The following is a 115,343-nucleotide window of genomic DNA, read 5'->3' as shown; positions in this document are numbered from 1 at the left end:
TAAAATCTCATCAACCTTTTTAATGTGAGCATCGGTGAACTTTTGTACTTCTTCTTCGCTACGACGAACATCATCTTCTGTACATTCTTTAGCTTTCTCAAGCTTTTTCACTTCAGAAATGGCATCACGACGTACGTTGCGGATAGCGATACGACCGTTTTCGGCTTCGTTACGCACCACTTTGATGAAGTCTTTACGACGCTCTTCCGTCAGCGCAGGTAATGGAATACGCAAGGTCGCGCCAGCAGACATAGGGTTCAGACCTAAATCTGAGCTCATAATGGCCTTTTCAACGGCTTGGATAGCACTACGATCGAATACAGTCACAGACAGAGTGCGTGAATCTTCAACACCGACGTTTGCCACTTGGTTCAGTGGTGTCATAGTACCGTAGTAAGAAACCTGAATTGAATCAAGCAGGCTTGGGTGAGCACGACCTGTACGTACTTTCGCCATTTGGTTTTTAGTCGCTTCTACACATTTACCCATGCGTTCTTGCGCATCTTTCTTAATGTTCTCAATCACGTTAAATGTCCTTCTTGGTCATTAAATAACTTTTTTTGCTCTGATCAGCGTGCCTTCCTCTTCACCCATGATAACGCGGCGAAGAGCGCCAGGCTTGTTCATGTTGAAGACTAAAATAGGCATGTCGTGATCACGCGCCAGAGTAAAGGCTGCTAAGTCCATTACTTTTAATTCTTTTTCCAGAATTTCCGCATAAGTGACTTCATCATACTTAACGGCGTCTGGGTTTTTCATTGGGTCTTCGGAGTATACACCGTCGACTTTCGTCCCTTTCAACACGACTTCAGCTTCGATTTCAATGCCGCGTAAACAGGCCGCAGAATCGGTCGTGCAGAATGGATTACCTGTACCGGCAGCAAAAATAACCACTCGGCCAGATTTTAGCAAGCTGATCGCTTCAGCCCAATTGTAATCGTCACACACACCCTTTAACGGGATAGCTGACATCAGACGGGCATTAACATAGGCACGGTGCAAGGCGTCGCGCATTGCCAAGCCGTTCATAACCGTTGCCAGCATACCCATGTGATCGCCCACCACACGGTTCATGCCAGCTTTTGCTAAGCCTTCACCGCGAAACAGATTGCCACCACCAATAACCACACCCACCTGAATACCCAGTTCAACCAGCTCTTTCACTTCCTGAGCCATGCGATCTAATACTTTAGGGTCGATGCCGAAGCCTTCGTCGCCCATCAGTGCTTCGCCACTTAATTTAAGAAGAATGCGTCTAAATGCGGGTTTTGGATTGGTGCTCATAATTTTTATCCTGGTTATAACAAGACCGCAGCGAATGCCACGGTCTTGGGGGTATTTAGCGTTGGCGATTAAGCCTTTTTAGAAGCAGCGATTTGAGCAGCAACTTCAGCTGCAAAATCTTCTTCTTTCTTCTCAATACCTTCACCAACTTCTAAACGAATGAAGTTAGTCACTGTAGCGCCTTTCTCTTTCAGAACTTCGCCAACAGTTTTCTTTGGTTCCATGATGTAAGCTTGGCCAGTCAGAGAAATCTCACCGGTGAACTTCTTCATACGACCCAGAACCATCTTCTCAGCGATCTCAGCAGATTTGCCTTCGTTCATAGAGATTTCGATTTGCAGTGCTTGCTCTCTTGCAACAAGATCAGCAGGCACATCTTCTGGATTAACGAATTCAGGCTTAGAAGCAGCAACGTGCATTGCTATGTGCTTTAAGGTTTCTTCGTCAGCTTCACCGGCTACAACAACACCAATGCGCTCACCGTGACGGTATGAAGACAGGTTTGCACCATCGATGTACTCAACACGACGAATGTTGATGTTCTCACCGATTTTAGTTACTAGAGCAACACGTGCATCTTCGAACTGTGCTTTTAAATCTTCAAGTGTCACTTTAGATGCTGCAGCAACATCTAACACTGCGTTTGCGAAGCCTAAGAAGTTAGAATCTTTAGCAACGAAGTCAGTTTGACAGTTAACTTCTAACAGAGCAGCGAAACCTTCGCCATTCTTGATTAAAATAGTACCGTCAGCAGCGATGTTACCCGCTTTTTTAGCCGCTTTAGCAGCGCCAGACTTACGCATGTTGTCAATCGCTAACTCCATGTCGCCGTTAGCTTCTGTCAGAGCGTTTTTACAATCCATCATGCCTGCGCCAGTACGGTCGCGCAGTTCTTTAACTTGGGCAGCAGTAATTGCCATTGTTAAATCCTCTATAAAAAATCGACTAATTTGCAGATATAAAACAGGGGCCGAATGGCCCCTGTTAACCAATCAAAAATCTTGGTTAATAAGGGTGATGAAACTCATCCCGCCTTATTATTATTCGGCTTCTACGAAACCGTCTTGCTCAGCTTGAACAGCCAAATCTTGACCACGGCCAGCTTTAGCAGCAGCAGCAACAGAAGTAGTGTACAGGCGGATAGCACGCATAGCGTCGTCGTTACCAGGAACGATGTAGTTAACACCATCTGGCGCAGAGTTAGTATCAACAACTGCAACAACAGGGATACCCAGGTTGTTAGCTTCTTTAATAGCGATATGCTCATGGTCAGCACCGATGACGAATAATACGTCTGGCAGGCCGCCCATGTTTTTAATACCACCTAAAGATTTTTCCAGCTTTTCAAGCTCACGAGTACGCATCAGCGCTTCTTTCTTGGTCAGCTTGTCGAAAGTACCATCTACTGATTGGCTTTCCAGTTCTTTCAGACGTTTGATTGACTGACGAACGGTTTTCCAGTTAGTCAGCATACCGCCTAACCAGCGGTGATCAACATAGTACTGGTCACAAGACAGAGCAGCTTCTTTGATCGCTTCGCCAGCAGCACGTTTAGTACCAACGAATAATACTTTACCTTTCTTTGAAGCTACGTTGCTGATGAAAGCCAGCGCTTCATTGAACATTGGCACAGTATGCTCAAGGTTGATGATGTGAACACCGTTGCGAGCACCGAAAATGAATGGCTTCATTTTTGGGTTCCAGTAACGGGTTTGGTGACCGAAGTGGACACCGGCCTGAAGCATATCGCGCATTGAAACTGTAGTCATTTCTATTACCTTAAAATTTAGGGGGTTAGACCTCCACGTATCCCATGTCTTCGACCCCGCAGTTAACAGCTGAGGGCACCCCGAAGAATGTGTCGACACGTGTGTGATTTAGTATTTAGACAAATAGCCATGTATAATGGCCGCCATCTTTAGTCTTGCAAGTATCTAAACAGAGCAAATGCTGGCTTAGGCAATTCATCAAGACTTAAACATAACGGCGCGCTTTATACCATAAATAGCCCTAAAGCACAAATTTTTGCATTAGGTTGCGTGGCCAACAGACATTAAAGACACAAGAGAAAACGCAATGAGTATAGTCATCAAGACAGCTGAAGAAATTGAAAAAATGCGTGCTGCGGGCAAACTCGCCGCACAGGTATTAGAAATGATCGCCCCGTATGTTAAGCCGGGCGTGACCACCAATGAACTCAATGATCTCTGCGCCAAATATACCGAAGAGCAAGGTGCGATTTCGGCGCCGCTTAACTACCATGGTTTTCCTAAGTCCATTTGTACTTCAGTAAACAATGTGATTTGCCACGGTATTCCGAACGATAACCCACCATTGAAAGAAGGCGATATTCTCAATATCGACATCACAGTGATTAAAGACGGCTATCACGGTGATACTTCGATGATGTTTTTAATTGGTGAAGTGAGCGCTAAGGACAAACGCCTGTGCCGCATCGCGCAAGAAAGCCTGTATTTAGCCATTCGCAAGGTGCGTCCAGGTTTAAAACTGGGTGAAATTGGCAATACTATCGAAAAATTCATCAAAGCAAGCAAAACAGGCCTTGAGAAATATTCCATCGTGCAAGATTATTGTGGCCACGGTATTGGCTCGGGTTTCCATGAAGAACCTCAGGTCATGCACTACCGTAACGGCGATAACACAGTATTACGCCCAGGCATGTGTTTCACCATTGAACCTATGATCAATGCCGGTCGCCACACGACCATACTCGATCGTGATGATAAGTGGACGGTGACCACCTCAGACGGAAAAAACTCTGCCCAGTGGGAACACACTCTTCTGGTAACAGAAAAAGGGGTTGAAGTACTGACTCTGCGTGAGGATGAAGATTTCCCGCGTATCATCAATCACGAGCGATAGGCCAAACTAACAAGCATAAAAACAAGGGACTCGATGAATATAGCTCTGCTCGCTAAACAATCATTAATCGAACAGAATCAGACTCTTTTAGCCCGTTTCAAGGCTAAAACCCCGATTGAAGAGCTCGTCACGCAGCGCTGTCAATTTGTCGATGTCCTTGTCAAGCAAGCTTGGGAACAACACGGACTAAGGGAATACGATATTGCCCTGATTGCCGTAGGCGGCTATGGCCGTGGGGAGCTGCATCCCCACTCAGATGTCGACTTGCTGTTCCTGTTTAATAATATTTTGTCACCCGCCGCCGAAGCAGCACTCAGTCAGTTTATTGCCTTTCTGTGGGATGCCAATCTCGAAATCGGCCACAGTGTCCGCACATTGAACGACACGATTATCCTCGGTCGTGAAGACATCACCATAGCCACTAACTTATTAGAAGCCCGACTGCTCGAAGGGCCTGAGTTTTTATTCGACCAACTTTACGATGCCATTCGTCAGAGTGACTTTTGGACCTCAAGCGATTTTTTTATCGCAAAACGGGATGAGCAAAATGCCCGCCATGCCAGAGCCAGTGCCTTCGATTTAGAACCCAATATCAAGAGTTGCCCCGGTGGCCTTAGGGATATTCAAACCATTGCTTGGGTAGCCATGCGACACTTCGGCGCCGCTCGCCTCGAAGAATTAGTCCAATACGACTTTTTAGAGCAAGGTGAATTAGAAGAATTGCTCGAATGTCAGCACTTTTTATGGAAGCTGCGCTTTGCCCTGCACATGGTGGTGGGGCGCGATGAAAATCGCTTACTCTTTGATGTACAACGCCAAGTTGCCGAACTTATGGGCTATGAAGACGCCACCCAGCTTGCTGTTGAGCAGATGATGAAACGCTACTATCGCACGGTACGCCGAGTGATGGAACTGAACGAAATGTTGCTGCAGCTATTTAAACGGGCAACATTGGGGCACACAAAAGCCTTAGAAATTCAATCGATAGATAAACACTACCAGCGCCGTGGCACCTTTATTGAAGCGCTCAGCGATGATCTGTTCGATAGCGGCGAAGAAATTGTCCGGCTGTTTTTGTTGGTCGCTAAAAACTCCAACATCAAAGGCATTTATGCACCAACACTGCGTTCACTGCGCCGAGCAAGACGCGCCCAACCGCAAGCCTTACAAGAAAATCCGCTTTGTCGCCAAGCTTTTATGGAAATTCTGCGCCACCCTCGCGGCATTGTTGCTTTGTCTTTAATGCATAAACACGGTGTGTTATCGGCCTATTTACCCGCATGGCGAAATATTGAAGGCCAGATGCAGTTTGACCTATTCCACGCCTACACGGTCGATGAACATACTCACAGATTGCTGCTCAATATCGAACGATTCTCCCAGCCCGAACAAAAAGAAGAATTTCCCTTAGGCTCGATTCTCATCAACCAACTGCCGAAAAAGGGCTTACTGGTACTCGGTGCAATCTTTCACGATATTGCCAAAGGTCGCGGCGGCGATCACAGTAAATTGGGCTCAAGCGACGCCCTCGCCTTTTGTAAGCTGCACGGGTTAAACGATCACGATGGCCGTTTAGTCGCTTGGCTGGTCGAGAATCATCTAGTGATGTCTGTCACCGCCCAGCGCCGCGATATTTCCGACCCCGATGTGGTGGCCGATTTTGCTAATAAAGTCCGCGATGCCGTGCATTTAAGTTATCTGTATTGCTTAACCGTGGCCGATATCTGCGCTACCAACGAAAAAACCTGGAACAACTGGAAAGGCTCACTGCTGCGTGACTTGTACTTTTCGACCCAAAGGGTACTCGCCCGCGGTAAAGAAAAACCCGTCGATATTCGTGCCAGAGTGCGTGAATACCAAGCTAAGGCGAAAAAAGAGCTGCTACGCCGTGGACTGAAAGAAAAAGATCTCGATACCCTGTGGCAACGTTTTAAGGCGGATTACTTTTTACGCCACCAGCCCAATCAAGTCGCGTGGCACGCCGAAGCGATTTTAAAGCACAAACAACAGGATGAGCCCTTAGTTTTAGTCTCAAAACACACCACCCGTGGTGGCACTGAGCTATTTGTCTATTGCCAAGACAGACCAAAGTTATTTGCAACTGTGATGGCGGTACTCGACAATAAAAATATCAACGTCCATGATGCCAACATCATGACCTCAAAAGATAATTATGCACTCGATACCTTTGTGATCTTAGAACAAGATGGCGAGCCAGTGAGCCAGCTTTCACGCATCCAAAGTATCCGTAAGGCACTCGAAAAAGCCCTGTCGAGCGACAGTCCAAAACTGCCACGCTTTAGAAAATTGTCGCGCAAGATGAAACCTTTTAATGTTCCTACACAAGTGAGTTTCCTCGAAAGCAGTCGTCATGGTACAAGTATGATGGAGCTTATCGCCTTAGATTCGCCAGGATTACTGGCAAAAGTCGGTGATATCTTTTACCGTTGCAACACGACGTTACTCGCGGCCAAGATCACCACCATTGGTGAGCGAGCCGAAGACTTTTTTATGCTGCAGACCAATGACGGCCTACAGCTTAACGAAACCCAAGAAAATACCCTCAGGGACGCTTTAATCAGTGCCTTGAGTGCGAAGAATATCGAATCAGTTAATTAACGAGACCAGTGGGAGAAGTAAATGGAGGCTTTACGCCAACGTATTGAGGCGGCTTTTGAAGCGCGCGCCGACATCACGCCGAGCACAGTTGACGCCAGCGTGCGTGACGATGTGCAACATGTCATCAATATGCTCGACAAAGGTGAAGTCCGTGTCGCCGAGAAAATCGACGGACAATGGCATGTACACCAGTGGCTGAAAAAGGCGGTATTACTGTCCTTCCGTATTTTCGATAACGTGGTGATTGATGGCGCCGAAACCAAATACTTCGACAAAGTGCCGTTAAAATTTGCCGAGTACGATGAAGCCCGCTTTAAAGCGGAAGCGATTCGTGTAGTGCCATCTGCCACAGTGCGTAAAGGCTCATTCATCGGTAAAAATACCGTCTTGATGCCATCTTATGTGAACTTAGGTGCCTATGTTGATGAAGGCACTATGGTTGACACTTGGGCGACCGTTGGCTCATGTGCCCAAATCGGTAAAAACGTGCATTTATCTGGTGGCGTAGGTATTGGTGGCGTACTTGAGCCATTGCAAGCGGGCCCAACCATCATCGAAGATAACTGCTTTATCGGTGCACGTTCTGAGATTGTTGAAGGCGTGGTAGTTGAAGAAGGCTCAGTGATTTCTATGGGCGTGTATATCGGCCAAAGCACTCGAATTTATGATCGCGAAACTGGCGAAGTGCATTACGGTCGTGTGCCAGCGGGTTCAGTCGTGGTTTCTGGCAACCTGCCGTCAGCCTGTGGCAAGTACAGCCTCTATGCCGCCATTATCGTTAAGAAAGTGGATGCAAAAACCCGCGGTAAAGTGGGTATCAACGAATTACTGCGTATTGTTGATTAAGAGTATTCGTTCGATAACATGAGTTACGTAAAAAAGATGCCCTCGGGCATCTTTTTTATTGTCGGTAAAATTTAGCCTACAGTTGCGCTGTTATTATCAGGATTAAAAATAAAGTGTTTCATAAAGCACTTAAATCAATCTCTCAACTTCGCGAAAAGCGTTTCTTGTCATGGCAATAGCCCGCCAGCCGATAATCCCCAATGGCTGCTGTGCTTTGTTTATCACCACAAGATATTCTGAATCCAAAAGATTCAACTGCAATAAGGCATCTTCCGATGTCGCCACCTCACTGATGGTAGGCACCGAATGCTGCATGATCTGATGGGCTTTTTTATGTAAAGATGCCCTATCCTGCTCACGCTCAGCCGCTGTGCCAAGTAATGGGCTAAACCAATGCTCCAGCAATTGATGAGTGATCACGCCAATTATCTTATGTTGCTCATCTAATACCACAGCCACCTTAGCGCGAGCAGCAGTAAGCAAACGCTTAACGTCGGCTAACTCATGGTCGAGGGAAATCGTGACGAGAGGTTCAAGGGGCGCGGCACCAATATGATCGCTAATACTCAGTTCACGATTAATCAAAATCGCTAAACAGGTCTCGACTATCTCAGGATCAAACAGAGTCCCTTTGCCCGCACGCAGCACTTCGGTCATTTTCTCCAGCCCTAAGGATGGACGATAGGGCCTGTGGGATAATATTGAATCGGCAACATCGGCTACCGCAATAATTTTTGCCTCATAGAGAATGGCTTTATCCTTTAAACCCTCAGGATAGCCTGAGCCATCGAGCCGCTCATGATGCTGTAAAATCATCTCTTTGATGGGCCATGGAAACTCCACATCCTCAATAATTTCAGCGCCATGGAGTGGATGGGTCTGTATTAATGCGTATTCTTCTTTTGAAAGCTTCGAAGGTTTGGTCAAGATCTGCGATGGAATGGCCAACTTGCCGATATCATGGACTAAGGCACCAATTTTAAGCCCTTCTAGGCGCTGGGGATCTAAGCCTAATTTCTCACCAATCAAATAACTTAATTGCGCCACCGATTTTTGATGCCCTGCGGTATAGGCATCTTTTAGTTCTAATGCCTCAGAAATAGCACTAATAAGCTGGGTTAACGACTGAGATAACTGCTCTTTTTGGGATTTAATGATTTTGGACTGGCGAGAAACAGCGCGCAATGTGCGTGGCAGTTCAATGCTGTGCCATAAAATGCTGGCAAAAGTCAGTAATGATCTCGCATCATTACGACTATAGGGCTCGTTACGGTCAACCACGCACACTATGCCGACCAAGCGGCTGCGAAACAAAATCGGCACCGCCAAGTAACGCCCCGCAAGTAAAAGTTTATCTAAGGGCAAATCCCCTAAGCGTCTTTGGGAGTCGGTTTGATTTTGGATGATCGGCTTATAATCTCGTACGCATTCGAGCCATACGCGGCTTTCAAGTTCTGACACTTGGGTATTATCTTTGATGAAATCGGCTTGGTTCGCCTCTGCGTTGGGATAGTCGGAACGTGCCGCGAGCGTGAGTGTTTTTGATTTTTCGTTATGCAACAGAATAAAGCCATAGCGACTACCAGTGAGCGACATCGCCTTAGCAACTGCGACTTTGAACACTTCTTCTTGGGAGGATTTAATCACATCTTCAATGTGTTGCAGCCAAGCATCGCTCGCTTGAATCGCTCGACGATAATCCGAATGCAACTCTTTCATCTGCGGATCTTCAAAATTAATGTCAGATAGAATCAAATACCATCCCATCTCAGGCAAAGAATGCAGCGCAAGATGCACACGTATACCCCGATGATCTTGGAGTTGAAAACCGAGCTCTTGCCCACGACGCCTTACAATATCGGCGCACAACTCGGCATTAAAGGCACTAAACAATTGGCTGATGGGTTGATTAATGATTTGCGCCGCCGAACGTTTACAACGCCGGTAAAAAGCTTGGCTCATCCGTAGCACGCGAAATTGCTCATCAAGCTGTGCCCAAGATAAATTCAAACTATCGGGTAAATCTTTCGTTCCAACGATAAGGCTTTGACTGGTTGGCATCCTGCACTCCGATCTTAGACTAGAGCATGGGCGACACGCTTATGCGCTATGTTCGCCCGAATGTTAACACTATAAAATCTCCAATAAACATAATGATAGCTGATTAAAATGGACCGAGCTGAATGCCATGATATCGCAATACTTACCATAACCTTAGCGCGACTGCCTGCGTATTAGAAAACGATCGTTTTATTGCCGTACACGACCACTTGCTCGTTGAGCACTAATTGCAGCGCTTTACTCAATACACTCTTTTCAACATCGCGCCCAGCACGTGCCATTTCTAAGGCACTATAACTGTGATCGACGGGAATCACGTCTTGCTTGATGATCGGCCCTTCATCGAGGCAATTATTCACAAAATGCGCCGTCGCACCGATAATTTTCACCCCGCGCTCCCAGGCTTGGCGATAGGGTGCTGCGCCGATAAAAGCAGGTAAAAAAGAATGATGGATGTTGATGATGCGATTAGGGTATTGCGCCACAAAATCAGGCGTTAATACCCGCATATACTTAGCCAAGACTAAATAATCGGGTTCGTATTGTGATACCGCAGCCAACAGTGCTTGCTCGTGTTGAATTCGGTCTAAGCCTTCGTGACTCACCAAATGAAAGGGGATGTTAAACTTTTCGGCCAGTTCGCGCAGCGCATCATGGTTGCCCACCACAGCGGCAATCTCGACACTTAAACCGCCGTAATAAGCTTTCATCAATAGATCGCCTAAACAGTGCGCTTCTTTTGTCACTAACACCACAATGCGTTTCTTGCCGGCGCTGACCAAGGTCATGTGATTCTTAGCAGGCAGCACGTCGCGCAGATCCTGCAATAACTGTTCGCTGTTAAAAATGCCCTCTAACTCAGTTCGCATAAAGAAACGCCCTTGGGCATTATCCACAAACTCACTGTTTTTAATGATGTTCAGTTTATGGGTAAAACAAACACTGGTGATTTTGGCGATGAGGCCTTGGGCATCGGCGCAATCCGTCAGTAAGATTTTACGTTCTATGGATGGCGAAGTATTACCGCGAGTTTCAGTCATTTGTTGCAAAGTTGGATCTCCTATATTGTCCCTACATCGAGTTTGCCATAGCAAATCGTGCTGAACAGCATAAAAATCCTATAATGCGAAAATAAAAATGACATTTCAGAGGCTTGAATCAATAAAATGTAAAAATTAAGCAGTTAATTTTGTAAAAACACAATCCTAGCGGCGAGTATCTAAGTAACGCTGCAATACCTTACGCAAGGTTTCGGCCTTAGTGCCATAAACCACCTGCACACCTTTGCCCATCACAATTACACCCTTAGCGCCCAACTGACTCAAACGCACCTTATTAACTAACTCTGGCTTATGTACGCTCAAGCGTAACCGAGTCAAACAGGCATTCAGCTCAACGATATTGTCACGCCCACCAAGCGCCGCAATAATCGCCCGTAAACTTTCTTTAGGTCCTTTACTGTCATTGTCGTTATGCTCAAGCCTGCCGGGTGTTTTCAAATTAAATGCTAAAATACTCAACCTAAACAACAGGTAATATATGATGGCGGTCAAAGGCCCTAGGAAAATAAACCAGCTGGCATTACGGGACAATGGAAATAACAGCGTAAAGTCCACCAGCCCTTGGGAGAACACTATGCTGTGGTGAATATCGAGCATGATACAGATAAAGTAAGCGAGCCCAGTGAGTAAGGCGTGAATGATAAATAGGATTGGCGCCACAAACATAAAGGCAAATTCAATAGGTTCTGTCACCCCAGTTAACCAACTGGCCGCCCCTGCCGAGAGCATAATGCCCGCCACGCGATTGCGCTCAGAGGGATCGGCGCAGCGCCACATTGCCAGCGCCGCCGCAGGTAATCCCCACATTTTAATCAGGTAACCACCGGCAAGGTTTCCCGCCTGCGGATCGCCCGCTAAATAACGCGCTACCTCGCCACGAACGACTTCGTGCCCTAATAACTGATATTGGCCCACTTCTAAATAAAAAGGTGCATTCCAAATATGGTGCAAGCCAAGGGGAATAAGTAACCGCTCTAATGCGCCATACACGCCAAAGGCAATAGCTGGTTTTTGATAAACCGCCCAGTCAGATACCCGCTCAATCAATAGCGCTAAGGGTGGCCACACATGGGCGAGCACATAACCTAAGCCCATCGCTAGGGGAATGATCAACAAAGATGCACTGCGGCGTCCCTCAAAAAAGGAGAAAATCGCAGGCAAGCGTATATATTGACTCCAGCGCACCGCAAGACAAGTAATGCTGCCGAGCATCATGCCGCCCGCAATCCCAGTATCTAAAGTATCCATTCCCAATAGAGGCTGGGTTGGGAGTCGATACAAATCAGCTAGCGCGGCTAACGTCGCCGTCATCACCCCATAACCAAACACCGCCGTAAAGGCGGCAATGCCTTGATCGCGGCAAAAGCCAATAGCGACCGCTACGGCAAATAACATCGGCATGATGGCAAAAATGAGTTTACCCACAGCCAACATCAACACTGTCAGCTCTTCGGGCATAAAAGGAATGGGACTAACGGTTAAGCCGAGCATGACCCCAGCTGCAGGCAAAATGGCAATAGGAATAAGCAGCGCTTGGCTTAAGCGCTGGGCAAATTTAAACCATTGCTGAGTAACGAAACTGCCTAAGCGACGAGCTCGGTCTTGACGACTTGATTCCAGCGTTCTAGCCATTTTATCGCTTCAACCTCAGGTTCCATGGTTTCACAGGCATCGATTTCTAATAATTCTACAAGTGGTTTAGCACCAAGCTCACTCAAAAGCGCATCTATAGACTTACCGGCGCCGCAAAAGGTTTCATAACTTGAATCACCCAGTGCGATTACACTGTAGTTAAGCGCAGGTAAATAGGGCGCAAGATTTTTAAGATTATGATACCAAGGCTGAATATCTTCGGGTAAATCCCCTTGGCCTGTCGTAGAAGTGACCACAACTAACAATTCATCCTGCGGAGGAATAAAGCTGGCGACGTCATTTGGTTGCCACAATGTGACATCATAACCTAAAACTTGCATTTCTTTCTCTAGGGTTTCGGCGGCAAATTGTGCACTGCCATAGACAGTGCCAAACACCAGATTCACCTTTTTCATGGTACACTCCACATCGCGTTGCAAACCTTATTAGGCTGACCATACTTTATTGTTCAGCGGATGAGCAAGCTAAGGCGCAAAATTTTTATAAATCAAGTCATTGAGCATGAGGAAATATCTGATGCGACAGTCCACCCGCCAAAAACACCTCAAGCAACACCACAAAACAACCCATATTCGACGTAAAAACTATTTCCACTCCGCCCAGCAAAATCTCACATCACCACTTGTGTCTACCTCTGGATTCTCAACCTTAGCCGTGATGATGCAAGAACTGCGTCCGCAAACTGCACAAACTCCGCAACGCCTCGACTAACAACCGCAAGACTCATTTTGATGAAACTGTGTTGATTCGACCGTTATGGGTTCGATAGTTTTGATTCAATTGCTTTAGTGCCAATAACCAAGCCAAGCGAATGACTTTTGATGCCACTCACTTGGCTGACTGCCAATTATGTCGAGATTGTCTCAGTTGAGATTGTCTCAGTTGAGATTGTCAGAGTTAAGCTCATGGGTTACGCATTGCCAGTTGGTATTTCATCCGTGGCGATTAACAACTCAGCCTGTTGACTCAAGGTCGCCTCGTCCCAACCTAGCTCGGCAAACACGGTTTCCCACTCAGGCTCGATCTCGGTTTCTATGCTGAGCCGAACTTGAGTGACAGGATGGGTAAAGCTGAGCTTTTTCGCGATAAGCCACAGGCGATTAATGCCAAAATGCTCGCGGAAAAACGCATTTTGCTTACCGTCACCATGGGTGGTATCACCAACTATGGGGTGACGTAAATGCGCCATGTGTCTTCTGAGCTGATGCTTGCGCCCCGTTTTAGGGCTCAAGCGTACCAGTGCAAATCGGCTAGTGGGATATCGGCCTGACTGATACGGAATTTCAGTATTGAGTAACGGCTCATACGCCGTCACAGCCTCTTGCGCCGCTTTGTTGGGATCGGCATTCTTATCGCCCAATTCATCCAACTCAACCTTAAGCGCATAGTCTAAAATACCGCTCTCGTGCATATTACCGCGCACTAAAGCCAAATATTGCTTTTCAATCGTATGGGAAGCAAATTGCTCACACAGTGCATTGGCGACTTCACTGCTCTTGGCAAACAAAAGCACGCCAGATGTCGGCCTGTCGAGACGATGTACAGGAAACACATGACAGCCCACTAAATCGCGGGTCAGCTGCATGGCAAAAAAACGCTCCCGACGCGCTAAATAACTGCGGTGGACCAATAAGCCAGCAGGTTTATGAATTGCCACTAAGTGCGCATCTTCATAAAGAATTTCAATCTCAGGCGCCTGCTCTTCTGAATCATCCTCTTGGGTTGCATTCAGTGTATTTTCAGGCGTTTCAAGCCAGATATCATCTTGATTCATTTAACAACATATCCAATTCATTCAATACGCCAATCAGAGCTTGGCGCGGGGGCATATCCTGCCAAACATGTTCAGCCATAGGGGCTATCGCTATTTGCGTCGGCAATGGCGCACCCGTTTCGATTAACGTCTGCATTCTAGGCAGCAAAATAAACTGCAACCACTGCTCAAGGGGCATAAGATCACAGGCAAAAGGCGCTGTGCTTGCCATTGCCTCGGCAGAAGGCACTTGCTCAGACCACAACTCGGCCGCTTGCAGCGCTTGGGCAATCTGAGCCAATTTAGCTTGGGTTTGGCTGTATAACATAGCTTTCAGATCCATTCTCATGTTAGCCGTTGTGATTAAGGAACTTGCCATAATCCGCAGGCCGAATAGGTCGATTAAAGTGCTGCAATCATACCATCCAGACGCACTTCCCCCTATAATGGCGCCAATTTAATGAGCCTCTTTGATTGATATGGCAGCCAAATGACTGAAATTACAACTTTAAGCCAGTTTTTAACCACAGCCAAAACCCAGTTCCAAGTGTATGATCTTGGCCGTAGGGTGCAACATATTGATATGCTCGCGTTTCACCAGATCGAATCTCTATCTACCCCTTATCCCTATCCCATTCAAGGGCATGCGCAATTTGCTATCGTCTTTTGGGATGCGAGTCAGCAACACTTTATTTGGTTTCTAAAACTAGCGTTAGATGAGCAAGGATTACTGTCGCCTGCACCGCGCTCACAATTTATCGAAATGATATTAGCGGCATTAGGGCAAGATCCCACTCAGCCACTCAGTGATGAGCAGCAAGAACGACTCGCAAATAATCCGTTTAACTTCAAGCCAAGCCAGGAAAAACTCGCCGTATTCAACGCGCTTGTTCGTAAACAACTCGGCCAACGCGCGTCATCGCAATACGAATTTGCCGTGCAGTACCTGTCAGGCCAAGTAGCCCCAGCACAATGGCAACATATTGGGATGCAAGGCATAGCCGATGTATGTGCGCGCGCAAATGAATTTGATCATGAGCAGCAGTTAGTATCGAGTTTTGACACCGCCGCCATCGAAGTGCAAATCGCCCTATGTCAGTGCCTTGAGCACTTACTGATTAGCGACACACTCGCCGATAAAATTCTCGCAAAACTTCAAGATGCAGCGCCAGAACACCAAGCCTATTTCCTTCGCGCTTTGGCTTCTAGCGCCAAACACAGCCAAAAAGCGTTTGCGCATCTACACGGCCAATCCTCTTTAGATACCAATGCCCTCATCAGCATTGCCGGACGTAACTGGTCGGTATTAAAACAAGATTCAAGTCGCAGTCTTTACTTAGAAGCTCTGGCACTGCAGCCCCAAGCCTTTTTTAATCAGGTCTTTGCTGATATTGTGGCAATTCCTAGTTTGCGCAATCAACTACTAGGCGAATTAAGAAATCCCAATCGAAGTGTTCAACTATCACAAGCCATAGGTGGTTTGTTTAAGGCAGCTAGCAAATGATGTCAGATTTACTGTTAATTATTGGCCTCGTCGTGATTGCCGCATTCTTTTGGCAACTACGCCAAATGGCAGAGTTGAGCCGTATTTTTGCCGAAAATGAATGTTGGCGACAAAAAGTGCAACTGTTAGCCATAGCAATGGAAACCGCCCGCCCAAGTATTGGCGGCACCACGGGGATTTGTTGGAAAGCGAAATATTTATTTGAATTCAGCACCGACGGCATTAACCAGTACAGTGGCCATATTTGGATGCAAGGTAAGAAAATTCAAAAAATAGAATGGCCTATCTTTCCAGAGCCCGAATGGCAAGAGGCGCCGACAGCGCAGGGGAAATTTGGCGGTTGTGGTACGCAAAGCGGCTGTAGCTCAGGCAAATGCCATTAAGCTTTTATCGACAATGTTGGCTCAAATAAGCTGTTCGCCAGAATTGAGAATAATCAGTTATTCTCTGGTGCTGCAAAATAACTCACTGTAAAAGTTAAAAAAGAAAGGGCGCGGCCCTAAAGCCACGCCCTCCTATTCTCTGTTAAGCTATCCCGCTATTTTTGTGCTCCCTGCACCATCCATGCGTCAATCTGCGTCCTGCTTCATCCCTGCTCAATCCTTGAGGTCCCTGTACTCATGTACTTCCCTATCTCTTGGTCATCCAGTCCCAAGCTTGCTCTTTCCTGAGCGGTTCCATCATCATCCATGAAACGGGTATTGCATCCATTCAATTGCACTCCCTGTGGCATTGCCATCCTATGCAATGAGTCTATCAATCCTTGATAGTCTCCCTTCCTTGGTATTGGCTATCTTTCATCCTGAAAGGCCTATATCCCTATTCCTTAAGTCACATTCCTTAGTCACTGTTCGATCATCCTGATCGCCAACATCCTGTTGCCCGTAACTCCTTCTACAAAATGAATTCTACGCCAACCAACAAAAGTACTCATTGCGGATTATTTAAAATGTTAACGAAAATAGTGAGCTTAACTGATGAAAAATAGACTAACCGGCTGATATAAATAAAAATAATAACCAAAGCCAAGACATAACCACCCCTTTAACTTACAAATTACTTACATACTTGTAAGAGATCTCTTACACGGAGGATGGCAATTCGAATCAAAAGTAAGCAAACGCTAAATTTTCTCCCCTGAAGAACTTATGCATAAACCGCTATCGCTCAAAGTTCGACAAGCATTCTGCATGACCAAAACACAGTCAACACAGAGAGTAAATCATTGGGCAATAAGAGGAGTAGACTGGTAAACATGCTTTACGGTGAGAAGTCTTTAAGCAGAGTTAAGATAAAATCTGTGTGAATAGCGTTATAGCTTCTTGGCAAAGCGAGATTAATGCTGAAAATGAACCAAAGAAAAGGGCGCAACTAAAGTGCGCCCCATTTATCCTTTGTAAGCCGTCCTGCTCGATTTGTGCTCCCTGCACCATCCATGCGTCTGCTTGCGTCCTGCGTCGTCCCTGTAATTCCTTTTCGTCCCTGTGTATCAAACTTGCGTGAGATAACACTCAGTCCTTTGACCTGTAAATCCATTTTACAGAGCCTGTCACTTCCTATGACTTCTTCCTATTGCATCCTGCAAAAATTTTTCTTCCATAGAGTAGTACAAGCTGTTCACCCTTATACTTTATCCTTGTCTCGACACATCCTGTCTCGAGTTCATGCTTAATCCTTAAGCGTGTCCTGTATTCTTCCTGAAATTCATCATCCTGACGATACGACTCACTGTCTCTAATCATCCTTGAAAAGCAATCCTGCTTTTCCTTAGCCTATCCTAGGCGAATGACAGTTTTCCTACCGTCAGCGATTTCAACCATGAAATCTTAATTCGTTGCTTCTTGCGTCCCTTTGGCCTGTTTCGCTTTCCTTGCTATCCATTTGCTTTGGCCATGAGTGAATTCTACGTTAACCATGACTTTTTTGTTCGGCTCAAAGAACGGACTACAAAAGAAATTACGACCGAACAGGAGAAAAATAAACACAAACTAATGATTTAATTAAAAATTAAACCAAGAAGAACAAAAAACAATCAAAAAGAAAACATTATGTCCTACAGCGTTTGTAAGCGATCTCTCACACGGGTATGGGCATCTCACTCGGGCGGCTTTTTTAACGCTTAAAAAAGCCGCGGATCATCTGAGCAAACATCACCCAATCTGCCATAAAACTGTAAAAGGGATACTGAAATGTCGCGGGTCGATTCTTCTCAAATACAAAGTGTCCCACCCACGCAAAACCGTAGCCAACGAGCGGAATAAACCAACATAGCCACCAGGCTTGTGAAACCAAGGCAATGCCAATAAGCAGCAAGACTAAACAACTGCCAACAAAGTGCAATTGCCGGCAAGTCGGGTGCTGGTGTTGGGATAAATAGAAAGGATAAAAATCGGCGAACCGTTTATAAGAGTGAGTCATCTTGTTGAACCGAATAGAATAATAACTGACCATGGACACTGCCGATATTGAGCTCGCCTAAAGAGACAAAGTCATGCTGGGTAAATAATTGCAGATGACTCTCCTGAGCGACAAACACACCAATGCCATCCAAATCCGGCTGCTCATCACACCAACTCACTACCGCTTGGACTAACTTATGTCCGAGTCCTTTATGCTGCTCGTTCGGTGCAAGGGCGATAAACTGCAAAATACCGCAGTGCTTACTGGGTAAGAGTTCGACAATACTGGACTCTTTTTTCATCAAAGCTTGGGTCGATTGCCAGCCCGTACCTAACAACATCTTTAAGCACCAATGCCAGTAACGCCCTTCTCCCAAAGGCACTTCTTGCGTTACCACACAGGCTAAACCAACCAGTCTGTCATGGTCGAACAAACCTATGAGTGCTTGTTTTTGTTGCCATAACGTATTGAGTTCTTCGCGGATCGCGGCGCGCAGTTTTTGCTCGTAAGCGGCTTTATCTGAGGTGAAAAGTGAATCGACAAAAAAAGGGTCATCATGGTAAGCGTTATAGAGGATAGAAGCGGCAATGCGTAAGTCTTCCGCTGTCAAATAGACTGCACGGCAGCCTTCCAAGGTCTCATTATCCATTATTAGTATTCCTTGACTTAGCTCACACTTTTATGAGTAACAATTAATTTACCAAGGAAACAGAAAAGTGCAAATTTTAATCATAGATTGCATTTTTCAATCAGGCGTTTACTCTAAACGAAGGCACTATACTGAAAAGGAAATAATGATGGATACTACGCCAGTAGACTTAAGCCACTTATTCGAGCAACTCGGTTTAGACAGTAGCGATGAAGCCATAGCGCAATTTATTGCAACCCATGATATCGACCATCACATCCATCTAAGCCAAGCGCCCTTTTGGACCCCTGCTCAAAAGAGCTTTATCATCGAAGGCCTAGAAGCTGATGCTCAATGGACTGAGCCCATTGAGCAACTTGATACTCAGCTACGTAAATTATAAAACAAAACTCGCGGGGTTAAATTTTGCTGTAAGCCGTTTCACCCCACCCCACTAAGGCATTGTTGCTCAGCACAATAGGTGTGCATTCGTCCTTGGTGGTTTTTCCATCGCCATTATTACGCTGGGTACGATAAAACAACACTAAGACTTCTTTATTCGATCCACCTTGTTGAGCACTTTGTTGAATGTAGGCTTCACTAAAATCAGCGGTGCCCATTAAGATCATCACTTGGTCTTTGGGCATCCCTAAACTCAGTTTGGTTAAGTTAGTACGGTTTTTATCCTGCACTTTTTCCCAAGATTCGCTGCTATCCCAACCCGATTCGCCATCACCGACATTGACCACACAGCCGCTAAGACCTAAGCTTGCAAGCCCTAAAAACGTGATGGCGATAAGTTTGTTATTCAATTTATGGTTAATCATGTGACATCCTATGTGATTATTATTTTTGCTTAAAAAAGCGATTTAGGCAGGACAAGAAGCAAAATAGATGCCAAATGACAACACACTGTTTTTAAATGAAAAAACTTACACGACCTTTTGAGATTAGTTTAAATCATTCAACAAATTAAGGAATTTTGCTAATTATGAGTCCACTTGACCAAGTATTGGCTGCGGCACGTGCGCTCGAGGCCTGCGGTAAAGTACCGAGCCTTGCCTTAATAAAAACCCGTTTAGGTAGCAGCCTACCTTTACCTATATTGATCCAAGGTCTACAGCAATTTAAATCTATGCCTAAGGCGGATCGCGAGCGTTTAGCCGAGTTGCAAGCCATCAGCCCGACAACCGAAGCCACTGCAACTAACGATACCTTGACGCTTGCACTGCTTGCCGAGCGTCTGCAGATACAACAGACGCATTTTGAACGTCATGCTGAGCAGCAAAAAGCAGAAATAATGCAATTGAAAAACGAACTGCTTGAACTTAAACAACGCATCAACTTATTAGAATCCCAAGGAAAAACCGCTTAATGTTTGTCACTGAACTGCGTTTTGAATGCTTCGCCGACACCACTATCTCTGCCGCCGAAAAAGCCATTAATCAGCTCCTCGAAGCCTATCGAGCTAACGGCCAAATCTTAGGGCGAGAATTTGCGGTCGCCTTTAATGACGGTGAGTTTAGAGTGCGTTTACTGATGCCAGAGAAAAGCAGTTTAGCGCATAAATATCACAGCCCTTGGGTCAAAAAAGCCTTAGTAGAGTTAACCGACGCTAAGCTACTCGCGCCGCGGGAAAAGTTTATCGGTCAGGACATTAATTCTGAGGTCAGCAATACCGACACACCGAGCTGGCAACTGCTGTATACCAGCTTTGTACACATGTGCTCGCCCCTGCGCAGCGGCGATAATCTACTGCCCATTCCCTTATATCGACTTCCAGCAACCTTTAATGGCGATCACAAACGCATTATCCGTTGGCAGAGCGAATGGCAAGCCTGTGACGAGTTACAAATGGCGGCGGCCACCAAAGCAGAATTTGCCGCACTCGAGGAATTATCGAGTCCAGACAGTGATTTATTTCGTAGAGGTTGGGATTTGCGCGGCCGTATCGAATATCTCACTAAAATCCCGACTTATTACTACTTATACCGCGTCGGTGGCCAAGATTTAGCCTCAGAAAAAGCGCGGCCTTGTCCACGCTGTGGTAGTCATGATTGGAAACTCGATGAACCTTTATTGGATATGTTCCACTTTCGCTGCGAGCCTTGCCGCATAGTATCGAATCTGTCTTGGGATCATCAGTAACATCATTTTATCCCGCCAAAGACCTCAACCTAAGAATCAGCCATGCTTAGGTTGAGCGTTCACGCTCAAACTCAGTGTGGTAGAGCGTTCACACTCTGGCTAAACGTGGTTGAAGGCTAAGAGCTCGCCGCAAGATAGCGTCAAGCTCCCGCCAACTAGCGTTTACCGAAGAGGTTTTGCCACATACGTTTAAAGCTGGCAAAAATCCCCGGATGTTCTAATGCGGGCATAGGCAGTTCTTCATGTTTAACGGGCGGTGCTATCCGTGGTGATAACGCCCCAATAAATTCCGCTAAACTTGGCGACAATTGCTGGGTGGGGATCTCACCTGGAAGCTCTATCCACACGCTGCCATCACTGTTGTTGATGGTGAGCATTTTATCGCCCTCATCTAACAAACCGATAAACCACGTCGGTGGCTGCTTGAGCTTTTTCTTCATCATTAGATGACCAATCAGATTTTGCTGCAGGCAAGTAAAATCATCCTCATTCCACACTTGCAGTAACTCACCCGTGCCCCATTTTGAGTCGAACAATAACGGCGCAGAAAAATACTGACCGTAAAAATGATTAATTTCCGGCCACAAAGTCAACTCAAGCGCATGCTCAACATTGGCAAAACTGCCTTCGACTTCGCGTTTCACCGGCTGCCAAGAAACCGCTTGATCAAGATCAGCATGAAATTCGCCTTGAATACACACAGAAGGCTCACCCTGTGGGTAATAACGCGGTAGTTCACCTAAACTCGTTAGGTAAGCTTGATGATAGTTTTGCAAAAATTTATCGAGTGCGAGCAGACAAGACACTTAAGCACAATCCAATTTCAGGTATAATGTGCGCCTATTTTGACATGGAAACAGTATTGATGACACAGAATCACGATCCCTATAGTGATGCGCAAGCGCTTGTTGGCCTGACTTTAGGTAAAGCCACAGACTATCAAGCCGAGTATGATGCGTCGCTGCTGCAAGGGGTTCCACGCTCACTAAACCGTAATGCTATTGCACTGACTGGGACGTTACCGTTTCATGGTGCCGATATCTGGACGGGTTATGAGCTGTCTTGGTTAAATGCTAAAGGTAAGCCTATGGTGGCCATAGCTGAATTTCATTTAAGCTATGAAAGCCTGAACCTGATTGAGTCGAAATCGTTCAAACTGTATCTCAATAGCTTTAATCAGACCAAGTTCGATAGCCTAGATTCACTGCAAAAAACCTTAGTCGCAGACTTAAGTCAATGTGCCCAAGGTGATGTTAGCGTTAAAATCATCGAACCAAAAAGCTTTGGCATTCAGCGTATTATTGAGTTACCAGGCACGTGTATTGACGATCTCGATATTGAAGTCAGCGATTATAGTTTTAATCCTGATTACTTGGAAAACAGCACGGACGATAAGCAAACGGTTGCGGAAACGCTTAATTCAAACCTGCTGAAATCCAACTGTTTGATCACTTCGCAACCCGACTGGGGCAGCGTAATGATCCGTTATCAAGGACCTAAAATCGATCGCGAGAAACTGCTGCGCTATTTGATTTCTTTCCGCCAACATAACGAGTTCCACGAGCAATGTGTCGAGCGGATTTTTGTCGATTTGAAGCGTTTCTGTCATTGCACTAAATTAACCGTTTACGCCCGCTACACGCGCCGCGGTGGTTTAGATATCAACCCATATCGCAGTGACTTCGAGCAACCTGGTGAAAGCCACAGACTCGCAAGACAATAATTAACGCCCATTCGACTAGCAAATTTCGAACTAACGTTTAGCACTGAGACAAAACCAAGGTTAAAAACCGACACTAAGCTCTGAATCACTAGCCCTAGTTGCTAACAAGATTCAGAGCTTTTTCATTTACTGTGCTCGCACTGGCATCGAGCAATAAGTTTCGAAGCCATTGATGACTCGGGTTTTGGGTGTATTTACTGCTCCACACCATATACAAATCAATGGGTCTTGTTTTCAGTGGCATAGGTAAAATTTGGATGCCGAACATCTCGGCGTACTGACTGGCGTACCGCAAAGGCGCTATACCTATCGCCTCACTTTTGCCTACGGTAGCAAACATGCTCAATAAGGATGACTGCTCACTATACATCCTGCGCCTTGGCAACACGCCTTCGGTAAACAAATCCCCCGCAGTAAGATTAAAACGCCGCATATTCAAAAAGACGTGTTTCTCCTCAAAATACTGCTCATGGGTGATGGTGCCTTGGATCCGAGGATGCTGCCGACTGACGATACACACTAAGGTTTCGGTGAAGAGTAACTTGCTCGAGAGCAAACTTTGCTGCGCGGGTTTAATGTCTATCGCCACCGCAACCCGCTCAAGCAAGATATCGCGATATAAATCAGCCTCCTGAGGTGGTGATTCACGGAAAATTACTTCAATGTCCGCATCCTGCAATAACGCCTGCACACCGGTTTGTAGCGCTTCGATAACCGACTCATTGGCATACACATAAAAGCGCCGCTGGCTACACTTTGGGTCAAAATGCTCAAACCCTAGCAATACGGTTTCAATATCTGCCATCGGCTGCTCAAACTTACGGTACATTTCCCGCGCTACCGCTGTCGGCTCAATTCCTCGCCCAACCCGATTAAACAATGACTCCCCGACCCATCCCCTGAATCGGCTGATCGCATTACTGACTGAAGACTGAGTTAAATCCAGTTCATCAGCCGCTTGGGTGAATGAACGAGTACGGTAAACCACCATAAACACGCGCAATAAGTTTAAATCTAACGGCTTTTGTGTCGGCATAAGGGAAAGCACTCATTCACAATATGAATATTACAACCCAAGCTAACTCGAGTTATCTAAATACACAAGCTGTCTATACTCAAACCATCAACGACACTATCTCTCTTATCTGTAGGTAAAATTATGCAAAAATCTTTGATGACATTGAGTATTATCGCAACGTTCTCCCTCAGCGCGACAGCGGCAGAACACGAGCATGAACATATCAGCCTGCACTATCAGGGAAAGCCTGCGACCCAGCAAACTACTGAGGTCAACAAGGCCACAGCAGCCACTCTAAATTACACAGATAAAAAAGCCTTTGAAGAGTTCTCTAAGAATCTCATCGCCGAACTCGATGAACCAACAGCCGCCATTTTGCGCACTGAATTTAGCTTTATCGGCGACAAAACCCCAGACACAGTCAACCCCTCACTCTATCGCCAAGCCCAGTTGAATATGGTGTCTAACGGCTTATACAAGGTCACAGAGGGGATTTACCAAGTTCGCGGTACTGACTTGTCGAACTTAACGCTTATCCGCGGTAAAACGGGGTGGATCCTTTATGACGTGCTGCTCACCAAAGAAGCGGCAAAGTTATCATTGGAATTTGCTCTAAAAAACTTGCCAGAGGGTAATGACTTACCTGTGGTCGCTATGATTTATTCCCACAGCCATGCGGACCATTTTGGCGGTTCCCGCGCCATTAAAGACATGTACCCTAAGGTAAGAGTCTATGGTTCAAATAACATTACCAAAGAAATTGTCGACGAAAATGTTCTCGCCGGTAATGCCATGAGCCGCCGCGCCGCCTATCAATACGGCGCAACATTAGAGCGCAACGAGCAAGGCATTGTCGATGCCGCACTCGCAAAAGGATTGTCCAAAGGCGAAGTAACCTACGTAAGACCCGATATCACCTTAAATGCTAAAGATAAGTGGAAAACACGCACCATTGATGGCATAGAAATGGTGTTTATGGATGCCTCAGGCACAGAAGCCGCCTCGGAAATGGCCACCTATATTCCCTCAATGAAAGCCCTGTGGACGGGTGAACTCACCTACCATGGTATGCACAACATTTACACCTTGCGCGGTGCAAAAGTCCGTGATGCCATCAAATGGTCTAAGGATATCAATGCATTGCTGACACGCTTTGGCGATGATGCGCAGGTTCTTTTTGAGGCCCATTCAGCGCCAGTCTTTGGCAATGCGGATGTAAATGCTTACCTCAGAATGCAAAGGGATAACTATGGTCTAGTGCATAATCAAACCCTGCGTTTAGCCAATAATGGCGTGGGTATTCAAGATATTGGCGATGCGATTCAAACCACTATCCCTAAGGCGGTGCGCGATACTTGGTATACCAATGGCTACCATGGCACCTACAGCCATAATGCCAAAGCCGTGTACAACATGTATTTAGGCTATTTCGATATGAATCCAGCCAACTTAAACCCGCTACCGACTAAGGATGAAGCAGCAAAATTTGTCGAGTATATGGGCGGTGCTAAAGCCGTACTCAAACATGCTAAAGCTGACTATGCTCAAGGCGAATACCGTTTCGTGGCGACGGCACTGAATAAAGTGATCATGGCAGAACCCGATAACGAAAAAGCAAGACAATTACTGGCCGATACCTATGAACAACTGGGTTACCAAGCGGAGGGTGCAGGCTGGCGCAACATTTATCTAACTGGCGCCCAAGAGTTACGCACAGGGATCCAACCCGGCGCCCCTAAATCGGCCTCGGCTGATATTTTAGGTGAAATGGATATCTCGACTCTGTTCGACTTTCTCGCCGTCAAAGTCGATAGTATCAAGGCCGCTGAACTTGGACTGTTAAGGCTTAATGTGATTAACCCCGATACCAAAGACACTCTCTACGTCGAGCTAAGTAACGGTAACTTAAGCAATATTAAGGTTGACAAACCAATGGAGGCCGACACCAATCTTTATATTGATAAGCGTGACATTACCGGGATTTTACTCGGCAAAGTGACCCTCAAAGACTTACTTGCCAACGGCACGGCCAAACTAGAAGGCGATAAAGCGGCATTCGGTAAGATAGCGTCGACCTTAGTAAAATTTGATGAAAACTTTGAAATCGTCCCACTTCCGAACGCGAAGTAGTGACATCAACGCCCTGATAATTCAGGGCGTTTTTATGGAAAAAGATTGACTAGCGTATATTCGCCTTGAACACTTCTAACACTTGGCTGGCGCTAGCGTTATTGGCTAACGTAAAGTACAAATAGCCATCACCACGAAATGCCCTGTCTAATTCAAGCAGTAAATGGGTTTGCTCGGCTTCGCACACCACAGAGATTTCAATCTCACGTATCGTATTTAACCCTAGATTACGCGGCTTAAACTCAAATTCTTGATAACATCCAGAGGTTGAGCGAAAGGCGCGGGTATTCAAGAATCCCTGCTCAACATCGGCCTTATAAAGTACATAACCCATACTAAACATAGCATTAAGCACATGTTCAAGGACTGGTGTAGGCATGACAACCAAAACATCGGTGTCGCTAGGGTCAATCGCTGAATCAATATCTACACCTGTTTGCAGCCAAACTTGACACTGATTATTCCGCACAGGTAACTGAGTAAATGGCGTTTCAGGATGCAACTTACCACTGAAAGGAATGTTGCGCACTTCACCAGCTTGGATCTCAAAAGAGTCGCTTAAACGCCAATTTGCAAGCTTATGATTTTTAAAATAATCGCCATTATCTGTACTCACTTTAACTTTAGTCATTAACGCCAAGTCGAGTCCCGAAATTCTCTGCGCCACATTGCCGCCTTTAACGACGATTGTCGCGTTAAACATTTGGCCCGGCAACAAGCGATTATCTTCCAGTAAAGTATCGACACTCGCGCCGCCAATTCCGACAGAGGCAAGCATTTTTTTAAACATAGGGGTTCCTTATCCAGTGAACCTATTAACTATCATCAACCTAGTTCCAAGTGATTGAGGATAATGTTGTCAGATTAACAAAGCAGAATTAGTTCGCAGAACCTGGCGTTGGCGCTGCAGTTTTGCACTCAAGCAATAATTGCTGGAAATGCGCACCTAAGTCTTGTTGGGCAAATTGCTCGCTCGCAGTCGCCATTTGCTTAAGGCTTTGTAAGGCTTGATCTAAACCTTGTTGCTCAATGAGACTTTTAGCATAGGCCGCCGCATCGGCGCCTTTTTGCAGCAAGCTCGCGACCTGATCAAAACTGATGTCTTGTTCCATCACTTTCTGTAAGTCACCCAGCAATTCTGCCACCTTGGCCGACTCCACCAGCGAGCCCTCAACATTCACTAACTTGCCAAGCGGATCTTGGCTCAGTTTTTCAGCCACGCAGGCCGAAACTGTGCCCGCCGCTGCGCTTTGGGCCACAACATCTAAGCCATTAGCACGAATTTGCTCAACCACTTGCTGCAATTGTGGATCTTGGGCTAACCAAGCCTGCTCTAATTGTTGCTTTTCATCGCCACCAAAATAACCACAACCAGATAGCAACACCAGCATAGTAGCCGGTAACATGCACTTAATCTGTTTCATTGCTAAACCTCATTTAATCCATTCAAATTCAGAATATTATCGGCGTGACTATACCCAGCAATGTTTAACCGAAGATGAATAAAACGGGTTGATAGCAAGATAAGACGGAGAAAGAACCATGGCTAAATGCGATCGCGAACTTCAGCGGTTTATCTGAGTTTACTGGCGTGAAAAAAACACGCACTTTCGTCGTTAATCAGCAACAAGTAAGTACTCTATACTGCTCAGCTGTGCGGTTAACGTTAAAGGAAGACTGGCGTTACCGGCATGCGCTAGGCTAATGGCAAAGCGATACTCCTCGGTCAAACGACCAAAATGTGCCTGCCAATGCACAGGGTCTGCTAAATCCAGTGTGTGTATTGGAATTTGTAGCGGGACTTGTAATGAAATATGTGGATAAACATTAAGCCTCTCTGCTACGCCGCAGGATTGCCTTAATGCGGCATCTTGACAGGATAGCTCAAGCGATTCGACTGCCAGTTGTTCGAACGGCTTTAGCTCAAAGGCGAAAGATTTAAGCGACTGCGCTAAACCGAGTCCCGTGGCCTTGATATAGGACTCCTTTAACGCCCATAAATCGAAAAAGCGCTGCCGCTGACTCGCTTCATCGGCGAGAGCGAGCAAGGCTGACGTTTCTTGGGGAGAAAAATAATGATTTAGGATTGGATAGATATCCGTCTTCGGCCGCGATCTTTCAATATCGACCCCAAATAAACCAGACTCAACGCCATGAAACTGAGCCACACCAATCAATAACCAATCGCCGCTATGGCTTAGGTTAAACTCGAGCCCAGTTTGCTGCCGTAATGCCGTCGTTAAGCTCGGTTTACCCTTAGCGCCATATTCGAAACACCAATCCTGTGGCGATAAATCTGCATAGTGAGATAACACGGCCCGCAGCGCCGCCCTGACCTGTAATCCCTTCATTTGCGCCTTGGGGTCGCGATAACGCGCAACCTTTGCCAGTTCATCCTCACTTAACCAAGACTCGGCGAGTAATGTTTTGGCCACTGAAATATCATGCAGCGGAATAAAAAATAGATCCACATTCACGCCATTTTTGCTAGATGCTAGAGAATCAGTCATTCGAGAGCCTAGCTGTACAAAGCCCTGCGGCTGATGAGTTATCATTGGCTGGCTTTCTGGAGAGCACTTAGCGGCATTCTGTTCAGGATTCATTTATGTGAGTTCATTTATGTGAGTTCATTTATGTGAGTTCATTTATGTGAGTTCATTTATGTGAGTTCATTTATGTGAGTTCATTTATGTGAGTTCATTTATCTGGATTTATTATTGTTCGGGTTCATTTATCTGGGTTCACTACTATCTGACTCATTAGCCATCTTATATAGTCGGATCAGTGCTATATCACGCCTTAGAGCCAATGCCAGAAAAAATCAGTAGCAAAATAAGTGGCGAAATCTACAACGCAATATTTAGTGCAATGCCTAGCCCATCTTTAGCTTGTTTTCAACGCTATCAGCCACACAAACAGTCGCTCAAGTTAGCCGTTTCAGCCGCACAGTTTCACTCATCACAGAGGAGGCTTAAGTCAATATTGGGCTATTTTACCCCGCTAACTCAAAAAAGCGGCCTTTATCGCCGCTAAAAATTTAACTCTTCCACTATCAAAGTATTAAAAAGCCCAAGCGGCCAGCGAAAACCCAACATAACGCACAGAAAATACCTTTACTCAACAAAAGCCAATAAATTCCAGTCCCAGATGATTGTATCGCCCCGAAACCTCAGGTAATCTGCATCCCCATTAAGTGACACAGATGATAAGCACAGGTTTTACTATGAGTGTCACGACATTAGTCATAAATGTCAGTCGTGACTCAGCCAAAATCGCTTATCAGTCCCAATAGATTATGTCGGATGATAATTATTTTTAATGGCAACTCGCGACTCTCAATCTAAAGCGCCGTCTTACGCCCCCAAGAGCACGACTCAAGCGGCGAAAAAAGACAGCGCACCTCGGCATCGAAACGCCACCACCACGCCTGAAATGCGACTCTTTATCCAGCAATCGGATCTGAGCGTCAGCCAGCTGGCAAAAATTTTAAATATCACCGAGGCAACGGTGCGTAAATGGCGGAAGCGTGAGTCCATTAGCAACAGTTCGAACACGCCTCACCACCTCAATACCACGCTCACGCCGATGGAAGAATATGTGGTGGTGGGATTACGCTATCAACTAAAACTCACCTTAGATAGATTACTTCAGGTTACCCAAACCTTTATTAATCCCAATGTGTCGCGCTCTGGTCTTGCCCGTTGTTTAAAGCGCTACGGCATATCGCGGCTCGATGAGTTTGAAGCACCGCAAGTCCCCGAACGCTATTTCAATCAATTGCCTGTGACTCAAGGCAGCGATATCCAAACCTATACGGTCAATCCAGAAACCTTGGCCAAGGCACTGGCTCTGCCAAGTACCGACGGCAATACTGTGGTGCAAGTGGTCTCACTCACCATACCGCCGCAGCTTACTGAGCAAGCCCCAAGCTCAGTGCTATTAGGCATAGATACGGCAAGTGATTGGATTTACCTCGATATTTATCAAGACAGCAATACCCAAGCGACCAATAGATATATCGCCTATGTCCTCAGACATGGGCCGTTTCATTTACGAAAGTTGCTCGTTCGCAACTATCACACCTTCTTAGCCCGTTTTCCCGGTGCCCATGGCACGCCAAAGACAAGCGCGGCTGAACCCCAAAACAAGGTCACCGTATCCAGGTCGACCCGTGGAGACTCTTTATGAGCCATACCCCTTCTGTACCTAATTCTGCAACTGAGTCAAAAAAAGATAAACGACTCAACAAACGCTTAAAAGATATGCCCGTTGCCATCGTCGGCATGGCCAGCATCTTTGCAAACTCGCGTTATTTAAATAAATTTTGGGATTTGATCAGCGAAAAAATCGATGCCATTACTGACATCCCAGACACCCATTGGCGCGCCGAAGATTACTACGATGCCGACAAAAGCAAAGCCGATAAAAGCTACTGTAAACGCGGTGGTTTTTTGCCTGAAGTCGACTTCAATCCCATGGAGTTTGGTCTGCCGCCCAATATTCTTGAGCTGACAGATACCTCGCAACTATTGTCGCTGATTGTCGCCAAAGAAGTGCTCGCCGACGCCAATCTGCCCGCCGATTATGATCGCGATCGTATCGGTATCACGCTAGGCGTGGGCGGTGGTCAAAAAATCAGTCAGAGCTTGAACTCGCGCCTGCAATATCCAGTATTGAAAAAAGTATTCAAAAGCAGCGGCCTGAGCGATGAAGACAGCGAAATGCTGATCAAAAAGTTCCAAGACCAATATATCCACTGGGAAGAAAACTCTTTCCCAGGGTCCTTAGGCAACGTGATTGCAGGCCGTATCGCCAACCGTTTTGATTTTGGTGGCATGAACTGTGTGGTCGATGCTGCCTGTGCGGGCTCGCTTGCCGCTATGCGTATGGCGCTGACGGAGCTGACCGAAGGTCGCAGCGACATGATGTTAACCGGCGGTGTCTGTACCGACAACTCGCCGTCCATGTACATGAGCTTCTCAAAAACGCCGGCCTTCACCACTAACGAAACCATTCAACCCTTTGATATCGATTCAAAAGGTATGATGATCGGCGAAGGTATCGGCATGGTTGCACTTAAGCGCCTTGAAGATGCCGAACGCGATGGCGACCGAATTTATGCCGTCATCAAAGGCGTTGGCGCCTCATCGGACGGTAAATTTAAGAGTATTTATGCGCCGCGCCCTGAAGGCCAAGCTAAAGCATTGGAGCGCGCCTACGACGACGCGGGTTTTGCCCCGCACAGCATTGGCTTAGTTGAAGCCCATGGCACGGGCACTGCCGCAGGTGATGTGGCTGAATTTAATGGCTTAAAATCGGTATTTGCCCAAGGCAACGACACCAATCAACATATCGCGTTAGGTTCAGTGAAATCCCAAGTGGGCCACACTAAATCAACAGCGGGCACTGCGGGGGTAATCAAAGCCGCGCTGGCGCTGCACCACAAGGTATTACCTGCGACCATTAACGTCAGCAAGCCTAATCCAAAACTGAATATCGAAAGCTCACCATTCTATTTAAATACCGAAACGCGCCCATGGCTGCAACGCACTGACGGTACGCCGCGCCGTGCTGGCATAAGCTCCTTTGGTTTTGGCGGCACGAACTTCCACCTCGTATTAGAAGAATACAAACCCGAGCACAGCCGTGATGAGCAGTACCGTCAGCGCAGTGTGCCGCAAACGCTATTATTTGCCGCCGCCAATAAAGCTGCGCTGCTTAGCGAGTTAAAAGCTGCGCTGAGCCAAAGCGTGAATACGAACGCCAATAAGAGCAGCGCTTTGAGCCTGAACGCTATCGCTCAGCAATATCCGCTACGCGCGCTGGCAGACACAGATGCCCGTTTAGGTTTTGTGGCTAAGGATATCGCTCAGCTGCAAGCTCAGTTAAATCAAGCCATCTCTCATCTAGAAAGTGCGCATTTAGAAAGCGGGCACCTAGAAAGCAATGCAAGCGAAGCGTGGCAGTTACCTTCTGGGATCAGCTACCGCGCAAAAGCTTTAGTTACCAAAGATGAATCAAAGAAAGTGGCCGCTCTGTTTGCCGGCCAAGGTTCACAGTACCTGAACATGGGCCGCGAACTCGCCTGCCATTTCCCTGAAATGCGCCAACAAGTGATGGCCAGCGATAAGGTATTTGCTCACCACGGCCAAACGCCGTTATCCAACATCCTTTATCCTATTCCGGCATTCGATGCAGATGCGGTTAAAGCCCAAGAAGCGGCGCTGACTAATACCCTGTTCGCCCAAAGCGCCATAGGCGCGGTTTCAATGGCGCAATATTCACTATTAACTCAGGCAGGTTTTACCCCCGATATGGTGGCGGGTCACAGCTTTGGTGAATTGTCAGCCCTTTGCGCGGCTGGCGTGATTTCGAGTGTTGATTACGTCGAACTGGCCTTCGCCCGTGGACACGCCATGGCGCAAACGCCAAATGATACTGGCGCTCAAGTCGATTTAGGCAAAATGTTTGCCATCATCCTCAAACAAAAGAGTGATATTGATGCGCTCAATAGCTGTTTAGCCCAGTTTGATGGCGTTATAATTGCCAACTACAACGCGCCGACACAATTAGTTATCGCAGGTGGCACAGAACAAACTCAGCTGGCCGCTAAAGCCATTAGCGAACTTGGCTTTAAAGCGATTGCCCTGCCCGTCTCAGGCGCGTTCCATACCCCATTGGTTGGACACGCACAAAAACCCTTTGCCAAAGCCATTGATAAAGCAAAATTTAGCGCGCCAAAAGTAATGCTTTATGCCAACGGCACAGGTCAACTACACCCAAGTGATGGCAAAGCGATTAAAGCAGAATTTAAGCAACACATGCTGCAATCGGTTCGCTTTAGCGAACAACTGCAGGCCATGTATGACGCTGGCGCCCGTGTGTTTGTTGAGTTTGGCCCTAAGAACATACTACAAAAGCTCGTTGAAAATACCTTAAGTGAACACTTAAATGAGCTTTGCCTTGTCAGCATGAACCCGAACCCTAAGGGCGACAGTGACAGTCAATTACGCTTAGCCGCAGTGCAACTCGCAGTAGCTGGTGTGGCGTTAACTGAGGTTGACCCCTATCAAGCCGTCACGTCACAGGAGATTGCCGAGCGTGAAGCGCCATCGGCGATGAACATCAAACTCACCGCCACTAACCACATCAGTGCCGCAACCCAAGCTAAGATGGCGAAATCCCTCGCCACAGGCAGCGTGACTAGCCAAGTGCAATATGTGGATCGCATCGTTGAAACGGTTGTCGAAAAAGAAGTCGAAAAAATCGTTGAGAAAGAAGTCATAGTCGAAAAAGTGGTTGAAAAAATAATAGAAGTGGAAGCGAATCAAGTGGAAGCGAATCAAGTGGCAGCTGTTGAAATGAAACAAACATCCTCAAGCGTGACGCAAGGCTTAAATCACCAGCAACAAGCGACGGCACCGTTGAGCCCAAGCACAGCAAACGTCAGCGGCGATGCGTTAACGGCATTTTTCAGCGTACAATCTCAAGCGGCGCAGTTACATCAACAGTTTTTAGCCATCCCGCAGCAATATGGCGATACCTTCACGACACTGATGACAGAACAAGCCAAGATGGCGAGCCTTGGCATTACAATCCCTGAAAGCCTGCAACGCTCAATGGAAATGTTCCACCAGCATCAAGCGCAAACCCTGCAAAGCCACGCCGAATTTATGCAACTGCAAAGCAGTAGCAGCCAAGCGGCTTTGGCCATGCTAAACAATGCGCCGATTCACTTCACCCCTGCGGTTGCAAGTCAGCCACGAGCAACTGCACCTGTTGCTCCTGCACCTGTTGCTCCTGCACCTGTTGCTCCTGCGCCTGTTGCTGCATCGACAGTGGCACACAATGCCGCACCAGTCGCGGCTCAGGCTGTTGCGACAAGACCAGCGGTTAGCACACCTGTTGCACCTGTCGTGCAAACCGCTCCTGTTGCTTATGCGCCTGCTGCGACAGTACAAGTGGCGCCTGCAGCTCCTGCCGCACCCGCATTAGTCATGCCTGCTGTGGTGATGCCAGAAGTGACACCTGTGGCAACAACAACGAACAGTTTAAGTGCTGAAAAAGTACAGCAAACTATGATGGCTGTGGTGGCCGATAAAACAGGCTATCCCACTGAAATGCTGGAACTTGGCATGGATATGGAAGCCGATTTAGGTATCGACTCTATCAAGCGCGTTGAAATCTTAGGCACAGTGCAAGACGAACTGCCGGGCTTACCTGAACTTAGCCCAGAAGATTTGGCCGAATGTCGTACCTTAGGTGAAATCGTTGACTACATGCAAAGTAAGCTTACACAAAATGACAAATTGCCAGCGGCTGACCAAGTTATAGTTTCTACAACAGCGCCAACAACTCCTGCAGCCAGCGGTTTAAGCGCTGCGTTAGTGCAACAAACCATGATGGCTGTGGTGGCCGACAAGACTGGCTATCCCACTGAAATGTTGGAGCTCAGCATGGATATGGAAGCCGATCTCGGTATCGACTCTATCAAGCGTGTTGAAATCCTAGGCACAGTGCAAGACGAGCTACCAGGCTTACCTGAACTCAGCCCAGAAGATTTGGCCGAGTGTCGTACCTTGGGTGAAATAGTTAGCTATATGAATAGCAAATTACCTGCAGCAGGGGTTATTACTTCGACAGCAGCGCCAGTTGTTCAAACCATTGCCGCGCCCGCCGCCAGCGGTTTAAGCGCTGCGTTAGTACAACAAACCATGATGGCTGTGGTGGCCGACAAGACGGGCTATCCGACTGAAATGCTGGAACTTGGCATGGATATGGAAGCCGATCTAGGTATCGACTCCATCAAGCGCGTTGAAATCCTAGGCACAGTGCAAGACGAACTGCCGAGCTTACCTGAACTTAGCCCAGAAGATTTGGCCGAGTGTCGTACCTTGGGTGAAATCGTTAGCTATATGAATAGCAAATTACCAGCAGCGGTGGCTATTGCTTCGACAGCTGCGCCAGTTGCTCAAACCATTGCAGCTCCTGCCGCAATCGGTTTAAGCGCTGCCTTAGTGCAACAAACCATGATGGCTGTGGTGGCTGACAAGACAGGCTACCCTACTGAAATGCTGGAACTTAGCATGGATATGGAAGCCGATTTAGGTATCGACTCTATCAAGCGCGTTGAAATCTTAGGCACAGTGCAAGACGAACTGCCGGGCTTACCTGAACTCAACCCAGAAGATTTGGCTGAATGTCGCACCTTGGGTGAAATCGTAAGCTATATGAATAGCAAGCTGCCCGCTGCGGGATCTGTTATTGCTACGTCGATTTCAACAGCAAATGTAGTCACTCAAGTTGTAACAGCCGTACCTGCCGCCAGCGGTTTAAGCGCTGCGTTAGTGCAACAAACCATGATGGCTGTGGTGGCCGACAAGACTGGCTACCCCACTGAAATGCTAGAACTCAGCATGGATATGGAGGCCGAACTAGGTATCGATTCCATCAAGCGCGTTGAAATTTTAGGCACAGTGCAAGACGAGCTACCGGGCTTGCCTGAACTCAATCCTGAAGATCTGGCCGAGTGTCGTACCTTAGGTGAAATAGTTAGCTATATGCAAGGCAAGCTAGGCCAAAACGCGGTAAGCCAGAATGCCGCGCCAGTTAGCGCTGTCGTTCAGCCTGAACCTACTATCGATTTACCGCCACAAGATTTACCACCCCATAGTGAGGTGGTGCTAAAAAAGTTGCCAGCGGCGGCTGAGCTAGCGCAACTATCGTCAAAGCAATCAGCGCAACAGGCTCTAACACGCGTTTTTGCTAAAGATGGCTGCATTATCATCGCTGATGATGGTCACAATGCCGGTGTACTTGCCCAGAAGCTGCATGCTCAAGGTCTCAAGGTCGCGGTTGTGCGCTCACCAGAAAGCCTTGTAACTGGTGCATCGCCGCTTGATAGCCATATTGCCAGCTTCACCTTGGCCGCGATTGACGATGCTAGCATTAGCAATGTCATTAATGAGATCAAAAAGTTAGGTACGGTTGCAGGCTTTATTCATCTGCAACCGCAACATAAAACCGCCGCCGATGCGAAAGGTTTAGTGTTGTCCAATGTCGCCAAAGCGTCGGTCGAGCAAGCCTTCTTGTTCGCTAAACACTTGCAACCTTTGTTGGTCACGGGACAAAGTAGCTTTATCAGCGTCAGTCGTATCGACGGCGGATTTGGCTACCTCAACCACAGCCAAATTGCCAATAGCGAATTAAACCAAGCAGCGTTATCAGGCCTGACGAAAACCTTAAGCCACGAGTGGCCAAGTGTGCATTGCCGCGCCTTAGATATCGCGCCCGCACTTGATGCCAAACAACTGGCCAATGCGGTTATCGCTGAGCTATTTGCAACTGATAAGCTATTAGAAGTCGGTGTTAGCCAAGGCGCAGCCCAAGCACTTGAGCGCGTGACCTTAGTGGCAGGCAAGGCAGATATCCGCCACGGCGCAGCGAACTTAACGAGTGCAGATAAAATTCTGGTGACCGGCGGCGCAAAAGGCGTGACCTTTGAATGTGCGCTAAGTTTGGCCAAACGCAGCAAGGCGCACTTTATCCTTGCCGGCAGAAGCAGCCAACAAGCGATTCCCGCTTGGGCACAGGGCAAAAATAACAGCGAACTTAAAGCCGCTGCTATTGCCCACATTCATAGCTTGGGCGAGAAACCCACGCCAAAACAAGTGGATGCCTTAGTATGGCCAGTGCAAAGCAGCCTAGAAATTGCAGCCGCACTAGCAGCCTTTACCGCGGTAGGCGCCAGCGCTGAGTACTTAAGTCTCGATGTTAACAACCCTGATGCGATCGCCAGCACGATAGTGCCGATCACTGAGTTATCACCTATTACTGGCATTATCCATGGTGCGGGCGTGCTCGCCGATAAACACATCCAAGACAAAACCTTAGATGAGTTGGCACGGGTGTATGGCACTAAGGTCACAGGCATTAGCAATCTGCTAGCCGCACTGGATTTAGATAAGCTAAAGCTGGTTGCCCTGTTCTCATCGGCGGCAGGTTTTTACGGCAATACCGGCCAAAGCGATTACGCTATGTCCAACGACATACTCAACAAAGCCGCACTGCAATTGGCGCAGCAACTGCCCAATGCCAAGGTGATGAGCTTCGATTGGGGTCCGTGGGACGGCGGCATGGTGAATCCTGCGCTGAAAAAGATGTTTATCGATCGCGGTGTGTATGTGATCCCGTTAAAGGCGGGTGCTGAGTTATTTGCTAGCCAATTGTTGAGCAACACAGGCGCACAATTGCTGGTCGGTACTGATATGCAAGGCAGCGCACCTCATGACGACAAGCCTAACGAAGTACAAGAAACTAAAGGTAGCAATCTAAAAAAGCCTGAAGCGGATCTGACCACTGACGCGTCGGATCCGCATGCTTTGGCATCAACACTTGCTGCAATCGCTTTCACGCAACCGCTAACACTGCAGCGCACACTGGACCCTAAGGCAATGATCTTTGTTGAAGATCACTGCATTAATGGTAATCCCGTATTGCCGACTGTGTGCGCGATTCAGTGGATGCGTGAAGCCGCCTTTGACGTGCTCAAGCAGCCTGTCAAAGTGCAAAGCTACAAGCTGCTGAAGGGCATTATTTTCGACACTGACGTGTTACAAAATGGAGTGTTAGAAAGTGCAGCCCCCATCATGCTGGAACTTAAGCTAACGCCCTTGGATAATGCACAAGCATTCAATGCCTTAATCAGCTTTGAAGGTCGTCCGCAATATCAAGCTATTTTAGTGGTTGATGACACGGCTAGCAGCTTGAACAAAGCAACTGCTTTTGACGCGCAAAGCTTGGCAGGACTTTCTGCCATCACAACCGCGAGCCGCCTTTACAGCGACGGCACGCTGTTCCACGGCCCAAGACTGCAAGGTATTAAGTCGGTGGTGAAGTTTGACGATGCGAGCTTAATCGCCAAGGTGAGCCTATCCCATGTTGCGTTAGCGGACTGCGGGGATTTTGTACCTAATCTCACGCCTAAAGGCTCACAAGCCTTTGCGGAAGATTTGTTGCTACAGGCAATGCTGGTGTGGGCACGACTCAAATATGGCGCGGCAAGTTTGCCATCAAGCATTGGTGAGTTTATCTCCCATGCGCCCTTTGCCTTTGGCGATAAAGGCCATTTAGTGCTCGAGGTGGTGAAACACTCTGGCCGCGCCCTTGAAGCCAATATCGCGCTATATCATCAAGATGGCCGCTTAAGCTGCGAAATGAGCAACGCCAAAGTCACCATCAGCAAAAACCTTAACGGTGCGTTTTTAGCGAATAAAGTTGCCAATAAAGTTGCGAATAAAGCCATTGAAAGCGTGGAGGCAAAAGTCGAGTGAACTTAGCCTCTCCTTTAACAACGACAAATAACGCCAAGCCACTGCGTATTGCAGTGTTGCTTGGCGATGCGCTCAACCTTGACTCTCACTCAGCCCAAGTATTAGGGAGTTTTGCGGAACATGAAAGCGTTCAGATTTGCGCTGTAGATGCCGACCTCTCGCCAACACATGGGCCGACAGCACATGAGCCAAGAATGCATGAGCCGACATATCATGAACCTAGAGTGCCTGAACAAAGGTCGCTTGCTGCATTATTGAGCCAAGCTGTGGCGGCCATTGAGCAAGGCAAGCTGGTTGAACTTAAATTCAATGATGGCAATCTGCCCCAGTCTTTATATTTGCTCGATGGTTTAACCGCCGCCAAACTGCGCCTGCACGCCCACGGGTTTATTGCGGGCTTTGCCGCAGGCAATGGGGCGACAGGTGACGTGAATGCGGCTGTTGCTAATGCGGCAGCTGTTGCTAATAAGGCATTAGGGGCGGCAAAGCGCAATCCAGCACAAACCGTTCAGCATCAGCTTGTCGCTAACACGCTCAACGAAGCATGTATTGCGCTGCGCCAAGGCGTAACCGCTCTCGCGGCGCGCACACAAGCGCCGCTTTATGGTAAAGAAGGGGAAAATCAGCAAACGGGCTATTGGTTTAGCGACCAACATCAAGCACGGGTGTTGTGTCTAAATCTTGTCGCAAAGACGTCAAGTCAAACGGATGAATCTCGACATCTAAACCAAAGTATTGTGCTGACCCAAGGCTCACAAGTTATCGTGCCCAAAGCCCTTGTTGATAAAAACCGGCTGTTTGTGCCGATAAGTGCTGACAATATTGATGCACTCATAGCGCAACTATTACAACTTTTGCAGCGAGTTAACACTCTAGAAAATAGTACGGGCACACTGGAAAATGGCGCCGGCTTGCACGCTGACTTTCGCGCTGAGCAACTCAAACCTTGGTTTGAACGCTATGATGCCAACGCACCACTGGCATTAGTCTTGATGGCGGCATCGATTGATGATCTGAAACTTGAAGCCAACGCCATGCTTGCGGCGCTTGAAAATGATGCGGTTCGTCATCAGGGTCAAGCCTTTAAGACCCCAGCAGGCAGCTGTTTTACCGCTAAGCCGCTAGGGAATGCAGGACTGACCTTTGTTTATCCCGGCGTTGGCACGGTTTACGCCAATATGTTCAATAACTTGCATGAATATTTCCCCACGCTGTATCACCAGCTAGAACGTGAAGGCGATTTAAGCGCCATGCTGCAATCTCCGCAAATTTATGCAGCAGATGTTAAAACCGCAGCAGACATGAGCTTAAGCCAGCAAGCGATTAGCGGCGTGGGGGCCAGTTATTTATTCACTAAATTACTCACCCAAGTTTTTAATATTAAGCCCAAAATGGCACTCGGTTACTCTATGGGCGAAGCCGCCATGTGGGCAAGCCTTGATGTGTGGCAAACCCCGCACGCAATGATCAACGCCACCGAAAATAGCGATATTTTCAACCATGCGATTTCTGGCGAGCTAACCGCAGTGCGCCGGGCATGGCAGCTTAAGGATAATGAAGCCATAGTGTGGAACAGCTTTGTGGTGCGTTCAGGTAGCCATGAAATCAAGGCATTATTGCCAGCGTTTCCTCGCGCCTACTTAGCCATCATTCAAGGTGATACTTGCGTCATTGCTGGCTGCGAAACAAGCTGCAAAGCCCTGCTTGCCACGTTAGGTAAACGCGGCATTGCCGCTAATCGCGTCACGGCCATGCATACCGCACCCGCCATGTTAGTCCATGGACAAGTACAAGATTTCTATACGCAAGCGCTAAAAGCTGAGGCGCTAAAAGCAGCGGCGCAAGACTCGCCTATTCGCTTTATCAGCGCAGCGCAAACTGCGCCAGTCACCCTTGATAGCACAAGCATCGGCCGCGCGATTGCCGATACCTTTTGTTCGCCACTCGACTTTAGTGCGCTCATTCAACATGCCACTGAGCAAGGCGCTAGGCTGTTTATCGAAGTGGGCGCCGATAGGCAAACCAGCACGCTCATCGATAAAATCGGCCATGCCCATGCCGGCCAAAGCACTGCGAACGCGGCGACAGCCGCCATTGCTTGCAATGCCAAGGGTGCCGACGCGATTACCAGCTTACTCAAGTGTTTAGCTCAGCTGATAAGCCACAGAGTGCCGCTGTCGCTCGCGCCGCTCATTAAGCCATTAAGTGCTAACGCAGCCCCTTTATCATCAGCAGTATTACCACAAGGAGAACCCCAGTGAGTTCTCAGCATTCCCCTAGGATTGATAGCACTAGCGTGCCTATGACTGCGTCAAACTATGCGTCAAATCACGCATCAAACAGTGCGCCAAAAATTGCGATCGTTGGTCTCGCGACTCAGTATCCCGACGCCGATAATCCGCAAACCTTCTGGCAAAATCTGCTGGATAAAAAAGACTCTCGCAGCCAAATTAGCCGCGAAAAACTCAATGCCAATCCCGCCGATTACCAAGGTGTGCAGGGTCAGTCTGACCGTTTTTACTGTGATAAAGGCGGCTACATCCAACACTTCCAGTTTGATGCCAAGGGCTATCAACTGCCTGAGTCCGCCTTTGACGGTTTAGATGAAAGCTTTTTATGGGCACTCGATTGCAGTCGTAAAGCCCTGCAAGACGCCGGGATTACTCCAAGCGATGCCGTACTGGCGCGCACAGGTATTGTAATGGGAACCTTGTCGTTCCCCACTGCCCGTTCCAACGAACTGTTTTTGCCTCTGTATCACCAAACCGTTGAAAAGGCGCTGCAAAACAAACTGAATCAAAGCGCGTTTCAACTGGCTGATTTTGGCAACTCAGTTAACAACCTCAATGCCAATAGTCAGACCTTAAACATCGCCAATGGCGCGGTTGCCCACACGGCCTCAAAACTGGTCAGCGATGCACTCGGTTTAGGTGGCACTCAGTTAAGTCTGGACGCCGCCTGCGCCAGCTCGGTTTACGCGCTCAAACTCGCCTGTGATTACCTAACCACAGGCAAGGCCGATGTGATGCTAGCGGGCGCGGTATCGGGCGCCGATCCTTTCTTTATCAACATGGGATTCTCGATTTTCCACGCCTATCCAGATCACGGTATTTCGGCGCCCTTTGATAGCAACAGTAAAGGCTTGTTCGCTGGCGAAGGCGCTGGGGTTTTAGTCTTAAAACGCTTGGAGGATGCGCAGCGCGATGGCGACAACATCTATGCCGTCGTCAGCGGCATTGGTTTGTCGAACGACGGTAAAGGCCAGTTCGTATTAAGCCCCAACAGCAAGGGCCAAGTGCAAGCCTTCGAGCGCGCCTACAGTGCCGCAAATACACTGCCCGCCAATATCGAAGTGATTGAATGCCACGCTACGGGCACGCCACTTGGGGATAAGGTCGAACTCGCCTCGATGGAGCGCTTTTTTGAGGACAAACTCGCGGGCTCTGCAGTGCCGCTTATTGGCTCGGCAAAATCCAACTTAGGCCATTTACTCACGGCCGCGGGCATGCCGGGGATCATGAAGATGATTTTTGCCATGCGCTCGGGTCGACTGCCGCCAAGTATAAATTTATCGGCGCCGATATCCTCACCTAAAGGCTTATTTAGCGGTAAAAACCTCCCGACAGAAATGCATGCCTGGCCCGATAAAGCCGGCAATGACCGCCGCCATGCGGGTGTTTCCGTGTTTGGTTTTGGCGGCTGTAACGCGCATTTGTTGCTGGAATCCTATGTACCGACAAATACCAGTAGCCAGCATACCCAGAGTGCAGCCCAAGTCAGTTATCAGCACACGCCGTTAACTATCATTGGCTTAGCATCGCATTTCGGGCCTTTATCGTCGATTAATGCACTGGATAACGCGATTAGCTCTCAGCAAAACGCCTTCATTCCACTGCCCGCTAAACGCTGGAAAGGCTTAGATAAACATCCTGACATCTTAGCTAACTTTGGCTTGCCTGCTGTACCGCAGGGCGCCTATATCGACCAGTTCGATTTTGACTTCCTGCGCTTTAAAGTGCCGCCCAATGAGGATGATCGCCTGATCTCCCAGCAACTGCTGCTGATCAAAGTGGCCGATGAAGCGATCCGTGATGCGAACTTAAAGCCAGGTGGCAAGGTAGCTGTATTAGTGGCGATGGAAACAGAGCTGGAATTACACCAGTTCCGTGGCCGAGTGAATCTGCACACTCAACTGGCAGACAGCCTTAAAAAACAAGGGATCACCCTCACGCAAGCTGAGTATCTCGCCCTTGAAAAAATCGCCATGGATAGCGTGCTCGATGCCGCCAAACTGAACCAATATACCAGTTTTATTGGTAACATCATGGCGTCACGCATCGCCTCCCTGTGGGACTTTAACGGCCCAGCCTTTACCATTTCGGCGGCCGAATTGTCAGTCGCCCGCTGTATCGATGTGGCCGAAAACCTGTTATCCCAAGAATCCTTAGATGCCGTAGTGATCGCCGCCGTCGATTTAAGTGGCAGTCTAGAGCAAGTGGTGCTTAAAAACGCGGTATCTAAAGTGGCATTGAATGCAACAGACACAGGCTGGAAAGTCGGTGAAGGCGCCGGCGCGCTGGTACTCACTGCTGAAAATTCAAATACGAATGTTCAACTTAATGATGCCAATAGCAACAACTTTGGCAACAGCTATGGTCACATTAGCGGCCAAGTGTTTGGCGCTGTATATGACCCCCAAGGCAACAGCAACACGGCGCGGATTTGCGATCACTTGTTAACGCAAGCCAAAGTGAATAGCAGCCAGATTAGTTTGATTGAAACCAGTATTGCGGTTGAGCAACGAAGCGAGCCAGCGCTGACACCCAATACCCTGCTGCCGAGTGTGAGTGCGCGCAGCCAAGCTGCAGACACCTTAGGCCACAACTTTGCTGCGGCGGGAATGGCGAGTATCTTGAGCGCTCTGCTTCAGCTGAAAAATCAAGCGCAGTTAAAAAACCAAACGCAACAGAACACTCAAGCGCAGCACGCGCTCGTAGCCACCTTTAGCCAAGGTAAATGCTCGCAGTTACTGCTCAGCCAAAGTGCCACGCAAGCATACAATTTGCAGCAAAGGCTTGAACAAGACTTAACGCTTTCAGAGCAAAAACACTTAATAAAACAAGTAACGCTCGGTGGCCGCGATATCTATCAGCATATCCTGGATACGCCGCTCGCAGGTCTTGATGCTATACAACAAAAAGCCCAAGCCATGACAGCACTGCCAGCGCGCAGCCAACGCAAACATTTGGCCCAAATAGCGAGCAAAGACACGAGTCGCTTTGCAACAAGCAGCCCAACCACGGCTCAACAAAAAGAGACATTAAGCAGCATGCCAATGAATGCCCTAAGCACGCCCAATAAAAACGCCACTCAAGCAGAGCTAAAAGACGCGGCATTTTTAAGCAATCAGCAACTCGCCCGTGAAGCCCATTTAGCCTTTTTACAAAGCCGTGCGCAGGGCTTGAAACTAGCCGAGGCCTTGATGAAAGCCCAGCTTGCCAGCGAGTTAGCCGTCAATGGCCAAGCTGCGCCAGCGGAGCAGCAAGCCACTTTTCAAGCACCAGCGTATGCATCTGCTCATACATCTGAGCTAGCTCCAGTTGTTAACTCAGAGGCAACTGCGCTTTATCCAAACCATGCAAAAGTGCCTGAGTACACGCCGCCAACGCCACTAAGCAAGCCTTGCATTTGGGATTATGCGGATTTAGTCGAGTACGCCGAAGGGGATATTGCTAAAGTATTTGGCCCAGATTACGCCATTATCGACAGCTATTCGCGTCGTGTACGCCTGCCAACGACTGACTATTTGCTGGTATCTCGGGTAACGAAATTAAACGCCCAGATGAACCAATATCAGCCTTGCACTATGACCACGGAATACGATATTCCTGTGGACGCGCCGTATTTGGTCGATGGCCAAATCCCTTGGGCCGTGGCGGTCGAATCGGGTCAATGCGACTTGATGCTGATCAGCTACTTAGGTATCGATTTTGAAAACAAGGGCGAGCGCGTTTATCGCCTGCTCGATTGCACCCTGACCTTCCTTGGCGACTTACCGCGCGGTGGCGACACCCTGCGCTACGATATTTCCATCAATCACTTTGCCCGCAATGGCGATACCTTGTTGTTCTTCTTCTCCTACGAATGTTTCGTGGGCGACAAGCTGATCCTGAAAATGGATGGCGGCTGTGCCGGCTTCTTCACCGACAAAGAACTCGCCGACGGCAAGGGCGTTATTCGCACCGAAGCCGAAATCAAAGCCCGTAACCTTGCCCTCAATAATCCTAATAAGCCGCGCTTTACTCCGCTGCTTAACTGCGCACAAAACCAATTTGATTACAGTCAAATCCATAAACTGCTCAGCGCCGATATCGGTGGCTGTTTTGGCGGTGCCCATGCGGCGCATCAAGCCCAATATGGGCTGCAGCCCTCTTTATGTTTTGCTTCTGAAAAATTCCTGATGATTGAACAGGTCAGCAATCTTGAGGTGCATGGCGGCGCGTGGGGCTTAGGTTCAGTTGAAGGCCATAAGCAGCTCGAAGCCGACCATTGGTATTTCCCGTGCCATTTCAAGGGTGACCAAGTGATGGCGGGGTCATTAATGGCCGAAGGCTGTGGTCAATTACTGCAATTCTTTATGCTGCACATTGGTATGCACGCCAATACAGAAGAAGGGGGCGTCAAAAACGGTCGTTTCCAACCGCTCGAAAACGCCTCTCAAAAAGTGCGCTGTCGTGGTCAAGTGTTGCCGCAATCTGGCCTGCTCACCTATCGCATGGAAATCACCGAAATCGGTATGAGCCCGCGCCCGTATGCGAAGGCGAATATCGATATTTTGCTCAATGGCAAAGTGGTGGTGGATTTCCAAAACCTTGGGGTGATGATCAAAGAAGAAGCCGAATGCACTCGCTACCTTGCGGATAACAATACGAATTGTTCACTGACTACAACCTCAGCAGCTGCGCCGCTAATGGCGCAGTTGCCCGATTTAACTGCACCAACCAATAAAGGCGTAGTGCCGCTTAAGCATGTACCTGCACCAGTCGCGCCAGCGGATTCAAAGTATGCTAACCGCGTGCCCGATACCCTGCCGTTCACGCCGTACCACATGTTCGAATTTGCCACGGGCGACATCGAAAACTGCTTCGGCCCCGATTTCAGCATCTATCGCGGCCTGATTCCACCGCGCACGCCCTGCGGTGACTTGCAGCTCACCACTCGCGTCATTGCGATTGACGGCAAACGCGGCGAGCTGAAAAAGCCCTCTTCGTGTATAGCCGAATACGAAGTGCCTGCAAACGCTTGGTATTACGATAAAAACAGCCATCACGCCGTTATGCCCTATTCTGTGCTGATGGAAATATCACTGCAGCCAAACGGTTTTATCTCAGGTTATATGGGCACCACCTTGGGTTTCCCCGGCCAAGAGCTGTTTTTCCGTAACTTGGACGGTAGCGGTAAACTGCTGCGCCATGTGGATTTACGCGGCAAAACCATAGTGAACGACTCACGTTTGTTATCGACTGTAATTGCTGGCAGTAACATCATCCAGAATTTTAGCTTCGAGTTAAGCTGCGATGGCGAGCCGTTCTACCAAGGTAAAGCGGTATTTGGTTACTTCAAGGGCGATGCCCTGAAAAACCAACTTGGCATAGACAACGGCAAGACAACTCAGCCTTGGCATGTGCAAAATGGTATAGCCGCCGATAGCCAAATCAATCTGTTAGATAAACAGCATCGCAGCTTTAACGCCCCACAAGGTCAGCCACATTACCGTTTAGCGGGCGGTCAGCTTAACTTTATCGACAAGGCTGAAATCGTGAAAGCCGGCGGTAAAGCGGGCCTTGGCTATTTATACGCCGAGCGCACGATTGACCCGAGTGATTGGTTCTTCCAATTCCATTTCCATCAAGATCCGGTAATGCCAGGCTCATTAGGGGTTGAAGCCATTATCGAGCTGATGCAAACCTATGCGATTGACCAAGACCTTGGTGCGGGCTTTAAAAATCCAAAATTTGGCCAGATATTGTCGGATATCAAATGGAAGTATCGTGGCCAAATTAACCCATTAAACAAGCAGATGTCGCTGGATGTTCACATTACCAGCGTGACAGACGACAATGGTAAACGCATCATTATGGGCGATGCCAACTTGAGTAAAGACGGCCTGCGGATTTATGAAGTTAAAGATATCGCCATCTGTATTGAAGAAGCTTAATCACCTTGCTCATTTAGAAAGACGCTAATTACAAATAATGTGTCGCCTTGGCCAGAGTGCCTAAGGCGGCAATAAAAAGAGAATACCTATGACAAGCCATACTCTCGATCAATTTAATAGTAATAACGAAAAACTCAGCCCTTGGCCGTGGCAAGTCAATGATGCAGCGCTGAGCTTTGATATCGACTCATTAGGCAAAAAACTCAAAGATTTAAGCCAAGCCTGCTACTTAGTGAATCACAGCGAAAAAGGCTTAGGCATAGCGCAAACGGCCGAAGTGACCACCAGTGACAGCCAAGCGCCATTGGGCTCACATCCTGTCAGCGCCTTTGCCCCTGCCCTTGGCACCCAAAGTTTAGGCGACAGTAATTTTCGCCGCGTCCACGGCGTCAAATACGCTTACTACGCCGGCGCTATGGCCAACGGTATTGCCTCGGAAGAACTGGTTATCGCCCTTGGCCAAGCGGGCATTTTGTGCTCATTTGGCGCGGCAGGGTTAATTCCATCCCGTGTTGAAGCGGCCATTACTCGCATTCAAGCGGCGCTGCCCAATGGCCCCTACGCTTTTAACTTAATTCACAGCCCAAGCGAGCCCGCATTAGAGCGCGGCAGCGTTGAGCTGTTTTTAAAACATAAAGTGCGCACGGTCGAAGCCTCGGCATTTTTAGGTTTAACGCCGCAGATCGTCTATTACCGCGCAGCAGGTTTGAGCCGCGACGCACATGGCGACATCGTCATTGGCAACAAAGTCATCGCAAAAATCAGCCGCACCGAAGTCGCGACTAAGTTTATGGAGCCGGCGCCGGCCAAAATCCTCCAGCAATTAGTGAGTGATGGTCTTATCAGCCAAGATCAAATGGCGATGGCGCAACTCGTGCCAATGGCGGACGACATCACGGCCGAAGCCGACTCAGGCGGCCATACCGACAATCGTCCATTGGTCACGCTATTGCCGACGATTTTGGCGCTCAAAGATGAAATCCAAGCTAAGTATCAATATAAAACGCCCATCCGTGTGGGCGCAGGCGGCGGCGTCGGCACACCCGATGCAGCATTAGCCACCTTCAACATGGGCGCGGCCTTTATCGTCACAGGTTCAATCAACCAAGCTTGCGTCGAAGCGGGCGCCAGCGAACACACCCGTAAGTTACTCGCCACCACAGAAATGGCCGATGTGACTATGGCGCCTGCCGCTGATATGTTCGAAATGGGCGTGAAATTACAAGTGGTTAAGCGCGGCACTTTGTTCCCGATGCGCGCCAATAAGCTTTATGAAATCTACACCCGTTACGATTCGATTGATGCCATCCCTGCGGACGAGCGTAAAAAGCTCGAAGAGCAAGTGTTTCGCTCATCACTCGATGACATTTGGGCTGGCACAGTCGCCCACTTTAACGAGCGCGATCCTAAGCAAATCGAGCGTGCACTGGATAACCCAAAACGTAAGATGGCGTTGATTTTCCGCTGGTATTTGGGTCTGTCGAGCCGCTGGTCAAACACAGGTGAAGTCGGCCGCGAAATGGATTACCAAATCTGGGCAGGCCCAGCACTGGGTGCATTTAACGCTTGGGCCAAAGGCAGTTATTTAGATGACTATAAAGCCCGCAATGCGGTGGATTTAGCCAAACATTTAATGGTGGGCGCAGCGTATCAATCCCGCATTAACTTGCTGTTATCCCAAGGGGTTAGCATTCCGGTCACACTACTACGCTGGAAACCGCTGAATCGTTTTTAAGCACTACGGGACAATAGATACATCAAGTAGGGACTCAACTCCCTGCTTGATGCAATCTTCTTCACTACCTCGTTAAATTGAAGCCGCCTACGCTATTACTAATCTAATCCCTTGAGCTATTAGCTCTATTTGTGCCAATGCCGCTAAGCACTGGCGCTCCAGTGGCACGCCGTAAACCCATCCTTGGGGGCTCAACGGAAAAGTCCCTTTTCCGATGGCCACTGCCGCGACAATGCACGCCAGCAACCAATCGAATACATGCTGCCTAATTTAAGAATGGGCTGCGAGGCAAACTTTGATAGGACATATCCCTTCCCCAAAACTCTACATACACCACATGATTTGTGAATAAAGTTTTTTGTCATTCAAAAGTATCGGTTTTTTTGCTGTGCTCCTCTATTTTCTGACTGCAACTCTTACCGAAGCTTAGGTAAAAATTGCCTATTCCACGCTTAGCACATTCGTATCCGCTTCAAACCAATCAATTAAATGTCATTTAAAATCAATAAACTAATTAAAATATGCAAAGTTGGCATTATGTTCGCAAGCTAGAAATAACCATTAGCCGTTACCTTACAAATGACACAAACGGTCATGCGAAGGATTAAGACAAGGGCAGGAGGTTATTATGTTAGGTTGGACATTAGTATTTCTAGTTGTCGCTGTTATTGCCGGACTGTTTGGATTTACGGGTATCGCTGGCGCGGCAGCGGGAATCGCAAAAATTATTTTCTTCTTATTTATTGTGTTACTCGTAATTTCACTGCTGATTAATGCCCTCAAGGGCAAGTCACCGCGACTTTAATTTTTTTAGAAAAGGAGATGTATATGAAACCATTTACTCTGATGACAAGCGCTTCACTGGCATTACTGCTCGCTTTAGGTTTAACCGCCTGTAGTGATAACAAAGCCGAAGATGCCGGCGAAAAAATTGATGAAGTGATGACTGATGCAGGTAATGCCATTGAAGATGCCTGTGAAGAAGTGAAAGAAGGCGTTAAGGCTAAAGATACTAAGTGCTAGTCTGACACTTTAACCTAACTTGAGGGTGGCAATAGACATATCTACTGCCACCCTTTTGATCTAATGTTAACAACGCGATTCACCGATTCAGTCAGCCGTTCAACATGCAGCGGTTAAATCAAAAAACAGCATTGGAGGGCGCGTATGCTAAGCAAAATCCACATCAAATATTTCTACTTTATGGGTGCCGTGTTACTCGCCTATTTTGCAGTAACGGGCACGTCTCCCCTGCTCACCTTTATTTGGGCTTGGACAAGCCTGTCGCTATTTTTAGTCGGTTCAGCCTACTGGTTTAATCTCGCCAGCATTTTTAGAAAGCGCCAAGATGGCACTATCCCTTGGTATATTCGCTGGGGCTTTATTCCGTTTTTATTGGGCAGTCGGCTGTATAATCATTGGGCCAGAAAACGCGACTCTGTGCCGTCGATGCAAAAGATAGATGAGCAGTTGTATCTCGGCTGCCGATTATTTTCTGCGGATCTGCAGAAAATCAAAGCCAATAAGATTACCGCCATTCTTGATGTGACCGCCGAGTTTGATGGCTTAGATTGGTCGCAGTTTGAAGATCATATCGAGTATTTGAACATTCCCATCCTCGACCATAGCGTGCCGACCAGTGCCCAGCTCAATCAAGCCGTTAACTGGTTGCATCGCCAAGTGCGCGCCAATAAACAGGTGCTGATCCACTGTGCTATGGGGCGCGGCCGCTCAGTACTGGTGCTCGCCGCCTATTTAGTCTGTAAAGATAAACAGCGCAACTTCGCCGAAGTACTGCAACAAATAAAGCAAGTTCGCAAAACCGCGGGCTTAAACAAATGGCAATTACGCGCCCTTGAACACATGCTTAAGCAAGGCAAAATCAACATCCACAAAGTGGCGTGGATTATCGCCAACCCAGTCTCCGGCGGCGGCAAATGGCAAGAATATGGCGAGCAAATCCAAGACGAACTAAAAGCCTATTTTGACCTAACGATAAAACTCACCAGCGAAAATGTCAGCGCAAACACCTTCGCCAAAAAAGCCCGCAGTAGCGGCGCAGATATCATCATCGCCTGCGGCGGCGATGGCACAGTGACAGAGGTGGCATCGGAAATAGTGAACACCGACATCGCCTTAGGGATCATTCCCTTAGGCACCACTAACGCCCTCAGCCACGCGCTATTTGGTTTAGGCAGTAAGCTTATTCCTGTCTCTCAGGCTTTAGATAATATTATCCAAGGCCATTACCAAGCTATCGATACTGCCCGCTGTAATCAACATTTAGTCTTGCTACTTGTGGGCATTGGTTTTGAACAGCAGATGATTGAATCTGCGAGCCGTGAACGTAAAAATGCCCTCGGCCAGTTTGCCTACCTCGATGGCTTATGGCGCGCCGTGAATGCCGATATCACTCTAACCATACAGCTCAGCTTAGATGATGCCGAGCCCACAACATTGACCACCCATAGCCTTATTGTTGCCAATGCCGCGCCGTTTACCAGCGTATTAGCGCAGGGCGATGGCGAGCCTAATATGACAGATGGCCTACTCGATATTACCTGGCTAGATGCCGGCAGTGAGCCGACAGACAAGCTCCTTAGCCTAGCCGAATTAGCCATTGCAGGATGGGTAAAAGAAGGCAATAAAGACACACAGTCAAAGCCACCTAACGTGCCATCTAGCACAACCAAGGTTCACCACGCCCACGCAAAAAAAGTGCGTATTAGCAGTGAGCCCAAGTGTAAATATGTGATTGATGGCGAAATTTTTGAGCCCGCGGATCTTACCATTGAAGTTCAACCCGCATCTCTCAAGGTATTTGTGCCTTATCAAGAATCGACTGAAAATGCTATCGACCCAAAAATCACGTAAATGACACTATCGCGATGTTTATTAAGATAAAAACAGCAAGCGCAATAAGCACTCGCATAAAATTAAATTCACTCACTTTGGGGTGGGATTTTTGAGGACTATTGCTAAAATCCTGAAACTTACAGCCTATTGCTTGCGCGCATTGCTGCAAAACTTGCTGTAATTCCTGCTTGTCAGTGCTGTTAGCCAATTTCAATTGATTCCCTTTAGGCTGCTGTACTTGTAAATAAGCGAGATAGTGATCGACCGTATCTTCCGCTTGGCGTTTACGGTCGAACTGGTGCCAATGGGTTGTTTGTAGCAGATAGAGTTGCACAGCATTAATATCTGAAAAGGCATAGGCGCGCCAACGCCACAATCCAGGCAACTTCCCATTGAATACACCTTTACCGAGCCACAATTGCTGTCGCTCGGTATCTAACCAAGATTGTTGCCGAACTAACGCTAGCGGCAGTACAGGGAACAACAGAAAAAATGCCACCCAACCAAGCACAAGCCGTAACACGGGCTCGGGTTGTAACCAGGCCGCTCTCGCACAAAGCAATCCAAGCACTAACAAGGCAATGGCAAAAAACCACAGTAGAGGTCGGTACTGGGTACTCAACGCCTTGAGATAAAGCGCACTCTTAGGAGGTTGATTAAGTATCACTGAACTTGTTCCTTGTTCCTTGTTCCTTGTTCCTTGTTCCAAAAATTATCTCACCATCCCAAATTGACCTGTGCTAGTAACAATATGAGGCATTGATAGTTTACACAATCAACACCTAACTTATTTTTAGATCCTTTCGAGTTAAACCAACGACTGACATCCATGTCAATAACCGTTCGATATCGCTCATATTGCAACGAAAAGCTGCAACTTTGCAGTTGCAGCTAAGGTGTTATTGACCCGCAGCGGTATCCTCACCGGTCCAGAGTCGCATGATGCGATAAGGTGGTTTGGCTGTTTCAGCTTCGCCATTAAAGGCTTTTGCTTTATGCAATTGATTCACTGAAATATATAACCAGCCCGTTTCACCAAATTGCACACTATCGGGAAAATCCAGCAATGGAGAACTGACCACTGTTGATAGCGTACCTTTGTTATCTAACATAGATATGGCATTGTGGTTCAAATTGGTGAAGTAATGATTACCTTGTTTGGACGTTGCAGCGCCATCTGACACTGGCTTAGCTCCGACTAATTTTACAGTCGCGATAATTTTATCATTATTGCCTGTTTGTAAAGCCGCAGTCGATAACTGATACCAGTGAGTGCCATTCATTGCACCATAATAGAGTGTACTTCCATCGGCAGATAAACTGATAGGATTGACCGCGACACTAGCAACCTTGCCATTAAACAATGTTGTTTTGTTATCTATGTTCATTACTGCATCCGCTTGGGCCTGCAGCGAACTATGACCTGAAAAACGTACGGTATGACCATCGTCGATACGCACTGCTAAGAGGCCTGGGTTGGCGATATCGGCTAAATAAATCCAACCTTTTTGTGAATCGACAACCAGATCCTGCATAAAGCTGCCTTTGGGCGCGAGTGCTTGTGGTAGGACAATTTGTTTATATAGACTGCCATCCTTAATGTTGAATCCCCAAATCCTTGTTTGGCCTAATTCTAACCCCATATCTGCGGTCCAGAGGTGTCCAGCTTTGTCCTGAGCAATCCCTAATAAGGTATCAAATTGAGTCATATTGGCAGTCGAAGCTTTTTGCAAATCCATTGAAGGCCAAGCTTTGTAAGCATTGGTTTCACGATTAACTTCAATCAGTTGCAAACCTGATGGCGTATCAAGTGGATGTACCGTGGCAAAAATCCGACCTTGTGCAGTGACGCTGACATTGCCAGGTCGTATTGGCAATTCAGCGACTGTTTCAAGACTTCCTACCGCTGGGGTAGCGTTTACAAAACTACTGGCAGTCAATGAAAGCCATAGTGCTGTAGTAAATAAGTGTTTCATATTCTATCTCCGCTTTTCTGTTTAAGGGCTGTAGAATAGGAGTTATTATTTACAAAAAAAATAGTGTAAAAATCGGTTCTGTTTCAATATTAATTTGATAATCAGCACTATTCCGCCGTCGGCTCACCCGCTTCGACTTGTTGCTCGTACTTGCTGAGCTTGTTGTAGAGGGTTTTTACACTGATCCCCAGTTGCTCGGCAGTGTCAGTTTTATTGCCTTGAGTGGTTTCTAATGCTTGATAAATGGCGATTTTTTCTAAGTCTTCTAAACGCATGCCCTGCGGAATAACCACTTGGTCATCGGCAGATGCCCCCATTTCACTCGCCTGTGGCAGTTGTAAGTGACTGGGTAAAATCTCTTGATCTGCCAAAATATAGGCTCGCTCAATGGCATGTTTTAATTCACGCACATTCCCTGGCCAAGGATACGCCGCAATCATCTGCGCACTGTCTTCAGCGAGGCTTTTATTCTGCTTTTCGGCCACATTACGATAGGCAAGAAAATGCTGCGCTAGCCCGAGAATATCATCGCCACGTTCCCTTAATGGCGGAACGCGGATAGGGAACTGGGCCAAACGGAAATACAAATCTTCGCGAAATTGCCCAGCCTCAATCGCCACTATGGGATCACGATTAGTTGCCGCCACAATCCGCACATTGGCATGCTGCACTTTGGCACCGCCAACGGGACGATATTCGCTATTTTCAAGCACTCTGAGTAACTTCACTTGATGCTCAATCGGCATTTCGGTGACTTCATCAAGAAATAAGGTTCCACCTTCTGCCTGCTCAAATACGCCTTTGTGATCGCGATTCGCACCAGTGAAAGCGCCTTTGACATGACCAAACAGCTCACTATCGACCAACTCAGGGCTTAATGCACCGCAGTTAATTGCAATAAAAGGCTCGTTCAATCTAGGGCTGGCAAGATGTATGGTATTGGCAACAAGCTCTTTCCCTGCGCCACTCTCTCCAATAATCAGCACATTACTGTCGGTCGCAGAAACGCGACGTATCGTACGATACAGCTTGTGCATAGCTGCAGAGGAACCGACAAGCAAACCATATTGGTCTAGCTCGCTGGAAAAAGGCCGAGGCCGGATTGGTGATGAGACTAAATACTGGGCAAAATCGGCGAAGATGTCACTGATCAACGTCATATCGTAGGGTTTACGAAAATGATAACAGGCAAAATTCGACATTAACTGATCAAGATTGGGGTTCGGCTGACCGTCGGAGAGAAATATAAACTCGATATTAGACAAGGCCGTATTGTCCAGCAGCCCAAGATAATCCTCGCGGCTAAGGCTAGACAGCTCAATGATGGCAACATCAACGTGGTTCGCCTCAAGCTGCTCTATCCAAGGTAAATCATCGACACTGCGTAGCTTATTAAAGTCGGCTGCGCCGGCGAGTTCAATGATAGCTTGCTCGGCGTTTACATCCTGCAGGTGATAAAAAAGTGTCAATCGAGCCATGCTATCCCACTCCCTGTGTATGAAGGGCTACTGTATGTCAGTCGTGAAATTTTAACAACAGCAACGGTAATAGTTGCCGATATTCTAAGAGGATGGCGCAAGGAACCGAGAATATCAGCCTAAAAATCAGCCTGTTAACATACCATTAAAAATGAGAACAAAATATGCATGGTAGCTGAACGAAACGCAATTAGTTAATCCAAACCGTTAAACAGGACTGTGCCGAACACTGGCATTTGGAGGCATTCATGAAGTCTAATGTTGTGCAACATCAGACTGATATCCGCGCCGATATCAGTTTGATTGATGAAATAATAAAGCTCAATCAAGAAGGGCTAACATTCTACAATCAGGCAATGACGTACGTCGAAGACTATAACCTTAAGCGTATTTTTTCGACCAAAGCGAATATCCACCAACGAATGTTTACGCGTTTTGAACAGCTGCGCCCTCTAACTGGTGAGCCTATTCATGGTCTAAGTCATGCAATACCAGTGACTTACACTCAAGTGACCAAATTGCTGCAGCAATGCCATATGGCACAAGCGATGGCCGCACTTGTCGCCATTGAACAACAAGTGTTAATCCAGATGAAACAAGCGGTAAGGCAAGCACATCAGCCACAGCTTGCCAATCAGCTCGCAGAAGGTGCCGCTTGGTTGCAAATCAGTTGCGATGGTATGAGTTCACTCAACCCCAGTTAATCCTTGTAGCTGTTAGCATCAGTGCACATCAATATGATGTCTCTGTACTAATACGGCTTGCTACTGCATACGCGAAACCTTAAACACTCAACCGCACTTATTGGTGCGGTTTTTTTATGCTCTAAAGATGGCTTTGCTTACCAGCAAAAATTACATTTTGTCGGTAAAAAAGACCGACTTAGGGGAAATCGCTGAGACATGAAAATATCAAAATCATCAACTAAAAGCATTTAAGTCAATAACTTAATAACACTGGCACGATTCACGCACTATCTAACATCGAGAAAACAACGGAGGATATGATTATGAAAACCACAACAGCATCAGTACTAGCGACTTTACTTGTCGGTTCAATCAGTTTAAATGTCGCCGCAGCTCAAGATTGGAAGGACGGGGCAAAGGATGCGTGGATCGATGGTAAAGCTGAAACCACTTTACTGCTCAACACTAACCTCAATTCCTTTGACATTATCACCGATGTGAAAGACGGAAACGTCACATTAACAGGTAAAGTGGAAAGCAGTGTCGATAAAGCCCTCGCCTCTGAACTGATCAAAAGTTTAGACGGGGTAAAAGATGTCGATAACCAACTCACTGTAATGAATGAGAAAGAAGGCACCAGTGACGTTGTCGCGTCGTTGACCGATTCTAAGGTTGCCACAGTCGTCAAAACCCGTTTACTGTTTTCAACCGATGTTTCTGGCACCCAGATTAATGTGGATGTCGCCAATGGTATCGTCACCTTAAAAGGTGAAGTTGCTAGCGATGCCGAACGTCAGTTAGCGCTGAAAATTGCTGAGAATACCGACGACGTGAAAAAGGTTGTCGATAAAATTAAAGTCATAAAAAACATGTCTTAATGCAAGCAGTTAGTCTTGACTCAACGATTTGATCTAATTGGTTATAAAAGTGAGTCATAACAAATCATTACAAAAAACCAGCCTAGGCTGGTTTTTTATGTCTATTATCAGATTTAATCAAGCTAGGTTTTCTATCTCGACTAAGGAAGACTAAATTGCGAGAACAAAAATCGAAGTGGGAAAATAAAAGCTGCGCTAAAATGCGGGCTCAGCGCTGGCTTCAAAGCCAAACTGGAACTCATAAAAATGCTGACCATTTTCGATACTGATGGCCATAGTGCCCGTTAAGCCCTGCAACTCGCCCGCGCCAGAATGGGGAACCACTTCTAAGATCAAACGGTTTTGCCCATCGGTCATAATGCCAAAATGTTGCAGCACGAAACTGCCCTGCTTACCGCATACATTGCCAACCACTTGTTCAATCGCCACATAGCCAGCCGAGCCTTTGACTGACGTCATCGCACTGAGCATTTCACCTTGACTGCGGCCCTCAAGCTCACCATAAAAGGTTTTATCTAAGCCCATACGCCCTAACGTCACGCCGCCAACCCCAGTCGCATAGGGGCTATCTGGGGTGAGCTTAACATCAAATTTCCCCGTAATTTTGTTAACTTGCATGACACTCTCCTTGTCAAAACGTTATGCCAAGTCTATCTACCCGAGATTGCTTGCCGCTGCGGCAAGCATGATTCACGGAACGAAAAATAACTTAGCACAAGCCTGCGCAGATCCATAATCGCATTTACACAATTCCCTTACACACGCCCCTTGCACACGCCAACTGACTACTGAGTTAAGTGACTGATGCCAGTTTCACTCACTGCCACTTCTGTGGTTTTGACGATTTCAGGGCTCTCAGACATAGGTTGGTCAGGCGCTCTATCGCGATAAGTCACGGCAATTTTGAATGGAGCTTCGAAGGGATAAACAGGTTCAATACTGTCCACCTCAATGCGATCGCCCAGCACGACGCTGCCTAAATGCTTCAAATTATTGTGTTCAAAATCGAGACTAAACAAACCAAGATACCAAAATACCCCCGAACCTTGGGTCGTCACAATAAACGGCGCCACAAAGGGCATAGTCTGCAGTTTAGGATCATCTTGAATGGGTGCGTTACTCTGGGTATCGGGCTCTAAAGCGGGATCGAAATTTAACGGGGTAATGCGTAAATAATCCAGTAATGCTCGGCCTTTTACGTCACCGTCTTGATAATCTCCCATTGCAAATTCCGTTTGCTTGATCTTAATAAAATGGGTTAAGGCAACGGATTTGCCCCCCTCTGGCAGGGTAATTTCAAACGGGTTAGCGGTATTTAAGCTAAAGAGTTTAAGCATCACTTCCGATGCATTCGCCACCGGTTTAACCTCAAGTGGTGTCACCACTTCGACCTCATTGGCCTGTGCCTGCGCTTTTTCCTGTGCCATAGCCTCGTCGTATTGCATAACTTGGCCATCTTCCATCACCATATAAATATCATCATTGCTCATGTTGAAACGGTAAATACCCGCGGCAAGTATGGCGAATATCACTAAGGTGCCCGCTAGGGTTAACTTTACAAACGTACTCATTTTATCTCCCCAATCGCGCGCTTTGTGCGCTGCTTTTCTAACACTGATCAACTTCAAATCAATGTCGGAGCAGTATTACAGATACTGAGTTAAAGCGGAGTGGGTAAAGTGTAAAAAAGTGACGCTATTTTGAAATTTGTCAGGCTAAGTTCAGCAACATGTCCTTTACTCGGTGAATATTATGGGCCGAGTAAATACTCAGCCCAACACTTAGCTACTTCTCGTTTTTCCACAAGGCTGGGGTTTGACTCGGTTGCCAATTACTTTGGGAGAAATGGGCTTGCACTAAGGAATAGATTTTATCTTGATAGGACACAAACTCAGGTAGTTGATAATTATGCTGATCCTGCCAAGCAGGGGCATAGTTATCTAGCGTATCAAAACGATACCCTTGACGTTGAGCTTCTTCAACAAAACGCTTAATTTTAGGCAAGTTGATGGTTGCACCTTGTCCGCGGTGAGCATTCTCAAACAGGAAGTCGTGGGTCAAGATCACCACTTTACCGTCGTGCAAACCATCGCTGCAATCTAAGTTCTGCGTGCGACTGTTAAGAGGGTTCATTGTGGTGCCCGCACAGGTGTTGATCACTTGATTGATTTTATCAACCAGCTCAACCCCATCGGCCATGGATTCAGCGGGAAAAGCCACGCCCCAATCCTCTGGCCCCCAATCAAAGTCCCAACCAAATATTTTATAGTCACTCTCGGCGAGCATGTTTTGAATTTGCACCGCAACTTGCGAACTGTTCGTTGAGGTTTCGGCGGTACAAGCAAAAGCTGGGTCCCAAGGCGGCACAGTGTCTGAAGTTGCACACAAGCCGTCACCTTTAAGTTTACTGGTCACGCGCCAGCCATTGGTATAGGGCAAACGAGCCAACTTTGTCATCTTGTTGTTAGGATAACTGGCGGCATTAGGGATAAGCTCAACCACTTTGGCGGTGTTTGTCACAAAGTAGGTAAAGTCGGTGGCCGCATCTTGATAGGATTTCACCGGCCATAGACCCACTTGATTGCAATAAACCGCCCCCGATTGAACGCCATCGGTGCAGTTATGCAGCATATGATCGTAACTGTGGTTTGCCAGAATATGACCATCGTCTAATAAACGTTGCAGGGCGACAGCCGCTAACGCTTCGTTTTCATCCCCTTCGCCATACATATGAAATGCATTGATAAAGAAGGTCGCCTTGATATTGGCATCCTTTAGCGCATCCAATACCCCTAAAGTCGCGTCAATTGGACCATCATCAAAGGTGAGGTAAATGGTTTTATCGCTGGCGTGGGCAAGACTTACGCTCGCTATACAGAGTCCAACTGCGGCGGCTATCGATTTCAGTTTCATGATCTCATCCTATAGATAATGTTTGAGGCTAATGATTAAAAAGCAATGAGTTAACGCCAATGCATCTCTATTCGCGCACAGTCTCGCACTCATTCGCTCGGCTTATCTATAGTGAGTAATCTAGCCAGCGTTAGTTATACCATCCTAGCAACAAGCCATACTTTTCTACGCTAAGTCGTTAAATCGTCCATCAGCATTCAAGTTGAAATCACCGCCGCCCTCACGTTAAACACAATAGAAAAATACCAATCCTAGTGTGAAAAGTACCGCATCAACAATTCGATAACAGGTAAGTTAACTGAAGAAAAAAACAACACTAAAGCACTACAGGGACGCTATAACATGTCAGAAGGTCAACTATTTAAGAGCTCTTTGCTCGCATTATGTATCGCTAACGCCTTATTCGGGATGAGCTCAACCGCAGTCGCGGCGGAGCAACAAGAGGCAACGGCAGAAAATATGGAGGTGATCCAAGTCCGCGGCATACGTCGCTCGATTGAAGCCTCAATGAATACCAAACGCTTCGCCGACTCTACGGTCGATGCCATCACCTCGGAAGATATAGGTAAGTTTCCCGATAAAAACATCGGTGATGCGCTGCAGCGCATCTCTGGGGTGACGGTCGATAGGCAATACGGTGAAGTAAGCGGCGTTACTATTCGCGGTACAGCGCCAGAGCAGAGTCGTATTTTGCTGAACGGTCAAACTGTTGCCAGCACTTCTTGGTATGACTTGGGTCCTGCCACTCGTACCTTCAATATGGAATTATTGTCGGCCGAGCAAGTGAACGCCGTTGAAGTGCACAAAACCCCGACCGCCAGACTTGAAGAAGGTGCGCTGGGCGGCACTGTCGATCTCAAAACCCGCAAACCCTTAGATCTTGATGCCCACACCTATCAAGTCGCTGGCGAGCTGAGCCAAAGCAGCCTGTACGATGAAACAGACCCGAGTGGCTCTTTCCTCGGGAGCTGGAAAAATGACGACGAAAAGTTCGGCATTTTAGGCGCCTATTCAGTAGAAAAAATTACCAGCGGCCGCCAAGTACTGGAATCTCTCAGTGGTTATTATGAATACTTCGCCGCCGATCCCGCGCAAAATCAAGAATCAACTGTAGGCGCTTGGGGTATTGGCTCGCAGGCCTTTAGAGCCGAACGTGAACGGACCAGTGCCCAAGTCACATTGCAATTTGCACCGACAGAAAAAACAGAATTTACCTTAGATTACTTTAATTTTGAACTCGATATCCCCCACGTAAACCATAACTTCCTTACGGTTGGCGCGCGCGGTTCGGGCTCCACCAACGTAGTGAACAACGCCCAAGGCGGCACAGCATCGGCAACGATTCTGCCGGCGTATGCGTCGATTATTTATAACCCTGTGGTACGCCACGCGGTCAATATGAAATCTGACGTACTCAACTTGACCGGAAAATACGTCGGGGACAGTTTTACGGTGAGTGGCGTTATTGGCCAATCGACCTCAGATGGTGGCACCCAAGGCGGCTCATCTTCTTGGTGGATCCCCGCGACGGACCAAGGCGGCAAAATTGGCGATCCCGCCTTCCCTAACGGTCAAGGCAGTGTCGATGGCGGCTTTAGTTACGATGCCACCGGTCCCTACCAAGTGGTGCTGACGAGTTTAGATGCCAACGATGCCAGCCAGTTCAAGCATGCGCAGGAAGCCAACTACGAAACCACAGTGCAAGATCATAAAGTGACCTACGCGCAGTCTGACTTCGAATATCAACTCGACCATGATTTTATTAACAAAATTGCAGTCGGGATTAAGTACAACACCAGTGATTTCGAGCGTAATGCCTTCAACCGTAACCCCGCAGAAATCCTAGGTTTCGTGCCCAATGGCAACCTCGCTAACTGGAGCGATGGTGTACTTTCTGGGCTACATTCCCAGAGCGGTGGCAATGTGCTCGACTCCTATGCCAAGTTAGATGAAGACAAATGGTGGGCCTTTATCAGTGAGAAATACGCCAATGGCGAGTTAGTGGAAGTCGCCGATCTCGGTAACACCTTCACTGTCGAAGAGGAAATGTTGGCCCTGTACGCCCAAGCGGATTTCAGCGGCGAATTCTACCGTGGTAACTTTGGCGTGCGTTACGTTAACACAGACCAAACCTCAACCGGTTTTGCCGATGGCAAGCCCTACAATGAATCCGTTAATTACGATAATTGGCTACCGAGCATCAACGTCGCCTTCGATCTACAAGAAGATTTAATCCTACGTGCTTCGGCCTCTTCCGTGATGGCGCGTAACAACTACAGCGATCTAAAACCTGGCTTAGCCATAGCGAAAAACTTTGGTACTGCGACCGGCGGTAATCCAAATTTGAAACCCTATAAGGCGAATCAAGCCGACCTTGGCATCGAATGGTACTTCACTGAATCTTCTATGTTGTCGGCGGCTTTGTTCTACAAAGATATTGATAACGTAGTGTTTGTCACTGAGTCGACGCAATATATCGAAGGTTGCGGCGCGTCAGAATCCGAGTGGGATAAATGCCGCGTCACAGCCCCAGCCAACGGCGGTAGCGGCTCAGTGACTGGGCTTGAAATCCAGCTGCAGCATAACTTTGAAAGCGGTTTTGGCTTCTTGACCAACTACACCTATGTTGACAGTAAGAGCACGCGCCCCGATGGCACAGAGCAGATGATTGAAGGTGTGTCAGAAAACTCCTTCAACGGCTCACTCTTCTACGAAGATGATCTATTCAGCGCCCGTATCGCCTATAACTGGCGTTCAGAATACTTAGGCGTGGGTAACATTCAAAACGTGTTAAACGACAGCTATCAACAAGTCGATGCCTCGATTATTTGGCATGCGATGGAGAACTTAGACATTTCACTCGAAGGGGTAAACCTAACCAATGAAGTGGTGCAATCCTATGATGTTAAATACGGATTGACCCAAAATACCATCGAATTTGGTTCACGTTATTTCGTCGGTGCCAGCTACAAATTTTAAACTTGAGTCACACCATAGCCGGCCTTAGGGTCGGCTTTTTGCGTTGATAATGCAGTGGGATAAGCCATGAAAGTGAAGCAAGCAATCAGAAAAATCATTATCTTAGGTGGCGGCACCGCAGGCTGGATGGCAGCGGCCGCCCTCGCGAATAACCCCGTATTTGCCGCCATTGAACTCTGTCTAGTGGAATCAGACAACATAGGCACCATTGGCGTTGGCGAAGGCTCGACGCCACACCTAAAACGCTTTATGGACAACTTAGGCATCAGCGAAAAAGATTGGATGGAGCCATGCCACGCCAGCTATAAAACCGGCATCGACTTTATCAATTGGAATGGTGATGGGCAGCAATACTTCCACCCTTTCTATTTTCAAATGGATGTAAAACCCGCCGAAGTTTTCTTTATCAACGCCAATGCGAGGCGCCGAGGGCATGGCAGTGCCGTTAGACCCGATGCGTTTTTCTCCAGCGGCGTACTGGCCAAACACAATCTCAGCCCAAAGCCGAATAAAGCACTGCCCTACACCAACGAATACGGCTATCACTTCGATGCCACTGAGCTGGCCAATTACTTAAAAGATTATGCCTGCCAACGCGGCGTACGGCAGATCATTGCTGATGTGGTCGAGGTTTCAACCACCCAACACCAGCAGATTGAGACGCTGATCCTAGCAAATGGCGAACGACTGAGCGCCGACTTTTTCATCGATGCCAGCGGCTTTAGCGCTAAGTTAATTCATAAAGCCCTAGGCGTGCCCTTTCAATCCTTCGCCGATGAGTTGCTCAACGACAGCGCCGTTACTGTACCCGTATTAATGGACTCCATTCAGACCCAAGCACAGCAGGCAAAGTACCATACCCGCGCCACGGCGCTCAGTGCGGGCTGGTTATGGCAAATCCCCCTCACCAACAGGCTTGGCAATGGCTATGTGTATAGCAGTCGCCACCTCAGTGCCAATGCTGCGGCCAAAGAATTGTTACACAGTGTAAATTTACCCGAGTCGACCCAAGTGCGGTTTCTTAAAATGCGGGTCGGCGTCAGTGACAAGGCTTGGCACAACAATGTGTTGGCGATTGGGCTTGCGCAAAGTTTTATCGAGCCGCTCGAAGCCACATCCATCATGATGACTCAGTTCACCCTTGAAAGATTTATGTCGTTATTCGAGCGCTATCAATTGAATAAGCAGGCAGAGACCTTAAGTCGACAAACACTCAATCAGGCGGTCATGCAGTTAGTGCTCGGCATAAAGGATTATATTCAGGCCCATTATGTCACCAGCCAGCGCAGCGAACCCTATTGGTTGGCGGCGAGAAAAGTCACCATTTCCCAAAGGCTGACGCAACTATTGCAAGCTTGGTATCAAGGGGAAGACTTTGATTTACTGCTTTACCAATACGATCAGCAACTCGCCTACTTTCGCCCTTCTTGGTATGCGCTGTTAGCGGGAATGGATTACCGCGACCCAAAACTGAAGCGCCCATTTGAGCCGATTTCAGCGGAGATCACGGCGCAAGCGATACGCTACAGCCAAACCTTAGTGGAGCAGTATTTTCAGCCTAAGCATCCGTGATAAGAATGGTTAAATTGCCCTTTGTTTACTGCTAAAGCACTGACGAAAACGACTCGGCGTGACACCTTTAAATTGAATAAAACGCCGATTAAAATTGGATAAGTTGTTGAAACCACACTGATCGCTGATGGTTGATATCGGACTTTGATTTGACAGCAGTAACTTGCACGCCTTAGCGATCCTGAGTTGATTGATAAACTCAGTTAAGGTTTTCTCGGTGCGTTTTTTAAAGAAGCGATGGAAGTGATTGGTGCTCATGTGCGCTAACTTTGCCAAATCCTGTGCCGACAAGGCCTGAGTGTAATTGTCATAGATATGCTCAATCACTTTATCGAGCTTTTTCACGGTAAAGTCGAGTTTACTACCGTGGGTAAACAAGGTACTCGACAAGAGTTCTTGCTGACTATCCTGTTGTAATAACGCTAATAATTCCAATAACAAAATATAGCGTCTAAAAGGATTGGCCGTCTCCATCGCGATAAACACACTATGGGCCTTACGCGCCGTTTCCTCACTAAACAACACACCTCGTTTGGCATGGGTCAAAAGTGAATGCAAAGACGCTAACTCACGTTGCTCATTCACAATTTGGTGTAGCCAGACCGCTGGAATTTGTGCCACATAAACGACTTCCTGCACCCTCGCATTCGAAGTGCCGTCTTTTAGCGCGTTGCCATTTGATATCTCGTCAGTTGAAACACCAAGGTTCGCCTCGGATTGCCAGCCGTGGGGCATATCTGGTCCTATGATCACTAAATCATAATCGCCATAACGGGCAATATGGTCGCCCACATAACGCATACCATAACTGTTGAGGGTTAAGCAGATTTCGTACTCGGGGTGATAATGCCAATTGAGATCCATGTGATCCCATTCATAACGAAAGTAACGCCAAGAGCTATTTTCATCGGGGATCACTTTTTCACACAGAGGTTTCATCCATTAAACTCCAGTTGCTCATTCCTTTACCTTAGCTTCAATCAGCTCTTATAGTTCAACGCCATTCACTCAAGCTAGCCGTTATGCCAACCTGTTAAATTATTCAATTACTTAGACCTTATTTTTAATGCCAGCCTTGACCTATCAGCGCGGCGAAATAGCAGTGCCACGCGCACTATTGTCTATAGCAAGTCAGCCTCACAGTGATACTAAACTCTGCTACTCCAATACTATTCTATCCAATGTTAATTAAAGGTAACTATTTTACAAGTAAACACTTTATCAGCAGAGGCTAAAACATGGTTTTCTCTATGCTCATCCGCAGCAGCTATCTGCTGCCCACTATCTACAGCAAGTATTTACAGCACCTGATGTAAATCAGCCCAATCAGCGCAAACACGATTTGACTATGTGAGAAAAGTATCGACAGAGGCACCATTCGTATCACCACCAAGGCGAGCGTCAAGCCACAATGAATTTCACTTAATTCAATTGGCTAAGCACATGAAACACAAACTCATCATTCTGTTTGTTCTCTGCACTTTCTTTGTGATTTCTTTGATGACCAACAGTATGGGGCCGATTTTCCCTGCATTAATTGACAGTTATGCTATCGGCCTGACGTTGGCGGGGTTATTTCCCTTTGCGTTTTTTATCGCCTACGGCGTGACATCGATTCCTGCGGGGATTTTGGTGGACAAGTACGGTGAAAAGCGGGTGATCATCTTAGCCTTTAGCCTAGCGTTTATCGGCGCCGTGACTTTTGTGTGTCTGCCCACCTTTAGCATCGCCATGTTTAGCCTATTTTGTATTGGCACTGGCATGAGCTTATTGCAGGTGGCAGTCAATCCCTTACTGCGCCAAGCCGCGGGGCCAGAGCATTTTGCCTTTTTCTCCGTACTGGCCCAACTCGCCTTTGGCGGCGCCGCGACCTTAGCGCCGCTGGTGTATCAGCATTTTGTCGCCTTAGATCAAGCCAGTGTTGCATCCGCCAACTATGTGCAACAGCTATTGCCAGAGAACATGAGTTGGCTCGCCATGTATTGGTTATTCGCCGTGGTCGCGCTCGCCATGGTGCTCTTTGCCAGCCTAGTGAAGATGCCCAAAGTGAATAAACTGGCAGATGAGTCGACAGGTGCCCTCGAGACCCATTTACGCCTTTTCAAAGATAAAACCGTTTTGAAATTCTTCTTCGCTATCGCCGCCTACGTTGCGCTTGAGCAAGGGCTTGCTAACAGTATCTCAGTCTTTTTGCTGCAATATCATGGTCTTGACACCTTAAGTGTCGGCGCCAATGTGGTTAGCGATTTTTGGTTTTACATGACGCTCGGCTGCCTACTCGGTTTGCTGCTACTTAAACTTATCGACAGTCAGATCTTGCTGCTCAGTTTTTCCCTTAGTTCACTGGTTTGTTTTCTGGTGGCGATTTGGGGACCGAGCCAACTAACATTAATTTGTTTCCCATTGGTTGGCTTTTTCATTTCTATCATGTGGTCGGTGATCTTCTCGTTGGCGCTCAATTCGCGCACTCAAGATCATGGATCATTCGCCGGCATTCTCTGTACCGGCATTATCGGCGGCGCGTTTATCTCGCCGATCATTGGTGTTATCAGTGAGCTGTCCGGCGAATTACGGCTCGGGATGTTAGTGCTGTTAATTCCTATGGCATACATAGGTTATGTGGCCCTAACGGCTCGTCCCTTAATTAAAAACACCACATTATTTTCAACAAAAGCGGCATCAAAGGATGACGAGCCGATGGCAACAAACAACACGAGAGGCAACAAGCTATTATGAGCGTCCTATGTTTAGATCTTGGGGGAACTAAACTGATGTTGGCACAGGTGGAAGGTAAAACCTTACTCGACACTTGGCGGTATCCTGTTCCCGCAGATGGCAATTTTGAACAATTATTAGATTTCCTCGTGACCTGTATCCACAGCCACCTCACATCTGAAACCTGTGGTATTTCCATCGGGATACCCGGCATGGTGGATATGCACAGCGGCACTTTACTCGAAGTGCTCAACATCCCTGCATTAACGGCAACGCAGTTGGCTCAGCAGCTTAAAAATACCTTTGAAATGGATGTTGTTGTGAATAACGACGCTAACCTCTTTGCCCTCGGCGAAGCTGTACTCAATCACAATCAAGACATGCTCGGGATTACCTTAGGCACTGGCGTAGGCGCTGGGGTGATTTTTAATGGTCAGTTGTATTCGGGTAAACATTGCGCCGCAGGTGAAATCGGCAGTTTGAGTTATCGCGATGGCATTATTGAGCACTACTGCTCTGGGCAATACTTCACCGTTCATCATCACATGAGTGGCGAGCATTTGTACCAAAAAGCCTGTGAAGGTGACAGCCAAGCGCTACAAGCCTTCGCCCATTTTGGCGAACACTTGGCACACATGATCGCCCAAACCTTACTGGTATACGATCCCAAAGATATTATCCTTGGCGGCTCAGTCAGCCAAAGCTTTCCCTTTTTTATTGAAGCACTTAAACAGAAATTGCAAAGCTTAGTCTATGGCCCGCAACTGACAGACTTGACGATTTCAGCCAGCCAACATCACAATGCAGCACTGATCGGAGCGGCACAATGGTTTTTACAACAAAAGGACTCAGCTAAGTGAAAGGACAAATAACACAGAAAGGGATAATAAAGTGGCAGAGGATTAAGACGGCCTTAGTCAGCGGCGTCATGGCAGTGCTTCCCGTGGCGTCGGTGCTTTCAATACTTGTAATGCCATCAGTACAGGCCGCCAATGCTGTGCAGAAGGCAAATCATGTCGCGCTGAATCAATTGGCCGATAAGCTCCAATTAAATTATCAGTTAACCGCCAGTTATCTTGAAACCTGTCCCGCTAAAGAAGCCCAATGCTATCGCTCTGCCATTGAGCTGACCTTGCCGACTCAGCTATCGAACGACAAGTTATCCAGCGAAGAGTTAAATCACGGCGACTGGCAAATTTATTTCAGCCAATTATCGCCCGTTTATTTCGTCGATGCGGGTGACTTTAGCATTGAGCATATCAATGGCGATTTACATAAAATCACTCCTAAAGCTAGCTTTAAGGGATTCGTCGCCAATCAAGTTTATCGTATTGATTTTTATAGCAAAGGCAGCCAAATCACCCGTTCCGAGTTTATGCCAAACTTCTTTGTCGCTATGGGCGATAAGGCGCAGGTCATAAAGAGCACTCAAACAAGGCGCGATAAAGAAACAGGTTTAGCCGAGCAAGACTACCTCGCACCTTTTAATGCCGAGAAACAATTCTTACTGGCAAAAAACGATGCAACCCCCTTTGCCGATGGCCAGTATTTAGCTGAGCAATATCAAGCCTTAACCGCAGACAAAGCACCTGACATTAGCGGCAAACTCATCCCCACGCCACTTCATAGCCAAAGCCTAAACTCAGCGCCGTTATCCCTTGCTAAAGGTTATCAACTCACGGCTGCGACTGTCGATTTTAAGGGGCGGCAAGCGGCGTTTGATTACCTCGATTATTTAGGCTTTTCGGCCAAGGACAAAGGCACGCCGCTATTATTGCAACTCGATACTCAAGCTCCTAAAGTCGCCAGCACTGAAGCCCATGATAGTGAAATTAAAAACAGCGAAGCCTATCGGTTAACCATAACGGCCGAGCAAATCAGTATTCGAGCGGGCAGTGAAGCGGGACTCTTCTATGGCCTACAGAGCCTAGCTGGGCTGATCAGTTTAAGTGACGATCAACTGGTCGCCATCGAGATCCAAGACCAGCCTCGCTACGCTTTTCGCGGCCTACATATCGATTTAGCCCGTAACTTCCACTCGCTCGATTTTATCAAACGCATTATTCCACAGCTCGCCGCCTATAAAATCAATAAGCTGCATTTGCACTTAGCCGACGATGAAGGCTGGCGTTTAGCCATACCCGGCTTACCCGAACTGACCGATGTGGGTGCAAAACGTTGTTTCGATTTAACCGAGCAAAGCTGTTTATTGCCACAACTGGGCAGCGGCATAGCGGACGTAAACCCCGTCGATGGCTACTTAACCGTGGCGCAATACCAAGCAATATTACAACTGGCTGATGCTCACCATATCGAAGTGATCCCTTCACTGGACATGCCGGGGCATTCACGCGCCGCGATAAAATCCATGGAAGCGCGTTATCACAATTACCTCGCCAAGGGAGACAAAGCTAAGGCGGAGGAGTTTTTACTGACTGAATTTGCAGATAAAACCCAATATTCGTCGATTCAGTATTATCACGACAATACACTCAATGTGTGCTTGGCGAGCACCTACCACTTTATCGATACTGTGATTGATGAAGTTAAAAAGATGCACCAAGCCGTAGGCGTTCCCTTAGTGCATTACCACATAGGTGCCGATGAAACCGCGGGCGCTTGGGTCGACTCTCCAGCGTGTATCGCAATGAAGCAACAAAAAACCGATGAGTTAGCCGGACTGCATTCGCTCAATGGTTACTTTATCGAGCGCGTCGCTAACATGTTGGCAGAAAAAGGGATTATTGCCGCAGGTTGGAATGATGGCATGGGTGAAGTTCGCCCCGAAAACATGCCCGCCCAAGTGCAATCTAATGCTTGGTCGCTGATTTCGGATAACGGTCATCAAATCGCCCATAAGCAAGCCAATTTAGGCTGGAAGGTGGTGATCTCAACGCCGGAAGTCACCTATTTTGATTTCCCCTATGCTAGCCATCCAGATGAGCGCGGCAATCATTGGGCCTCGAGGGGGATTGACAGTTTTAAGGTGTTTAGCTTTATGCCAGACAACCTGCCCGCCCACGCCGAGCGCTGGCGCAACACGCTTAATCAGCCCTTTACCTCAGATGATACTCAAAGCCAATTGCATGCTGGCCACGGTTTTTATGGCCTACAGGGGCATCTTTGGAGCGAAATGGTGCAATCGGATGAGCAAGCAGAGTACATGTTATTCCCGCGTATGATAGCCCTCGCCGAACGGGCATGGCATAGGGCGCCATGGGAATTAGCCTATGATTATCAAGGTAAAATCTATAGTCAGCAAACTCAACATTTTGCCCGCCAACTCAATGGCCAAGCCGAGCAAGTGCTCAAACAGGATTGGCAAACCTTCGCCGCGGTTTACGCCAATAAAGTACAACCTAAGTTAGCAAAAGCGGGGATTTTCTACCGCATAGCACCGCCTGGAATACGTGTTGAACATCAGCAGTTAGTGCTCAATAGCTTGTATCCCAATGCCGAGCTGGAATACCAACTCGACTCAGGACCTTGGCTAAGCTACCGCCATGCTTTCAAGCTTAATGATGTCAAACACATCCGCGCCAGAGTCAAAGATGGCACGCGTTATTCTCGCTCATCGACTTGGCAAAATCCCCGCGAATGATTCATCGCAAAAAAGTCGGCCATCACAAGTGATGGCCGATACATTAATTAGCTATTTAATTAATGCCGCTGGTCGATAGGTTAAGTCTAAGCTTAACGCTCTTAAATTGAGGCTTTTCAATCACAGCGCAACTCAGGCTATAATCTCAGTATTCGCGAGCACACTGTACCAGTGCAACACGCTGCCTGTGCAATGCGCTTTATCAGTGACTGTTCACCATAAAATTTTGCCTAACCTAAGGATCCACCTGCCGATGACAACTGCTTCGACTAGCCCCTTTGCCGTGTTAAATCAAACCACTGCAACCTCGTTTAATGAGCAGAAAAATCTGATTAAACGGGTATTTAAAGGTAAGCCAGTGCAATGTCCCAGCTGTAAACAGACACTTAAAGTCATATTGCCAGAGCAGGCAAAAGCCGAACAAGCCGCAGGAATATACTGTGCCAAAGGCTGTACTGATATCGAGCTGGATATGGAAGCCGTCGCGGGACTCTAGCAAATTAGAATCAACACTTTTGACTTAAAACTTTGTAATTAACACTACGGCGGTATTAAAAATAACTCGCCGTAGCAGCACTGATTGCTTAGCTATTTATTGACATTGTTCGTACGAAATTCAATCTTTTCAAGACTCAATTCTTGATAATCAAGACACTTGCCATTGCCATTCAAGCAAAGGTTCAGCACTCGCTTGCAAACCCCGGCTCAGCGTCACGTTGAATACACTTTTAGCGGGAACACTTCCCACGCCCTTGGGCGTGCCTGTCATCACAATGTCGCCCTCATCGAGACTGATAAAGGCTTGCAGCTCAGATAAAATAGTCTGAGGTTTGTAGATCATTAAATCGATATACCCCTCTTGCACCAAGTTGTCGTTGATACTCAAGGTAAAATGCAGCGGCGCCTCGGCATCATCAATCGGCACAAAGGGGCTGAATAATGCCGCACCATCGAAGGCTTTTGCCCGTTCCCAAGGTAGTCCCTTGGCTTTTAACTTGCTTTGTAAATCACGTTTAGTGAGATCTAAGCCAATGGCAACGCTGCTAAAACGGCCATCTTGAAACATAAAACACAGCTCGGTTTCATAGTGCAAGGTTTCACCTTGATGCTCAGCAAGCAGTACAGTCGAAATCGCCGAATTGGGCTTTAAAAACACCACCATGTCATCGGGTATGTCATTGCCTAACTCATGGATATGGTCGACATAATTACGTCCAATGCAGACAATTTTTGTCGGTACGATACGCTTTTCACCCAACACGACTGATTTCATTTTCAATCCTTTTAAGATACGGTCGAGATTATTTTTAAATAATCAAACCAAGAAGTTAACCTTAACTAGCGCTAAACTCTCAATAGAAAAATTCACTTTACTTGTGACGAACTCTGCTACACTTGAATTAATATTTCAATAAAAACAGCGATCTAATCATTATTAAACCCATTTTACAGGGACAGTCCTAGAAGAGGTTTTCGCACTATGTTGACGCTTACCATAAAACAAAAAATCATATTTAGCTTTAGTGCCATCGGCGCGCTGCTCATCGCTGGCAGTAGCTTCTTCTATTATTCACTCTCACAAGTACAAACCGCCTATCAAAATATCGAAACCTTAGCCGTACCCGTGCAAAAGCAGAGTAATAGCTTACAACTGGTGCTGTTAAAAATGTCACGCCTTGCCACCTTGGCCCACAGCCAGCAAGACACAGCCGCCTTAACCAAAAGCCAGCAAGCATTTACGGCGCTGCAGAAGAAATATCAAAGTATCGAAAATGAGTTAATTGAACGAGTCGCTGATCAGCCTAAAATGCAGACTTCTCTAGATGAAGCAAAAGCAAGATACCAAGCCTATTTGCAACAAAGCCAGGCCATGTTTAGCGCGAAACTCGCCAATGAACATGCAAAGCAGCAATACCAACAACTCTTTAAGCGCTTTAACGATGCCAAGACCAACGCCAGTAATGCGATGATCGATCTCGAAACCCTGTCCATCCCCGATAATCCCACTCTGCTCGAAGAGATTGTCGGTACAGGCACGCGTATCGACGACATGTTGTATACGCTAACCAACACTATGGGAGAGCTGATCCACACTCAAAGTTTGGAGGTGATCCAATCGCACCAGCAAGATGTCGGTATTTTACTGGGGAACCTCACCACTAACTTTACTTTTTTAAAACAACAAACTGATGGGCTTGATACCTTAGGCTTGCTGCAAACCTTCGAACAGCAATATGCGATTATCAATACCTTACTCGCGGCGCCTGCCGAGCTTTATAAAGCACAAGAAGCCGTGGTTGAAGCACTGCGACAATCAGAGCAGCATTACCTCGATGCCGATAAAGAATTTAACGCCAGTAACCTCGCTTTAGACAAGTTAATCACCTTAGCCGACCGCCGATTTAGCAGCCTGCAAAACATTGCCAGCGATGCCATTGAGCAAGGGCAAACCTTAGCGATAGTGCTCGCCATAGTGTTTATCCTTATGGTGAGTTTTATTTCCTTCTTTACCTCCAAGGCCATGCTCAATCCATTAGCCTTAGTGAATGGCGCGCTGGCGAGCATCGCCCGTGGGGATTTATCTAAACGCATTCATAAACGCCATGACGATGAATTTGGCACCCTAATTGATAACATGAATACCTTGAGTGACGACCTTGCCAAGCTACTCACCAATATCAGCCAAAATGCCCATTCACTGGACAGCTCTGCCACCCAAACCAACGAGCAAGGCCAGCGTATCGCCAATGCAGCAACTGCGCAAATCAGCCGTGTCGATGAAACAAAAGCCTTAGCAGAACAGATGTTTACCAGTTCAAGTTTAGTGACCGAACAGGCCAGTGAATCGGCTAAACAAATCAGCCAAGCCTCTAAATACGGTAATCAAGTGAAGCAAATTGCCGATGATAATCGCACCAAAATTGCTGAGCTGAGTGCCCGTTTAAGTAGTTCGGTTGAGGTCATGTCTCGCTTAAGCATTCAAAGCGATAATATTGGCAGCATTTTAACCACCATTAGCAGCATTGCCGAGCAAACCAATTTGTTGGCTCTGAACGCCGCCATTGAAGCCGCCAGAGCAGGGGAACATGGGCGGGGTTTTGCCGTCGTGGCCGATGAAGTGCGATCCCTTGCCTCACGCACCCAAGCCGCCACCGCTGAAATTCAAACCATGATCACGGCCCTGCAAAAAGAAACCTCAATGGCAGCGAATGCGATTACCACAGGCCAAAATCAAGCAAACGAGTGTGTCGGACAAAGCCAAAATCTGCAGGATGCTATCGCCCACATAGAAAGCACTTTGCATACACTCAATGACATGAGTCTAGAAATCACCCACGCCGCCCACGAGCAGTTAGATTACAGTCAACGTATTGAATCGAGCATGAGCGAGGCGGCGCAAGCAGCGGATCAAAATGCCAATGAAGCCATGGACATGGCCAAACGCAGCAACGAAGTCACCACGCTTGCCCATTCACTCACCAGCTCAGTGGAACGGTTTAAACTCTAGTGAGTTTAGATATTTGGGCATGTCGAAAATGGCATTCGTAGGATGACTAGGCAGAAGTTAGCGAAGTAAAAATAAGCACTTAAAAAGGATCACTGAAGTCGCAAAACCATCTTAGCGACTTCTGTGGCTGTATATCCAATGCCAACAAGTTTGCGGTTAAGCATATTCCATCAAAAATTCATCGAGCTGTTCATTGGCCATTTCAATTTCGTCGCCTTCAAACTGGGCGATATGGAACATGCCCTCGCCTTCGTTAGTAACGGGAATATTGCTGATCCCTATGATGATGCCGTCGGTTGGTGCACGAATCGCCACACTATCACCGCCGTGGGGGCTGACGATATGGGCGATAATATAACCCTTAGTCACCCGCTGGCCGAGCTTAAGCTTCATATTCACTAAACCATCGGACTCACTGCGCACCCAGTAACTGCGAATAGCGCTGACACTCGACCCCTTATTAGTCACCCGCCCTTTTAACATGCCTAAACTGCGCATCACATTGAGCACGCCCTTAAGGCCAGATTTTATCGACAATTCACTGAAACGTAGCGCCTCGCCCGCCTCGTACAAAATACACGGAATGCCCTGCTGATTAGCATAACCCCGCATGGAAACACTGCGCGCTTTTGAATGCATAATCAGCGGTGCACCAAAGGCATTCGCCATAGCCAGCATAGTCTCATCGCTGGTATCACAGCGAATTTGCGGCAAGTTGTCTCTGTGAATCGCGCCCGTATGTAAATCAATCACATGGGTTGCATGGACTAATAACTGAGTGGCAAACAGGTTGGCTAACCGGCTTGCTAGTGCCCCTTTACTGGAACCTGGGAAGCAACGGTTGAGATCGCGTCTATCGGGTAAATAACGGGATTGTTGAATAAAACCAAACACATTCACAATCGGCACCACAATCAAGGTGCCCGTCAGATTCTTGGGATTGACTCTGGCTAATAGTCGCCGACAAATCTCGATACCATTGAGTTCATCCCCATGAATGGCGGCGCAAACCAGTAAAGTTGGGCCAGGTTTGGCCCCGTGAAACACTTCTACATGAATATCGAGTTGCGTATCGGTATACAACTTAGCGGCGGCCAGCTTGATCCCCAATTGAGTCCCTGCTGTGACTCGTTTACCTGCTAATTCAAATGCTTCACGTCTTTTTACCATGGCAACTCCCTTGTACTATCGAATGTTGTCCCGCGCGGCTGACTCATATTGGCTAATAGCGCTCGGCTATCGCTTATCGCCAGATGTCTAACACTAGAAACTAAAACTCACGTGAAGTTTAAACGATTTATTGCGGCTCAAATTGGTTCAACCAAGATTTTAAAATCTGCAACAACATAGGCCTATCTTCTACGCTCACGCCCGCTAACAGCGCACTCTGACATTGAATATGCTGCGGCAATGCCTTATCAATGAGCGCCTTACCCTCAGCAGTTAACGAGACATGGACGGCGCGGCGATCTTCCTTACTGTGCTCCCGCTCAATCAGCCCCTTATTTTCGAGTCTGTCTAAACGACTGGTCATAGCGCCAGAACTTAGCATCATGCTCTGATAAAGTTGCGAAGGCGAGAGGGTAAACGGCTCTCCCGATCGCCTTAACGTCGCGAGCACATCGAACTCGCCCTGACCTAAGCCAAATTCGCCATGGCATTGCAGCAACACCACTTCGATATATTTCGTTAAACGCGCGATTCGCCCAAGCACAGCCATAGGGATCAAATCCTCAGTCACCCCTTGTTGCTGCCATTGGCCAACAATATTATCCAAACCATCTTGTCTATCCAGACCATCTGCTTTGGTGTTCGAAGCCGCTTGGTCTTTATCCGCAGGGCTTGCATTAGTATCCGCAGAACTCGCATTAGTATCCGCAGGACTCGTGTGAGTGAGTGTCATTTTCGCTGTCATAGCTTTATCTCAACATAAAGATTCTTTACATCATTCTTTACATCTTAGTCATTTTCTCGCAGAATTAAAATATCTTTATATCAAGATACATCTGAAAGAGATTCTTTTGAACTGTAGTGATACAACTTCAACCTACTGTTGTTGAAAGGAAATCACCATAAGTGCGCCCAATGCCGCTACAGATCACTCTTTCAGCAAATCAAACTTAGCTTATTTTTGGAGACAATCCATGCGGTCACCCCAGACAGAGAAAGCGAATTTATTGCTGCTCGGACTCGCGTTCATTCTTATCGGGCTAAATCTGCGCCCCATTCTCGCCTCGGTTGGGCCTTTACTGCCCAGCATACAAGAGGATATCAGCTTAAGTTTTACCTTAGCGTCTATGCTGACATTGCTGCCCGTGCTCGCCATGGGATTGGGCTGCTTTGCAGGCTTTAGTATCGCCAAACGTTTAGGATTCAATACCGTGATGACGGGATCATTGATCCTCTTGATCATCGCCACGGCGATGCGATTTTGGGCGATGGATGCAAACTGGCTTATCTGCTCGGCATTACTGGCCGGAGTCGGTATCGCCCTTATTCAAACCATCATGCCCGCCATGATCAAACTCAATTTCGGTGAACGGGTGCCATTCATGATGGGGCTTTACGTCACCGCCATTATGGGCGGCGCTGCTTTGGCCGCCAGCAGTGCGCCTTTTATCGGGATGAACTTAGGTTGGCGTGCGGGCTTAGGCCATTGGACATGGTTGGGCGTAGTGGCACTGGCGCTATGGCTGATGGTTAAACACAAAGCCGTATTAGCGAATCAAACTACGGAGCAAACTGTGCCGCTTAGCTTTTGGCGTTTTCGTCGCAGTTGGTTATTGGCGATATTTTTTGCTTTAGGTACAAGCTGTTATGTCTGCGTGCTTGCATGGTTAGCCCCCTACGCGGTCGAGCTAGGTTATAGCCAGACTCAATCTGGATTAGTGTTAGGTTTCTTAACCAGCATGGAAGTGATCGCGGGCTTAGTGTTTCCTTGGCTTGCCAGCAAGTCGACGGACAGACGCGCTATAATAGCCCTACTGTGCTTACTGCAACTCATCGGTTTTATGGGACTGGCACTCGCCCCTCAAGTGTCGCTATTTTTATGGGCGGGACTGGCAGGATTAGGCATAGGCGGGATTTTTCCACTCGGATTAATTGTGACTATGGATCATCAACAAAATCCGATGTTAGCGGGTAAATTAACCGCCTTTGTACAAGGTGTGGGATATACGATTGCCGCCATTTCGCCTTGGCTTGCCGGATTAATTCGCGATAATTTCAACAGCTTTAACAGTGCTTGGTTATTACTAGGTGGCATCAGCCTGATGGCGTGGATACTATCTTGGCAATTTAATTCGCAGGGTTATGCACGCCAATATCAAGTCGCGCGCTGCGTATCTTAAGTACCTAATCGGGTGGAATGGCGCAGCAGTTTACGGGAATAATGTCGGCATAAAAAAACCGCCATGTCGATTAACGAGCATGGCGGCTTTTTATGGTGTGCGGCTCGATAAATCGAGCACACACTAGGTTGAACTTAAGACTTTTTAACGAAGCACGTCAGGATCACAATACGAGTCCCGTTAACACGGCCTTCGATATGCTCTGGGTTGTTAGTCAAAGCAATGTTACGCACCGCTGTGCCGCGCTTAGCCACAAAGCTCGTGCCTTTCACGTTTAAGTCCTTGATGATGACCACAGTATCGCCAGCGTTAAGCACGGCACCATTGCTGTCTAGCGTTGGAGTCGTGTCGTCACCTGCTGCGGCAACTTCGGCATCACCCCACGCTTTTAAATCGTCTTCAAGGTAAAGCATATCCAGTAAATCTTGCGCCCAGCTTTCGCCATTTAAGCGCTTAAGCATACGATATGACATCACTTGAACTGCCGGAACCGGGCTCCACATGCTGTCGTTCAGACAACGCCAGTGGTTCATGTCCATGGTATCCGGTGCCGCAATTTGGCCACTGCAGGTTTCACAAATCATGATCTCATTGTCACGGCCATCGGAGGCTGGCAGATCATAAATAGAGAGTTCAAGCTCGCTGCCACACAGTTCACACTTGCCGCCACAGCGACTTAGCAATTCATTTTCAGTCATTTTTCTGTTCTATATGCCTAGTAAAACGCGGATTATGCCATAAACTGGCTTTTTTCGGCAGGGTGCTTAAGCAATATAACCCTATTTTTTATAAGTTTTATAAACCGCGCCCACACTGACTTGGTGATTAATCTTTAAAATTCATAGGCTAAACTCAAGCGAACATCGCGCCCCGCAGCGGGTATCCCATCGGAGAGAAACGGCACCACTTGCAGATTGGTGAGGTTTTTCACCATCAAACGCACGCTTAAGCCCTTTAAACTGGCTTGAGGTTCATAGGCGAGATACACATTCTGCAGGAAGTAATTCTCGCTCGGCGATTCGGCATTAAAGATATCGCCGTGGGGAACATTGGTTTGCGCATCATACCAAGCGCCCTGCCAAGCGATAGAAATGTCATCTGTGATATACATGCCCAAACGCAGACGAATATCGAGCGGGGCTATGTTAGCTAAATATTCATCGTCATCTTGGCTATCTCTGAGTGACCCATTGTGTTGCCCTTGCAGCCATGAAACCGCCAGATCACTGAACACATCTTGATAGCGATATTGGGCTTCAAAATCGGCACCGTAAATATGGTAGCCATCAAGATTTGTGTAACCACTTTGAATTAACTGGGTTTTATCAGACTTAGCTCCGCGGCGCTGGGCGATATCATCGCGGCCTAGGTTGGCAAACAGGGTGATTTGGGTCGACAGCGCATCATCATTGGCAAACAGATGCTGGTGCTGTGTCATTAAGCCTAACTTGAAGGCATGTAAGCGTTCGACATCGATGTCGCGGCTTGTGCCGGTAATGCTGGCTTTAGCGTATTGCACGGCATAAATCTCATCCACCACAGGGGCTTGCAGACTATAGGCGTAATCAAAGTTTAACCGAGCGTAGTTTGTCAGTTGATAATCTATGCCTAATCTTGGTGAGAGTCCCGAGTGGTGAGTCGAGCTATAATCGTGACCCGCGCTGATGTCGTTATAATCTGGCGCAATATTTGGCCGACCTATGCTGTAGATAAAGTCATATCGCAGCGAGGGAGTGACGGTTAAGTCGTTGGTGAGATGAATCGCATCGCGAACATACACGGCATAGGTGTCTTGGCGACCTTCGGGTTGATAATAAGGTGTGTACCAGCCAAAGTTTTTCTCAGGATTCTTCTCATAGCTCTTGTTAAACACAAGCGAAGTGCGATCGAGACTGCGGTACTGTAATCCTGTGGTGATCTCGTGATCGCCAATCAAACTCAAGTTGTTGATATCAATGTAATCACGTTTGTAGTCTAGCCAAGATTCGTGACCGAAGTTGCCAACGGAAACCGTCATTTTCTCCCACGCGATATCGGGTCTTATCCAGTGGCGCGCATTCGCCGAATGGGAGATCACCACTTGAGTATCGATCAGCGGATTGCTCGGCGAATAACGATAATTGGCTGACCAAGTGTTGTCTTCATAGGTGTTGTAGGCAGTGGTGGCATACAGCGCCTGCTCGTAGGAGCCGTACTTTTTGATGTTGTAGTCTGAGATGGCAGGCATGGGGCCACGGCGATTAGCCCAAGGTTTGCGGCCCTCATCGAGATAATGGGTCACGCTCAAGGCAAGTTGGTGATCGCCCTGCTCATAATCCATCTTGCCTAGATAGTTATCTTGCTCATAGCCCGAATATTCAAACTCATCGCCATTGGCTAAAGTGACATCCCCCGCATCACGGCGTGTAAGATGCAGCAAGCCAGATAAGTGTGAATTCACTCGGCCATAAACTGTCCCCGTATAACCCATAGCGTCATTATTGCTGGCGTAGCTGGTTTTGACTCGCGCGCCAAGGGATTGATCATATTTAAGAAAATCATCGGCCGATTTAGTGACCACATACATGGCCCCACCAAAACCGCCATTACCCGAGCGCACATCATGGGCGCCTTTAATCACTTCCACTCGTTTGATGAGATCAGGATCGAGGAAAAATGAGCCATAGCGATACTGCTCAAATCCCACCGGAGCATTATCCACATAAACGTTAAAATCTTCGGTCTCGCCAAAGCCCCAGATATTAATCCGCTCACCGCCGCTGCGAGTACCGCCATCGATATGCGCCCCTGCCATATCATCAATCACTTCGGCGAAGGTCGTTGCCTGCATCTCCTCGATTTGTTCCATGGAAATAATCGCTTCACCGGGTTTAGCGACTGTGATGGCCCTACGATATTGCTGCCCATGAACCTGCAGGATCTCAATTGGCTCAACCTTAGGCTCGCCCAATACCTCAGCGGCGTACAACGGCATTGAGGGCAATATACATAATCCCATAAGCGACAGATTTCTATTCGCTTTCCACTTCTCAAACTTAGGCAAGCAACCCATTTAACGTCTTCCTATTAACAAACCAATCTAAAAATAGGGCGGCATTATAGGCACTAACGAAGAAGATAAGAATAGTTCTCACTTGGCTTTACGTGTAAATAACGGTCTGGTTGAAAAACAAGATAGAAACGGTACGCTTCAAAAAATTTAAGTGAAGATCTTGCCTAAGGATGGCAGTATGACTGCCATATTTGATAGCCTTTCATCCTCTATAGAGTGTACGACCTTGAAATAGTTGAATATACGGCAGTTCGCCCTGCTTGCATCTCTAGGCTGTTGGCACTCGTTTCACATGCATTAATAAGGTTCACCGATAATGGCCACGCTCACGACTAAAATGCCTATTGCGACTGGTGCAACGTTCAGCGCTGCAAGCCTGCAATTTTTAAATCAACTGGCACAAAACAACTCCCGCGACTGGTTTAAAGCCCATCAGGCGGAATACGAAGAAACAGTGAGAGCCCCAGCGCTACAGTTTATCGAGCAAATGCAGCCCAGTATCCTCGCCCTCTCGCCTAGGCTCACTGCCGTACCAAAAAAAGTCGGCGGCAGCTTGATGCGTCCCCAGCGAGACAGCCGTTTTAGCAAAGATAAAACGCCCTATAAAACCAATGTTGGTATTCAATTTCGCCATTTTCAGGGCAAAGACGTGCATGCGCCGGGACTGTACTTACACATTGCCGGGGATGGCTGTTTTATTGCCGCAGGGATTTGGCACCCAGAATCGAAGGCCTTAAATGCCATTCGCACTTGCATCGATGAGAATCCCAACGGCTATAAAAAAGCGCTACAAACCTTACAAAGTCATGGATTTAACATGGACGGTGATAGCTTAACTCGACCACCAAAAGGGTTTGATAAAAACCACCCTATGCTGGCCGAGCTAAAACGCAAAGATTTTATCGCCATAAAAAATATTGCTTTTGAAGAACTCTGTCGCCCAGATACCGCTAACTTCTGCGCAGAGCAATTTGCCCACTGCTCTCAGTTGATGGCCTACCTGTGTTTCGCGCTGGATTTGGATTTCTAGACAATTGATTTTTAACCAATTGATTCGTAAAAATAGACCGTTAAAAAATAGATTACTAAAAGCAACATGGCCTAGGCGAAAAACCTAGGCCATTCAAACTACAACTTGCACCTTAAATGGCTTAATTTGCACTTAAACTTTTGTATTTAAAGTGCCCAAGTAACTCTGTAAAACTGCAAAGGCATTGTCTAGCAGCTCATATTCACCCGCTTTACCTAACACCCTAATTCCTTGTAATTGCAATACTAAAAATGCAGCGACCTGATGTGGTTGTACATGGGGGAGTAGCTCGCCTCGCGCTTGGCAATCCCGTAACACTTGGGTAAATGAAGCCTGTAATCGGCAAAATAATCGCTGACATTCCTGCAGCACACTCTCATCGTCAAGGCTCTTTTCAAGCACGGCATTTTGCATAAAACAGCCGTATTTTTGTTCCCTCTGCAGGGCAACAAAGCGCGCTAGATAAGCTTCTATTTCGGCCAAGCCCGCTTTTTCATGCAACAGGGTATCTGAGGCGCCAAAGGAGTAGTTATCGAGGTAAAAACGGAGGCACTCGCGGTAAAGATTCTGCTTATCCCCGAAACTGTTATAAAGACTAAATCGATTAATACCTAAATGGCCGACAAGATCGGAAATCGAGGTTTCGGCAAAGCCCTTTTGCCAAAAAAGCTCCATCGCCAATATGAGTTTTTCCTGCCGATCAAAATTACAACTTCGTGCCATAAGCCTGTGACCTAATCTCTTGAATACGCGCTAACGATCAGCTTTAGCACTCCTCAATCACCGCATTTCTGTTTACTAAAGAAAGTTGAGGAGTAAATCATTCTTGACTGATCGTTTAGATATGGCGTAAATTCTATCCTAACCGATCGTTCCGTTAAAGTCTTATATGCTTAAATCGAGCATAAAGCATTGATAAAAACTACAGGACATTAGATGAAACTCTATGAACTAGCCCCTACGCCTAGCGCGCGCCGTGTCAGTATTTTCCTAGCGGAAAAAGGTATTGATATCCCGAGGGTGAACGTCGATATCCGCGGCGGTGAAAATTTAAGTGCCGAGTTTAAAAGCAAAAGTTTAAATGGCCGCATTCCACTGCTCGAACTCGATGATGGCAGCTACCTATGTGAATCCATCGCCATTTGCCGTTATTTAGAAGAAATCCACCCAAGTGTTAATTCGCTATTTGGTAATACGCCACTTGAGCGCGCCAAAATAGAAATGTGGCAACGTATCATAGAGTTACAAGGCTTAATGGTCGGCTTTCAAGCCTTTCGTAATTTAAGCGGTGTCTATAAAGACAGGGAAAATTGTGTCGAATCTTGGGGCGTAGAATCACGCCAAAGGGTCATTGACTTCCTACCGACATTAGACCAACAATTGAGCACATCACCCTTTGTGGCAGGCGATGAATTCAGCATCGCCGATATTTCGGCTTACGTTTTTATCAGTTTTATTAAAAATTTAGACATCGAAGTGACTGATAACTTGCCGCATCTTAAGGCTTGGTTAAACACTATGGCGCAGCGTCCTGCCATAGTATCGTTAACCCCTACAAAATAGCGGCACGAATGCCTGAATAGGCCCTAAAGTGAGTAGCTATAAGCGTTATAACCTAAAGGAATCATCATGATAGATTTATACACAGCCGCGACCCCTAACGGTTTTAAAATTTCCATCGCACTGGAAGAAATGGGACTTGAATATCGCGTCCATAAATTAGATTTCAGCACCAGTGAGCAAAAACAGCCCGAGTTTATCGCCATCAATCCCAATGGTCGCATTCCCGCCATTATCGACCGCGATAACGAGGATTTTGTGGTATTCGAATCGGGTGCGATTCTGCTGTATCTCGCCGAAAAAACAGGTAAATTCCTGCCAGCCGATCCTAAAAAGCGCTCACAGGTGATCCAATGGTTAATGTTCCAAATGAGCGGCGTCGGCCCCATGATGGGACAAGCCAACGTATTCTTTAGGTACTTCCCTGAAAAAATCCCTGCAGCAATAGAACGTTACCAAAAAGAAGGTCGACGTTTATTCGAGGTTATGAATACTCAACTCGCAACAAATCAATACCTTGCAGGTGACGAATACACGATTGCCGACATCGCCACTTGGCCTTGGGTCCGTATCCACGAGTGGAGCGGCATCAACATGGAAGGTTTGACCCATTTGCAACGTTGGTTAGATGAGCTAGCGCTCAGACCTGCGTGCCAAAAAGGCATAATCACGCCGCCACCGGTAGAAATGAGTGATGAAGAACGGGCTAAGCAAATCCAAAAGATGGTGACGAAATAATCACCTTCCAAGCGATAATTGAGCGATAGCCTGCAAAACTGCCGTTAGGTACTGAATACACTATAAGTTTCAGTAAAAGAACCACAAAAAGCCCCGCAAGTTGATACTACTTTGGGGCTTTTTTACTGCCTGTTATCGGGCAAAACTGCTACACTCTGCGCCACTTATTTTTCCCCTCTGTTACGGCTATGTTCCTTACATAAGGCGCCGTCACAGAAGCATGATCTAGGCTAAATTTATGGGTAATCCAAGCAGCTTCTCTTCCGGTATGGCATCCAAATCAGATACATCTTCGGCGTTAAATGTCCAAGCGAACACCCCAGCGCAAAAACGTGCGCTCAGTTACGCCAGTACAATTAAGCAGTTATTCGATGAAATTCAAAGCAGTAAAATGCCCGCCGACCGTATTTTGGCCAACTACTTTAGAGAACATAAAAAACACGGCTCAAAGGATCGTAAAGTTATTCGTGAATCCTTGTTTAGCCTGTTTCGCTGGTGGGGTTGGTTTGAGCGAGTAGGCGATCAACAAACCTCTGCCGTTTATTTTGCCTGCCTAAGCGCCAGTGCTCTATTGGAAGCCCATGCTTGGCAAGATATCGCCAACGCTTGGCATGAGTTATCGCAGTCACCTATCGATTATCAACAAGCTCAAGCGCTTGCCGTTGAAAGTCTCGACGACAAACTCATGCTAATACAGCATTTATTCCCAACGACTGAGTTTAAGGCACAGGATTTATTACCCGACTGGTTCTGGCAAGTGTGCCCAATTGATGCGGCGCAGCAAACACAATTAATTGCCGCTATGTCGAGTCGCCCACCGATTTGGGGACGCGCACAAGGGCTCACAAGTCAAGATGCGGCGGCACAACTGCAAGCGCTCGGTATAGAAGCGAGTGATGGTCATTACTTTAGCGACGCCATCAATCTTGGCAGCAAAAGCATGAATCTTAATGAAATTTCTCTATATAAAGACGGAAAAATTGAGATCCAAGATTTGGCTTCACAGGTGATAGGGCAAATTTGCGCGCCTGAACCCGATGCCCATTGGTGGGATGCCTGCAGTGGTGCTGGCGGCAAAACCCTGCAACTGCGCTCGTTGATGTTAGCTAAAGCTGCTGATAACCAAACGTCATCTGCGGGCAGCATCATATCGTCGGATATTCGCTCCAATGCCCTAGAAGAACTGACTAAACGTGCCCAAAGAGCCCACTTTAACGACATTAGCGTTGCCCGTTGGAAGAGCGATGCCCTGCCGGTACCAGCGGATCATTTCGACGGTGTGTTAGTCGATGCCCCGTGCAGTTGCACTGGCACTTGGCGACGTAATCCCGATATGCGTTGGTTGGATGGTGTTGAAGCCGTGGCCGATAAAGCCGCCTTACAGCTCGATATTTTAAGCCGCAGTAGCCGCGCAGTTAAGGCCGGCGGTATCCTCGTTTACGCCACTTGCTCCTTATCGCCCATCGAGAACCAAGATGTAGTGACGGCGTTTTTACAGCAACATCCAGAGTTCACGCTCACGCCAATACGCCATCCTTTTAGCGGTGAACAAACAGAAATGTTGACCGTGTGGCCCTTTGAGGCCAACAGTGATGGCATGTTCGTCGCACGTATGCTGCGCAGCAAGTAACACTAACTCATTATTTTGTATCAAAACTTGGCGCCTTTCATTCTGGGCGCCAGTTTCAATCATATAATATAATTTCCGATGATAATTACACTTACCCTTTAATTATCATAAAGATAACCCACGCATCCCCCATTAAAATCTCAGATACTGCCATTTCAGTGGCAAGATATAGCCTTTGGACAAAACTTTTCACCATCAGTGATGAAATATTTCGCTTTAGCTTCATCTCACCTTTGGGTAAAAAGATCGGGTGCTGCGAATGGCACAGGTATTTTTGGAATTTTGACCATGTCACACTCCTATGAATTTGACGACGATGATGCGCCATGGGGCGATAACGTCAAAGGTAAGCAAAAGAATAAACGCGTGAAACAGCGCCGCAGGGATACTAAGCGACGTTACTCGGACGATAATACAGAGGTGGATTTCTACCAAAATAAATCGAAGTAACTGAATCTAAGTACCCTAGCCCACGGGTTTGTTTAACGAATTCGTTCTGTGCTAAGCCTGCCAAATCTGAGCAAGTTGGATAATATCCAACTTGCTACTCAATCCCGCGATACCCTCTCAAATTCTTAAAAAATCAATTGTAAAATCAATGGGCTTAATGGCTTATTTGCCCTATGCTTTTTGGGTTATGACTCCCAAGCCATTGGACTTACACTGAAATTTAAGGATGAACACCATGGAAAAACAGCGCCCCGACTTTATTTATCCCCAAGGCAGTATGTTGATGCACTCCCCCTTAGTGTTAAATAAAGCCGATATGTACGGTTTTTTTCTAAAGGGGAAACAAGTAAACCTGCAACGCTCTATTGATAAGACCTTGAATCAAGTTGCCGGTAGTGCAATGTATTTTAAGGTGTTATCTCCCTACGTACTGACAACCTTCACTCAAATTGAAAAAGCCTACTCCGCGTATCCAGAAGACAGAGCTAAGGGCTGGATCCAAGAAACAGACATCATCACTTGGGTCATGGTCGGGCGCCAAGATAGTAGCGACAGCACACAAATCAGCCAAGTGTATTTTCAGCCGCTACACATTTGGGTTAACGATGCTATGGCCTTAATTAATGGCCGTGAACTCTTTGGTTATCCTAAATATTTATGTGAATACACTATGCCTGCTGTGGGTGAACCTCTGACGCGATTATCCCTTGCTACCAAAAGCTTTTTACACTTTTCGCCCGAAACCGAACTCGCCCTGCATCCATTAATGGAGGTGAATTGCGATGCCAAACCCGAGGCGCAGCTTTCCACCCTTGAAGCGATAACCCAAACCTGGCAACTCTTTAAAGAACAAACCGATTTTATTCCAGAACTCGACCAGCTTGGCGAAGAGCAGCTGTTTCATCTGTTATTTAAACCCGCTATCGATCAAGTATTTCTAAAACAGTTCCCCGACTCTTCGGGACAAAAAGCCGTTTATCAAGCCATCGTCGCCGCGCCAGCCCAAGTGAATAAAGTGCACAGTGTTGCCCTGCTCAAAAATGATTTTGTCGCGACCATTTTTGATAATGCCAGCTTCCCGTTACAGGACACGCTCGGGGTCGAGATTGGCGAGCAGCATGTCTTACTGCCTTACCATGTGAACTTTGATTTTGAAGTCCCACCCGGTGAAGTATTAGTCGATAACTCCGAAATCAAAAAACAGAAAATTGCCATTCTCGGTGGCGGTGTCGCGGCAATGACCGCAGCCTGTTATCTGACCGACAAACCTGGCTGGCAGAATCAATATGAGATAGATGTCTACCAACTCGGCTGGCGTATCGGCGGCAAAGGGGCAAGTGGCCGCAATGCTGCTATGGGACAACGCATCGAAGAACATGGCTTACATATTTGGTTTGGTTTCTATCAAAACGCGTTTGCCCTGATGCGTAAAGCGTATGAAGAATTGGATAGGCCAGTACATGCGCCGCTCGCGACCTTTCTTGATGCCTTTAAACCCCATAACTTCATCGTATTACAAGAAGAGGTCGATGGCCGTTCTGTGAGTTGGCCGATCACTTTCCCGACGCTACCCGGCATTCCTGGTGATGGCACCGAAACCCTCACCTTCTGGAAAGTTGTTAAAGTCGCCTTTGCGTGGATCAAAGAATGGCTCAAGGACATGGATGACTTGCTTGATGCCGATGAAAAAGCCACGGGAACACCTAAAAACTGGCTCGATAGCAGCTGGTTTGAACGCTTAAAAGATAAGTTAGAGGATTCAGTCGAAGATGCTAAAGAATCACTCGACGCGCTCGGCGATAAGCTCGAATGCCATTTCAATCAAATGATTGGCCGCGAGTGCGATGAGCATGTCCACAGTGAAAGTGACGATGGCTTGGTAGAATCTGCTGTCGATGCCCTGCATAAACGACTCGTGAAACGCTTTAGTGGCCATTTAGATAACAATGACGAACTGCGTCACTTGTATATTGCTGCCGATCTCGGACTCACGATACTCAAGGGCATGTTTGCCGACGATGTATTTGAGAAAGGCTTTGACGCCATCAATGGTTATGATTATCGCGAATGGTTAACCAAACACGGCGCCAGCCTTAAGTACACAGTCGACAGCGCACCCGTGCGCGGTTTTTACGACTTAGTATTCGCCTATGAGAAAGGTAACTTCGACAAACCCAATGTCGAAGCGGGCACAATTATCCGCGCAATGCTGCGTATCGCCCTCTGCTATCAAGGTGGCGTAATGTGGAAAATGCAGGCGGGAATGGGCGATGTGGTCTTTACCCCTTTCTACGAAGTGCTCAAACGCCGTGGCGTCAACTTCCACTACTTCAATCGCGTCGATAACCTCGAATGCCGTAATCAAAGTATTCAAGCGATTGAGATCACTGAGCAAGTTGCCTTAGCGCCGACAGTCACAAGCTACGATCCCTTGGTCGATGTGAAAGGTCTAGCCTGCTGGCCGAGTACGCCCAATTATGAGCAGCTTGAGCCTGAACAAGCGGCGTTGCTTAAAGCCCATAATATCAATCTGGAACACTTCTGGAGCGATTGGGACAGCGTATATGAAGCGCACTTTGGCAAAGCCCTGCCGAAAAAGCGCTTAGTCAAAGGGGTGGATTTTGACAAAGTCATCTTCGGTCTTTCCATCGGTTCTGTACCCCATGTGGCGAGTGAAGTCATGGCACAAAGCCCCGCCCTCACACTTTGCGTTGATAAGGTGCAAACCGTTGCGACTCAAGCCTATCAACTGTGGATGAATCAAGATCTGAATGGAATAGGCTGGCCTAATTACTCTGAAGATGGCGAGGAACCCGTATTATCGGGTTTCACCGAACCCTTTGATACTTGGGCATCGATGAACCAACTGCTAGACAAAGAAGATTGGCGCGGTTTAGAACCTAAGAACGCCAGCTACTTTTGCTCTGCATTGCCTGTCGAAGCCTATCCACCAAGCTCGGATGTGGATTTCCAACAACGGAAAACCTTAGAAGCTAAAACCGGTGCTATCCACCAACTCAATACCGAAATCCATAAGCTTTGGCAAAATGTCGGTGATAGCTTCCCTTGGGAATGGCTTCACGATGAACAAGACCGTCAAGGCGTTGCCCGCTTCGATAGCCAATATTGGCGCGCAAATGTAGATCCATCCGAGCGTTATGTCTTATCGGTTAAAGACAGCTCGCAGTATCGCATCACAACAGATGGCACAGGGATAGATAACTTGTATATGACAGGCGATTGGATAAAGACAGGCCTTAATGCGGGCTGCGTCGAAGCGGCGACGATGGCGGGTATGCACACCTCAAAAGCCATATCGGGTCATCCAGCCTTAATAAAAGGCGAGAAAGACTTCTAAGTTCCTGTTGAGCAGCTACATGCTAAACAAAAGAGCACGACCGATACAGACAGTTGTCTAAAATATTCGAGATATTAAGTTAGGTATGTTGCTGGTTTAATCTGCTAGCCATATTTAATCTAATTATTGGAATCTACTCTCTAGAGAACATTGATATTGATGTAAACCCTGATTAAAGAGTCTTAAAACACAAAAGGAACCCTAAGGTTCCTTTTGTTTCAAATGCGTCTGGTAAAAAACACTATTTGGTTTTTCTGTCTTTTATATGGCTTTGTGCGCGCTTGCGACGACGCTCTTGGCTCATAGTCAACTTCTCAGTTTTGTTTTCAAATGGGTTATCACCCTCTTGGAAACGTAGCTGGATTGGCGTTCCCACCACTTTCAATGAACGACGGAAGTAGTTCATCATGTAGCGCTTATACGAATCTGGCAGCTTGCTAACTTGGTTACCGTGGATCACCACGATTGGTGGATTGTAACCACCGGCGTGCGCGTATTTAAGCTTCACACGGCGACCATTCACTAATGGCGGCTGGTGATCATCCTGCGACATTTGCATGATACGTGTCAGCATAGAAGTACTGACGCGGCGCGTGGCACTGTCGTAGGCTTCTTCAATCGATTCAAATAAATGGCCAACACCAGTACCGTGCAGCGCCGAAATAAAGTGAATACGAGCAAAGTCGATAAAGCCAAGACGACGGTCAAGCTCACTCTTCACACGATCTTTAATCCCTTGGTCGATACCATCCCACTTGTTGACGGCAATCACCAAAGCGCGACCCGCATTGAGCGCAAAGCCTAACAGACCTAAATCTTGCTCTGCGATACCTTCACGGGCATCGATGATAAGCAACACCACGTTGGCATCTTCAACCGCTTTCAAGGTTTTGATCACTGAGAATTTCTCAATGACTTGATGTACTTTACTGCGGCGACGAACACCCGCGGTATCGATAATCACGTACTCGCGACCTTCACGTTCCATTGGAATGTAAATACTGTCACGGGTCGTGCCGGGCTCATCAAATACCACAACGCGCTCTTCACCTAGAATACGGTTAGTCAAGGTTGACTTACCGACGTTAGGTTTACCGATGATCGCCAACTTGATAGGCAAATCTTGCAGACGCTTTTGCTCAGCTTCGGCTTCTTCTTCGGTATATTCACGCTCTTCGGTCACTTCGCCTTCGTCTTGACGCACTATGCCCATCGCTTCGGCATAAGGAGTCAGCGCGTATTCGATCATGTTGGTCACGCCGCGTCCTTGAGACGCTGCCATTTGGTAAACTTCACCTAGACCTAAAGACCAAAACTCGGCGCAGGCAGAATCGGCATCAATACCGTCCACTTTGTTCGCAACCACGAAAGTGGTTTTTTCACGGCTACGTAAGTGCTGTGCAATCGACAGATCCGCAGAGGTTAAACCCGCGCGCGCATCAGTCATAAATAGAACAACATCGGCTTCTTCAATGGCGGCAAGGGATTGCTCGGCCATTTTCGTCTCGATCCCTTCTTCAGTGCCATCGATACCGCCGGTATCGACCACAATGAACTCATAGCCGGATAAGAATGCTCGACCATATTTACGGTCACGTGTTAGGCCAGGAAAGTCAGCAACCAGCGCATCACGCGTGCGCGTAAGGCGATTAAATAGGGTGGATTTACCGACGTTCGGCCGACCAACAAGGGCCACTACAGGGATCATGATTTTGCCTCTAAAAAACTTTTCAATAAAAAGCCCCCGGAACACACTTCCAGGGGCTCTACAAGGATAACACTTTTAACTATGGAAGTGTTACAACAGCTAACTTTCCACTGCGACCTTGAACATAGATTTTATCGTCAACCACTAATGGCTGGCTGTATAATCCAGAGCTGTCCACTTGAACACGACCGACAATCGTCCCTGTACTGCGATCGATGAAGTGTAAATAACCTTCGAAATCACCCACAACTAAATAGTCTTTATACACAGCTGGTGACGTCAGAGTGCGGTTAGCTAACTCAGAGTTGCTCCACAGCTCTAGACCGTTACGCTTATCAACTGAGTAGATACGGCTGTGGTCGTCAACAAGGAACAAGCTTAAGCCCGCTGATGCTAACTCGTTAAAGCTAGAATACTTACGTGTCCATACAACTCGACCCGTGCGTAATTCCATCGACACTAAGTTACCGTTGTAACTCACCGCATATAAATTGTCGCCAAGGATCAGCGGCGTCATATCCACGTCGGCCATACGGGTAAACTCGTTACCGCCCGTTGGATTATAAATCGCCTGTTCCCATGCTGCTTGACCATTGTTTTTAATCACAACAGCCACTTTTCCATCGGCAGTACCTATAAAGAAACCGCCCGCTTCATAAGCTGCAGAACCTGTACCGCGCAGGGTCAGATTTGGCAATTGCATTTCGTACACCCACAGCTTAGCGCCAGTATCGACGTTAAAGGCTTCGAGTGAACCTGAGCTGGTGCTGACAACCACAACGTCATCGGCAACGGTTGGCGCAGACAATAACTCACCACCGGCAACCACATGCCATAACACTTGGCCATCTTCGGCGTTCAGCGCGGCTAACAGCCCGCTTTCTCCCCCTAAAAAGACTTTATTACGCGCAGCAGTTACGCCAGCGGCGATTCGCGCACCTTTGTTTTTTGCTAAGGCGTTATCACGAAATTCTTCGCTGAAATCTTTAGTCCAAACGCGCTCGCCCGTCGCTTCGTCAAACGCGGTGACTTCACCATAACGATCGGCGGCAAATATTTTGCCATAACGAACGGCAGGAGCGAGGCGAGAGTAATAATCACCTACACCATCACCGACAGAGGCGCTCCAACTTACTTCAGGGAACACTGTCGCCTGAATGGCAGTTAACTCACTGACAGGCTCGTCTTCAACATCGCTCGACGAACAGGCGGATAACATGGCCAGACTTAATCCGGCGGCTAGCAGGTTTTTGCACCAAGACTTCATCAAGGGATCCCTTATGCCTGATTTAGGCTATCAAGTTTGATTTTAAGCGCTGGGCTTGTCACCACACCACCATTGTCCATGGCAGCTTGATAAGCTGTTTTCGCTTTCTCAACTTCACCTTGACGTACTAAGAAATCACCTTTTAGTTCATCGCGCTGGGCGAAGAAGGCTTTATCTGTAACTTGCTCTAAAGTTGCCAGAGCAGCGTCTATTTGACCTTGCTCGGCTTGTACTCGAGCGACACGTAAAGTGGCAATCATATCTAAACCAGCACCTGGTTTAGCCGCAATAACCTTGTTCAAGGCTTCGATTGCTTTAGGGTAATCCTTAGCTTCTACTGCAGTTTTTGCCACGATCAGTTCTAGTAGCGCTTGATAACCTTTTTGATCATGATTTTTAGAAAACTCAGCCACACCCGCCAGCATAGCGGCTTCGTCGCTTGATTTAGTGGTCAACTCGTGAAAAGCTTTTGAGGCTTCTTCCGCTTGGGCCACTTTAACGTCAGAATAATAATTCCACGCATACAGGCCGCCTAAACCAACGACCGCCCCAATAAAAATCGAGGTTCCATAGTCTTTCCAGAACTGCTTGATAGCATCAACTTGTTGTTCTTCTGTGCTATAAATTTCCACGCGCACGTCCCCCTATATGATCTATTACTTAATGGCCAGTTCAGCCAAAAATGCGCCTAAGGCACTTCGAGCTACCCGTTGTTGTTCGTTATCATTGCGTAAATATTTCACTGTCACCATGCCTTCGGCCAGTTCATCTTCACCAATCAGTAAGGCGACAGCTGCACCGCTTTTATCGGCACGTTTCATTTGTTTTTTCACATTACCGCCACCGCAGTGACTCATCACTTTAAGGTTTGGCAGCGCGCTGCGTAATTCCTGCGCAACTTTAATCGCTTCAACCAGACAGTTATCACCCATAGCAGTAACATACACATCCACTTCTGGCGGAATATCTTTGTTCAGTTCTAAGGTTTCAAGCAGCAAGACAATGCGCTCTAAGCCCATGGCGAAACCCACTGCTGGGGTATCTTTACCGCCTAACTGGGCGACTAAGCCGTCATAGCGACCACCCGCAAGCACTGTACCTTGTGAGCCTAAACTCGATGTAACCCATTCAAATACTGTACGATTGTAATAATCTAAACCACGTACTAGGCGCGGATTAATGGTGTATTTGATACCCACAGCATCAAGTAGTTCACGCAATTGTGAAAAATGTGTCTTGGATTCTTCACCGAGGAAATCCATCAACTCAGGTGCACCAACCAAAATAGCTTGGACATTTTGATCTTTTGAATCCAATACCCGCAGCGGATTGCTGTACATGCGACGCTTGCTGTCTTCATCGAGCGCGTCTTTATGCTGCTCTAAAAACGCAATCAAGGCATCACGGTAAACTGCGCGCTCGGCTGGATCACCTAATGTATTAAGCTCTAACGACACGTGATCGCTAATACCGAGTTTTTCCCACAGGCGTGCCGATAACATCAAGACTTCAGCATCAATATCCGCCGTGCCTATGCCATACACTTCCACGCCAAATTGGTTAAATTGGCGATAGCGACCTTTTTGTGGTCGCTCGTGGCGGAACATAGGACCCATATACCAAAGACGTTGTTCTTGGTTATACAGCAGACCGTTTTCGTTACCCGCACGCACTGTCGATGCCGTACCTTCTGGGCGCAGCGTTAAGCTGTCACCGTTATTATCTGCGAAGGTATACATTTCTTTTTCAACAATATCAGTTACTTCACCGATAGAGCGTTTAAAGAGATCGGTATTTTCCACTATTGGAGTGCGGATTTCGCTGTAACCGTAAGCACTAACGCTCGAACGTAGTACCGCTTCCACTTTTTGCCATAGAGGACTTTGAGTTGGCAGAATGTCATTCATTCCGCGAATCGCTTGGATCTGTTTTGCCACTGTATCGACTCGTCCGATTTAGCTAAATTAATAAAAAATGTCACGCATTATAGGCTTTTGAACGTAAAACGTAAAACGACCCCGTCGGTTTCGGGGCCTAGCTCAAAATCATTAGGCGTAATCTATGCCCAAATGCAGATGCATATTACTCAGTTGTGTCTTTTATTTGAATACGGTTCGCCATTTGACTGGCCTTAGCGCGAATTTTCGCTTCGAGGGAATCGACAATATTGTCGTTATCAAAACGTTCTTTTTGACGTTCACCCTCGTCGTAATATCCGCTCTTATTGTGTCCGCCGGTTAAACCAATATGCGACACTAAGGCTTCGCCTGGACCGTTCACAACGCAGCCGATGATAGACACATCCATGGCGGTAGTCACGTCTTCGAGGCGACGCTCTAACTCATTAACTGTGCTTATCACATCAAACTCTTGACGGGAGCAAGATGGGCAGGCGATGAAGTTAATCCCGCGGCTACGGATACGCAGCGACTTTAAAATATCAAAACCGACTTTGATTTCTTCGACGGGATCGGCCGCAAGGGAAATACGTAGCGTATCCCCGATACCTTCGGCCAATAACATGCCTAGACCCACGGCCGATTTAACTGAACCCGCGCGTGCGCCGCCCGCTTCGGTAATGCCTAAATGCAAAGGTTGACGGATTTGTTTTGCCAATAAACGATAGGATTCAACCGCTAAAAACACGTCGGAGGCTTTCACGCTGACCTTGAATTGGTCGAAGTTTAATCGGTCCAGAATATCTACATGGCGCATGGCCGATTCGAGCAAGGCTTCAGGCGTTGGCTCTTTGTACTTGTCCATCAGATCTTTCTCTAATGAACCGCCATTCACACCAATACGGATAGGAATATTGTGGTCACGGGCACATTCCACCACGCTGCGAATACGCTCTTCGTTGCCGATATTGCCCGGATTAATACGCAGGCAATCCACACCGTACTCGGCAACTTTTAAGGCGATACGATAATCGAAATGGATGTCGGCCACTAAAGGCACCTTAACCGCTTGCTTAATGAGTTTAAAGGCTTCTGCCGCATCCATAGTCGGTACTGAGACACGAACTATATCGGCACCCACTTTTTCTAAGGCACGAATTTGAGCGATTGTCGCTTCAACATCAGTAGTCTTAGTATTGGTCATTGACTGAACGGCAATCGGCGCCCCATCACCAATCGGTACATTACCCACATAAATGCGGGTGGAAGGACGTCTTTTTATGGGAGTTTCATTATACATGCTTAATACGCTCTATTTCGGTACGTGCTGTAGATCATTAGGTGGTCGTTAAGCCTTAGGTAAGGTTAAGCGCGCGACACGTCCCTTAGGGACATCAGCTAAGCTAACCATTTGACCATCTAAGCTTAATGTCGCCACTTGCGGCGCGCCTAGAATAATTTTAAATGGTGGTACACCACTCACTTGCACTGTGGCGCCAGCGCCTTTCACACCATCGACTAACGCTTTACCTTTAGCATCGACAATGTTAATCCAGCAATCACCCGTTAACTGTACCTTGATAATTGATTCACCGGCAGCGGCCACCAGAGTATTGGTCGTTGTGGCTGGCGATGTTAAAACAGGCAAAGGTATTGCAGTTGCAACGGGCTGAGTTGCAGGCTGTTGCACAACCGTCTGTTGAGCTACCGTCTGTTCAGCTACCGAAGAGGCCGTTTGAGACGCTGTGGTTGCAGCATTAGCCGAGCCACCATCTTCATTACTCGTATCAACCGTTTGAGGATAATTATTGTCAGTAGGCCCAGTGCTCACATCAATAGTGCTGGCATCGGTATCTTTAATCGGGCCGTCAATTGACATAGAGCCGTTAGCCGCGATGTCGGTCAATTGTTGACTCGCATCGGTTTCGGTCAATAGTACGTCACCAGGTAGCGTTTGGTTCGCGGCGGCGACCTCTTCTGCCGTGGGTTTCGATACATCAATAGTGCTTAACAAAGTCGTTTTTTGCATCCACCAAACGACTAACGAGCCGAGTAACACAATAACGATAAAAATACTCAGCCAAGTTAAACGCGTATCGCGCGCTTGATAAGTCGTTTTACGGGAAAAGCTTTGCATTGCAGGCTCAGTCACCACAGGCACTTGGCGCACTAAACACGCTTCAATCAAAGCCGCATCCGCGCTGACCATACGGGCATAGTTTTTTACATAACCACGAACATAAGTGGATGAGGCAATATTGGTAAAATTGTCGGCTTCAAGATCTTCAACAATACGAGGGCGTAAATGCAATTTAACCGCCGCATCTTGAATACTAAGGCCCATTTTTTCACGGCCAGCTTTTAATAAGGTTCCAAGCGTTACATCTAGCGCGATAGATTGCGGTGCTACCGACTCAACTGGCGCATTGATTTCATGATCTTTCATTGATGCAAATTAACTCTGTATTGCTTGGCCTGAGGTGATGCTGGGAATTTGGCAAGCAATAAAATACCAAATCTCTTCACAGCGGCATCATCATTCACTGCCTGCTCTATTTTGATCCCGAGCGCTAAACTTTCTGGAGTTTGCTCAGCCACTTGGTGATATCGCGCTAATTGGTTTCGCGCCTGAATAAAATCACCTTGGTCGACTTCTAACTCTGCCAACTCCAGCAACGACACCGATCTTCTCGGGTCATACTTTAACGCCATCTGAAAATACTGTCGTGCCTTTTCTGCTTGTCCAGCTTCGCGGCTACAGAGACCTAAGTTCTCGTAGCTTGAGGCCGTTCGCGTATATTTGGGCATTTCGATTGCGGCCAAAAACATTTTTTCAGCTTTGTTGTATTGCTTTTGTTGGCACAAAAACACCCCGAAATTATTCATGGAATCGCCTGAGGCGTCCTTGGTACTAATGGCATTCATGTACGACTCTTCAGTACGTACTAAATCGCCCACGGTTTGATAGTAATAAGCCAAAGCGGTGTGCACATCTTCAAGCTCTGGGGCATATTCTAATGCTTTATCAAGATTGTATTTGGCTTGTTCCGAGTTACCTCGATTTAAATAGGTTAAACCGAGCTGCAAACGCTCGCGCGCGGCGGCGACTTTGTCTAACTTTCGTTCAGAAACAGGGATATCTGTCCCAGTATAAGTACGCTCAGTGACGCACCCTGTCATCAATAATGACAGGGTTAAAATCAACGAAAACCTTGGCAATCCATGCTTCATGGGCGAGCCTATAAATCTGTGCAAACAAAGAGTTAATTCATTGTGACTGAAATCTGGTTTTCTTGCATGCGTTTTTTTGCTAAACGTTTCGTTCTATCGCGAATATCACCCGCCAACTGACCACAGGCGGCGTCGATATCATCGCCACGGGTTTTACGCACTATCACTGTAAAACCATACTCCATTAGCACCTTAGAAAAACGGTCGATACGTGAGTTAGATGAACGACCGTAAGGCGAGCCGGGATACGGGTTGAATGGGATCAGATTCACCTTACAAGGCGTATCTTTCATCAACTTAGCTAACTCATGGGCTTGTTCTGTGCTGTCGTTGATGTGATCTAGCATCACGTATTCAACCGTCACGCGGCCGCGGTTTGCATTAGATTTGGCGATATAACGACGAATACCCGCTAAAAACTCATCCAGCGGATATTTTTTATTGATTGGGACCAGAATGTCACGTAGCTCATCATTTGGCGCATGGATACTCACAGCCAGTGCCACATCAAGCGCATCACCCAATTTATCTAACGCAGGTACGACGCCCGATGTTGATAGAGTTACGCGGCGCTTTGATAAGCTAAAACCAAAGTCATCGAGCATGATGTCCATCGCTGGGATCACATTGGCTAGGTTAAGCAATGGCTCGCCCATGCCCATCATCACTACGTTAGTGATAGGACGCTCGCCCGTGTCTTTAGCAAAACCTAAAAAGTGCGATACACGCCAGATTTGGCCGACGATTTCAGAAACCGTTAAGTTACGGTTAAACCCTTGCTGCCCCGTCGAGCAGAAAGTACATTCCAGTGCACAACCCACTTGGGATGAAACGCACAAGGTCGCGCGGTCATCCTCAGGAATATAAACCGTTTCAACTTCTTGGCCTTGACCAACATTGATTGCGAATTTAATCGTCCCGTCGGTCGATTTTTGGAAACTCGAAATTTCCGGCGCAACGATCTCGCAGCGAGCCGCCAATTTTTGACGTAACACTTTGTTGATGTTGGTCATCTCTTCGAAGTCACTGACGCCGAAATGATATAGCCATTTCATGAGCTGATCGGCACGAAAGGGTTTCTCTCCCATGTCCGCAAATAATGCGCGCATCGCCTTACGATCAAGGTCTAATAAATTGATCTTCTTTTCACTCATATAGCTAACCTCAACACCAAAACCGGATCCTGTAACAGGGCGGCGAATTATACAGACGCAAATAAATTTTAGCCAGTAACTCAATTAACCTATGCTAGAATCTCCACGGGCTAATGTTGGCCTAAAATACGGAGTTGTAATTCCACCTATATGTTAACCCTCATCATTATAGTGCTTGTCGCTGTCGGAGTTTCTTTTCTGTGCAGTGTGTTCGAAGCTGTTCTGCTATCGGTTACCCCAAGTTATATCGCATCACTCGAACAAACTGACAGTGCCGCAGCCGCGCGCTTGCGTAAACTGAAAGAAAATGTCGAAGCCCCTTTGGTGTCAATCCTTACGTTAAATACTATCGCTCATACCGTTGGCGCTGCCGTTGCGGGTGCGCAAGCAGCGAAAGTATTTGGTGACGATATGTTGGGTGTTTTCTCGGGCGTATTGACCTTTATTATTCTGTTCTTCTCAGAAATTATTCCTAAATCATTGGGTGCCAACCATTGGCGTCGCCTCGCACCGAGCGTGTCTGTTGCCGTGACGTGGATGAAGCGTGTCACTAAACCGCTGATCTGGATGTCGCAGCAAGTCACTCGCCTGATGGGCAAAGGCGATGAAGGCCAATATATCCGCCAAGAAATGAGCGCGATGGCAAAAATCGGCCATGAATCCGGTGAGCTTGACGAGCAAGAGTCGAAAATTCTGACGCAAATGCTCAAGGTACGTGATATGCCCGTTACAGCAATTATGACACCGCGCACTGTGATGTTCTCGCTACCTGTGGATCTGACTCAAAATGAGTTTGTACGTCAATATCGTGACAAGCCTTTTACCCGTATTCCAGTATACGATCAGGATCATGACGATATTATCGGTTATATCACCCGTACCGATGTGTTGCTGGCTGAGCGTTACACACCAGAGGCATCGATTGGTGAGCTTAAACGGAGTTTATTTGTGGTGCCTGAAACCGCAAAAATTCTGCCACTTTTTGAGCGTATGATTAAACGTAACACCCAAATTGCTATGGTGGTCGACGAGTACGGCAGTAGCCAAGGTATTGTGACTCAAGAAGATATTATCGAATCTATGTTAGGCTTAGAGATTGTCGATTTAAACGATCCCGCGACCGATATGCAGCAATTAGCACGTAAACTTTGGACTAAGCGCATGAAGCAAAAAGGTATTCGCCTATCCGATGACGGTGATTTTGAAGCCGCATCCGATGATGACGAAGCCAAATCCGGCTGAAGGCTAAGCCAGTTTAGTACTTGTTAATATAAAGGGAGCCTAGCTCCCTTTATTCTTTTAGAATGCGGATAACTCAGAACCCTCTGAGCCTCGCATTTTGAGGTCGCTTGGGTATATACTCACCCGCCGTAATAGAGGTAAGTTATGACACAGAGCTACACACTCTCACTCGCGCACATTAATGACACCCATTCGAATTTTGAGCCCTGCCGCGTCCAATTTAGCCTTAACCTCGGCCAGCATAAGCTTGATGTAACCAGCCATAGCGGTGGTTATGCCCGCATAGGCCACCACATCACTAAGGCACGTCAAGCTGCTGCACAAACCGATACGCCGTTTGTTTTCCTGCACGGTGGCGACAGTTTCCAAGGCACGCTTTATTTCAGCCATTTTAAAGGCAAGGCCAACGCCCACTTACTCAATCTGTTAGCGCCCGATGCTATGGTCATTGGCAACCACGATATCGATGAAGGTAACGCCAGACTTGCCGAGTTTGCTAAGCAGATTGATTTCCCATTGCTTGCGGGCAACATGGATTTAAGCCAAGAAGATCTCAACAAACCCGGTTGTCTGCGTGGTTTGCCTAATATATTAGATTATGATCATCAGCAAAAACGCGCGAAATACCTGCTTAAGCCTTTCCACGATAAGACGTTAGCCATTGTCGGCATTACTTTAGATCAAATGAAAGAGATCGCTCGCCCCGATCCCGACACTCATTTTGTCGATGCTATCGCCACAACCGCACGCACGGTTGAGCACCTTAAAAATCAAGGCATCAAACATATTATCGTGCTCAGCCACTTAGGCTTAGATCAAGATAAACGCCTCGCGGCCGAAGTCGAGGGTATTAGCCTGATCGTAGGCGGTCACACGCATACGCTACAGGGCGATTTTCGCGCCTTAGGTTTGAGCAACCTACCCTACGGTGAAGTCATCAATAACACACCGATAGTGCACGCGGGGAAATATGCCGAAGTCGTCGGCTTAGCCGAGATAACATTTGATGCTGAAGGTAAAGTGCAGAGCTTAACTGGCGGCAATTACTTCATGCTGGATCAGCACTTTATCTTAAGTGCTAACACGACCGTCGATAACCAAGATTACCAAGCGGTGCGCCAACAGCTCAGTCAGCATCCAAATGTCCTTTGGGATGATGCCGATGCCGATATTGATGGCGTGATCCGAGACATCTACAAACCCGCCATCGCTGAGATGGAAAACAAAGTCTTAGCACTGGTGCCAAAAAACTTAGTCCATACGCGCCTGCCGTCTAAGGCCCTGCCCCACGGCAGTGAAATTGCGCCTTGGGTCAGCCGCAGCATGTTCCAAGAAGCTAAGCTTGTCGACCCTAGGGTGAACTTTGCCCTGCATAATGCCGGCGGTGTACGCCAGTCAGTGGCCCAAGGTCAGTTGACGCTAGCGGATGTGATGGGGCAATTGCTGCCCTTCGAATTGCCATTAGTTAAGTATGAAATTCAAGGTCAATTCCTCTATCAAGCGCTCGAATCGGCGATTAACGCGGCAACCAACAACAGTGTCCGTGGTACAGGTGCGGGTAGTTTCCCTTACACCTATGGCCTACGGTATTACTACGATGGGCGGCGTCCACTGGGCGAGCGTTTGTTCAGATTGGAGATGATGCAGCAGGACAGCCAATCCCTTTGGTATCCCGTTGAGCCTGAGTCACTGTATGTCGGGGTATCGACGTCTTACACTGCTGCGGGTAAGGAAGGCTATCATCCATTGCTGCAAGCTCGCTGGCAGGAGTCGATGGAGTCTCTGACGTTGCCACAGGCCTTTATTCGATTCTTAAATCGCTCACCGAATCTGTCTGATTTACTGTCACAGCACGTGCATTACACCAGCCATAGCCAACGTATGGGTTAAGTGCCAATGCTCCTCATGGCGTCAACATTGATGCAGTGAGGAGCAAAGTGAGTGGCTGCTTACAAAGCGCTAAACAAACCTGAGCTTAAAATTGCCAATCACATTGCGGTAAACGCGCAGTAAACCAATCCTGCGCCTTGCCCTGCGCGTCTTTGCGCCACGCCATAAACACAGCTTGGGGTGGGCGCGGCATTTCCACATGACAAGCCACTAAGCTTCCCGCCGTCAACGCATCTAAGATCAAGTGTTTTGGAATGTAGCCTACGCCAAGTCCCAATTGCTGCGCTTTAATCTTGGTCTGCATATTCGGCACCCGGATCACTTGACGACTATCAAATAAGCCGCTCGAGCGCTGCGCTAAGGCAGTCGAACTGTCAGCCACCACAATGGAAGGGAATTGCAGTAATGCCTCGGTCGGAATTGGACCGGCGTGCTGCGCCAATGGGTGGGCAGGATTTAAGGCAAACACAAACTCCAACTCACCGATTTCGACCACATGATATTGACCTTTTGGCAGTTCCCCCGTCACACCAATAGCAATATCGGCACGGCCAGAATAGAGCGCATCCCAGCCGCCACCTAAGGACTCTTCGCTGATATTCACGGTCACTTGCTTACCTAGGTCAGTAAATTCCCCGATCAACTGCAATAGGGGTAAATCTGGCACGACGGTATCAATCGCTAAAGTTAACGAAGACTCCCAGCCGGTCTCGAGTTGACGCACCGCCTCTTCGAGTCTGGATGTTGCCGAAAGGATTTCTCGACCTTGGCGCAGCACAAGTTGACCGACTAAGGTCAGTTCGGCGCGCTGGCCCTTACGTTCAAATAATTTTGTGCCTAAATCGCTCTCCAGTTTCTGCACTGTGTAGGTCAGCGCCGACGGCACACGGAATAAGGACTCGGCCGCCGCGGAAAAACTGCCTTTTCTATCAATGGCATCGAGTACGATTAATCCATCAAGACTAATAGATGGCAACATAAAAACCTCATGTTCAAATTATTTGAAGTAGACATTGAAAATGTTCCGATTTTCTTTACCAAAGGTCAAGTCTACACTGCTTAGCAATGGAGAGGTTCTGCGGAACTCACTGCCGAAATCGGATGTAGAAACAAAGTAATTTAACGCTAGAAACAGATTAAAGAACTGAGTTAAAACAGATTAAACATTACTCTTAACCACTTGTTAAATAATTTGAAATAAGGAATATCCTATGAAAACACTCATCGCAAAAACACTCAAATCAGCTCCTAGTCTTGCCCCACTGGCACTGCGTATTCCTATCGGGATTATCTTAATCGCCCATGGTTCACAAAAACTGTTTGGCTGGTTTGGCGGTTACGGCTTAGAAGGCACTGGACAATGGATGGCATCCATAGGTTTGACGCCAGGTTACTTAATGGCATTGATGGCAGGTTCAAGTGAATTCTTCGGCGGCCTGTTCCTATTGCTCGGCCTGCTGACTCGCCCAACGGCCCTCGTATTGTCATTCACTATGATAATAGCGATTTTTTCAGTACACATAGGCAACGGTCTGTTTCTTGCCAACAACGGTTACGAATTTGGTCTCGCCCTACTCGCAGCCACAGTGTCATTGGCGGTTTCAGGTGCAGGCAAGTTCGCTGTCGATAACGTATTCGCTAACCGCATCAAATAAAGGGGAAGCAAGATGATCACATTAAGAAAAGCACAGGACCGCGGTCAAGCAGATTTAGGCTGGCTAAAGAGTCAACATACATTCTCTTTCTCTAGCTACTATGACCCAGAGCACATGGGGATTTCATCCCTAAGAGTCATCAACGATGACAGAGTTGCACCGGGTGCAGGTTTTGATACCCATGGACATAAAGACATGGAGATCATCAGTTACGTGATATCTGGCACGATCGCCCATAAAGACAGTTTCGGAAATATCAAAACTTTACCTGCTGGTGAGTTTCAGTTGATGTCGGCGGGTAAAGGCATTTACCACAGCGAGTTCAATGCTTCTAATACTGAGCCGCTGCACTTTTTACAAATTTGGATCCGTCCAGATACCTTAGGCATAGATGCGGGTTATCAGCAAAAGGCATTCGTACAGAGTTCACCACTGACGGCCGTGGTGACACCAAACGGTGAAAATGGCACGCTGAAAGTGCAGCAGGATGCGACCTTATATCGTTTAATGTTGAGCGAAGGCGAAAAAGTGACGATGGACAGAAGCGCCGCTCAAGCGGATCGTCATCTGTATGTGCAATTGATTGAAGGTACGCTGGATATCAATGGCACAACACTCACGGCGGGGGACGGCGTACATCTGACCCAACTCGCCAGTATCGACTTTACGGCAATAAGCGGCCAAGTCACCGCATTAGTGTTCGACTTGTCTGCTAACGCGTAATACCAGCGATGGCTTAACTGAACCACTCAGTACAGCCGTTTCACGATTGAGCAAACGATTAAGCAAGTCATTGAGCAAACCGTTGAGTAAGTGATTACATGCCAGCTTGATAAGCACTCACCGAGAAGCACTGCCACAAGTCATCTTTGGCAGTGTTTTTTATTGGCGTTTTGATGGCCATGTTATAAGGCGATGTTATAAAAGCAGTGCTAACGGCCTCGTTAAGCGAACCAGACCAGCACCTTGATACGCTGAGTTATAGCGCGAGTGTCATACTGAAATTAACCAAGACTTGGGCTTGGCCCTGTGCTTTATCCGCCGCATTCAAAAAGCGCTTATGTTCATTACGACGAATACTGCGAAACCCCTGTTTCTCAAAAAAAGGTCGCGCGAGATAGGATGCTTCAACCGTTAATCGTTTCAGCGCTAAAATTTTAACTTCTTCAAACAACGCAAAATACAAAGAGGTGGCCACCCCAGAACGGGCATATTCGGGATGCACGAACAGACATTCCACTTCTGCAGCGGCTTCAACTTCACTGTCGGCGCCTATCTTAAGATTGATAAACCCCACCAGCATGTTATCCGCTTCAGCCACCCAAATCGTGGTGCCCTTTAAGCGTTCAAGCCAATAGTGCTCACTGCGGGTCTCTCCTTCGATATAAGCCCAAGCTGAGCGCTCGGCAAACGAGTAAAACTCGCCAGAGCCTTGCATCACACTCGCCTCAAAGATCGCCGCCAACTGCGAGACATCCGATGGCGTAAATAGTCGGATCTTCATTCTCTGCCCTCCATCTTGAATTGTTAATCGCTTAAGATTAACCGTATTCTAATCTAAGTTAAATAGCGCTGATTTAACTTAAATCGAGTCACGCAACGGCGTTAAGCTAATGTTTTACTATGGAATACCTTACATTACTTTTTGGGTTAACCCCTAGTGAGCCAATGTTAAACATTCTGTTCCATATTCTTTTCCATATAAAAGCCTGGGATCACTTGCCCAAGTTTTTGCTGATAACTGCGCTGTATTTGGATAAATCCCATCCGAGTAAACAATCCTTTAGATAGATAAGATGCATCCACACTCAAGCGCGCATAGCCTTGTGCCTTAGCCCACGCTTCTAAAACAAGATAGGCACGCTCACCCAATCCCTTAGCTTGATAATCTGGATGGATATATAAGCTGTCTACATAACCTTGATGGGCAAAATGGGTTTCGACATTGATAAAACCGCAGCAAATTGGAAAAGCTGTCGCTGCGTCTTTGACTAATACCACCCACGCCTTCGAGCGGTTTAAGCGCAAATCCCAATGTTTAGCCGATCTTGGCGCCGCAGACCAAGCGGTAAGTTGCGCCTGTGAATAACGAGCATGGGTGATGTTATGCACGCAAAGATGAACTAACTCACTCACCTCACGGGCATAACATGACTGGTAAGGCTGGATCTCAAACTGTTCAAACGCCGTCACTTGAGTGGTCTCTGCTGAGTAATAACCGCTAGTACTAGTGCTAGTTTGCCGTTTTTAACCTAATCAAGATAGGCTCAAATTTTGCGGTTTTAATGGTTAGAAACAAAAACGGCCTCGATAATATCGAAGCCGTTTGCTTAAAGAGGCGCACAGGTTAGCGCACTCGTTACTGTTACTTCTTATCGATTTGACCGACAAATAACAGCTTATCAAAGGTGCGGTTTAAAGTTTTACTGGTGAATTCGTTCATCCACATTTGTTCAACCACAGCCACTTTATCGCCTTTACTCACTTCAGTTTGAGGACCCGCAGCCCAAAAAGTAGTGTCAGCTTCTTTAATCTGTACGTAGGTGTAACCACCACCGTTCATCGTATCAACAACAGTACCCTCGTGGGTGACACCTTGAGCCCAAGCACTTGATATGCCTAACGCTAAAGTCGCTACTGCCGCTAATTTTACCCATTTTGCCATCATGCCTGCGTTCCTTTTGTTTTGCTAATATGCTGCATTAAAGCATGCTAAAAACAATAAATCGCTAATCTCTATCACGAAATACAACACTTATCGCAAAAGCAGTATTTTTCTTAAAAGAAGGGAACTCATTTCAACAGCGGTTTTAGCATGCCTTCTAAACCATTAAGCTTGATTTCGTACATTAGGGCTAATTGCTCACCGAGTTTGCCCTGGGGGAAACCTTGCTTATGGAACCACACCAAATAGGGCTCGGGTAATTCCAGCAACTTACGTCCAGCGTACTTACCAAAGGGCATTTTTTGATTTACAGCGTCGATGAGTAGTTGCTGATCCATAGATTGTTATCTCGTGCAGTTCGTCCCGATAATCCCAAGGATGCTACAACATAAGCCAATCAATGTCGCCGTTAACTCATACAACACTCCCACATAAGTCATCCAACACTTAAATACTAAGGTGAGTACCATAAGCGCACAAACTACATTCCCAGCTGAATCCTAAGCAACAATCTTTAATAGATTTGGCCCTAAATTAGCGCATGGCGCATATTGAAAACCATATTCACTGCATAAGCGTTCAGACTCACCATAGGCGGTAATGCTGATACAAGTCCCAGAACTTGCGTGTCCATCGACAAAGTCCATCACTCGCTCAAGCATGATCTTCGCCAGCCCATAGGATTGGTATTCGGGCAACACGATAAAATCTTCAATGGCCAAATGCCCAGGCTTATTACCGTAAACACACGCCGTAGCTAACAGATTAGACTTAGCGACTCCCGCGCCAGCATGCTCCATTTCAGCATTGTCACTCAATCGGATAGAGACCCAAAACAGTGCCTGCACATCCGCAAGCTCAACACCGATCGAAGGGCGGCCAGCGGCACTACGCAGATTGAGTAATTCATGGAATAGCGGTGCTGTTTCAACGAGTTCAAACTTAATAGGCATAATAGTTTTGATATCCATTTGGCATCCCTTCTCTCATGGTTGAAATTGCAAGCGATTTAGACGGCAGTCTAAGAGATGATAAAGCCAGCATTTGGCAGTTTGATGACAAGCACCTCACCAAACAAGACCACTTTCGACTGAGAAGTCGATTCTTTACACGGATTCATTAATAACATTTAGCAATATAAAATTAACATTTATACCGATAGAGAAATAAAAAGTCAGAATTCAGATTTTGTGAACAGGCATAGATTGCAACAAACAAGCCTACAACTTGATACCACTCAAATTAAACCTTTTAAAAATAAAAACTTAAAAATATCACTCACAAATTATTCCTCAACTATTACTTGTCAAATTAACGGCACGTGACCAGATACTGACAAAAAACCATTGCTGACAATTTAATCAAAAACCGTCAAAAATCAGCCAATTGACTGAGGTTAACATAAGGTTTACATTCGATTTCGAGCACAAAAACGGTGTGGCTCCCAACTCATCAACTCGCTGCCCAAGGGTCATCAAAAGAATTAAGGAATGCGTCATGATAGTGTTAATCGGCGGAGAAAAAGGCGGCAGCGGTAAAAGTTGTTTAGCCCAAAACATAGCTGTCTTTCTAACCACAGAATGCAATGCCTCAGTCATTATGGTGGACTGCGATCCCCAACGCACCACATCAGATTGGATCCAGGCAAGGAACAATAATCCCAAATTAGCCAGCATTAATTGCGTGCAGCTTTACGGCAAGATCCGTAATGACTTGCTCAGTCTTGAACAACATTATGATGTCGTCATTGTCGACTGTGGTGGTCAAGATAACTTAGCGCTACGTGCAACCATGTCTGTCGCCGCTTACATTTTAATGCCCTTAAGACCTAAGCGCCGCGATTTGAAAACCGTTAGCCACATGGACGATATCGTCGCGACCTGTAAGATGATAAACCCAAAGCTACAGGCTTCATTTGTGATTACCCAATGCCCAAGTTTACCTAATCAAGCTAACCGAATTCTAGAAGCCAAAGAAGTCTGTAAAACCTATGATATCAACGTCCTTGATGCAATAACCTACTGCCGTAATCTGTATGATGACAGCGAAGAGTCAGGACTATCAGTGATTGAAATCGACCCTAGCGGAAAGGCCGCAGAAGAAATCCGTACTATTGCCTGTGAATTGTTCCAAGTAGATTGCGCCGCGAGTTTAGGAGACAACCTACACCCTGCAAAGCCTCCTCAGAATACTGGTAAAGGTCAGATGCACAATGGTTTGACAAATAATGGTTTGAAAAATAATGGCTTGCACCATCAAGCTCAACCCACTCACCTTACCACTCAACAAAGGGGGCAAAATGGGACTCAGCGACCTCAAGAAAAACGCTATGCCATCTAGCAACATACAGTCGTCGCTTTCGTTAGATGAGTTTATTGAGGCAGCCAACTTATATGCAATGGGACAAAGCCCTAATAAGACAAAAGACAGTCATTTCGCTTTTGAAGCAGCGACGACGAACGCTAAAACCGCTGACCAAACGTTCACTAACATAACAACTGACACTGGGCTGAATCATTCCAATGTACTGATCTTGCATAAACAGAGCTTAGGGACAGAAGTCTTATCGCCAGCAAAAGTAGAGGCAAAAACTCACTATCGCAAGGCAACCTTTTCACTCAGCGAAGCGGCTATTCGCCAGCTCGCGACCTTGTCGCAAGACAGCACGCTCTCCAAATCGAAACTGCTCCGATTCTTGATTAAACAACATTACGAGCTGCCCATTGCCCTGAGGCAATTACGAGAACAACAGCGCCAAAACCGTTAACACTTCGCAATACTCCCACCCTTTTCCGGTAACTCAGCTAAGCTCGGGTTATCGGCTTTTTTACTCAAGAACAAAAAACTAAAATATAAACCACAATATAATCGCGGCATAAGTGCTGATCCCACCTATCCTTAAATGTACAGAATGATGAATAAGTGTTATTTATTCACAGTGAATCAGTAACGTTAAGGTGTATTTTTTGCGAAAGCCAAACCAACTTATCTGTCTTTGTTTAAGCGCTGCGTTTCTAATGCCCTGCTATGCTGAGTTTTCATTGGCACAAATCCCGCCGCTCACGAACAAAGCGCCCATCACCTTAGTCGCAGAAAAGGGATTTTGGACCGACTATTTAACGCAAGAAATGTTGCCTAAATTCACTGAAAAAACTGGTGTAAAAGTGCAAGTGATCAGCACCGAACTTGATAGTATGTTTAATTTGCAGACCCAAGATTTACTCCAAGGTTCAGGCAAATACGACTTGCTGACGATGGAAGCTGGCTGGGCAAAAGAATGGGCAGCCAATGGCTACACAGTCCCTTTAGTCGAACTCGCAAAACTCTACGATCCCGACGGTGAAAAGGCCATGGAGAAATACCTAGAACCCTATTACCCATCGCTACTGAACATCTTATCCTACCATGGAGAAATCCATGCTATTCCCTACAATAACTATGTGATGGGTAATCATTACCGAGCCGACCTCTTCGATAATAACACTGAAAAAACACATTTTCAGAGCCAGTTCGGTTACCCGCTCGCACCAGCAAAAACCTTAACCGAGTTACGGGATCAAGCCCAGTTTTTCACCCGTAAAGCGGGCACTATGTTGGCGGATAAAATGTTAACCCACGACTTTTATGGCTTGGCGCTAATGTCGGGTGATAAGCCACATATTAACGATGAATTTTCCAGCATGATCTGGAGCTTAGGCGGCGCTTGGATGCAGCCAATTTATAATGAACAAAAAAAGATCAGTCATTTTGAGGTGCCGACTATCAACCATGAGGCCATCAAAGCCGCTAAGCTTTATCGCGAATTAATGCCCTATGCCGTACCTGCTAACGAGCAATTTGCCTTCAATGAGGCTGCCAATGCAATCGCCACAGGGCAAGCGGCAATGTGGCCTTTCGCTTACAATAATTTGTGGCATAAATCCTTCAAAGTTGAGCAAAATATTCCCGGCGCACGCCTTGCTGTGAGTCAAGTACCCGGCGGTTATCCCTATAACGGCGCCTATGCTTTTGCCGTGAGTTATGACAGCAAAAATCCCCAAGCGGCCTATTGGCTCATCAAATATATGGGCACCTATGAGGCGCAACACGCTTATGCCTTGGGCGGCGGTAACCCCTGTCGTATGGATGTTGTGACCGCCAACGAATTTAAAAGTGAATCATTAAGGACCATAGCGGGGGCATTCGAAGCAAGCCATATCGCGAATATGTTTTGGTCAACTAAGGTGTTAGAACTTGGGCATTTTACCAGTACAGCCATGGGACAGATTTACCCTGAACTCAGCCATGCATGTTATCGCGCTAGCCGCATGCCAGCTGATAGCGAGGATATTTTTATTAAATTAAGTGCAGAGATAAAACACCTCCAAAATACCTATGGAGAGGTACCTGCGATTGACAAGAAAACTAATGACAAGCACTAAGCCGCTGAAAAGCCTAAAACAAAAAATAACCTTAGCCTTCTATATCATAGTGGGCATGGCGCTGTTTAATGGTGTTGTTGCGATACTACTGTCTCAGCAACTGAAATCAGAAATTGAGCAACTGGTGGGCGTCGATGTGGTAAAAGTCACCACTGCGCTACAACTGGCAAAAAACAGTGAAAAACTCCAAATCATCACAGCGCGTCTTAATCATTATGATAATGAACAACAAAGACTTCGTCTATTGAGTGAACTCTCGGCGCAGTGGGAACGACTAATTAATGACTCCCGATTACTGACGTCCATTGAAACCTCTGCAGTCAGTAAGCAAGAATTGAATCACGCGTTAGATATTCAACTTTACTATTTACAACAGTTGCCATTACTCGGCGAGTTAACCGATTCCGCCCTTCAAGCCAATTTACAAGCGGCAAATATTCAAGCCAATTTAACTTCAATGGCATCGGGATTTACCGATGAAATGCAAACCCAATTTCACCGTATCAATGCCGATTCTGAACGTCAAATTAAGCTGAAAAATTTTGACAAGATTGCGTTGAACATCAATACCAATCAGCAATTGTCTCAATTTAGTCATTTGGGAGAACACTTATTTACCAGCCTCTCTCAAGTAAAAATTATCGACAATCTAGTTGAGCTTAACCACACCCAAAGAGAAGCGATGCGGCTACTGTTAAATATGGAGGCGATTCTCGAAGGGATTAACGGGGATACCGGTTTATATTTCAATTTGTTATCGCAAATAAAGCAGACCATGGTCGGTGAAGATAACCTATTTGAACTGTCCCGCAAGGCCATTAAGAGCACGCATATCGCCAATGCGCATTTAGAGTACCAAGCCGATGCCGCGCAAATAGTTGCGACCTATACCCAGAATCTGGTTAACCAAGTCGAAAATGAAATCCAACAAACGGGCGGCGAGCTTAAAAGTGACAGCACCGCATTTATCATATTGATTTTCTGCAGTGGCATTTTGTATTGCTTCTTCATCTGGCTCACCAGCTGGCACTTTATCACTAAGGGCATTATCAAGCCTGTGATGGCGACGCGAGATGCCATGAATGCCATCGCCCATGAAAAACTCGACACCCGTATGCCTGTCACCGATAACCTAGAGCTGCAGCAAATGGTGAGTTCATTAGAAACACTCAAAAGCTATGCGGCGCAAGTTAAAGGAATGGCGGAAACCGACGGACTAACGGGCTGCTACAACCGTCGCTATTTAGACATGCAACTCCAAAAAGAACTCGAGTATGCCAAGGATCATAATATGCCTCTGGGCATCATTTTGTTTGATATTGATAACTTTAAACAATTTAACGACAGATATGGCCATGTCGCTGGCGACCAATGCCTGCAGAAAATTGTTAACGCCGCAAAATCCCTCTTAAAACGCCCAACTGACATACTTGCCCGCTATGGTGGTGAAGAGTTTATGCTAGTGCTGCCATCGAGTCATCTCGAGGATATCTATCAATTTGCCGAACAGTTGCGTGAGAAAATCATGAGCTTAGAAATCCCCCATGAAGACTCTCCCCATGCGGGCATACTTACCATCAGCGCGGGGATTACCTGTTGGCAGCTACCGCAACTACTGGATGCGAATAGTTTAATTAATCGAGCCGATGAAGCCCTTTATCATGCCAAACTGACGGGGCGTAACCGCACCGAGGCCCTCCTCTGCCAACCCATTCACTATGCCTAACCCCCGTTCGTCTATCCCTTAGCCGCCAATCGCGGCAACAACCGTGCTTCTTTTTTCAGCAAAGGATTGAGTTAAGCCCTCTTCATCCCCATTAGCTAATATTAAGATAATCAGGATTAGAACAGGGAAAGTATGCTCGCTATTGTTATCACGCTTATCCTCGGAGTCGGGGCAATTGCTTGGCTACTTTCAAGTCGTTGGCGTAAAACCTTGCACCGCCGCCGGATCACGGCCAAACCTTTCCCAAAAGAATGGCGCAACATTCTTAAAAAAAGACTGCCTTACTTCCATGCGTTACCGACAGATTTACAGCTACAGCTCAAACGCCATATCCAAATTTTCATCGATGAAAAGGAGTTTGTCGGCTGCGATGATTTTGAGATCACCGATGAAGTCAAAGTCACTATCGCGGCACAGGCGTGCCTCCTGCTGCTCAATCGAAAAACGGACTTTTACCCCAAACTGAAACAAATTTTGGTCTATCCCGATGCCTTTATCGTTAATAATCAACATAGAGACACCAGCGGTGTTGTGTGGGAGCAACGTAATGTGCTGGCGGGCGAATCTTGGGAATACGGCAAAGTGGTACTCTCGTGGAAAAATACCTTAGACGGCGCCGCCGATCCCCACGATGGTAATAATGTCGTGATCCACGAGTTTGCCCATCAGCTCGATCAAGAAGACGGCCAAGCAAATGGCGCGCCGATACTGCAACATTATGCCGATTACAGCACTTGGTCCGAAGTGCTAAGCAAGGCTTTCAGCCAATTACAGCACAGCGCCAACTATGGCACGCCCTCAATATTTAATTACTATGGTGCGACGAATCCCGCTGAATTTTTTGCCGTCATTACTGAAGTCTTTTTTGAAAAGCCAGAGGATTTCTACCAACAACATCCAGACTTGTATCGGGAACTAAGCCGCTTTTATCAACTCGATCCGATAAACTGGCATTAACCTATAAAAGTAGAGGCACACTAAATGCTCAAAGATATTCCTGCATTAACAGTTAAGAGTTCCAATATTAATCGCCACGTAAATAACAGTCGTGCCACTAGCGTTAATCGCGCTAGCTTGGGACTACTGCTCAGTGCTTTAATGCTTGGCGGCCTTAATGTAAGCGCACAGGCACAGGACTCACCAACACAAAGCGCTCAAAAGGCTTCGAGTCCAGACCAACAAGCGGCGGCTCAGGTGTTGGATTTACTCAACCAATATTCAAGCGATGCCAATTGGGATAAATATTTTGCCCTGTACCGCAAAGACGGCATCTTTATTGGCACGGATGCAAAAGAGCGTTGGGGAATGGCGGAGTTTGAACATTACTCCCGCCCGACAAAAGGTTGGCGCTATGATTTAACGGAGCGGCATTTAATCCAACATGGCGACGTCATATTGTTCGACGAATTATTAAACAGCCCCGCCTATGGCGTCAGCCGAGGAACCGGTACTTTGATCAAAACCGATGGTAACTGGAAAATTGCACAATATCATTTAAGTTTCCCAATCCCCAATGAGATAGCAAAATCGATCACCGCCGAGATCAAAGCTGCAAATAAACAATAATGCCGCACTCCTCAGAATACAGTTTCGAAAGCGTACAATTTATAAAAGTGAGATTTAGATAGCATCGCAGTTTCAAATTGTACGGTTTCAAATTGTACGGTTTCAAAAAAGCAGCTTTAAGATAAAGCTGCTAAAAGCAAACGCTATCTTAAAGACACGGTGAAACACACATTAGCCAATTGGGAGAAGTGAATAAAGCTTTGAAAATCCACTTCTTCAAACGCCCTTTGTGAAGGACCACGATCAGCGTAATAAAACCCGATCACTTTGCCGTCGATCAATAAAGGCGCAAGTAAAAACCCCTGCCGTGATACATGCCGCGCCTGCAATTCCTTGCACTGCTCCTGCCATTTTTTAGAACAGGGGTCGTCCACCCAAAGTGGTGCCTTATGCTCCATCGCTTGATGAAATAGCCCACGTTTGTCACTCAAATCGATAATAAACTCTTGTTTTATCGCATCGGCATCACGGCCCAATATCACCCTAGGTTGGAGCTGTTTACGACTGGGCGATAACAATAGTACGCCGCAGCGGTCAACACCCACGCCCTCAAGAATACCTTCAAGAACCGTCTGCATTATCTGATTGAAATCTGCTTTATTAATGGCAAAACCTGTCAATTCACGCAACTTAGCTAACTGAATATTCAAATTCACTTGATAGACTGGCATATCTAACGAAATGGGAGGTAGATCGGGTTCAGCGGCGACAATACGTTTAGGATCGGGCAAGTAATCGAGTAACACTTTAGCACCGTACACTTCTGCCAACTTATGGGTCGCATTCGCGCAGCGTTGCATCCGCAACAAAAACTCATTTTCTTCTAGCCCTGTAAAATTCGCCGCTTGAGTCATACGCTTTGCTAACTCCAGCTTATCGAGAACGGGTTGCGATAAAATATCGCAGAGCTTATCGGCAAGAAAAATAGCCCGAATATCTGGCCGCTGATCCTCTGGATAATTCAACGCTTGGATCAACAACTCCCCCAACCCCCAATTACGGGCAATACTCTGGGTGAGCTGCAAAAAAGAAGCACCAAGGGCTTCGCGGGTAGCACTTCTCTCTTCGGCGGGCGTTTCACATTGGCTGAGTGTTAAGTCTAATTCTTCGGTAAATTCGCCCCCAATACTCCAAAAAGCGCTCTCGCCTATGTGATACAACAAAGAGGCAATAAAGGCTTCCTCCTGCATCTCCTCGTCATGATGACTCAACATCATCCGCGCCATCATGGCGGCTTGAAATGCTTTGGCCATCAACTTAATTAACCTTTGATATACGTTAGGCGCGAGATTTTTACTCTCCAACAAGCTTGAAAGTAACTTGGCTGTAATACAGATATTTCGCACCGCATCGAAACCCAGCACTATGGCGGCGCGGCTAACGGTGGAGATTTGGCTACTCCCCTTATGATAAATAGCACTATTGGCAACTCGAAGAATACGAGAGGTTAAGGCGTTATCGTGCATCACGCTACGCCCAAGTAATGCGAGAGAGGAAACGTCATCCTTGGCGAGCTTTTCTAGCGATTTAACAGTCGAACACAGTGCGGGCATTTCTAATTCACTGATCCGATTTGTCCAATAATCGACCCCTTTATTAGTATTGTTATTAGGCTTCAACCCAAATTTACCTTAGCAATAAAACCTTGTTGTTTTGAGTATAGATAAGCACACATATTTCGCCCGTGGTCTAAGGCTTGTTTTTACCAATCAACAGTTAATTGTTCAATAATTCAACACCTAGTTATACCCGCCAATAAAAATGCCCGAGGCAAAGCTCGGGCATTTAGAGGTTTAAAAACAAGCTGCGTTTAGGCAGTGAAGTACTGCTTCATAACCCGAAGCACTTTATCTATATCCTGACGGCTCACATCTTTGTGAGTCACAAGTCGAATCGTGCGCCCAGGGCTTATCAGGATGCCTTCCGCTCGACAGTGTTTCGCCAATAAATCCGCATCAACTTGAGGCGCTAATTTGGCAAATAACATATTGGTTTGTACTGCGGCTAAATCGACGTCGAACTCACTCATCTCGGCCAACTGGCGAGCCAAATACGCCGCGTTGTCATGATCTTCACTCAGCCGTTGCACTTGTTCAGTTAAGGCGAGCTTACCTGCCGCTGCAAGTATCCCAGCTTGACGCATACCGCCACCAAGCATTTTACGCCAACGAATGGCTTTCTTAATCAAACGCTCGTCACCTAAGAGTAATGAGCCGACTGGCGCACATAATCCTTTGGATAAACAAATCGACACTGAATCAAAGTGCGCCGTGATATCACTTATCGCGATATTCTGCGCCACCGCAGCATTGGCAACTCGCGCACCGTCTAAATGAATTTTTAATCCGCGATTAAAGGCCAATGCCTGCGCATCCGCCAAATAGCTTTGCGGGATCACTTTACCGCCAATCGTATTCTCTAAACTAAGCAAACGAGTACGAGCAAAATGGATATCATCAGGCTTAATTGCGGCTTCAATGTCAGCTAATGCAATAGTGCCATCTAATTGATTCATTAAAGGTTGAGGTTGAATGCTGCCTAGGACAGCGGCGCCGCCGCCCTCGAACTTATAATTGTGGGCCTGCTGGCCGCAT

At 47.1% G+C, this 115,343-nt stretch carries 92 protein-coding genes (2 of these 92 running past the window's edge); 45 read left to right on the top strand and 47 right to left on the bottom strand.

Annotation, left to right across the window (positions count from 1 at the left end):
- From frr to rpsB, 4 genes are all read right to left on the bottom strand, one after another.
- On the bottom strand, positions 1-525 hold the 5' portion of the coding sequence (gene frr / locus AYJ58_RS10185) for a ribosome recycling factor (RefSeq protein ID WP_106650022.1). 33 nt of this gene lie to the left of the window's left edge; only the first 525 of its 558 coding nucleotides appear in the window; the start codon lies at positions 523-525; its stop codon lies beyond the left edge, outside the window.
- 21 nt (positions 526-546) lie between these two features.
- On the bottom strand, positions 547-1,284 hold the full coding sequence (gene pyrH / locus AYJ58_RS10180) for a UMP kinase (protein WP_106650021.1): 738 nt from the start codon (positions 1,282-1,284) through the stop codon (positions 547-549).
- Positions 1,285-1,352: 68 nt separating this feature from the next.
- A complete protein-coding gene (gene tsf / locus AYJ58_RS10175; RefSeq protein WP_106650020.1) occupies positions 1,353-2,204 on the bottom strand; it encodes a translation elongation factor Ts in 852 nt (283 codons plus the stop codon).
- A 120-nt stretch (positions 2,205-2,324) separates the two neighbouring features.
- Positions 2,325-3,053 (bottom strand): 30S ribosomal protein S2, encoded by a 729-nt coding sequence (gene rpsB, locus AYJ58_RS10170; protein WP_037458301.1) that lies wholly within the window; start codon positions 3,051-3,053, stop codon positions 2,325-2,327.
- Positions 3,054-3,336: 283 nt separating this feature from the next.
- Between rpsB and map the strand changes: the two genes are divergently transcribed.
- The 3 genes from map to dapD are packed head-to-tail and all read left to right on the top strand — an operon-like array spanning position 3,337 to position 7,632.
- The gene (gene map / locus AYJ58_RS10165) at positions 3,337-4,167 is read left to right on the top strand and encodes a type I methionyl aminopeptidase (RefSeq protein ID WP_281422414.1); all 831 of its coding nucleotides are present in this window, start codon (positions 3,337-3,339) and stop codon (positions 4,165-4,167) included.
- A 33-nt stretch (positions 4,168-4,200) separates the two neighbouring features.
- Positions 4,201-6,786 carry a bifunctional uridylyltransferase/uridylyl-removing protein GlnD gene (gene glnD, locus AYJ58_RS10160; RefSeq protein WP_106650018.1) on the top strand — a complete coding sequence of 862 codons (2,586 nt, stop codon included), beginning with the start codon at positions 4,201-4,203 and terminating at the stop codon, positions 6,784-6,786.
- Positions 6,787-6,807: 21 nt separating this feature from the next.
- On the top strand, positions 6,808-7,632 hold the full coding sequence (dapD, locus tag AYJ58_RS10155) for a 2,3,4,5-tetrahydropyridine-2,6-dicarboxylate N-succinyltransferase (protein ID WP_106650017.1): 825 nt from the start codon (positions 6,808-6,810) through the stop codon (positions 7,630-7,632).
- A 129-nt stretch (positions 7,633-7,761) separates the two neighbouring features.
- On the opposite strand, the gene AYJ58_RS10150 is transcribed toward dapD, so the two are convergent.
- The 4 genes from AYJ58_RS10150 to AYJ58_RS10135 all read right to left on the bottom strand — a co-directional run bounded on the left by AYJ58_RS10150 (position 7,762) and on the right by AYJ58_RS10135 (position 12,802).
- Entirely contained in the window at positions 7,762-9,693 is a 1,932-nt protein-coding gene (locus AYJ58_RS10150) for an HD domain-containing phosphohydrolase (protein WP_106650016.1), read from the bottom strand.
- Positions 9,694-9,866: 173 nt separating this feature from the next.
- On the bottom strand, positions 9,867-10,733 hold the full coding sequence (gene purU / locus AYJ58_RS10145) for a formyltetrahydrofolate deformylase (protein ID WP_012088721.1): 867 nt from the start codon (positions 10,731-10,733) through the stop codon (positions 9,867-9,869).
- 165 nt (positions 10,734-10,898) lie between these two features.
- Positions 10,899-12,386 carry a PTS transporter subunit EIIC gene (locus AYJ58_RS10140; protein ID WP_106650015.1) on the bottom strand — a complete coding sequence of 496 codons (1,488 nt, stop codon included), beginning with the start codon at positions 12,384-12,386 and terminating at the stop codon, positions 10,899-10,901.
- Positions 12,338-12,802, bottom strand: a complete 465-nt coding sequence (locus AYJ58_RS10135) for a flavodoxin (RefSeq protein WP_006080972.1) — start codon at positions 12,800-12,802, stop codon at positions 12,338-12,340. The genes AYJ58_RS10140 and AYJ58_RS10135 overlap by 49 nt, the downstream gene beginning before the upstream one ends.
- A 121-nt stretch (positions 12,803-12,923) precedes the next feature.
- On the opposite strand from AYJ58_RS10135, the gene AYJ58_RS10130 reads away from it, so the two are divergent.
- Positions 12,924-13,118, top strand: coding sequence for a hypothetical protein (locus AYJ58_RS10130; RefSeq protein WP_106650014.1), 195 nt, complete (start codon positions 12,924-12,926; stop codon positions 13,116-13,118).
- Positions 13,119-13,317: 199 nt separating this feature from the next.
- Here the strand turns inward: AYJ58_RS10130 and truC are convergent, their stop codons facing one another.
- On the bottom strand, positions 13,318-14,181 hold the full coding sequence (gene truC, locus AYJ58_RS10125) for a tRNA pseudouridine(65) synthase TruC (protein ID WP_106650013.1): 864 nt from the start codon (positions 14,179-14,181) through the stop codon (positions 13,318-13,320).
- Complete coding sequence (locus tag AYJ58_RS10120; RefSeq protein ID WP_106651796.1) at positions 14,168-14,488, bottom strand: YqcC family protein; 321 nt, start codon at positions 14,486-14,488, stop codon at positions 14,168-14,170. The genes truC and AYJ58_RS10120 overlap by 14 nt, the downstream gene beginning before the upstream one ends.
- A 162-nt stretch (positions 14,489-14,650) precedes the next feature.
- On the opposite strand from AYJ58_RS10120, the gene AYJ58_RS10115 reads away from it, so the two are divergent.
- Positions 14,651-15,664, top strand: coding sequence for a DUF3549 family protein (locus AYJ58_RS10115; RefSeq protein ID WP_106650012.1), 1,014 nt, complete (start codon positions 14,651-14,653; stop codon positions 15,662-15,664).
- Positions 15,661-16,047 carry a DUF3301 domain-containing protein gene (locus AYJ58_RS10110; protein WP_106650011.1) on the top strand — a complete coding sequence of 129 codons (387 nt, stop codon included), beginning with the start codon at positions 15,661-15,663 and terminating at the stop codon, positions 16,045-16,047. Before AYJ58_RS10115 ends, AYJ58_RS10110 begins: the two co-directional genes overlap by 4 nt.
- Positions 16,048-17,776: 1,729 nt before the next feature.
- Here the strand turns inward: AYJ58_RS10110 and AYJ58_RS10100 are convergent.
- Together AYJ58_RS10100 and AYJ58_RS10095 are read right to left on the bottom strand one after the other, a co-directional pair.
- Positions 17,777-18,082 carry a DUF962 domain-containing protein gene (locus tag AYJ58_RS10100; protein WP_106650009.1) on the bottom strand — a complete coding sequence of 102 codons (306 nt, stop codon included), beginning with the start codon at positions 18,080-18,082 and terminating at the stop codon, positions 17,777-17,779.
- A complete protein-coding gene (locus tag AYJ58_RS10095; RefSeq protein WP_106650008.1) occupies positions 18,066-18,713 on the bottom strand; it encodes a GNAT family N-acetyltransferase in 648 nt (215 codons plus the stop codon). The genes AYJ58_RS10100 and AYJ58_RS10095 overlap by 17 nt, the downstream gene beginning before the upstream one ends.
- 148 nt (positions 18,714-18,861) lie before the next feature.
- Between AYJ58_RS10095 and AYJ58_RS10090 the strand changes: the two genes are divergently transcribed.
- Positions 18,862-19,095, top strand: coding sequence for a DUF2789 domain-containing protein (locus tag AYJ58_RS10090; RefSeq protein ID WP_106650007.1), 234 nt, complete (start codon positions 18,862-18,864; stop codon positions 19,093-19,095).
- 16 nt (positions 19,096-19,111) lie between these two features.
- On the opposite strand, the gene AYJ58_RS10085 is transcribed toward AYJ58_RS10090, so the two are convergent.
- Positions 19,112-19,519: a DUF3192 domain-containing protein gene (locus AYJ58_RS10085; protein WP_106650006.1), complete on the bottom strand. Its 408-nt coding sequence runs from the start codon at positions 19,517-19,519 to the stop codon at positions 19,112-19,114.
- Between the two features lie 164 nt (positions 19,520-19,683).
- On the opposite strand from AYJ58_RS10085, the gene AYJ58_RS10080 reads away from it, so the two are divergent.
- Positions 19,684-20,067 carry a hypothetical protein gene (locus tag AYJ58_RS10080; protein WP_106650005.1) on the top strand — a complete coding sequence of 128 codons (384 nt, stop codon included), beginning with the start codon at positions 19,684-19,686 and terminating at the stop codon, positions 20,065-20,067.
- The gene (locus tag AYJ58_RS10075; RefSeq protein ID WP_106650004.1) at positions 20,067-20,840 is read left to right on the top strand and encodes a Zn-ribbon-containing protein; all 774 of its coding nucleotides are present in this window, start codon (positions 20,067-20,069) and stop codon (positions 20,838-20,840) included. The genes AYJ58_RS10080 and AYJ58_RS10075 overlap by 1 nt, the downstream gene beginning before the upstream one ends.
- A 155-nt stretch (positions 20,841-20,995) precedes the next feature.
- On the opposite strand, the gene syd is transcribed toward AYJ58_RS10075, so the two are convergent.
- Positions 20,996-21,646: a SecY-interacting protein gene (gene syd / locus AYJ58_RS10070; protein ID WP_106650003.1), complete on the bottom strand. Its 651-nt coding sequence runs from the start codon at positions 21,644-21,646 to the stop codon at positions 20,996-20,998.
- Positions 21,647-21,705: 59 nt separating this feature from the next.
- Between syd and queF the strand changes: the two genes are divergently transcribed.
- Complete coding sequence (gene queF, locus AYJ58_RS10065) at positions 21,706-22,563, top strand: NADPH-dependent 7-cyano-7-deazaguanine reductase QueF (protein ID WP_106650002.1); 858 nt, start codon at positions 21,706-21,708, stop codon at positions 22,561-22,563.
- A gap of 94 nt (positions 22,564-22,657) precedes the next feature.
- Here the strand turns inward: queF and AYJ58_RS10060 are convergent, their stop codons facing one another.
- Positions 22,658-23,599, bottom strand: coding sequence for a LysR family transcriptional regulator (locus AYJ58_RS10060; protein ID WP_106650001.1), 942 nt, complete (start codon positions 23,597-23,599; stop codon positions 22,658-22,660).
- A gap of 123 nt (positions 23,600-23,722) precedes the next feature.
- On the opposite strand from AYJ58_RS10060, the gene AYJ58_RS10055 reads away from it, so the two are divergent.
- Positions 23,723-25,711, top strand: a complete 1,989-nt coding sequence (locus AYJ58_RS10055) for an alkyl/aryl-sulfatase (RefSeq protein WP_106650000.1) — start codon at positions 23,723-23,725, stop codon at positions 25,709-25,711.
- A 49-nt stretch (positions 25,712-25,760) separates the two neighbouring features.
- On the opposite strand, the gene AYJ58_RS10050 is transcribed toward AYJ58_RS10055, so the two are convergent.
- From AYJ58_RS10050 to AYJ58_RS10040, 3 genes are all read right to left on the bottom strand, one after another.
- Positions 25,761-26,501, bottom strand: a complete 741-nt coding sequence (locus AYJ58_RS10050; RefSeq protein WP_106649999.1) for a sporulation protein — start codon at positions 26,499-26,501, stop codon at positions 25,761-25,763.
- Positions 26,502-26,589: 88 nt separating this feature from the next.
- The gene (locus tag AYJ58_RS10045) at positions 26,590-27,135 is read right to left on the bottom strand and encodes a hypothetical protein (RefSeq protein WP_106649998.1); all 546 of its coding nucleotides are present in this window, start codon (positions 27,133-27,135) and stop codon (positions 26,590-26,592) included.
- Positions 27,136-27,327: 192 nt separating this feature from the next.
- A complete protein-coding gene (locus AYJ58_RS10040) occupies positions 27,328-28,221 on the bottom strand; it encodes a 4'-phosphopantetheinyl transferase family protein (RefSeq protein WP_232790878.1) in 894 nt (297 codons plus the stop codon).
- 808 nt (positions 28,222-29,029) lie between these two features.
- On the opposite strand from AYJ58_RS10040, the gene AYJ58_RS10035 reads away from it, so the two are divergent.
- From AYJ58_RS10035 to AYJ58_RS10000, 8 genes are all read left to right on the top strand, one after another.
- Positions 29,030-29,899, top strand: a complete 870-nt coding sequence (locus AYJ58_RS10035) for a helix-turn-helix domain-containing protein (RefSeq protein ID WP_106649996.1) — start codon at positions 29,030-29,032, stop codon at positions 29,897-29,899.
- Positions 29,896-38,043 carry a type I polyketide synthase gene (locus AYJ58_RS10030; protein WP_106649995.1) on the top strand — a complete coding sequence of 2,716 codons (8,148 nt, stop codon included), beginning with the start codon at positions 29,896-29,898 and terminating at the stop codon, positions 38,041-38,043. The genes AYJ58_RS10035 and AYJ58_RS10030 overlap by 4 nt, the downstream gene beginning before the upstream one ends.
- The gene (locus AYJ58_RS10025; RefSeq protein WP_106649994.1) at positions 38,040-40,304 is read left to right on the top strand and encodes a PfaB family protein; all 2,265 of its coding nucleotides are present in this window, start codon (positions 38,040-38,042) and stop codon (positions 40,302-40,304) included. The genes AYJ58_RS10030 and AYJ58_RS10025 overlap by 4 nt, the downstream gene beginning before the upstream one ends.
- Before the next feature lie 41 nt (positions 40,305-40,345).
- Complete coding sequence (locus AYJ58_RS10020) at positions 40,346-46,261, top strand: beta-ketoacyl synthase N-terminal-like domain-containing protein (protein WP_198555677.1); 5,916 nt, start codon at positions 40,346-40,348, stop codon at positions 46,259-46,261.
- Positions 46,262-46,349: 88 nt separating this feature from the next.
- Positions 46,350-47,996, top strand: a complete 1,647-nt coding sequence (gene pfaD / locus AYJ58_RS10015; protein ID WP_106649992.1) for an eicosapentaenoate synthase subunit PfaD — start codon at positions 46,350-46,352, stop codon at positions 47,994-47,996.
- Between the two features lie 628 nt (positions 47,997-48,624).
- On the top strand, positions 48,625-48,801 hold the full coding sequence (locus AYJ58_RS10010) for a DUF1328 domain-containing protein (protein WP_006080947.1): 177 nt from the start codon (positions 48,625-48,627) through the stop codon (positions 48,799-48,801).
- Positions 48,802-48,824: 23 nt separating this feature from the next.
- On the top strand, positions 48,825-49,019 hold the full coding sequence (locus tag AYJ58_RS10005) for a hypothetical protein (protein WP_006080946.1): 195 nt from the start codon (positions 48,825-48,827) through the stop codon (positions 49,017-49,019).
- Between the two features lie 144 nt (positions 49,020-49,163).
- The gene (locus AYJ58_RS10000; RefSeq protein WP_106649991.1) at positions 49,164-50,870 is read left to right on the top strand and encodes a diacylglycerol kinase family protein; all 1,707 of its coding nucleotides are present in this window, start codon (positions 49,164-49,166) and stop codon (positions 50,868-50,870) included.
- On the opposite strand, the gene AYJ58_RS09995 is transcribed toward AYJ58_RS10000, so the two are convergent.
- The 3 genes from AYJ58_RS09995 to AYJ58_RS09985 form a co-directional block, all read right to left on the bottom strand.
- The gene (locus AYJ58_RS09995; RefSeq protein WP_106649990.1) at positions 50,863-51,519 is read right to left on the bottom strand and encodes a hypothetical protein; all 657 of its coding nucleotides are present in this window, start codon (positions 51,517-51,519) and stop codon (positions 50,863-50,865) included. The two genes, AYJ58_RS10000 and AYJ58_RS09995, sit on opposite strands and share 8 nt — an antisense overlap.
- A gap of 232 nt (positions 51,520-51,751) precedes the next feature.
- Positions 51,752-52,828 carry an L-dopachrome tautomerase-related protein gene (locus tag AYJ58_RS09990; protein WP_106649989.1) on the bottom strand — a complete coding sequence of 359 codons (1,077 nt, stop codon included), beginning with the start codon at positions 52,826-52,828 and terminating at the stop codon, positions 51,752-51,754.
- Between the two features lie 107 nt (positions 52,829-52,935).
- Entirely contained in the window at positions 52,936-54,306 is a 1,371-nt protein-coding gene (locus tag AYJ58_RS09985; protein ID WP_106649988.1) for a sigma-54 interaction domain-containing protein, read from the bottom strand.
- 248 nt (positions 54,307-54,554) lie between these two features.
- Between AYJ58_RS09985 and AYJ58_RS09980 the strand changes: the two genes are divergently transcribed.
- Both AYJ58_RS09980 and AYJ58_RS09975 read left to right on the top strand, forming a co-directional pair.
- Positions 54,555-55,010: a glutamyl-tRNA reductase gene (locus AYJ58_RS09980; protein WP_106649987.1), complete on the top strand. Its 456-nt coding sequence runs from the start codon at positions 54,555-54,557 to the stop codon at positions 55,008-55,010.
- Positions 55,011-55,315: 305 nt separating this feature from the next.
- On the top strand, positions 55,316-55,870 hold the full coding sequence (locus AYJ58_RS09975) for a BON domain-containing protein (protein ID WP_106649986.1): 555 nt from the start codon (positions 55,316-55,318) through the stop codon (positions 55,868-55,870).
- 195 nt (positions 55,871-56,065) lie between these two features.
- On the opposite strand, the gene AYJ58_RS09970 is transcribed toward AYJ58_RS09975, so the two are convergent.
- The 3 genes from AYJ58_RS09970 to AYJ58_RS09960 form a co-directional block, all read right to left on the bottom strand.
- Positions 56,066-56,488: a DUF3224 domain-containing protein gene (locus AYJ58_RS09970; protein ID WP_106649985.1), complete on the bottom strand. Its 423-nt coding sequence runs from the start codon at positions 56,486-56,488 to the stop codon at positions 56,066-56,068.
- Between the two features lie 167 nt (positions 56,489-56,655).
- Positions 56,656-57,441, bottom strand: coding sequence for a hypothetical protein (locus tag AYJ58_RS09965; RefSeq protein ID WP_106649984.1), 786 nt, complete (start codon positions 57,439-57,441; stop codon positions 56,656-56,658).
- A gap of 214 nt (positions 57,442-57,655) precedes the next feature.
- Entirely contained in the window at positions 57,656-58,783 is a 1,128-nt protein-coding gene (locus AYJ58_RS09960; RefSeq protein ID WP_106649983.1) for a polysaccharide deacetylase family protein, read from the bottom strand.
- A gap of 342 nt (positions 58,784-59,125) precedes the next feature.
- Between AYJ58_RS09960 and AYJ58_RS09955 the strand changes: the two genes are divergently transcribed.
- On the top strand, positions 59,126-61,762 hold the full coding sequence (locus AYJ58_RS09955; RefSeq protein ID WP_106649982.1) for a TonB-dependent receptor: 2,637 nt from the start codon (positions 59,126-59,128) through the stop codon (positions 61,760-61,762).
- Between the two features lie 66 nt (positions 61,763-61,828).
- Positions 61,829-63,334 (top strand): tryptophan halogenase family protein, encoded by a 1,506-nt coding sequence (locus AYJ58_RS09950; protein ID WP_106649981.1) that lies wholly within the window; start codon positions 61,829-61,831, stop codon positions 63,332-63,334.
- A gap of 9 nt (positions 63,335-63,343) precedes the next feature.
- On the opposite strand, the gene AYJ58_RS09945 is transcribed toward AYJ58_RS09950, so the two are convergent.
- Positions 63,344-64,273 carry an AraC family transcriptional regulator gene (locus tag AYJ58_RS09945; RefSeq protein WP_106649980.1) on the bottom strand — a complete coding sequence of 310 codons (930 nt, stop codon included), beginning with the start codon at positions 64,271-64,273 and terminating at the stop codon, positions 63,344-63,346.
- A 504-nt stretch (positions 64,274-64,777) separates the two neighbouring features.
- Here AYJ58_RS09945 and AYJ58_RS09940 point away from each other — a divergent pair.
- The 4 genes from AYJ58_RS09940 (at position 64,778) to AYJ58_RS09925 (ending at position 70,146) form a co-directional block, all read left to right on the top strand.
- On the top strand, positions 64,778-66,070 hold the full coding sequence (locus AYJ58_RS09940; RefSeq protein WP_106649979.1) for an MFS transporter: 1,293 nt from the start codon (positions 64,778-64,780) through the stop codon (positions 66,068-66,070).
- Complete coding sequence (locus AYJ58_RS09935; protein WP_106649978.1) at positions 66,067-66,909, top strand: ROK family protein; 843 nt, start codon at positions 66,067-66,069, stop codon at positions 66,907-66,909. Before AYJ58_RS09940 ends, AYJ58_RS09935 begins: the two co-directional genes overlap by 4 nt.
- Entirely contained in the window at positions 66,906-69,650 is a 2,745-nt protein-coding gene (locus tag AYJ58_RS09930; RefSeq protein WP_106649977.1) for a family 20 glycosylhydrolase, read from the top strand. Before AYJ58_RS09935 ends, AYJ58_RS09930 begins: the two co-directional genes overlap by 4 nt.
- A gap of 253 nt (positions 69,651-69,903) precedes the next feature.
- The gene (locus AYJ58_RS09925; protein ID WP_006080930.1) at positions 69,904-70,146 is read left to right on the top strand and encodes a hypothetical protein; all 243 of its coding nucleotides are present in this window, start codon (positions 69,904-69,906) and stop codon (positions 70,144-70,146) included.
- Positions 70,147-70,296: 150 nt separating this feature from the next.
- Here AYJ58_RS09925 and AYJ58_RS09920 read toward each other — a convergent pair whose 3' ends face one another.
- Complete coding sequence (locus AYJ58_RS09920) at positions 70,297-70,923, bottom strand: fumarylacetoacetate hydrolase family protein (RefSeq protein ID WP_106649976.1); 627 nt, start codon at positions 70,921-70,923, stop codon at positions 70,297-70,299.
- A gap of 207 nt (positions 70,924-71,130) precedes the next feature.
- Between AYJ58_RS09920 and AYJ58_RS09915 the strand changes: the two genes are divergently transcribed.
- Positions 71,131-73,158 carry a methyl-accepting chemotaxis protein gene (locus AYJ58_RS09915; protein WP_106649975.1) on the top strand — a complete coding sequence of 676 codons (2,028 nt, stop codon included), beginning with the start codon at positions 71,131-71,133 and terminating at the stop codon, positions 73,156-73,158.
- Positions 73,159-73,314: 156 nt separating this feature from the next.
- Here AYJ58_RS09915 and AYJ58_RS09910 read toward each other — a convergent pair whose 3' ends face one another.
- Both AYJ58_RS09910 and AYJ58_RS09905 read right to left on the bottom strand, forming a co-directional pair.
- Positions 73,315-74,328, bottom strand: coding sequence for a succinylglutamate desuccinylase/aspartoacylase family protein (locus AYJ58_RS09910; RefSeq protein ID WP_106649974.1), 1,014 nt, complete (start codon positions 74,326-74,328; stop codon positions 73,315-73,317).
- A gap of 127 nt (positions 74,329-74,455) precedes the next feature.
- A complete protein-coding gene (locus tag AYJ58_RS09905) occupies positions 74,456-75,073 on the bottom strand; it encodes a MarR family winged helix-turn-helix transcriptional regulator (protein ID WP_106649973.1) in 618 nt (205 codons plus the stop codon).
- A gap of 229 nt (positions 75,074-75,302) precedes the next feature.
- Here AYJ58_RS09905 and AYJ58_RS09900 point away from each other — a divergent pair, with 229 nt between their 5' ends.
- Positions 75,303-76,508 (top strand): MFS transporter, encoded by a 1,206-nt coding sequence (locus AYJ58_RS09900; RefSeq protein ID WP_106649972.1) that lies wholly within the window; start codon positions 75,303-75,305, stop codon positions 76,506-76,508.
- Positions 76,509-76,642: 134 nt separating this feature from the next.
- On the opposite strand, the gene AYJ58_RS09895 is transcribed toward AYJ58_RS09900, so the two are convergent.
- On the bottom strand, positions 76,643-77,206 hold the full coding sequence (locus tag AYJ58_RS09895; RefSeq protein ID WP_106649971.1) for a PhnA domain-containing protein: 564 nt from the start codon (positions 77,204-77,206) through the stop codon (positions 76,643-76,645).
- A 134-nt stretch (positions 77,207-77,340) separates the two neighbouring features.
- Positions 77,341-79,560: a TonB-dependent receptor domain-containing protein gene (locus AYJ58_RS09890; RefSeq protein WP_106649970.1), complete on the bottom strand. Its 2,220-nt coding sequence runs from the start codon at positions 79,558-79,560 to the stop codon at positions 77,341-77,343.
- A gap of 316 nt (positions 79,561-79,876) precedes the next feature.
- On the opposite strand from AYJ58_RS09890, the gene AYJ58_RS09885 reads away from it, so the two are divergent.
- The gene (locus tag AYJ58_RS09885) at positions 79,877-80,590 is read left to right on the top strand and encodes a DUF2461 domain-containing protein (protein ID WP_106649969.1); all 714 of its coding nucleotides are present in this window, start codon (positions 79,877-79,879) and stop codon (positions 80,588-80,590) included.
- A gap of 132 nt (positions 80,591-80,722) precedes the next feature.
- Here the strand turns inward: AYJ58_RS09885 and AYJ58_RS09880 are convergent, their stop codons facing one another.
- A complete protein-coding gene (locus AYJ58_RS09880; RefSeq protein ID WP_106649968.1) occupies positions 80,723-81,313 on the bottom strand; it encodes a TetR/AcrR family transcriptional regulator in 591 nt (196 codons plus the stop codon).
- A 213-nt stretch (positions 81,314-81,526) separates the two neighbouring features.
- Here AYJ58_RS09880 and AYJ58_RS09875 point away from each other — a divergent pair, with 213 nt between their 5' ends.
- The 5 genes from AYJ58_RS09875 to AYJ58_RS09850 all read left to right on the top strand — a co-directional run bounded on the left by AYJ58_RS09875 (position 81,527) and on the right by AYJ58_RS09850 (position 88,326).
- The gene (locus AYJ58_RS09875; protein WP_106649967.1) at positions 81,527-82,153 is read left to right on the top strand and encodes a glutathione S-transferase; all 627 of its coding nucleotides are present in this window, start codon (positions 81,527-81,529) and stop codon (positions 82,151-82,153) included.
- A gap of 66 nt (positions 82,154-82,219) precedes the next feature.
- Complete coding sequence (locus AYJ58_RS09870) at positions 82,220-82,888, top strand: glutathione S-transferase family protein (RefSeq protein ID WP_106649966.1); 669 nt, start codon at positions 82,220-82,222, stop codon at positions 82,886-82,888.
- Between the two features lie 238 nt (positions 82,889-83,126).
- A complete protein-coding gene (locus AYJ58_RS09865; protein ID WP_106649965.1) occupies positions 83,127-84,518 on the top strand; it encodes an RsmB/NOP family class I SAM-dependent RNA methyltransferase in 1,392 nt (463 codons plus the stop codon).
- A gap of 288 nt (positions 84,519-84,806) precedes the next feature.
- A complete protein-coding gene (locus tag AYJ58_RS09855; RefSeq protein ID WP_006080915.1) occupies positions 84,807-84,968 on the top strand; it encodes a hypothetical protein in 162 nt (53 codons plus the stop codon).
- A 235-nt stretch (positions 84,969-85,203) separates the two neighbouring features.
- Positions 85,204-88,326, top strand: coding sequence for an NAD(P)-binding protein (locus tag AYJ58_RS09850; protein WP_106649963.1), 3,123 nt, complete (start codon positions 85,204-85,206; stop codon positions 88,324-88,326).
- A 241-nt stretch (positions 88,327-88,567) separates the two neighbouring features.
- Here the strand turns inward: AYJ58_RS09850 and der are convergent, their stop codons facing one another.
- From der to AYJ58_RS09810, 8 genes are all read right to left on the bottom strand, one after another.
- Entirely contained in the window at positions 88,568-90,034 is a 1,467-nt protein-coding gene (gene der / locus AYJ58_RS09845) for a ribosome biogenesis GTPase Der (RefSeq protein WP_106649962.1), read from the bottom strand.
- A gap of 79 nt (positions 90,035-90,113) precedes the next feature.
- Entirely contained in the window at positions 90,114-91,301 is a 1,188-nt protein-coding gene (gene bamB / locus AYJ58_RS09840; protein WP_063883273.1) for an outer membrane protein assembly factor BamB, read from the bottom strand.
- Between the two features lie 11 nt (positions 91,302-91,312).
- Positions 91,313-91,933, bottom strand: a complete 621-nt coding sequence (locus AYJ58_RS09835; RefSeq protein ID WP_063883274.1) for a tetratricopeptide repeat protein — start codon at positions 91,931-91,933, stop codon at positions 91,313-91,315.
- 24 nt (positions 91,934-91,957) lie between these two features.
- On the bottom strand, positions 91,958-93,238 hold the full coding sequence (gene hisS, locus AYJ58_RS09830) for a histidine--tRNA ligase (RefSeq protein ID WP_106649961.1): 1,281 nt from the start codon (positions 93,236-93,238) through the stop codon (positions 91,958-91,960).
- Between the two features lie 145 nt (positions 93,239-93,383).
- Positions 93,384-94,499, bottom strand: a complete 1,116-nt coding sequence (gene ispG / locus AYJ58_RS09825) for a flavodoxin-dependent (E)-4-hydroxy-3-methylbut-2-enyl-diphosphate synthase (protein WP_106649960.1) — start codon at positions 94,497-94,499, stop codon at positions 93,384-93,386.
- A 48-nt stretch (positions 94,500-94,547) separates the two neighbouring features.
- On the bottom strand, positions 94,548-95,645 hold the full coding sequence (locus AYJ58_RS09820) for a RodZ domain-containing protein (protein WP_106649959.1): 1,098 nt from the start codon (positions 95,643-95,645) through the stop codon (positions 94,548-94,550).
- Positions 95,642-96,430 (bottom strand): type IV pilus biogenesis/stability protein PilW, encoded by a 789-nt coding sequence (pilW, locus tag AYJ58_RS09815; protein WP_106649958.1) that lies wholly within the window; start codon positions 96,428-96,430, stop codon positions 95,642-95,644. Before pilW ends, AYJ58_RS09820 begins: the two co-directional genes overlap by 4 nt.
- A 32-nt stretch (positions 96,431-96,462) precedes the next feature.
- Positions 96,463-97,584: a bifunctional tRNA (adenosine(37)-C2)-methyltransferase TrmG/ribosomal RNA large subunit methyltransferase RlmN gene (locus tag AYJ58_RS09810; protein ID WP_106649957.1), complete on the bottom strand. Its 1,122-nt coding sequence runs from the start codon at positions 97,582-97,584 to the stop codon at positions 96,463-96,465.
- Positions 97,585-97,734: 150 nt separating this feature from the next.
- Between AYJ58_RS09810 and AYJ58_RS09805 the strand changes: the two genes are divergently transcribed.
- Together AYJ58_RS09805 and AYJ58_RS09800 are read left to right on the top strand one after the other, a co-directional pair.
- On the top strand, positions 97,735-98,826 hold the full coding sequence (locus AYJ58_RS09805; RefSeq protein WP_106649956.1) for a CNNM domain-containing protein: 1,092 nt from the start codon (positions 97,735-97,737) through the stop codon (positions 98,824-98,826).
- Positions 98,827-98,970: 144 nt separating this feature from the next.
- Positions 98,971-100,716, top strand: coding sequence for a bifunctional metallophosphatase/5'-nucleotidase (locus tag AYJ58_RS09800; protein ID WP_106649955.1), 1,746 nt, complete (start codon positions 98,971-98,973; stop codon positions 100,714-100,716).
- An 85-nt stretch (positions 100,717-100,801) separates the two neighbouring features.
- Here the strand turns inward: AYJ58_RS09800 and AYJ58_RS09795 are convergent, their stop codons facing one another.
- Positions 100,802-101,695 carry a LysR substrate-binding domain-containing protein gene (locus AYJ58_RS09795; RefSeq protein WP_106649954.1) on the bottom strand — a complete coding sequence of 298 codons (894 nt, stop codon included), beginning with the start codon at positions 101,693-101,695 and terminating at the stop codon, positions 100,802-100,804.
- Positions 101,696-101,927: 232 nt separating this feature from the next.
- On the opposite strand from AYJ58_RS09795, the gene AYJ58_RS09790 reads away from it, so the two are divergent.
- Positions 101,928-102,371: a DoxX family protein gene (locus AYJ58_RS09790; RefSeq protein WP_106649953.1), complete on the top strand. Its 444-nt coding sequence runs from the start codon at positions 101,928-101,930 to the stop codon at positions 102,369-102,371.
- 12 nt (positions 102,372-102,383) lie between these two features.
- On the top strand, positions 102,384-103,094 hold the full coding sequence (locus tag AYJ58_RS09785) for a pirin family protein (protein WP_106649952.1): 711 nt from the start codon (positions 102,384-102,386) through the stop codon (positions 103,092-103,094).
- Between the two features lie 256 nt (positions 103,095-103,350).
- Here the strand turns inward: AYJ58_RS09785 and AYJ58_RS09780 are convergent, their stop codons facing one another.
- The 5 genes from AYJ58_RS09780 to AYJ58_RS09760 form a co-directional block, all read right to left on the bottom strand.
- Positions 103,351-103,875 (bottom strand): GNAT family N-acetyltransferase, encoded by a 525-nt coding sequence (locus AYJ58_RS09780; protein WP_106649951.1) that lies wholly within the window; start codon positions 103,873-103,875, stop codon positions 103,351-103,353.
- A gap of 167 nt (positions 103,876-104,042) precedes the next feature.
- On the bottom strand, positions 104,043-104,564 hold the full coding sequence (locus AYJ58_RS09775) for a GNAT family N-acetyltransferase (protein ID WP_106649950.1): 522 nt from the start codon (positions 104,562-104,564) through the stop codon (positions 104,043-104,045).
- 172 nt (positions 104,565-104,736) lie between these two features.
- Entirely contained in the window at positions 104,737-105,039 is a 303-nt protein-coding gene (locus AYJ58_RS09770) for an NrfJ (RefSeq protein WP_106649949.1), read from the bottom strand.
- A gap of 125 nt (positions 105,040-105,164) precedes the next feature.
- On the bottom strand, positions 105,165-105,374 hold the full coding sequence (locus tag AYJ58_RS09765; RefSeq protein ID WP_006082494.1) for a DUF3820 family protein: 210 nt from the start codon (positions 105,372-105,374) through the stop codon (positions 105,165-105,167).
- A 162-nt stretch (positions 105,375-105,536) separates the two neighbouring features.
- Positions 105,537-106,007, bottom strand: coding sequence for a GNAT family N-acetyltransferase (locus AYJ58_RS09760; RefSeq protein WP_106649948.1), 471 nt, complete (start codon positions 106,005-106,007; stop codon positions 105,537-105,539).
- A gap of 526 nt (positions 106,008-106,533) precedes the next feature.
- Between AYJ58_RS09760 and AYJ58_RS09755 the strand changes: the two genes are divergently transcribed.
- The 6 genes from AYJ58_RS09755 (at position 106,534) to AYJ58_RS09730 (ending at position 112,749) form a co-directional block, all read left to right on the top strand.
- Complete coding sequence (locus AYJ58_RS09755; RefSeq protein WP_106649947.1) at positions 106,534-107,376, top strand: AAA family ATPase; 843 nt, start codon at positions 106,534-106,536, stop codon at positions 107,374-107,376.
- Positions 107,336-107,803 carry a CopG family transcriptional regulator gene (locus AYJ58_RS09750; protein ID WP_106649946.1) on the top strand — a complete coding sequence of 156 codons (468 nt, stop codon included), beginning with the start codon at positions 107,336-107,338 and terminating at the stop codon, positions 107,801-107,803. The genes AYJ58_RS09755 and AYJ58_RS09750 overlap by 41 nt, the downstream gene beginning before the upstream one ends.
- Before the next feature lie 250 nt (positions 107,804-108,053).
- Positions 108,054-109,457, top strand: a complete 1,404-nt coding sequence (locus AYJ58_RS09745) for an ABC transporter substrate-binding protein (RefSeq protein ID WP_106649945.1) — start codon at positions 108,054-108,056, stop codon at positions 109,455-109,457.
- Positions 109,444-111,183 (top strand): GGDEF domain-containing protein, encoded by a 1,740-nt coding sequence (locus tag AYJ58_RS09740; RefSeq protein ID WP_106649944.1) that lies wholly within the window; start codon positions 109,444-109,446, stop codon positions 111,181-111,183. Before AYJ58_RS09745 ends, AYJ58_RS09740 begins: the two co-directional genes overlap by 14 nt.
- A 132-nt stretch (positions 111,184-111,315) precedes the next feature.
- Complete coding sequence (locus tag AYJ58_RS09735; RefSeq protein ID WP_106649943.1) at positions 111,316-112,140, top strand: zinc-dependent peptidase; 825 nt, start codon at positions 111,316-111,318, stop codon at positions 112,138-112,140.
- Positions 112,141-112,164: 24 nt separating this feature from the next.
- Positions 112,165-112,749, top strand: coding sequence for a nuclear transport factor 2 family protein (locus AYJ58_RS09730; RefSeq protein WP_106649942.1), 585 nt, complete (start codon positions 112,165-112,167; stop codon positions 112,747-112,749).
- A gap of 143 nt (positions 112,750-112,892) precedes the next feature.
- Here the strand turns inward: AYJ58_RS09730 and AYJ58_RS09725 are convergent, their stop codons facing one another.
- The gene (locus tag AYJ58_RS09725) at positions 112,893-114,368 is read right to left on the bottom strand and encodes an HDOD domain-containing protein (protein WP_106649941.1); all 1,476 of its coding nucleotides are present in this window, start codon (positions 114,366-114,368) and stop codon (positions 112,893-112,895) included.
- 191 nt (positions 114,369-114,559) lie between these two features.
- On the bottom strand, positions 114,560-115,343 hold the 3' portion of the coding sequence (gene ltaE / locus AYJ58_RS09720; protein WP_106649940.1) for a low-specificity L-threonine aldolase. Its footprint extends 230 nt past the window's final position; only the last 784 of its 1,014 coding nucleotides appear in the window; the start codon falls outside the window, past its right edge; it ends in the stop codon at positions 114,560-114,562.

It is taken from the genome of Shewanella sp. Pdp11, from assembly GCF_002838165.1.
GTDB lineage: Bacteria > Pseudomonadota > Gammaproteobacteria > Enterobacterales > Shewanellaceae > Shewanella > Shewanella hafniensis.
This window is presented reverse-complemented; position numbering and strand designations above follow the sequence as displayed.

Excerpts from the sequence above, each read along its gene's own strand:
- pyrH (WP_106650021.1), bottom strand. The coding sequence starts at position 1,284 with ATGAGCACCAATCCAAAACCCGCATTTAGACGCATTCTTCTTAAATTA.
- tsf (WP_106650020.1), bottom strand. The coding sequence starts at position 2,204 with ATGGCAATTACTGCTGCCCAAGTTAAAGAACTGCGCGACCGTACTGGC.
- rpsB (WP_037458301.1), bottom strand. The coding sequence starts at position 3,053 with ATGACTACAGTTTCAATGCGCGATATGCTTCAGGCCGGTGTCCACTTC.
- glnD (WP_106650018.1), top strand. The coding sequence starts at position 4,201 with ATGAATATAGCTCTGCTCGCTAAACAATCATTAATCGAACAGAATCAG.
- dapD (WP_106650017.1), top strand. The coding sequence starts at position 6,808 with ATGGAGGCTTTACGCCAACGTATTGAGGCGGCTTTTGAAGCGCGCGCC.
- AYJ58_RS10150 (WP_106650016.1), bottom strand. The coding sequence starts at position 9,693 with ATGCCAACCAGTCAAAGCCTTATCGTTGGAACGAAAGATTTACCCGAT.
- purU (WP_012088721.1), bottom strand. The coding sequence starts at position 10,733 with ATGACTGAAACTCGCGGTAATACTTCGCCATCCATAGAACGTAAAATC.
- AYJ58_RS10140 (WP_106650015.1), bottom strand. The coding sequence starts at position 12,386 with ATGGCTAGAACGCTGGAATCAAGTCGTCAAGACCGAGCTCGTCGCTTA.
- AYJ58_RS10135 (WP_006080972.1), bottom strand. The coding sequence starts at position 12,802 with ATGAAAAAGGTGAATCTGGTGTTTGGCACTGTCTATGGCAGTGCACAA.
- AYJ58_RS10130 (WP_106650014.1), top strand. The coding sequence starts at position 12,924 with ATGCGACAGTCCACCCGCCAAAAACACCTCAAGCAACACCACAAAACA.
- truC (WP_106650013.1), bottom strand. The coding sequence starts at position 14,181 with ATGAATCAAGATGATATCTGGCTTGAAACGCCTGAAAATACACTGAAT.
- AYJ58_RS10120 (WP_106651796.1), bottom strand. The coding sequence starts at position 14,488 with ATGTTATACAGCCAAACCCAAGCTAAATTGGCTCAGATTGCCCAAGCG.
- AYJ58_RS10115 (WP_106650012.1), top strand. The coding sequence starts at position 14,651 with ATGACTGAAATTACAACTTTAAGCCAGTTTTTAACCACAGCCAAAACC.
- AYJ58_RS10110 (WP_106650011.1), top strand. The coding sequence starts at position 15,661 with ATGATGTCAGATTTACTGTTAATTATTGGCCTCGTCGTGATTGCCGCA.
- AYJ58_RS10100 (WP_106650009.1), bottom strand. The coding sequence starts at position 18,082 with ATGACTCACTCTTATAAACGGTTCGCCGATTTTTATCCTTTCTATTTA.
- AYJ58_RS10095 (WP_106650008.1), bottom strand. The coding sequence starts at position 18,713 with ATGGATAATGAGACCTTGGAAGGCTGCCGTGCAGTCTATTTGACAGCG.
- AYJ58_RS10090 (WP_106650007.1), top strand. The coding sequence starts at position 18,862 with ATGGATACTACGCCAGTAGACTTAAGCCACTTATTCGAGCAACTCGGT.
- AYJ58_RS10085 (WP_106650006.1), bottom strand. The coding sequence starts at position 19,519 with ATGATTAACCATAAATTGAATAACAAACTTATCGCCATCACGTTTTTA.
- AYJ58_RS10080 (WP_106650005.1), top strand. The coding sequence starts at position 19,684 with ATGAGTCCACTTGACCAAGTATTGGCTGCGGCACGTGCGCTCGAGGCC.
- AYJ58_RS10075 (WP_106650004.1), top strand. The coding sequence starts at position 20,067 with ATGTTTGTCACTGAACTGCGTTTTGAATGCTTCGCCGACACCACTATC.
- queF (WP_106650002.1), top strand. The coding sequence starts at position 21,706 with ATGACACAGAATCACGATCCCTATAGTGATGCGCAAGCGCTTGTTGGC.
- AYJ58_RS10060 (WP_106650001.1), bottom strand. The coding sequence starts at position 23,599 with ATGCCGACACAAAAGCCGTTAGATTTAAACTTATTGCGCGTGTTTATG.
- AYJ58_RS10055 (WP_106650000.1), top strand. The coding sequence starts at position 23,723 with ATGCAAAAATCTTTGATGACATTGAGTATTATCGCAACGTTCTCCCTC.
- AYJ58_RS10050 (WP_106649999.1), bottom strand. The coding sequence starts at position 26,501 with ATGTTTAAAAAAATGCTTGCCTCTGTCGGAATTGGCGGCGCGAGTGTC.
- AYJ58_RS10045 (WP_106649998.1), bottom strand. The coding sequence starts at position 27,135 with ATGAAACAGATTAAGTGCATGTTACCGGCTACTATGCTGGTGTTGCTA.
- AYJ58_RS10040 (WP_232790878.1), bottom strand. The coding sequence starts at position 28,221 with ATGACTGATTCTCTAGCATCTAGCAAAAATGGCGTGAATGTGGATCTA.
- AYJ58_RS10035 (WP_106649996.1), top strand. The coding sequence starts at position 29,030 with ATGGCAACTCGCGACTCTCAATCTAAAGCGCCGTCTTACGCCCCCAAG.
- AYJ58_RS10030 (WP_106649995.1), top strand. The coding sequence starts at position 29,896 with ATGAGCCATACCCCTTCTGTACCTAATTCTGCAACTGAGTCAAAAAAA.
- AYJ58_RS10020 (WP_198555677.1), top strand. The coding sequence starts at position 40,346 with ATGACTGCGTCAAACTATGCGTCAAATCACGCATCAAACAGTGCGCCA.
- pfaD (WP_106649992.1), top strand. The coding sequence starts at position 46,350 with ATGACAAGCCATACTCTCGATCAATTTAATAGTAATAACGAAAAACTC.
- AYJ58_RS10010 (WP_006080947.1), top strand. The coding sequence starts at position 48,625 with ATGTTAGGTTGGACATTAGTATTTCTAGTTGTCGCTGTTATTGCCGGA.
- AYJ58_RS10005 (WP_006080946.1), top strand. The coding sequence starts at position 48,825 with ATGAAACCATTTACTCTGATGACAAGCGCTTCACTGGCATTACTGCTC.
- AYJ58_RS10000 (WP_106649991.1), top strand. The coding sequence starts at position 49,164 with ATGCTAAGCAAAATCCACATCAAATATTTCTACTTTATGGGTGCCGTG.
- AYJ58_RS09990 (WP_106649989.1), bottom strand. The coding sequence starts at position 52,828 with ATGAAACACTTATTTACTACAGCACTATGGCTTTCATTGACTGCCAGT.
- AYJ58_RS09985 (WP_106649988.1), bottom strand. The coding sequence starts at position 54,306 with ATGGCTCGATTGACACTTTTTTATCACCTGCAGGATGTAAACGCCGAG.
- AYJ58_RS09980 (WP_106649987.1), top strand. The coding sequence starts at position 54,555 with ATGAAGTCTAATGTTGTGCAACATCAGACTGATATCCGCGCCGATATC.
- AYJ58_RS09975 (WP_106649986.1), top strand. The coding sequence starts at position 55,316 with ATGAAAACCACAACAGCATCAGTACTAGCGACTTTACTTGTCGGTTCA.
- AYJ58_RS09970 (WP_106649985.1), bottom strand. The coding sequence starts at position 56,488 with ATGCAAGTTAACAAAATTACGGGGAAATTTGATGTTAAGCTCACCCCA.
- AYJ58_RS09965 (WP_106649984.1), bottom strand. The coding sequence starts at position 57,441 with ATGAGTACGTTTGTAAAGTTAACCCTAGCGGGCACCTTAGTGATATTC.
- AYJ58_RS09960 (WP_106649983.1), bottom strand. The coding sequence starts at position 58,783 with ATGAAACTGAAATCGATAGCCGCCGCAGTTGGACTCTGTATAGCGAGC.
- AYJ58_RS09955 (WP_106649982.1), top strand. The coding sequence starts at position 59,126 with ATGTCAGAAGGTCAACTATTTAAGAGCTCTTTGCTCGCATTATGTATC.
- AYJ58_RS09950 (WP_106649981.1), top strand. The coding sequence starts at position 61,829 with ATGAAAGTGAAGCAAGCAATCAGAAAAATCATTATCTTAGGTGGCGGC.
- AYJ58_RS09945 (WP_106649980.1), bottom strand. The coding sequence starts at position 64,273 with ATGAAACCTCTGTGTGAAAAAGTGATCCCCGATGAAAATAGCTCTTGG.
- AYJ58_RS09940 (WP_106649979.1), top strand. The coding sequence starts at position 64,778 with ATGAAACACAAACTCATCATTCTGTTTGTTCTCTGCACTTTCTTTGTG.
- AYJ58_RS09935 (WP_106649978.1), top strand. The coding sequence starts at position 66,067 with ATGAGCGTCCTATGTTTAGATCTTGGGGGAACTAAACTGATGTTGGCA.
- AYJ58_RS09925 (WP_006080930.1), top strand. The coding sequence starts at position 69,904 with ATGACAACTGCTTCGACTAGCCCCTTTGCCGTGTTAAATCAAACCACT.
- AYJ58_RS09920 (WP_106649976.1), bottom strand. The coding sequence starts at position 70,923 with ATGAAATCAGTCGTGTTGGGTGAAAAGCGTATCGTACCGACAAAAATT.
- AYJ58_RS09915 (WP_106649975.1), top strand. The coding sequence starts at position 71,131 with ATGTTGACGCTTACCATAAAACAAAAAATCATATTTAGCTTTAGTGCC.
- AYJ58_RS09910 (WP_106649974.1), bottom strand. The coding sequence starts at position 74,328 with ATGGTAAAAAGACGTGAAGCATTTGAATTAGCAGGTAAACGAGTCACA.
- AYJ58_RS09905 (WP_106649973.1), bottom strand. The coding sequence starts at position 75,073 with ATGACAGCGAAAATGACACTCACTCACACGAGTCCTGCGGATACTAAT.
- AYJ58_RS09900 (WP_106649972.1), top strand. The coding sequence starts at position 75,303 with ATGCGGTCACCCCAGACAGAGAAAGCGAATTTATTGCTGCTCGGACTC.
- AYJ58_RS09895 (WP_106649971.1), bottom strand. The coding sequence starts at position 77,206 with ATGACTGAAAATGAATTGCTAAGTCGCTGTGGCGGCAAGTGTGAACTG.
- AYJ58_RS09890 (WP_106649970.1), bottom strand. The coding sequence starts at position 79,560 with ATGGGTTGCTTGCCTAAGTTTGAGAAGTGGAAAGCGAATAGAAATCTG.
- AYJ58_RS09885 (WP_106649969.1), top strand. The coding sequence starts at position 79,877 with ATGGCCACGCTCACGACTAAAATGCCTATTGCGACTGGTGCAACGTTC.
- AYJ58_RS09880 (WP_106649968.1), bottom strand. The coding sequence starts at position 81,313 with ATGGCACGAAGTTGTAATTTTGATCGGCAGGAAAAACTCATATTGGCG.
- AYJ58_RS09875 (WP_106649967.1), top strand. The coding sequence starts at position 81,527 with ATGAAACTCTATGAACTAGCCCCTACGCCTAGCGCGCGCCGTGTCAGT.
- AYJ58_RS09870 (WP_106649966.1), top strand. The coding sequence starts at position 82,220 with ATGATAGATTTATACACAGCCGCGACCCCTAACGGTTTTAAAATTTCC.
- AYJ58_RS09865 (WP_106649965.1), top strand. The coding sequence starts at position 83,127 with ATGGGTAATCCAAGCAGCTTCTCTTCCGGTATGGCATCCAAATCAGAT.
- AYJ58_RS09855 (WP_006080915.1), top strand. The coding sequence starts at position 84,807 with ATGTCACACTCCTATGAATTTGACGACGATGATGCGCCATGGGGCGAT.
- AYJ58_RS09850 (WP_106649963.1), top strand. The coding sequence starts at position 85,204 with ATGGAAAAACAGCGCCCCGACTTTATTTATCCCCAAGGCAGTATGTTG.
- der (WP_106649962.1), bottom strand. The coding sequence starts at position 90,034 with ATGATCCCTGTAGTGGCCCTTGTTGGTCGGCCGAACGTCGGTAAATCC.
- bamB (WP_063883273.1), bottom strand. The coding sequence starts at position 91,301 with ATGAAGTCTTGGTGCAAAAACCTGCTAGCCGCCGGATTAAGTCTGGCC.
- ispG (WP_106649960.1), bottom strand. The coding sequence starts at position 94,499 with ATGTATAATGAAACTCCCATAAAAAGACGTCCTTCCACCCGCATTTAT.
- AYJ58_RS09820 (WP_106649959.1), bottom strand. The coding sequence starts at position 95,645 with ATGAAAGATCATGAAATCAATGCGCCAGTTGAGTCGGTAGCACCGCAA.
- pilW (WP_106649958.1), bottom strand. The coding sequence starts at position 96,430 with ATGAAGCATGGATTGCCAAGGTTTTCGTTGATTTTAACCCTGTCATTA.
- AYJ58_RS09810 (WP_106649957.1), bottom strand. The coding sequence starts at position 97,584 with ATGAGTGAAAAGAAGATCAATTTATTAGACCTTGATCGTAAGGCGATG.
- AYJ58_RS09805 (WP_106649956.1), top strand. The coding sequence starts at position 97,735 with ATGTTAACCCTCATCATTATAGTGCTTGTCGCTGTCGGAGTTTCTTTT.
- AYJ58_RS09800 (WP_106649955.1), top strand. The coding sequence starts at position 98,971 with ATGACACAGAGCTACACACTCTCACTCGCGCACATTAATGACACCCAT.
- AYJ58_RS09795 (WP_106649954.1), bottom strand. The coding sequence starts at position 101,695 with ATGTTGCCATCTATTAGTCTTGATGGATTAATCGTACTCGATGCCATT.
- AYJ58_RS09790 (WP_106649953.1), top strand. The coding sequence starts at position 101,928 with ATGAAAACACTCATCGCAAAAACACTCAAATCAGCTCCTAGTCTTGCC.
- AYJ58_RS09785 (WP_106649952.1), top strand. The coding sequence starts at position 102,384 with ATGATCACATTAAGAAAAGCACAGGACCGCGGTCAAGCAGATTTAGGC.
- AYJ58_RS09780 (WP_106649951.1), bottom strand. The coding sequence starts at position 103,875 with ATGAAGATCCGACTATTTACGCCATCGGATGTCTCGCAGTTGGCGGCG.
- AYJ58_RS09770 (WP_106649949.1), bottom strand. The coding sequence starts at position 105,039 with ATGATGGCAAAATGGGTAAAATTAGCGGCAGTAGCGACTTTAGCGTTA.
- AYJ58_RS09765 (WP_006082494.1), bottom strand. The coding sequence starts at position 105,374 with ATGGATCAGCAACTACTCATCGACGCTGTAAATCAAAAAATGCCCTTT.
- AYJ58_RS09760 (WP_106649948.1), bottom strand. The coding sequence starts at position 106,007 with ATGGATATCAAAACTATTATGCCTATTAAGTTTGAACTCGTTGAAACA.
- AYJ58_RS09755 (WP_106649947.1), top strand. The coding sequence starts at position 106,534 with ATGATAGTGTTAATCGGCGGAGAAAAAGGCGGCAGCGGTAAAAGTTGT.
- AYJ58_RS09750 (WP_106649946.1), top strand. The coding sequence starts at position 107,336 with ATGGGACTCAGCGACCTCAAGAAAAACGCTATGCCATCTAGCAACATA.
- AYJ58_RS09745 (WP_106649945.1), top strand. The coding sequence starts at position 108,054 with ATGCCCTGCTATGCTGAGTTTTCATTGGCACAAATCCCGCCGCTCACG.
- AYJ58_RS09740 (WP_106649944.1), top strand. The coding sequence starts at position 109,444 with ATGACAAGCACTAAGCCGCTGAAAAGCCTAAAACAAAAAATAACCTTA.
- AYJ58_RS09735 (WP_106649943.1), top strand. The coding sequence starts at position 111,316 with ATGCTCGCTATTGTTATCACGCTTATCCTCGGAGTCGGGGCAATTGCT.
- AYJ58_RS09730 (WP_106649942.1), top strand. The coding sequence starts at position 112,165 with ATGCTCAAAGATATTCCTGCATTAACAGTTAAGAGTTCCAATATTAAT.